At 72.8% G+C, this 114,041-nt stretch carries 95 protein-coding genes and 2 pseudogenes; 40 read left to right on the forward strand and 57 right to left on the reverse strand.

The features are described from left to right. Positions 1-114: 114 nt before the first annotated feature. Positions 115-1,050, reverse strand: coding sequence for a LysR family transcriptional regulator (locus ACFWUZ_RS28060; RefSeq protein WP_384378652.1), 936 nt, complete (start codon positions 1,048-1,050; stop codon positions 115-117). Positions 1,051-1,148: 98 nt separating this feature from the next. On the opposite strand from ACFWUZ_RS28060, the gene ACFWUZ_RS28065 reads away from it, so the two are divergent. Together ACFWUZ_RS28065 and ACFWUZ_RS28070 are read left to right on the forward strand one after the other, a co-directional pair. Next, positions 1,149-2,468, forward strand: a complete 1,320-nt coding sequence (locus ACFWUZ_RS28065) for an MFS transporter (RefSeq protein WP_384378655.1) — start codon at positions 1,149-1,151, stop codon at positions 2,466-2,468. A 95-nt stretch (positions 2,469-2,563) separates the two neighbouring features. Next, a complete protein-coding gene (locus tag ACFWUZ_RS28070) occupies positions 2,564-3,271 on the forward strand; it encodes a L,D-transpeptidase family protein (protein WP_384378658.1) in 708 nt (235 codons plus the stop codon). Between the two features lie 13 nt (positions 3,272-3,284). Here the strand turns inward: ACFWUZ_RS28070 and ACFWUZ_RS28075 are convergent, their stop codons facing one another. Next, complete coding sequence (locus tag ACFWUZ_RS28075; RefSeq protein WP_384378661.1) at positions 3,285-4,661, reverse strand: MFS transporter; 1,377 nt, start codon at positions 4,659-4,661, stop codon at positions 3,285-3,287. A gap of 207 nt (positions 4,662-4,868) precedes the next feature. Here ACFWUZ_RS28075 and ACFWUZ_RS28080 point away from each other — a divergent pair, with 207 nt between their 5' ends. After that, positions 4,869-5,876 carry a sigma-70 family RNA polymerase sigma factor gene (locus ACFWUZ_RS28080; protein WP_384378664.1) on the forward strand — a complete coding sequence of 336 codons (1,008 nt, stop codon included), beginning with the start codon at positions 4,869-4,871 and terminating at the stop codon, positions 5,874-5,876. Here the strand turns inward: ACFWUZ_RS28080 and ACFWUZ_RS28085 are convergent. The 13 genes and pseudogenes from ACFWUZ_RS28085 to ACFWUZ_RS28145 form a co-directional block, all read right to left on the reverse strand. Then, on the reverse strand, positions 5,763-6,101 hold the full coding sequence (locus ACFWUZ_RS28085; protein WP_384378667.1) for an STAS domain-containing protein: 339 nt from the start codon (positions 6,099-6,101) through the stop codon (positions 5,763-5,765). The genes ACFWUZ_RS28080 and ACFWUZ_RS28085 overlap by 114 nt on opposite strands. An 81-nt stretch (positions 6,102-6,182) precedes the next feature. After that, positions 6,183-6,467 (reverse strand): Uma2 family endonuclease, encoded by a 285-nt coding sequence (locus ACFWUZ_RS28090; RefSeq protein ID WP_384378670.1) that lies wholly within the window; start codon positions 6,465-6,467, stop codon positions 6,183-6,185. 191 nt (positions 6,468-6,658) lie between these two features. Further along, positions 6,659-7,936 carry a thymidine phosphorylase gene (locus ACFWUZ_RS28095; RefSeq protein ID WP_384378673.1) on the reverse strand — a complete coding sequence of 426 codons (1,278 nt, stop codon included), beginning with the start codon at positions 7,934-7,936 and terminating at the stop codon, positions 6,659-6,661. Between the two features lie 90 nt (positions 7,937-8,026). After that, complete coding sequence (locus tag ACFWUZ_RS28100) at positions 8,027-8,434, reverse strand: cytidine deaminase (protein WP_384378676.1); 408 nt, start codon at positions 8,432-8,434, stop codon at positions 8,027-8,029. Next, positions 8,431-9,696 carry an ABC transporter permease gene (locus ACFWUZ_RS28105; protein ID WP_384378679.1) on the reverse strand — a complete coding sequence of 422 codons (1,266 nt, stop codon included), beginning with the start codon at positions 9,694-9,696 and terminating at the stop codon, positions 8,431-8,433. Before ACFWUZ_RS28105 ends, ACFWUZ_RS28100 begins: the two co-directional genes overlap by 4 nt. Beyond that, positions 9,693-10,808, reverse strand: coding sequence for an ABC transporter permease (locus ACFWUZ_RS28110; protein ID WP_384378682.1), 1,116 nt, complete (start codon positions 10,806-10,808; stop codon positions 9,693-9,695). The genes ACFWUZ_RS28105 and ACFWUZ_RS28110 overlap by 4 nt, the downstream gene beginning before the upstream one ends. After that, positions 10,805-12,376 (reverse strand): ABC transporter ATP-binding protein, encoded by a 1,572-nt coding sequence (locus tag ACFWUZ_RS28115; protein ID WP_384378912.1) that lies wholly within the window; start codon positions 12,374-12,376, stop codon positions 10,805-10,807. Before ACFWUZ_RS28115 ends, ACFWUZ_RS28110 begins: the two co-directional genes overlap by 4 nt. A gap of 277 nt (positions 12,377-12,653) precedes the next feature. Next, on the reverse strand, positions 12,654-13,700 hold the full coding sequence (locus ACFWUZ_RS28120; protein WP_384378685.1) for a BMP family protein: 1,047 nt from the start codon (positions 13,698-13,700) through the stop codon (positions 12,654-12,656). A gap of 218 nt (positions 13,701-13,918) precedes the next feature. Then, entirely contained in the window at positions 13,919-15,163 is a 1,245-nt protein-coding gene (locus ACFWUZ_RS28125; RefSeq protein WP_384378915.1) for an amidohydrolase, read from the reverse strand. Between the two features lie 137 nt (positions 15,164-15,300). Then, positions 15,301-16,485 carry a hypothetical protein gene (locus tag ACFWUZ_RS28130; RefSeq protein ID WP_384378687.1) on the reverse strand — a complete coding sequence of 395 codons (1,185 nt, stop codon included), beginning with the start codon at positions 16,483-16,485 and terminating at the stop codon, positions 15,301-15,303. 49 nt (positions 16,486-16,534) lie between these two features. Continuing rightward, the gene (locus tag ACFWUZ_RS28135; RefSeq protein ID WP_384378918.1) at positions 16,535-17,449 is read right to left on the reverse strand and encodes an N-acetylneuraminate synthase family protein; all 915 of its coding nucleotides are present in this window, start codon (positions 17,447-17,449) and stop codon (positions 16,535-16,537) included. Positions 17,450-17,845: 396 nt separating this feature from the next. After that, positions 17,846-18,379, reverse strand: a pseudogene (locus tag ACFWUZ_RS28140) (cytidylyltransferase domain-containing protein); the annotation flags it as partial. Further along, positions 18,376-19,746: a DUF6716 putative glycosyltransferase gene (locus ACFWUZ_RS28145; RefSeq protein ID WP_384378690.1), complete on the reverse strand. Its 1,371-nt coding sequence runs from the start codon at positions 19,744-19,746 to the stop codon at positions 18,376-18,378. The gene ACFWUZ_RS28145 and the pseudogene ACFWUZ_RS28140, both read right to left, overlap by 4 nt. 176 nt (positions 19,747-19,922) lie before the next feature. Here ACFWUZ_RS28145 and ACFWUZ_RS28150 point away from each other — a divergent pair, with 176 nt between their 5' ends. Further along, entirely contained in the window at positions 19,923-20,903 is a 981-nt protein-coding gene (locus ACFWUZ_RS28150) for a glycosyltransferase family 2 protein (protein WP_384378693.1), read from the forward strand. Next, positions 20,903-22,279 carry a polysialyltransferase family glycosyltransferase gene (locus tag ACFWUZ_RS28155; protein WP_384378696.1) on the forward strand — a complete coding sequence of 459 codons (1,377 nt, stop codon included), beginning with the start codon at positions 20,903-20,905 and terminating at the stop codon, positions 22,277-22,279. The genes ACFWUZ_RS28150 and ACFWUZ_RS28155 overlap by 1 nt, the downstream gene beginning before the upstream one ends. On the opposite strand, the gene leuE is transcribed toward ACFWUZ_RS28155, so the two are convergent. Next, positions 22,272-22,928, reverse strand: a complete 657-nt coding sequence (gene leuE, locus ACFWUZ_RS28160) for a leucine efflux protein LeuE (RefSeq protein ID WP_384378698.1) — start codon at positions 22,926-22,928, stop codon at positions 22,272-22,274. The genes ACFWUZ_RS28155 and leuE overlap by 8 nt on opposite strands. Positions 22,929-22,971: 43 nt before the next feature. Next, positions 22,972-24,552, reverse strand: coding sequence for a methylmalonyl-CoA mutase (locus tag ACFWUZ_RS28165; protein WP_384378701.1), 1,581 nt, complete (start codon positions 24,550-24,552; stop codon positions 22,972-22,974). A gap of 199 nt (positions 24,553-24,751) precedes the next feature. Here ACFWUZ_RS28165 and ACFWUZ_RS28170 point away from each other — a divergent pair, with 199 nt between their 5' ends. Further along, positions 24,752-25,609, forward strand: a complete 858-nt coding sequence (locus tag ACFWUZ_RS28170) for a peptidoglycan-binding protein (protein ID WP_384378704.1) — start codon at positions 24,752-24,754, stop codon at positions 25,607-25,609. Positions 25,610-25,825: 216 nt separating this feature from the next. Here ACFWUZ_RS28170 and ACFWUZ_RS28175 read toward each other — a convergent pair whose 3' ends face one another. Together ACFWUZ_RS28175 and ACFWUZ_RS28180 are read right to left on the reverse strand one after the other, a co-directional pair. After that, entirely contained in the window at positions 25,826-26,908 is a 1,083-nt protein-coding gene (locus ACFWUZ_RS28175) for a hypothetical protein (protein ID WP_384378707.1), read from the reverse strand. Beyond that, positions 26,908-27,660: an RNA polymerase sigma factor gene (locus tag ACFWUZ_RS28180; protein WP_384378920.1), complete on the reverse strand. Its 753-nt coding sequence runs from the start codon at positions 27,658-27,660 to the stop codon at positions 26,908-26,910. The genes ACFWUZ_RS28175 and ACFWUZ_RS28180 overlap by 1 nt, the downstream gene beginning before the upstream one ends. A gap of 328 nt (positions 27,661-27,988) precedes the next feature. Between ACFWUZ_RS28180 and ACFWUZ_RS28185 the strand changes: the two genes are divergently transcribed. From ACFWUZ_RS28185 to ACFWUZ_RS28235, 11 genes are all read left to right on the forward strand, one after another. Beyond that, positions 27,989-28,594 carry a 2-oxo-4-hydroxy-4-carboxy-5-ureidoimidazoline decarboxylase gene (locus ACFWUZ_RS28185; RefSeq protein ID WP_384378710.1) on the forward strand — a complete coding sequence of 202 codons (606 nt, stop codon included), beginning with the start codon at positions 27,989-27,991 and terminating at the stop codon, positions 28,592-28,594. A gap of 152 nt (positions 28,595-28,746) precedes the next feature. Continuing rightward, entirely contained in the window at positions 28,747-29,127 is a 381-nt protein-coding gene (gene sdhC / locus ACFWUZ_RS28190; RefSeq protein WP_266934686.1) for a succinate dehydrogenase, cytochrome b556 subunit, read from the forward strand. Between the two features lie 5 nt (positions 29,128-29,132). Then, a complete protein-coding gene (locus tag ACFWUZ_RS28195; protein ID WP_384378714.1) occupies positions 29,133-29,615 on the forward strand; it encodes a succinate dehydrogenase hydrophobic membrane anchor subunit in 483 nt (160 codons plus the stop codon). Positions 29,616-29,638: 23 nt separating this feature from the next. Beyond that, the gene (sdhA, locus tag ACFWUZ_RS28200; RefSeq protein ID WP_384378717.1) at positions 29,639-31,393 is read left to right on the forward strand and encodes a succinate dehydrogenase flavoprotein subunit; all 1,755 of its coding nucleotides are present in this window, start codon (positions 29,639-29,641) and stop codon (positions 31,391-31,393) included. Continuing rightward, complete coding sequence (locus ACFWUZ_RS28205) at positions 31,393-32,160, forward strand: succinate dehydrogenase iron-sulfur subunit (RefSeq protein ID WP_384378720.1); 768 nt, start codon at positions 31,393-31,395, stop codon at positions 32,158-32,160. The genes sdhA and ACFWUZ_RS28205 overlap by 1 nt, the downstream gene beginning before the upstream one ends. Positions 32,161-32,278: 118 nt before the next feature. Further along, on the forward strand, positions 32,279-32,485 hold the full coding sequence (locus ACFWUZ_RS28210) for a hypothetical protein (RefSeq protein ID WP_384378723.1): 207 nt from the start codon (positions 32,279-32,281) through the stop codon (positions 32,483-32,485). Between the two features lie 91 nt (positions 32,486-32,576). Next, positions 32,577-33,125: a hypothetical protein gene (locus tag ACFWUZ_RS28215; protein WP_384378726.1), complete on the forward strand. Its 549-nt coding sequence runs from the start codon at positions 32,577-32,579 to the stop codon at positions 33,123-33,125. Positions 33,126-34,280: 1,155 nt separating this feature from the next. Next, positions 34,281-35,036, forward strand: coding sequence for an alpha/beta fold hydrolase (locus ACFWUZ_RS28220; protein ID WP_384378729.1), 756 nt, complete (start codon positions 34,281-34,283; stop codon positions 35,034-35,036). Positions 35,037-35,189: 153 nt separating this feature from the next. After that, the gene (locus tag ACFWUZ_RS28225) at positions 35,190-35,594 is read left to right on the forward strand and encodes a hypothetical protein (RefSeq protein ID WP_384378732.1); all 405 of its coding nucleotides are present in this window, start codon (positions 35,190-35,192) and stop codon (positions 35,592-35,594) included. An 11-nt stretch (positions 35,595-35,605) separates the two neighbouring features. Beyond that, positions 35,606-36,028 (forward strand): thiol-disulfide oxidoreductase DCC family protein, encoded by a 423-nt coding sequence (locus tag ACFWUZ_RS28230; RefSeq protein ID WP_384378735.1) that lies wholly within the window; start codon positions 35,606-35,608, stop codon positions 36,026-36,028. Then, positions 36,021-36,791, forward strand: a complete 771-nt coding sequence (locus tag ACFWUZ_RS28235) for a TetR family transcriptional regulator (RefSeq protein WP_384378738.1) — start codon at positions 36,021-36,023, stop codon at positions 36,789-36,791. The genes ACFWUZ_RS28230 and ACFWUZ_RS28235 overlap by 8 nt, the downstream gene beginning before the upstream one ends. Here ACFWUZ_RS28235 and ACFWUZ_RS28240 read toward each other — a convergent pair. From ACFWUZ_RS28240 to ACFWUZ_RS28250, 3 genes are all read right to left on the reverse strand, one after another. Further along, positions 36,788-38,344: an ABC transporter substrate-binding protein gene (locus ACFWUZ_RS28240; protein WP_384378741.1), complete on the reverse strand. Its 1,557-nt coding sequence runs from the start codon at positions 38,342-38,344 to the stop codon at positions 36,788-36,790. The genes ACFWUZ_RS28235 and ACFWUZ_RS28240 overlap by 4 nt on opposite strands. 122 nt (positions 38,345-38,466) lie before the next feature. Then, positions 38,467-39,837, reverse strand: coding sequence for a metallophosphoesterase (locus tag ACFWUZ_RS28245; protein ID WP_384378744.1), 1,371 nt, complete (start codon positions 39,835-39,837; stop codon positions 38,467-38,469). Then, the gene (locus tag ACFWUZ_RS28250) at positions 39,834-40,130 is read right to left on the reverse strand and encodes an SCO4848 family membrane protein (protein WP_384378747.1); all 297 of its coding nucleotides are present in this window, start codon (positions 40,128-40,130) and stop codon (positions 39,834-39,836) included. Before ACFWUZ_RS28250 ends, ACFWUZ_RS28245 begins: the two co-directional genes overlap by 4 nt. Before the next feature lie 121 nt (positions 40,131-40,251). Between ACFWUZ_RS28250 and ACFWUZ_RS28255 the strand changes: the two genes are divergently transcribed. Continuing rightward, a complete protein-coding gene (locus tag ACFWUZ_RS28255) occupies positions 40,252-41,502 on the forward strand; it encodes a D-alanyl-D-alanine carboxypeptidase family protein (protein WP_384378750.1) in 1,251 nt (416 codons plus the stop codon). 19 nt (positions 41,503-41,521) lie between these two features. Here the strand turns inward: ACFWUZ_RS28255 and ACFWUZ_RS28260 are convergent, their stop codons facing one another. The 4 genes from ACFWUZ_RS28260 to glyA form a co-directional block, all read right to left on the reverse strand. Continuing rightward, a complete protein-coding gene (locus tag ACFWUZ_RS28260; protein WP_384378753.1) occupies positions 41,522-42,520 on the reverse strand; it encodes a YihY/virulence factor BrkB family protein in 999 nt (332 codons plus the stop codon). A gap of 166 nt (positions 42,521-42,686) precedes the next feature. Next, positions 42,687-43,286, reverse strand: a complete 600-nt coding sequence (locus ACFWUZ_RS28265; RefSeq protein ID WP_384378756.1) for a 2'-5' RNA ligase family protein — start codon at positions 43,284-43,286, stop codon at positions 42,687-42,689. Between the two features lie 85 nt (positions 43,287-43,371). Further along, positions 43,372-44,385, reverse strand: a complete 1,014-nt coding sequence (trpS, locus tag ACFWUZ_RS28270) for a tryptophan--tRNA ligase (protein ID WP_384378759.1) — start codon at positions 44,383-44,385, stop codon at positions 43,372-43,374. Between the two features lie 279 nt (positions 44,386-44,664). Continuing rightward, positions 44,665-45,933: a serine hydroxymethyltransferase gene (glyA, locus tag ACFWUZ_RS28275; RefSeq protein ID WP_384378762.1), complete on the reverse strand. Its 1,269-nt coding sequence runs from the start codon at positions 45,931-45,933 to the stop codon at positions 44,665-44,667. A gap of 244 nt (positions 45,934-46,177) precedes the next feature. Between glyA and rocD the strand changes: the two genes are divergently transcribed. Continuing rightward, positions 46,178-47,383, forward strand: a complete 1,206-nt coding sequence (gene rocD, locus ACFWUZ_RS28280; RefSeq protein ID WP_384378765.1) for an ornithine--oxo-acid transaminase — start codon at positions 46,178-46,180, stop codon at positions 47,381-47,383. Between the two features lie 98 nt (positions 47,384-47,481). Here the strand turns inward: rocD and ACFWUZ_RS28285 are convergent, their stop codons facing one another. Together ACFWUZ_RS28285 and ACFWUZ_RS28290 are read right to left on the reverse strand one after the other, a co-directional pair. Next, the gene (locus ACFWUZ_RS28285; protein WP_384378768.1) at positions 47,482-48,684 is read right to left on the reverse strand and encodes a glutathionylspermidine synthase family protein; all 1,203 of its coding nucleotides are present in this window, start codon (positions 48,682-48,684) and stop codon (positions 47,482-47,484) included. A gap of 25 nt (positions 48,685-48,709) precedes the next feature. Next, entirely contained in the window at positions 48,710-49,006 is a 297-nt protein-coding gene (locus ACFWUZ_RS28290) for a hypothetical protein (RefSeq protein WP_384378771.1), read from the reverse strand. Positions 49,007-49,118: 112 nt separating this feature from the next. On the opposite strand from ACFWUZ_RS28290, the gene ACFWUZ_RS28295 reads away from it, so the two are divergent. Together ACFWUZ_RS28295 and ACFWUZ_RS28300 are read left to right on the forward strand one after the other, a co-directional pair. Then, the gene (locus ACFWUZ_RS28295; protein WP_384378923.1) at positions 49,119-49,967 is read left to right on the forward strand and encodes a hypothetical protein; all 849 of its coding nucleotides are present in this window, start codon (positions 49,119-49,121) and stop codon (positions 49,965-49,967) included. 398 nt (positions 49,968-50,365) lie between these two features. After that, positions 50,366-52,177: a hypothetical protein gene (locus ACFWUZ_RS28300; protein WP_384378774.1), complete on the forward strand. Its 1,812-nt coding sequence runs from the start codon at positions 50,366-50,368 to the stop codon at positions 52,175-52,177. 103 nt (positions 52,178-52,280) lie between these two features. Here the strand turns inward: ACFWUZ_RS28300 and ACFWUZ_RS28305 are convergent, their stop codons facing one another. Next, positions 52,281-53,675: a PLP-dependent aminotransferase family protein gene (locus tag ACFWUZ_RS28305; protein WP_384378777.1), complete on the reverse strand. Its 1,395-nt coding sequence runs from the start codon at positions 53,673-53,675 to the stop codon at positions 52,281-52,283. A 46-nt stretch (positions 53,676-53,721) separates the two neighbouring features. Here ACFWUZ_RS28305 and ACFWUZ_RS28310 point away from each other — a divergent pair, with 46 nt between their 5' ends. Further along, complete coding sequence (locus tag ACFWUZ_RS28310; RefSeq protein WP_384378780.1) at positions 53,722-54,225, forward strand: carboxymuconolactone decarboxylase family protein; 504 nt, start codon at positions 53,722-53,724, stop codon at positions 54,223-54,225. 90 nt (positions 54,226-54,315) lie between these two features. On the opposite strand, the gene ACFWUZ_RS28315 is transcribed toward ACFWUZ_RS28310, so the two are convergent. Together ACFWUZ_RS28315 and ACFWUZ_RS28320 are read right to left on the reverse strand one after the other, a co-directional pair. Next, a complete protein-coding gene (locus tag ACFWUZ_RS28315; protein WP_384378783.1) occupies positions 54,316-55,305 on the reverse strand; it encodes a malate dehydrogenase in 990 nt (329 codons plus the stop codon). A 196-nt stretch (positions 55,306-55,501) separates the two neighbouring features. After that, positions 55,502-56,131, reverse strand: coding sequence for a short chain dehydrogenase (locus ACFWUZ_RS28320; protein WP_384378786.1), 630 nt, complete (start codon positions 56,129-56,131; stop codon positions 55,502-55,504). 70 nt (positions 56,132-56,201) lie between these two features. Here ACFWUZ_RS28320 and ACFWUZ_RS28325 point away from each other — a divergent pair, with 70 nt between their 5' ends. Further along, the gene (locus tag ACFWUZ_RS28325) at positions 56,202-57,098 is read left to right on the forward strand and encodes a LysR family transcriptional regulator (protein ID WP_384378789.1); all 897 of its coding nucleotides are present in this window, start codon (positions 56,202-56,204) and stop codon (positions 57,096-57,098) included. Between the two features lie 39 nt (positions 57,099-57,137). On the opposite strand, the gene ACFWUZ_RS28330 is transcribed toward ACFWUZ_RS28325, so the two are convergent. Together ACFWUZ_RS28330 and ACFWUZ_RS28335 are read right to left on the reverse strand one after the other, a co-directional pair. After that, complete coding sequence (locus ACFWUZ_RS28330) at positions 57,138-57,758, reverse strand: DUF3017 domain-containing protein (RefSeq protein WP_384378792.1); 621 nt, start codon at positions 57,756-57,758, stop codon at positions 57,138-57,140. Continuing rightward, positions 57,748-58,608 (reverse strand): bifunctional methylenetetrahydrofolate dehydrogenase/methenyltetrahydrofolate cyclohydrolase, encoded by an 861-nt coding sequence (locus ACFWUZ_RS28335; protein WP_384378795.1) that lies wholly within the window; start codon positions 58,606-58,608, stop codon positions 57,748-57,750. The genes ACFWUZ_RS28330 and ACFWUZ_RS28335 overlap by 11 nt, the downstream gene beginning before the upstream one ends. A gap of 242 nt (positions 58,609-58,850) precedes the next feature. Here ACFWUZ_RS28335 and ACFWUZ_RS28340 point away from each other — a divergent pair, with 242 nt between their 5' ends. Beyond that, on the forward strand, positions 58,851-59,480 hold the full coding sequence (locus ACFWUZ_RS28340; protein WP_384378798.1) for a hypothetical protein: 630 nt from the start codon (positions 58,851-58,853) through the stop codon (positions 59,478-59,480). A gap of 99 nt (positions 59,481-59,579) precedes the next feature. On the opposite strand, the gene purH is transcribed toward ACFWUZ_RS28340, so the two are convergent. Continuing rightward, the gene (gene purH / locus ACFWUZ_RS28345) at positions 59,580-61,163 is read right to left on the reverse strand and encodes a bifunctional phosphoribosylaminoimidazolecarboxamide formyltransferase/IMP cyclohydrolase (protein WP_384378801.1); all 1,584 of its coding nucleotides are present in this window, start codon (positions 61,161-61,163) and stop codon (positions 59,580-59,582) included. Beyond that, entirely contained in the window at positions 61,160-61,783 is a 624-nt protein-coding gene (purN, locus tag ACFWUZ_RS28350) for a phosphoribosylglycinamide formyltransferase (protein WP_384378804.1), read from the reverse strand. The genes purH and purN overlap by 4 nt, the downstream gene beginning before the upstream one ends. Positions 61,784-62,028: 245 nt before the next feature. Here purN and ACFWUZ_RS28355 point away from each other — a divergent pair, with 245 nt between their 5' ends. Next, positions 62,029-62,646 (forward strand): hypothetical protein, encoded by a 618-nt coding sequence (locus ACFWUZ_RS28355; protein WP_384378807.1) that lies wholly within the window; start codon positions 62,029-62,031, stop codon positions 62,644-62,646. 60 nt (positions 62,647-62,706) lie between these two features. Here ACFWUZ_RS28355 and ACFWUZ_RS28360 read toward each other — a convergent pair whose 3' ends face one another. After that, the gene (locus ACFWUZ_RS28360) at positions 62,707-64,449 is read right to left on the reverse strand and encodes a DUF6350 family protein (RefSeq protein WP_384378810.1); all 1,743 of its coding nucleotides are present in this window, start codon (positions 64,447-64,449) and stop codon (positions 62,707-62,709) included. Between the two features lie 119 nt (positions 64,450-64,568). On the opposite strand from ACFWUZ_RS28360, the gene ACFWUZ_RS28365 reads away from it, so the two are divergent. Next, complete coding sequence (locus ACFWUZ_RS28365) at positions 64,569-66,272, forward strand: helix-turn-helix domain-containing protein (RefSeq protein WP_384378812.1); 1,704 nt, start codon at positions 64,569-64,571, stop codon at positions 66,270-66,272. 123 nt (positions 66,273-66,395) lie between these two features. On the opposite strand, the gene sucD is transcribed toward ACFWUZ_RS28365, so the two are convergent. From sucD to ACFWUZ_RS28390, 5 genes are all read right to left on the reverse strand, one after another. Beyond that, positions 66,396-67,286: a succinate--CoA ligase subunit alpha gene (gene sucD / locus ACFWUZ_RS28370; protein WP_329443023.1), complete on the reverse strand. Its 891-nt coding sequence runs from the start codon at positions 67,284-67,286 to the stop codon at positions 66,396-66,398. 21 nt (positions 67,287-67,307) lie between these two features. Beyond that, complete coding sequence (gene sucC / locus ACFWUZ_RS28375; protein ID WP_384378816.1) at positions 67,308-68,501, reverse strand: ADP-forming succinate--CoA ligase subunit beta; 1,194 nt, start codon at positions 68,499-68,501, stop codon at positions 67,308-67,310. A 278-nt stretch (positions 68,502-68,779) separates the two neighbouring features. Further along, positions 68,780-69,937 (reverse strand): VWA domain-containing protein, encoded by a 1,158-nt coding sequence (locus tag ACFWUZ_RS28380; RefSeq protein ID WP_384378819.1) that lies wholly within the window; start codon positions 69,935-69,937, stop codon positions 68,780-68,782. Further along, complete coding sequence (locus ACFWUZ_RS28385) at positions 69,934-72,336, reverse strand: DUF5682 family protein (protein WP_384378822.1); 2,403 nt, start codon at positions 72,334-72,336, stop codon at positions 69,934-69,936. Before ACFWUZ_RS28385 ends, ACFWUZ_RS28380 begins: the two co-directional genes overlap by 4 nt. Next, positions 72,333-73,439 (reverse strand): AAA family ATPase, encoded by a 1,107-nt coding sequence (locus ACFWUZ_RS28390; protein ID WP_384378825.1) that lies wholly within the window; start codon positions 73,437-73,439, stop codon positions 72,333-72,335. Before ACFWUZ_RS28390 ends, ACFWUZ_RS28385 begins: the two co-directional genes overlap by 4 nt. 134 nt (positions 73,440-73,573) lie before the next feature. On the opposite strand from ACFWUZ_RS28390, the gene ACFWUZ_RS28395 reads away from it, so the two are divergent. Further along, the gene (locus ACFWUZ_RS28395; RefSeq protein WP_384378828.1) at positions 73,574-74,911 is read left to right on the forward strand and encodes an SWIM zinc finger family protein; all 1,338 of its coding nucleotides are present in this window, start codon (positions 73,574-73,576) and stop codon (positions 74,909-74,911) included. A 300-nt stretch (positions 74,912-75,211) separates the two neighbouring features. Next, positions 75,212-76,807, forward strand: coding sequence for a DUF5691 domain-containing protein (locus tag ACFWUZ_RS28400; RefSeq protein WP_384378831.1), 1,596 nt, complete (start codon positions 75,212-75,214; stop codon positions 76,805-76,807). Between the two features lie 593 nt (positions 76,808-77,400). On the opposite strand, the gene ACFWUZ_RS28405 is transcribed toward ACFWUZ_RS28400, so the two are convergent. Further along, positions 77,401-77,802, reverse strand: coding sequence for a cobalamin B12-binding domain-containing protein (locus ACFWUZ_RS28405; protein ID WP_384378834.1), 402 nt, complete (start codon positions 77,800-77,802; stop codon positions 77,401-77,403). Positions 77,803-77,976: 174 nt separating this feature from the next. Here ACFWUZ_RS28405 and ACFWUZ_RS28410 point away from each other — a divergent pair, with 174 nt between their 5' ends. Together ACFWUZ_RS28410 and ACFWUZ_RS28415 are read left to right on the forward strand one after the other, a co-directional pair. Then, the gene (locus ACFWUZ_RS28410) at positions 77,977-78,759 is read left to right on the forward strand and encodes an esterase/lipase family protein (protein ID WP_384378837.1); all 783 of its coding nucleotides are present in this window, start codon (positions 77,977-77,979) and stop codon (positions 78,757-78,759) included. A gap of 223 nt (positions 78,760-78,982) precedes the next feature. Then, positions 78,983-80,578 carry a M23 family metallopeptidase gene (locus tag ACFWUZ_RS28415; RefSeq protein WP_384378840.1) on the forward strand — a complete coding sequence of 532 codons (1,596 nt, stop codon included), beginning with the start codon at positions 78,983-78,985 and terminating at the stop codon, positions 80,576-80,578. 117 nt (positions 80,579-80,695) lie between these two features. Here the strand turns inward: ACFWUZ_RS28415 and pcrA are convergent, their stop codons facing one another. Both pcrA and ACFWUZ_RS28425 read right to left on the reverse strand, forming a co-directional pair. Beyond that, positions 80,696-83,221, reverse strand: a complete 2,526-nt coding sequence (gene pcrA, locus ACFWUZ_RS28420) for a DNA helicase PcrA (protein ID WP_384378843.1) — start codon at positions 83,219-83,221, stop codon at positions 80,696-80,698. A gap of 12 nt (positions 83,222-83,233) precedes the next feature. After that, complete coding sequence (locus ACFWUZ_RS28425) at positions 83,234-83,575, reverse strand: ArsR/SmtB family transcription factor (RefSeq protein ID WP_384378846.1); 342 nt, start codon at positions 83,573-83,575, stop codon at positions 83,234-83,236. A 115-nt stretch (positions 83,576-83,690) separates the two neighbouring features. On the opposite strand from ACFWUZ_RS28425, the gene ACFWUZ_RS28430 reads away from it, so the two are divergent. From ACFWUZ_RS28430 to ACFWUZ_RS28440, 3 genes are all read left to right on the forward strand, one after another. Continuing rightward, positions 83,691-84,584 (forward strand): alpha/beta fold hydrolase, encoded by an 894-nt coding sequence (locus ACFWUZ_RS28430; RefSeq protein WP_384378849.1) that lies wholly within the window; start codon positions 83,691-83,693, stop codon positions 84,582-84,584. A 74-nt stretch (positions 84,585-84,658) separates the two neighbouring features. Further along, the gene (locus tag ACFWUZ_RS28435) at positions 84,659-85,012 is read left to right on the forward strand and encodes a hypothetical protein (RefSeq protein WP_384378852.1); all 354 of its coding nucleotides are present in this window, start codon (positions 84,659-84,661) and stop codon (positions 85,010-85,012) included. A gap of 128 nt (positions 85,013-85,140) precedes the next feature. Continuing rightward, on the forward strand, positions 85,141-86,217 hold the full coding sequence (locus tag ACFWUZ_RS28440; RefSeq protein WP_384378855.1) for an NlpC/P60 family protein: 1,077 nt from the start codon (positions 85,141-85,143) through the stop codon (positions 86,215-86,217). A gap of 15 nt (positions 86,218-86,232) precedes the next feature. On the opposite strand, the gene ACFWUZ_RS28445 is transcribed toward ACFWUZ_RS28440, so the two are convergent. From ACFWUZ_RS28445 to ACFWUZ_RS28455, 3 genes are all read right to left on the reverse strand, one after another. Then, the gene (locus ACFWUZ_RS28445) at positions 86,233-87,336 is read right to left on the reverse strand and encodes an alpha/beta hydrolase (protein WP_384378858.1); all 1,104 of its coding nucleotides are present in this window, start codon (positions 87,334-87,336) and stop codon (positions 86,233-86,235) included. A gap of 71 nt (positions 87,337-87,407) precedes the next feature. After that, a complete protein-coding gene (locus tag ACFWUZ_RS28450; RefSeq protein WP_384378861.1) occupies positions 87,408-88,097 on the reverse strand; it encodes a LuxR C-terminal-related transcriptional regulator in 690 nt (229 codons plus the stop codon). After that, entirely contained in the window at positions 88,094-89,398 is a 1,305-nt protein-coding gene (locus ACFWUZ_RS28455) for a PspC domain-containing protein (protein ID WP_384378864.1), read from the reverse strand. The genes ACFWUZ_RS28450 and ACFWUZ_RS28455 overlap by 4 nt, the downstream gene beginning before the upstream one ends. 131 nt (positions 89,399-89,529) lie before the next feature. Here ACFWUZ_RS28455 and ACFWUZ_RS28460 point away from each other — a divergent pair, with 131 nt between their 5' ends. Further along, positions 89,530-90,870, forward strand: a complete 1,341-nt coding sequence (locus ACFWUZ_RS28460; RefSeq protein WP_384378867.1) for a PspC domain-containing protein — start codon at positions 89,530-89,532, stop codon at positions 90,868-90,870. Beyond that, positions 90,857-91,081 (forward strand): hypothetical protein, encoded by a 225-nt coding sequence (locus ACFWUZ_RS28465; RefSeq protein WP_384378870.1) that lies wholly within the window; start codon positions 90,857-90,859, stop codon positions 91,079-91,081. Before ACFWUZ_RS28460 ends, ACFWUZ_RS28465 begins: the two co-directional genes overlap by 14 nt. On the opposite strand, the gene ACFWUZ_RS28470 is transcribed toward ACFWUZ_RS28465, so the two are convergent. The 4 genes from ACFWUZ_RS28470 to guaA all read right to left on the reverse strand — a co-directional run bounded on the left by ACFWUZ_RS28470 (position 91,027) and on the right by guaA (position 95,416). Next, positions 91,027-91,542 carry a TQO small subunit DoxD gene (locus ACFWUZ_RS28470; RefSeq protein ID WP_384378874.1) on the reverse strand — a complete coding sequence of 172 codons (516 nt, stop codon included), beginning with the start codon at positions 91,540-91,542 and terminating at the stop codon, positions 91,027-91,029. The genes ACFWUZ_RS28465 and ACFWUZ_RS28470 overlap by 55 nt on opposite strands. Positions 91,543-91,560: 18 nt before the next feature. Then, entirely contained in the window at positions 91,561-92,802 is a 1,242-nt protein-coding gene (locus ACFWUZ_RS28475) for a hypothetical protein (RefSeq protein WP_384378926.1), read from the reverse strand. A 118-nt stretch (positions 92,803-92,920) separates the two neighbouring features. Beyond that, the gene (locus tag ACFWUZ_RS28480) at positions 92,921-93,712 is read right to left on the reverse strand and encodes a class II aldolase/adducin family protein (protein WP_384378877.1); all 792 of its coding nucleotides are present in this window, start codon (positions 93,710-93,712) and stop codon (positions 92,921-92,923) included. A gap of 117 nt (positions 93,713-93,829) precedes the next feature. Next, the gene (guaA, locus tag ACFWUZ_RS28485) at positions 93,830-95,416 is read right to left on the reverse strand and encodes a glutamine-hydrolyzing GMP synthase (RefSeq protein ID WP_384378880.1); all 1,587 of its coding nucleotides are present in this window, start codon (positions 95,414-95,416) and stop codon (positions 93,830-93,832) included. A 273-nt stretch (positions 95,417-95,689) separates the two neighbouring features. Between guaA and ACFWUZ_RS28490 the strand changes: the two are divergent. Further along, positions 95,690-95,989: pseudogene (locus ACFWUZ_RS28490) on the forward strand (chorismate mutase); the annotation flags it as partial. A 472-nt stretch (positions 95,990-96,461) separates the two neighbouring features. On the opposite strand, the gene ACFWUZ_RS28495 reads toward ACFWUZ_RS28490, so the two are convergent. From ACFWUZ_RS28495 to ACFWUZ_RS28520, 6 genes are all read right to left on the reverse strand, one after another. After that, on the reverse strand, positions 96,462-98,258 hold the full coding sequence (locus tag ACFWUZ_RS28495) for a GMC oxidoreductase (protein ID WP_384378883.1): 1,797 nt from the start codon (positions 98,256-98,258) through the stop codon (positions 96,462-96,464). Positions 98,259-98,268: 10 nt separating this feature from the next. Continuing rightward, complete coding sequence (locus tag ACFWUZ_RS28500) at positions 98,269-99,897, reverse strand: succinic semialdehyde dehydrogenase (RefSeq protein WP_384378886.1); 1,629 nt, start codon at positions 99,895-99,897, stop codon at positions 98,269-98,271. A 93-nt stretch (positions 99,898-99,990) separates the two neighbouring features. Continuing rightward, a complete protein-coding gene (locus ACFWUZ_RS28505) occupies positions 99,991-101,619 on the reverse strand; it encodes a protein kinase (RefSeq protein WP_384378889.1) in 1,629 nt (542 codons plus the stop codon). Positions 101,620-101,744: 125 nt separating this feature from the next. Continuing rightward, positions 101,745-104,477, reverse strand: a complete 2,733-nt coding sequence (locus ACFWUZ_RS28510; protein ID WP_384378891.1) for a protein kinase — start codon at positions 104,475-104,477, stop codon at positions 101,745-101,747. A gap of 91 nt (positions 104,478-104,568) precedes the next feature. After that, positions 104,569-107,043, reverse strand: coding sequence for a protein kinase (locus ACFWUZ_RS28515; RefSeq protein ID WP_384378894.1), 2,475 nt, complete (start codon positions 107,041-107,043; stop codon positions 104,569-104,571). A gap of 195 nt (positions 107,044-107,238) precedes the next feature. Next, the gene (locus tag ACFWUZ_RS28520) at positions 107,239-108,945 is read right to left on the reverse strand and encodes a glycerol-3-phosphate dehydrogenase/oxidase (protein ID WP_384378897.1); all 1,707 of its coding nucleotides are present in this window, start codon (positions 108,943-108,945) and stop codon (positions 107,239-107,241) included. Between the two features lie 257 nt (positions 108,946-109,202). On the opposite strand from ACFWUZ_RS28520, the gene ACFWUZ_RS28525 reads away from it, so the two are divergent. The 4 genes from ACFWUZ_RS28525 (at position 109,203) to ACFWUZ_RS28540 (ending at position 113,910) form a co-directional block, all read left to right on the forward strand. Further along, positions 109,203-110,432: a nucleotide sugar dehydrogenase gene (locus tag ACFWUZ_RS28525; protein ID WP_384378900.1), complete on the forward strand. Its 1,230-nt coding sequence runs from the start codon at positions 109,203-109,205 to the stop codon at positions 110,430-110,432. A 131-nt stretch (positions 110,433-110,563) separates the two neighbouring features. Next, a complete protein-coding gene (locus ACFWUZ_RS28530; protein ID WP_384378903.1) occupies positions 110,564-111,037 on the forward strand; it encodes a hypothetical protein in 474 nt (157 codons plus the stop codon). Positions 111,038-111,137: 100 nt separating this feature from the next. Continuing rightward, the gene (locus ACFWUZ_RS28535; RefSeq protein ID WP_384378906.1) at positions 111,138-112,103 is read left to right on the forward strand and encodes a hypothetical protein; all 966 of its coding nucleotides are present in this window, start codon (positions 111,138-111,140) and stop codon (positions 112,101-112,103) included. A gap of 7 nt (positions 112,104-112,110) precedes the next feature. Then, positions 112,111-113,910 carry a M16 family metallopeptidase gene (locus tag ACFWUZ_RS28540; protein ID WP_384378909.1) on the forward strand — a complete coding sequence of 600 codons (1,800 nt, stop codon included), beginning with the start codon at positions 112,111-112,113 and terminating at the stop codon, positions 113,908-113,910. The last annotated feature ends 131 nt before the right edge of the window (positions 113,911-114,041 follow it).

A 114,041-nucleotide genomic window follows, 5' to 3' on the forward strand; every position in this document is an offset into this window, starting at 1 on the left:
CCCCTCCCGCGGCCCCTCTTTGTGGGTTATCCCCCCCGGGGGGCCCGGCCCCCCCCCCCCCCCCCCCGGCGGGGATGGGGCGGCGCCGCCCCGCCCCCCCCCCCACGACAGGGCCTAGGCAACCTCCAGTTCGGGGATCAGCCGGCCCCGGCGGGAGAGCAGGAAGCGCTTGAACTCCGCCACCGGCGGGGTGTCGGGGTGGCCGTCGAGCCAGGCCACGCCGATCTCGCGGACCGCGCGCGGGGCGGTGACCGTCAGCTCGACAACGCCCGGACGGGCCACGGCGGGGGGCGGGAGCAGGGCCACGCCGAGGCCCGCGGCGACCAGGCCGCGCAGGGTCTCGGCCTCCTCGCCCTCGAAGGCGACGCGCGGGGTGAAGCCCGCCTCCGCGCACAGGTCGTCGGTGATGCGGCGCAGGCCGTAGCCGGGTTCCAGGGTGACGAAGGTTTCCTCGGCGGCCTCGGCGAGGCGGATGCGCTTGCGGCCGGCGAGGCGGTGGTCGTCGGGGACGACCAGGCGCAGCCGTTGTTCGTCGAGACGGCGGGCCACCAGGTCGGGGGCGACCGGCAGGGGCGAGGTGAGGCAGAGGTCGAGTTCCCCGGCGCGCAGCCGCTCCAGCATGGCCTCGCCGTAGTTCTGGACGAGGGAGAAGCGCACCCGGGGGTGGTCGGCGCGGAAGGCCCGGATCAGTCCGGGCACGGTCTCGGAGCCCAGGGTGTGCAGGAAGCCGAAGGCCACCTTGCCGGAGGCGGGGTCGGCGTCGTGCTGGACGGACTCGGCGGCGCGGGCGATCCCGTCCAGGGCCGGTCCGACCGAGGCCAGGAAGGTGCGGCCCGCGGTGGTGAGGGCGACGGTGCGGCCCCTGCGGGCGAACAGCGTGACGCCGAGGTCGTGTTCGAGGCGGACCATGGCCCGGGAGAGGGTGGACTGCGGAACGCCCAGTTCCTGCGCGGCGCGGGTGACGTGCTCGTGCCGGGCGACCGCGGCGAAGTACGCGAGGCGCGGGGCCAGCAGGGATGTCACGGCCATGTCTTCTTCGTAACGGTTCATTGACATACGCCGCCCTGAGCTGTGGTGATGCACTGATGGATCGATTATCGCGATTCCATGCATTGGACGCATCAAAAAGCCGGGCCTACCGTCGACGTATGCCTCCCGCTCATACCGGGGCACCCGTCATCCCGGGTGCCTCCACCCCGTCGTTCCCGCCCACGCCCGCCCAGGACTCCGCAGCCCAGGGCCCCGCGCCCCAGGGCCGGGAGCCCGGCCGCCCCGGCTACCGCCGGATGAGCCTCGCGCTCTTCGCCGCCGGACTCGCGACCTTCGCGCTCCTCTACTCCACCCAGGCACTGCTGCCCGCGATCTCCGCAGGGTTCGGGGTGACGGCGGGTCAGGCCAGCTGGACGGTGTCCGCTGCCACCGGCGCCCTCGCCCTGTTCGTCCTGCCGCTCAGCGCGCTGTCCGAGCGCTTCGGCCGGACCCGGATGATGACCTGGTCGATGGTGGTGGCCGTGGGCGTCGGCCTGCTGGTGCCGTTCGCACCGAACCTGGAGTGGCTGGTCGCGCTGCGCGCGGTGCAGGGCGCGGCGATCGCCGGGATCCCGGCGTCCGCGATGGCGTACCTGGCGGAGGAGGTCGAGCCGAAGGCGCTGGTCGGTGCGATCGGCCTGTTCGTCGCCGGCAACTCCGTCGGCGGCATGAGCGGCCGCCTCGTCACCGGCTGGGGCGCGCAGCTGGGCGGCTGGCGGGTGGGCCTGCTGTCCGTCGGGCTGGTGGCCCTGGTCTGCGCGGCGGCCTTCGTGGTGCTGCTGCCGCGGGCGCGGTTCTTCCGCCCCGCCTCGCTGAAGCCGCGGGCGGTGGGCCGCACCGTCGCCGGGCACCTGCGCGATCCCCTGCTGCTGCGCCTGTACGGGATCGGCGCCCTGTTCATGACCGTCTTCGGCGCCGTGTACACCGTGATCGGGTACCGGCTGGTGGACGAGCCCTTCTCGCTCGGGCAGGGCGTGATCGGGTCGATCTTCCTTGTCTACCTGGTCGGTACGGCCTCCTCGGCCGCCGCCGGACAGCTGGTGGCCCGTACGGGACGGCGCGGCGCGCTGTACCTGGCCGTGACCACCACCGCGCTCGGGCTGCTGCTGTCGCTGTCCGACTCCCTGGTGGCGATCGTCCTCGGCCTGGTGCTCATCACGGCGGGCTTCTTCGCGGGCCACGCGGTGGCCTCCGCAGCGGTGAGCCGCACCGCGAGGACGGGCCGGGCGCAGGCCTCCGCGCTCTACCAGTCGGCGTACTACTTCGGCTCCAGCGCCGGCGGCACGCTCGGCGCGCTCGCCTACCACTCGGCCGGGTGGGCGGCCACGGTGGGCATCGCGCTGATCGCCGTGCTGGGGGTCGTGTCGATCACCCTGTACGGGTCCCGCGTGGCACGCGCGGAGCGGAGTCCGTTGGGCCGGGCGGCTGCGGCACGCTGACGGAATCTACGTCTGCCGTCCAGGTAACTCCCACGCGTTTCGCGGGCATTGAACCCTCAAGGACGCAAGGGCAGGGCGATCAGGGGGAGGACCGGATGGGGACTGCACGCGGGCGCGCCGGACGGCGGGCGGCGGTGGTGTTCGGCGGGGCGCTGGCACTGGCCGTGCCGATGGTGGTGGCCGGGGGCGGCACGGCTCAAGCCGCGTCCTGCAGCGTCAGCACCGGCCCGCACCAGCGGCAGGTGGAGCAGTTCCTGGGGCGGCCGGTGGACGGGAAGCAGTCGGCGGCCGACTGCACCGCGATCCGGGCCTTCCAGGCCACCCACGGCATCACCCCGACGCAGGGCTACGCCGGGCCGCTGACCTGGCAGACCATGAGCACGATGCTGGCCCAGCGGGCGGCCGGCACCACCCCGAACCGGGACGGGAAGTGCCCCGTGAACCGGGGGCGGATCGCCTGCGTCGACCTGACGCGGCAGCTCAGCTGGATCCAGGACGGCGCCGCCCTGAAGTACGGCCCGGTCCCGGTCCGTACGGGCAAGGACACCACGGAGACCCGCACCGGCCTGAAGAAGATCTACCACCGCAGCATCGACCATTGGTCGACGCTCTACGACGTCTCGATGCCGTACGCGCAGTTCTTCGACGGCGGCATCGCCTTCCACTCCACCACCAAGAGCATGTGGAACCCGCCCGGTTCGGGCGGCTGCGTGAACATGCGGCCCGCCGACGCCAAGGCGTACTGGAACCTGCTGGGGAAGGGCGAGGACGTGTACGTGTACGGCCGCAAGCCCGGGACCTGAGGTCCGCACCGGGTCAGGCCGCCCGTCCGGCGGATTCGGCGGCGGGCGGTACGGCGGGGCCGGATGGTGCGCTCAGCCGGTCCAACCGCCCCAGGCTGGCGTGGCGCTGGGCGAGCGAGAGCCCCGCCACCGCAGCGCCGAGGACCAGCCAGCCCGCGGGGCCGGCCGTCATCACCGCGCCGGTGAGGAGCAGCGGACCGGCGGACTTCTGGACGGACTGGGACATGCCGGCCACCCCCAGGTACGAGGCGCGCGCCCGCCCCGGCGCGAGGGAGACGGCCAGTTCCCAGGAGCTGACCGAGCGCAGCAGCTCGGCGGCGGTCGCCAGCACCGCCGCGGCGAGCAGGGCTGCCGAGGCGGCCCAGACCCCTCCTCCGGCGGCGGTGGCCAGCAGGACACAGCACACGAAGGCGGTCAGTCCGTACAGGGCGACCGCGTCGGCCGCCCGGCGGGCATCCCGGACCTTCGCCGACACGCGGAGCTGGAAGACGACGACGAGCACGGTGTTGATGACGAGGAAGGCGGGGATCAGGGCGTGCGGGGCGGCGGTGTGGCCGACCAGCCACAACGGGATGCCGACGCCGAGGATCGAGTCGTCGAGGTTCATGGGGACGTCCAGCAGGACGAACCGGAGGTAGCCGCGGTCCCGCCACGGGCTCGCCCCGGCGGCCCCGTCCCCTGCCCGGCCGGCGGGCGGGTCGGCGGGCGCACCGACGGGCGGGTCTGCGGGCGGCGCGGTCACGAGGCCGCGGCCGCGCGGTTCCCGGGTCCGCCACACCAGGGCCGCGGCAGCGAGGAAGGACAGCCCGTCGGCCAGGATCAGCACGTGGTAGGCGTCCCGGGTCCCGACGGCGAGGCCGATGGCGGCGAGTCCCGCCCCGAGGGCGTAGCCGGCGTTCGCCGAACTCCGCGACAGCGCCTGGTAGGTGGAGCGCCGTTCGCCGGCGACCCGGGTGGCGAAGAGCATCTCCAGCGTCTTGGCCGCCCGGTCCCCCAGGCAGGTGACGGCCACCACGGGCAGCAGCACGTCGAAGTCGGTGACCACCAGCAGCGCGCAGAGGGTCCCGAGACGGAGCAGGTGGCAGCCGATCAGCAGGGAGCGCACCGGGAAGCGGTCGGCGAGGTGGCCCGCCAGCGGTGATCCGGCGATGCCCGCCACTGCGGCCGCGCCCAGCAGCAGGCCCAGCTGCCCGGCGTCGAGTCCGACGACGAAGGTGAAGTAGAGGATGGAGGACGCCGCCCACACGCCCGTGCCCGCGCGGTCCAGCGACTGGGCCAGCAGCATGATCCGCGCATCACGGCCGCCCGGCGGCCGGCGCAGCTGTGCGATCAGGCCGGGCTCCCCCCGCCGTGCCGGCCGCGCCTTCCCGGTCCCCCCGCCGCGCCGCATGCCCGGTCTCCCCCTCCGCCGTCCCGTCTCCCGGTCTCCCGATGTCGGGATACAGAGCGGAAGCCTGCCCCACATCTATCTCGACGTCAAGATACTTGATGTCGACATACATCATCTCGGGGCGCTGTCGTGGCGCTTCCGGCTGCCGTTGTCGGACCCCTCCGGTAGGTTCCGAAGCATCGGGAACGACCAGGGGGATGGACGGACATGAGCGACCTCGCCACCAGCACGGACCTCGATGCCGCGATGGACCGCTACCGCGTCGAACTCACCGGCTACTGCTACCGGATGCTCGGCTCGGCCTTCGACGCCGAGGACGCGGTGCAGGACACGTACATCCGGGCCTGGCGCGCCCACGAGAAGTTCGAGGGCCGCTCCTCGCTGCGCTCGTGGCTGTACCGGATCGCCACCAACGTCTGCCTGGACCTGCTCAGCGCCGGGAACAAGCGGGCCCGCCCGATGGACCTGACCGCACCGCAGCACCAGGCCTCGGCGGTCCTGAGCGAGCGGCCGGAGGTGACCTGGCTGGAGCCCGTACCGGACGGCCGGGTGCTTCCGCAGACCGCCGACCCGGCCGAGATGGCCCTCGCCAAGGAGTCCGTGCGGCTGGCCTTCGTGGCCGCCCTGCAGCACCTGCCGGCGAAGCAGCGGGCCGTGCTCATCCTGCGCGAGGTGCTCGCCTGGAAGGCCGACGAGGTCGCGCAGCTCCTGGAGACCACGGTGGCCTCGGTGAACAGCGCGCTCCAGCGGGCGCGGGCGACGCTCGCGGGGCAGTCCCTGCGGCAGAGCGATCCGGCGGACCCCCTCGACCCGGAGCAGGCCAAGCTGCTGGAGCAGTACCTCTCGGCCTTCGAGGCCTACGACATCTCGCGCCTCACCACGCTGCTGCACGAGGACGCGGTGCTGTCGATGCCGCCGTTCGACCTGTGGCTCCGCGGCCAGGCGGACATCGCGGCCTGGCACCTGAACCAGGGGATCGGCTGCAAGGGCTCCCGCCTGGTGCCGACGACGGCGAACGGGCTGCCGGCCTTCGGCCAGTACCGGGCGCGCGCGGACGGGAAGCCGGGGCACGCCCCGTGGGCCCTCCAGGTCCTGGAGATCTCAGACGGCAAGATCGTCGGGCTCAACGCCTTCCTCGACACCGACCGCTGGTTCCCGCTCTTCGGTCTCCCCGAGCAGCTCGACGAGACCTACGAGGTGCAGCAGGGCGCGTAAGGGCGGGGACGCCCCGCTGACGGTGAAGGCGCCGCGCCCGCGGGCGGTCAGCCGCAGCCGGGCGAGGACCTCCACGGCGGCGAGGTCCGGCGCGGTGAGCGCTCGGGCGTCGCACACCACGGCGCCGGCCCCGTCCTCGTAGAGCCGGGCCAGCCAGGCACACAGCCGCGCGGCGTCCTGCGCGGTCGGGGCGGGTCCGGGCAGCACGAGTCGTTTGATCTCCACGAGAGGGTGACTCCCCCACCGCCCGGAACTCATCGGCAGGCGGCCTCCGCTTCGGGCGGGGACAGCCGAAGGTGTCGAGGGTCAGGTCGAACGGCTCGGGAAGGTGCACGGCCTCGCCGAACGTGCCCGCGTGCAGAACGCGGTACTGGCCGTCGCTGGCTCGCCGTACAGGTGGATGGTGGGGCTGCCCGTCCCGTGCGGGTCGATCAGCAGGTGGAGCGGGATGCCCGCCGCGGCGTATCCCTTGAGCTTGGAGACGCGGTCGTTGACGGCGTTCGACTTCGAGGTGATCTCGACGACCAGCTCGGCGGCTCCTGCGGGAATGAAGTTCTCCCCCGTGGGAACCGCCTCGGTGGGTACCACCACGAGGTCCGGGATGCAGAGCCCGCTACGGCTCGGGACGGCCACGTCGAGGGTTAGTCGTCACCGCTCGCGGGCTGGTGCTCGACTGCGAGTGCGCTCATGGTGTGCTCCTCTCAGTCGTCACCGGTCCCAGCATGCAGAACGGGACCGGTGGGCGTCCACCGGTCCCGTTCGGCCGTACGGGTGAGTGCAGGTCAGGCGATGCGGTCCAGGACGATCGGGGTCGCCGAGAACGCCGTGCCCGCCGGGGCGACGTCGTAGGAGCCCTCCAGCGAGGCCAGGGCGTACTCGAACTTCTCCGGGGTGTCCGTGTGCAGGGTCATCAGCGGCTGGCCCGCGGTCACCGTGTCGCCCGGCTTCGCGTGCAGCTCGATGCCCGCACCCGCCTGGACCGGGTCCTCCTTGCGGGCACGGCCCGCGCCGAGCCGCCAGGCGCTGACACCGACCGCGTACGCATCGAGGCGGGTCAGGACGCCCGAGGCGGAGGCCGTCACCACGTGCTGCTCGCGCGCGACCGGGAGCGCCGCGTCCGGGTCTCCGCCCTGGGCCGCGATCATCCGGCGCCAGTGGTCCATCGCGGAGCCGTCGGCCAGGGCCTTCGCCGGGTCCGCGTCCTTGATGCCCGCCGCGTCCAGCATCTCCTTGGCGAGCGCGATGGTCAGCTCGACCACGTCGGCGGGACCGCCGCCGGCCAGCACCTCCACCGACTCGCGGACCTCCAGCGCGTTGCCGGCCGTGAGGCCGAGCGGCGTGGACATGTCCGTCAGCAGCGCGACGGTCCTGACGCCCGAGTCCGTGCCGAGGCCCACCATGGTCCGGGCCAGCTCGCGGGCGTCCTCGATGTTCTTCATGAAGGCGCCGGAGCCGACCTTGACGTCCAGCACCAGGGAGCCCGTACCCTCGGCGATCTTCTTCGACATGATCGAGGAGGCGATCAGCGGGATGGCCTCGACCGTGCCCGTCACGTCGCGCAGGGCGTACAGCTTCTTGTCCGCCGGGGCCAGGCCGTCGCCCGCGGCGCAGATGACCGCGCCGGTGGTGTCCAGGACGTGCAGCATCTCCTCGTTGGAGAGCAGCGCGCGCCAGCCCGGGATGGACTCCAGCTTGTCGAGGGTGCCTCCGGTGTGGCCCAGGCCCCGGCCCGACAGCTGCGGCACGGCCGCGCCGCAGGCGGCGACGAGCGGGGCCAGCGGGAGGGTGATCTTGTCGCCGACGCCGCCGGTGGAGTGCTTGTCGGCGGTCGGGCGGGAGAGGGAGTCGAAGTTCATGCGCTCGCCGGACGCGATCATCGCGGCGGTCCAGCGGGCGATCTCGGCCCGGTTCATGCCGTTCAGCAGGATGGCCATCGCCAGCGCCGACATCTGTTCGTCGGCGACGACACCGCGCGTGTAGGCGTCGATGACCCAGTCGATCTGCTCCGGGCTCAGCTCGCCGCGGTCCCGCTTGGTCCGGATGACGGAGATGACGTCCATGAAGTGCTTCTTTCTACGCGCATAGAGAGAGGGGTTGGGGAGAAGACGACGGCCCTCCGCCCGGCAGGGGGCGAAGGGCCGTCGGCACGGCTATCTCAGGTGGTCGGGCCCGAAGGCCTGCGGCAGCATGGCCGCCAGCGGAAGGATCCCGTCCGGGGTCTCCACCAGCAGCTCCGGCCCGCCGAACTCGAACAGCAGCTGGCGGCACCGCCCGCAGGGGACGAGGATCTCGCCCTTGCCGTCCACGCACGTGAAGTGCGTGAGGCGGCCGCCGCCCGTGGCCTGGAGCGAGGAGACCAGCCCGCACTCCGCGCACAGGCCCAGCCCGTAGCTCGCGTTCTCGACGTTGCAGCCGGTCACGACCCGCCCGTCGTCGACGAGGGCGGCGACCCCGACCGGGAAGCCCGAGTACGGCGCGTACGCGTGGGACATGGCGTCCCGGGCCGCCGTACGCAGGGCTTCCCAGTCCACGGCCGGAACCGGTACCGGGCCCGTCACTTGCCCTGGCCCTTGCGGTACGGCAGGCCGTCCGCCTTGGGCATCCGCAGGCGCTGCGCCGACAGGGCGAGCACGAGCAGGGTGGTCACGTACGGAGCCGCGTCCACGAACTGGCTGGGCACCGAGTCGGTGAGGGCGTACCAGACGAAGAGCAGTGCCGCGCAGGCCGCCGAGATGCCGGCCTGGAGGTACTTCTTCTTGTACAGCTGCCAGACGCAGACGAGCACCAGCAGGATCGCGATCAGCAGCAGCATCGCGTGGACGTTGGTGGCGCCACCGCGCAGCTTGAGACTGTCGATGAAGCCGAACAGGCCCGCGCCCAGCGCCATGCCGCCCGGCATCCAGTTACCGAAGATCATCGCGGCGAGGCCGATGTACCCGCGGCCGCCGGTCTGGCCCTCCTGGTAGATCGGGCTGGCGACCTCGGACAGGTAGACGCCGCCGAGGCCCGCCAGGGCGCCCGAGACGACCACGGCGATGTACTTGTACTTGTAGACGTTGACGCCGAGGGACTCGGCGGCGACGGGGTTCTCACCGCAGGAGCGCAGCCGCAGGCCGAAGGTGGTGCGCCACAGCACCCACCAGGTGCCCGGGACGAGCAGCAGCGCGACGACGGTCAGCAGCGACAGCTCGGTGACCAGGCCGCCGATGACGCCGGCCAGGTCCGAGACGAAGAACCAGTGCTTGCCCTGGAGATCGGACATCCAGTCGGACAGCCCCGGCACGGTGATCTTGTAGATCGGTTCGACCTGCGGCGACTGCTTGGAGGAGCCGCCCGGCGCCTCGGCGAACGTGAAGTTCGACAGGTACTGGGTGAAGCCCAGCGCCAGGATGTTGATGGCCACACCGGAGACGATGTGGTTGACGTTGAAGGTCACGGTGATGATCGCGTGCAGCAGGCCGCCGAGGGCGCCGCCGGCGATGCCGACGAGCACACCGGTCCACGGACCCCACTGGTAGCCGGCCCAGGCACCGAACCAGGTGCCGAGGATCATCATGCCTTCGAGGCCGATGTTGACGACGCCCGCGCGCTCGGCCCACAGACCGCCGAGGCCGGCGAGGCCGATCGGCACGGCGAGCGAGAGGGCGCCGGAGACCTGGCCGACCGAGGTCAGGTCCTCGGCGCCGCTGATCAGGCGGACCAGCGAGACCAGCGCGAGGCCGCCCGCGATGATCAGCATGATCCAGGGCAGGGTGAGCTTCTTGCGGCCGCCGGACTTCTTCGGGGCGGCGGCCGTCGCGGAAACGGTGCTGGTGCTCACGCCGCGACCTCCTTGTCGGTCTTGATGGCGTGCCCGGCGGCGAGTTCCTCGCCGACCTTCTGCTGCTGGCGCCGGATCCCGTAGCGGCGGACGAGCTCGTACGAGACGACGACGGCGATCACGATCAGGCCCTTCATGATCGTGCCGATCTCCTTCGCGTACCCGGCCTGGTCGAGCGAGGCCGAGGCCTTGTCGATGAAGGCCATCAGGAACGCGGCGAAGAGGATGCCGACCGGGCTGTTGCGGCCGAGCAGCGCGATGGTGATGCCGGTGAAGCCGACACCGACCGGGAAGGCCAGGTTGTAGGTGTGGGTCTCGCCCAGCAGCTGCGGCATGCCGGCCAGACCGGCGACCGCACCGGAGATGAGCATCGCCGTGATGATCATCTTCTTGGAGTCGACGCCCGAGGCCTGGGCGGCGGACTCGCTGGCGCCGGTGGCGCGCAGGTCGAAGCCGAACCGGGTGCGGTTGAGCACGAACCAGTAGACGATGCCGAGGGCGAAGGCCACGAAGGTGAAGCCGTAGATCTCCAGCCCGTCCCCGAGGGTGACGGCCGGGAACCAGCCCGACTCGGCGATGTCGCCGGTCGTCAGGTCGTTGGAGCCCTCCAGCTGCACGCCGAGGTTCTTGTCCAGGATCAGCCAGGCGATCAGGCTGGTCGCGATGGCGTTCAGCATGATCGTGGAGACGACCTCGCTGACGCCGCGCTTGGCCTTGAGCACACCGGCGATGCCGGACCAGAAGGCACCGACGAGCATCGCCACGAGGATGATCAGCAGCAGGTGCAGCGGACCCGGCAGGGTCACGGCCGTACCGACCACGGCGGAGAGCATCGCCGCGAGGCGGTACTGGCCGTCGACGCCGATGTTGAAGAGGTTCATCCGGAAGCCGATGGCCACGGCCAGGGCCGCCAGGTAGTACGTGCCGGCCTGGTTCACGATGAGGACCTGGACATCCTCGTAACCGGCGTTCTCCACCATCAGGCGCAGCGGCTCGATCGGGTCGATGCCCGTCGCGGCCAGCACGACCACGGTCAGCAGGAAGGCGCTGACCAGGGCGAGCACGGGCCCGGCGATGCCGAGGAGCAGCCGGTCCTTGTCGATCTTCTTCATCGGGCCTCGTCCTCCGGTGCATCGGTACCAGCCTCGGTACCGGCGGCGGAGTGGTTGTCGGTTGCTTCCAGGTGCCCGGAGGCGGCGCCCGTCATGGCGGTGCCGAGTTCCTCGGGGGTGACGGTCGCCGGGTCGGCGTCCGCGACGAGGCGGCCGCGGTAGATCACGCGCAGGGTGTCGGACAGGCCGATGAGCTCGTCCAGGTCCGCGGAGATCAGCAGCACGGCCAGGCCCTCGCGGCGGGCCTCGCGGATCGCGTCCCAGATCTGCGACTGCGCGCCGACGTCCACACCGCGGGTGGGGTGGGCGGCGATCAGGAACTTCGGGTTGTGGCTCATCTCGCGGCCGACGATCAGCTTCTGCTGGTTGCCGCCGGAGAGCGAGGCCGCGGTGACCTCGATGCCGGGCGTGCGGACGTCGTACTCGCGCACGATCCGCTCGGTGTCCTTGCGGGCGGCCTTCGGGTCGAGGATGCCGCGCCGGGAGTTGGGGGGCTCGGTGACGTGGCCGAGGATGCGGTTCTCCCACAGGGGGGACTCCAGCAGCAGGCCGTGGCGGTGACGGTCCTCGGGGATGTAGCCGATGCCGCCCTCGCGGCGCTTGCGCGTCGGGGCGGTGGAGATGTCGTCGCCGTCGAGCGTGATGGTGCCGCCGTCCGGGATGCTCATGCCCATCAGGGCCTCGATCAGCTCCGTCTGGCCGTTGCCCTCGACGCCCGCGATACCGAGCACCTCACCCTTGTGGATGGTGAAGTCGATGCCCGCCAGGACCTCGCGGACGATGCCGTCCGGGTCGGTGGCGGCCAGGCGCAGCTCGGAGACCTTGAGCATCGGGGTGGTGGTCACCGTCGACTCGCGGGTCTCCGGGGAGGGCAGTTCGGCGCCGACCATCAGCTCCGCGAGCTGCTTGGTGGTGGCCGTCTTCGGGTCGGCGGTGCCGACCGTGGTGCCGCGCCGGATGACGGTGATGTCGTCGGCGACCTTCAGCACCTCGCCCAGCTTGTGCGAGATGAAGATCACGGTGAGGCCCTCGGCCTTGAGCTCGCGCAGGTTGTCGAAGAGGGCGTCCACCTCCTGCGGGACGAGCACGGCGGTCGGCTCGTCGAGGATGAGGATCTTCGCACCGCGGTAGAGGACCTTGAGGATCTCCACGCGCTGGCGGTCGGCGACACCGAGGTCCTCGACCATGGCGTCGGGGCGCACCCCGAGGCCGTAGGCGTCCGAGATCTCCTTGATCTTCTTACGGGCCTTGGCGCCGATGCCGTAGAGCTTCTCGCCGCCGAGGACCACGTTCTCCAGGACGGTGAGGTTGTCGGCGAGCATGAAGTGCTGGTGCACCATGCCGATGCCGCGGGCGATGGCGTCGCCGGGGCTGGTGAAGGAGACCTGCTCCCCGTCGATGGCGATGGTGCCCTCGTCCGGCTTCTGCATGCCGTAGAGGATCTTCATCAGAGTCGACTTGCCGGCGCCGTTCTCGCCGATCAGAGCATGGACCGTGCCCTTGCGGACGGTGATCGCGATGTCCTTGTTGGCGACGACGCCGGGGAAGCGCTTGGTGATGCCGTGCAGTTCTACGGCGGGGGGCGGGCTGGACGCGTTGATGACGCACTCTCCTTGGCGCGGAAGGAGTTGGAGGCAGGGCAGGGACAGGGCGGGAATCGGCCGGGCGGGTGGGCGGGAGGAGGACGGTATCGCGTCCACCCTGCCTCTACGCGCGTAGCACTGTCGAAAGTGAAAACTTGCGGCCAACTGGCCACAGGCAAGCACCATATGACATGGCTCGGGGCCCGGGAGCGGCAGAGACCGCTTCCCGGACCCCGGAGACCACGACTACATCGGACGGGCCTTACGGCGCGGTCTTGACGGTGATCTTCTTGGCGATGATGTCGGCCTTGGCCTTCTCCACCGCGGCGATGACGTCCGTCATCTCCTTGTACTTCGGGTTGGAGTCGGCCAGGCCGACGCCGTCCTTGTCCAGGCCGTAACGGATCTCACCGGTGGTCGGCTTGCCGTCCTTGACCGACTTGATCAGGTCGAAGACGGAGTCGGAGACGTCCTTGGTGACCGAGGTCAGGATCTGGTCCTTGTACTTCGTCAGACCGGCCTGGTTGTACTGGTCGGAGTCGACGCCGATGGCCCACTTGCCCTTGGCGGAGGCGGCCTCGATGGCGCCCGAGCCGGCCAGACCGGCGGCCGCGTAGACCACGTCGGCACCCGCGTCGAGCTGACCCTGCGCGGCGGCCTTGCCGAGGTCGGGCTTGGCGAAGCCGTCGAAGTTCGGGGGCTGCGTCAGGTACTGGGAGAGCACCTTGGCGTTCGGGTTGGTGTCCTTGACGCCCTGGGTGAAGCCCGCCTCGAACTTCTTGATCAGCGGAACCTCGACGCCGCCGATGAAGCCGACCGTGCCGGTCTTGGACACCTTGGCGGCGGCGACGCCGGCCAGGTAGGAGCCCTGCTCCTCGTTGAAGACCATGTTGGCGACGTTCGGGCCGGTCACCGAGGTGTCGTCGATGATGCCGAACGTGGTGTCCGGGAACTTCGGCGCGACCTTCTTGATGGCCGGCGCGTAGGCGAAACCGACGCCGATGACCGGGTTGTTGCCCTTGCGGGCGAGCTCGGTGAGGCGCTGGACCTTGTCGGCCTCGCCCTCTCCGTCGGTGGGCTCCGCCTCGGAGCCCTTGACCTTCAGCTCGGTCTCGGCCTTCTGGAGACCCGCGTAGGCGGCGTCGTTGAACGACTGGTCGCCGCGGCCGCCGACGTCGTACGCGATGGCGGCGCTGGGCTCCGTGGACGATGCGGTGTCCGAGGACTTCTTACCGCCACAGGCGGTGGCCGAGAGGGCCAGCGCCGCGGACGCGATGCCCACGGTGGCGATCCTGGTGATCCGGCGCAAGGGGAGGCTCCTTCAAAACCTGACCGAAGCGCCACGACCGGCGCTGGTTTCGCGGCGATCGTAACGCGCGTAGATGTCAGTTAAAGGCCCGTTCATGAGTCGTTATCGGATCGTCGCGAACCGGACAGTGACCGATTCGTAACTCCCGGGCGTCCAGCCCTTGTGTACCAAGGGCTGGACACGCCCGGCGCGGGAACGCCCCGATGCTGTACGGGCAACTACCCGACGGGCCTGGCGCGACGCCCGTCCAGCAGCGCGGCGGCCGTGAAGAACTCCACGCCGACGGCGATCGCGTCCTCGTCCACGTCGAAGTCGCCCCGGTGGAGGTCGCGCTTGGCCGGGTCGCCGGGCGTACGGACCCCGAGGCGGGCCATGGCGCCCGGGACGTGCTCCAGGTACCAGGAGAAGTCCTCCCCGCCGAGGCTCTGCTCGGTGTCCTCGACGGACTCGGCCCCGCACCGCGCGGTCATCGCCTCGCGGAGGAGTTCGGTGACCACCGGGTCGTTGACCACGGGCGGCACCCCGCGGACGTGGTTGATCTCGAACTTGGCCCCGTGCATCGTCGACACCTCGTCGATGGCCGCGTGGATCATGTCCGGGGCATCGTGCCAGGCGTTCAGGTCCAGGCACCGGACGGTCCCCGACAGCTCGGCGTGCATCGGGATGACGTTGCAGGCGTGCCCGGCCTCGATCCGCCCCCAGGTGACCGACATCCCCGAACGGGCGTCCATCCGGCGGGCCAGCACGGCCGGTACGTCCAGGGCCACCCGGGCGGCGGCCGTGACGAGGTCGGTGGTCAGGTGCGGCCGGGCCGTGTGCCCGCCGGGGCCCGACAGGCTGACCTCCAGCCGGTCGCAGGCCGAGGTGATGGGGCCGGCCCGCAGCCCGATCCGCCCGGCGTCGACCCGGGGGTCGCAGTGGAGGGCGACGATCTGCCCGACGCCGTCGAGCACCCCCGACTCGATGGCCTCGGTGGCTCCGCCCGGGAGCACCTCCTCGGCGGGCTGGAACAGCAGCCGCACGGGACGGGGCAGCAGGCCCTGCCGGTCGAGTTCGGCCAGCACCAGGCCGGCGCCGAGGACGGTCGCGGTGTGCACGTCGTGGCCGCAGGCGTGGGCGCGGTCCGGGGCGGTCGAGCGGTAGGAGACGTGCGTCTTGGCATCCGGGATGGGCAGGGCGTCGATGTCCGCGCGCAGGGCCAGCATCGGCCGTACGCCGTCCCACGTGCCCACGTCACAGATCAGGCCGGTGCCGGACTTCAGCACCCTCGGGCGCAGTCCTGCTTTCTCCAGCCGGGCCTTGATCGCCGCCGTGGTGCGGAACTCCTGGTGTCCTAGCTCGGGGTGCATGTGCAGGTCCCGGCGGAAGACGATCAGTTCGGCACGCAGGTGGTCCGGAAGCTTGCCGGGCAGCTCGGGCCGGTCGGGCTTGCCGGGCAGGGCGGTCGGGGACTCGCGGGACATCAACTGGTTCACCCGTTGAAGGGTAGGCGCACGGACCGGCCAACTGGCTGGAGATCACAAAAAATTCATGCCGTTAGGGGAAGAAAACCCGGCCGCTGGACGCATGACGGGGTTCGGCCGCGGGTACACTCGCACGCTCATCCGGCCGCCGGCGCCGCCTGGGCCGGGAGTCTGTGCACATCACGGGCGGTGTCGGTGACCCCGGCGAGGAAGCTGCGGGCCCGGGCCGACGCGGAGCCGGTGAGCCAGTCCGGGTCGACATCGCATACGGCGACCGTCACACCGGTACCGGTCAGTGCGTACGGCAGCGTGTGGACGACCGTGGACGGAAAGCTCACGATCGTACGGCCGATGGGTCCGCGCCGGGCGATCAGCTCCAGCGGCAGGTCCGGACGGACGATCTCCAGCCCGGTCGCCTCGCTCAGGGCGCGCAGCTTCTCCGGGGACTCCCGGCGGTGCGCGAAGTAGCGCGTCACGCCGTGCTCCCGGGTCAGGGCGCACACCGCGTCCAGGTACCGCGCCGGGTCCACGACACCGGTCTCCACCAGCGAGGTGCCGACCAGGTCGGTGCCCTTGGTCAGCCGCGGCGGGCCGAAGCGGGCGCGGGTCCAGGCGAACGCGTTGACCCGCAGGCTCATCCCGCCGTGGACGGTGACGGGCATGGAGGTGAACACCTCGACCCGCCGCCCCCCGGCCCCGGCGGCCGTGAAGCGCCGCCGGGCCGTCGCCGACACCGGGGCGTAGGCCAGCTCCCGGATCCGGCCGGGCAGCCCGCCGCCACCGACTCGGTGCCAGCGGACGAGACGTTCGCCGCGGGCGGTCTGGGCGGCGAACTCCATCGTGGCGGTCCCGTCGTCGACCACGACGAGCTCCCCGGCCCGGACGAGGGTGAGCAGCAGCTGCACGTAGCGGGAGAACGGGTCGCCGATGACGACCCGGTGCGCGGCCCGTACGTCCCGGGCCAGCGCGGCGAGCGCCTTGAGCGGGGTGAGGCGGCCGCCGCGCGCCTCCTGCCAGCGCACCTCGTGGCCCTCGTCGCGGGCCAGTCCCGCCATCCGGCGCAGCTGCCCCCGGGACATCGGGTCGGTCGGGGGCAGGACCACGATCCGCAGGGGCGCGGGGCCGGCGGGGGCGCGGGCCGCCGGGCCGGCGCCGGCCCCCTCCCCTGCCGGTGGGGAGCGGCGTTTGCGCTGGCGGGGGACGCCGTCGAGCAGCGGGCCGGGCGGCGGCGGGTCGGTCCGGTCCAGATGGGCCCACTCCAGGACGTTCAGGAGTTGGACCGGGCTCTCGACGAAGGCCAGGGTGCGGGCTGAGGGGGTCACCGGGTACTCCTCGTCTGGGGGCGGGACTCGTACGCGCCGGACCGCGGGGTCAGACGGCCACGGGCTCGCCCTGGAAGCGGCGGAGCTTCTTCATGGGGCCGAGCTCGGAGTCGTACACGCGCTTGACGCCGTCCCCGAGCGCGGTCTCGATGGTGCGGATGTCGCGGACCAGGCGGGCCAGGCCGCCGGGCTCGACGGAGGCGGCCTGGTCGGAGCCCCACATCGCGCGGTCGAGGGTGATGTGGCGCTCGACGAAGGTGGCGCCGAGGGCCACGGCGGCGAGGGTGGTCTGCAGGCCCGTCTCGTGGCCGGAGTAGCCGATCGGGACGTTCGGGTACTCCTCCTGCAGGGTGTTGATCACCCGCAGGTTGAGTTCCTCCGCCTTGGCCGGGTACGTCGAGGTGGCGTGGCAGAGCAGGATGTTCTCGCTGCCGAGGACCTCCACCGCGTGCCGGATCTGCTTCGGGGTGGACATGCCGGTGGAGAGGACGACGGTGCGGCCGGTGGCGCGCAGGGCGCGCAGCAGCTCGTCGTCGGTCAGGGAGGCGGAGGCCACCTTGTGCGCGGGGACGTCGAACTTCTCCAGGAAGGCGACGGCCTCGGTGTCCCAGGGGGAGGCGAACCAGGCGATCCCGCGCTTGGCGCAGTGCTCGTCGACGGCCCGGTACTCGTCCTCGCCGAACTCGACCTTGTGGCGGTAGTCGATGTACGTCATCCGGCCCCAGGGGGTGTCGCGCTCGATGTCCCACTGGTCGCGCGGGGTGCAGATCTCGGGGGTGCGCTTCTGGAACTTCACGGCGTCGCAGCCCGCTTCGGCGGCGGCGTCGATCAGGGCGAAGGCGTTGCCGAGGTCGCCGTTGTGGTTGATGCCGATCTCGCCGACGACGTAGACGGGCCGGCCGGGGCCGGCGGTGCGCGGTCCGAAGGTCCGCAGGCGGGCGTGGGCGGGGGCGGGGGCGGTCATGGCAGGTGACGTCCTTCGGTGCGGGGGGTGCGGGGGCCGCTGGGGGTGCAGGGGGTGCGGATCGGGGTGGGCCTCCTCGAACAGCGGGGCGAGGAGGCGGGCTCGGGCCAGGTCGTGGGGGTCGTCGATCTCCAGGACCCGCGCGGGGTCGGTGGCGACGGGGAGGGTCCGGCCGAAGAAGCGGTGCCGGGCGGTACGGAACCCGGCGGCGTCCATGGCGTAGGCGGCGCCGGTCTCCAGCAGGTCCTGCGGGCGGTCCTGGCGGCGGGGCCGGTACGCGCTCTCGTGGTTGACCCCGGTCCCCGCGCCGGCGGCGTCCTGCCGCCAGAGGAAGCCGTGGAAGGGGGCGACGGCGAGGGCCGTGTCGGCGGCGCCGGACGCCACGGGGGCGGCGACCGACTCCACGTCGGAGGCCGTCAGGAAGGGGCTGGTGCACTGGACCAGGAGGACCACGTCCACGGTGAGGGAGTGCAGTTCCTCGAAGGCGGCCAGCGCGTGCAGCACGGCGGCCTCGCTGCTCGCGGTGTCACCGGAGAGCGCGGTGGGCCGGGCGATCGCGTCGGCTCCGGCGGTGCGGGCCGCGGCGGCGATCGCCTCGGAGTCGGTGGAGACCACGACGTCCGTGACGGTCGGCGCGGCCCGGCAGGCCCGGACGGCGCGGGCGACCAGCGGGGTCCCGGCGACTTCGGCGAGGTTCTTGCCGGGGACGCCCTTGGAGCCGCCGCGAGCGGGGATCACGGCCAGCACCCGGCGACTGCGGGCGGGCCCGGAGGCCGGGACGTCCACGGGTACGGCCGGCAGGGGGAGCCCGGGCGGGGTGGCGGCCGGAGGGGTATCGGCCGGTGGGGCGGCGGGCTGCGGGATGGCGGCCGGTGGGGCGACAGGGTGCGCGGCGGCGGGCTGCGGGGTGGCCCGCGAGCGGGGGCTCACAGCTCCCCCAGGCGGCGGATCACCGGAGCCACCCGCTGGACGCCGTGCCGGTACGCCCCGCGGGCCGCCTCGCGCAGGTGGCCGCGGAGCCTGCGCCGCAGCCGGGACCCGGCCCGCGGCTCCTGCGCCGCACCGGGCAGCGGGCTGCCGTCCGGGGCCAGGTGGTGGCGGGCGAGGATCCCGGGCAGGTAGCGGGGGGCGGTGGTGAGCGTGTAGTACGGCGCCGGGGACGGCAGCCGGCGGGCACCCGCCAGCACGGCGACCCGGGCCCGGGCGGCGGCGTAGGCGTCGTACGGGGGCCCGGCCGCGGGCCGGTCGGCCGACGAGGCCGGGCCCGGCGCCGGCAGCCCCGGCGCGGCCGGACCCGGCAGGACGCCCTGGGCCGCCAGCCAGTGCGGGTCGCCCTGCGGCAGCAGCCCGGCGTCGAGCTGGTCCCAGGAGGCGAGGCAGCCGGAGCCGAGGAAGTGGTGGTTGCCCAGGGCCTCGCGGATGCCGAGGTCCGTCAGGACGGCCGTCGGGATGCCGCGGTGCAGGGACTCCAGCGCGGCGGTGGACGAGACGGTGACCAGCAGGTCCGTGCCGTCCAGCACCTCGCCCATGTTCCCGTAGACCAGCCGGCAGTTGGGCGGCAGCCCGCCGGGGAGCTTCGCCGCGAGCCGCTGGTACGGCTGCTCCTCCAGGTGCGTGGTGTGCTCCCCGGGTCTGCTGCGCAGCTTGACCAGCACGTCCCGCTCCGGGTGCAGCCGGGCGTGTCCGGCCGCCCGCTCCAGCAGGTACGTACGGTCCGCCCGGCCGTCGGGCACGGAGGGCTGGACGGCGAAGACCACCGTGCGGGCGCGGCTCCCGGTCGCCTCGTACGGCGCTCCGCCGAGGAAGGGCAGCGCGGTCTCGGTGACGGCGCCCGCGTCCGCGCCCACCCCCTCGTAGACGGCGCGGAAGCGTTCCGCGTCGTGGCGGGAGTTGGCGAGGACCAGGTCCGCCCCGTGGCGCAGCAGCAGCCCGTCGGCGAGCTTCTCGTAGACGACGCCCACGTAGCCGGTGACGAGCACGGGCCGCTCGGCCGGGGCGGGCCACAGGGCACGGGCCCCGTGCAGGACGGCCTGGACGGCCCCGCCGACGAGGGCGAGCACGACCACGTCGTAGGCCTCGCGCTCGATCTCGGCGAGGAACTGCGCGCAGGTCACCTCGGTCAGCCGGCCGGCGTGGACGCCCACCTCACCGAGCTGGCGCGCGGTGGGAGTGGCGCGGCCGCGCAGCAGGAACCCGGTGAGCTGGTGGTCGGGCACGAGACGGCCTGCGGTGAGTGCACCCCATTTCCATCGCGTATCGGAATCGGCGAGTACGGCTACGCGCTTGCGTTCTGGCACGCGGCAGAAACTATTGGGCAATTTCGGTGATCGGCCCAACGACCGCACAACAGCGGGTTAACAACGCGTCGACGAAATGCGAAAGCGTACGGGTTAACGCGCCCGCCCTGCGCCGTTCACATGGAATCCGCATCCGAGCCATGATGAAAGCCGGACGACGCCATAACGTCTCGCGGGTGCCCAAGCTCTCTGTTGTCGTGCCGTTCTACAACGTGCAGACATACGCACCGGATGCCCTGAAAAGTCTCGAACTCAACGCCCGGGACGATTTCGAGTTCCTGCTCGTCGACGACTGCTCGGCGGACGGGACCCCGGAACTGCTGGAGCGGGCGGCCCGCGAGCTGCCCGGGGCGGTGCACCTCAGACACGACCGCAACGGCGGCCTCGCCACCGCACGGAACACCGGCCTGGACGCCGCCCGCGGCGAGTACCTCGCCTTCCTGGACGGGGACGACTGGCTGGCCCCGGGCCACCTGGCCCGCACTCTGGCCGCCATAGAGGCCCTGAACTGCGATTTCGTCCGCACCGACCATGTCCGGTGCACCGGACGGGCGCGGAGCGTGCAGCGGGTCCCGTACGGCGTGCACGGGGTGGCCGCCGACCCGCGGACGGGCATCCTGCCCGCCGACCGGGCCACCTCGGTGGACTATCCGTACGCCTGGGCCGGCATGTACCACCGGCGGCTGCTGGACCGCGGGGTGCTGCGGTTCACCGACGGGCTGCGGACGGCGGAGGACCGGCCGTGGATCTGGCGGCTGCACCGGGAGGCGGAGTCCTTCGCCGCGATCGGAATGCCCGGGATCTTCTACCGGCGCGGTGTGGCGACGTCCTTGACCCAGATCGGGGACGAGCGGCAGCTCGATTTCATTCGCGCATTCGATCAGGTCCTGTCGGACACGGCCGCGGACCGGGAATCCGATCTTCTGCTCCCGAAAGCCGTCCGAACGTATTGTGCAATTATCGCGCACCATGTCGGGTCCATCGAAAGATTCGAACCGGCTGTGGCGAAAAAACTCCGCTCCATGAGCAGGGCCGCGCTCGGACGCATGCCGCAGGACGTATTGGACCGCGCCCTGGACTCGATGGACGCCGACCGTTCCACCCTGCTGCGCCGCCTGCGCGGCAGCCGCCGCACGCTGTCGGGAGCGACCGCCTGATGCCCGTCCAGATCTTCCTGGCCTCCACCCTCTACGGGGCCGCGACCCTCGCGGCGGGCATCGACGCGGGCAGCTTCCCGCCGGCCGGCCGGCGGATCCTGCTGACCAGCAACCACGCCGTCGCCGCCGAGGTCGCCCCCGGGCTCGCGGACGTGCCGGGCTTCGCGGCCCTGCGCACCCGCTTCGACGAGGTGCTCGACTGGAACCACGTCATCGAGCCGCTGCACCCGAGCACCTGGGCCCCGCGCACAGAGGACGTCCCGCTGTGGGAGCGCCGGCTGCGCTCCCTGTGGGGGCTCGGCGACGAGCGCGTCGAGCTGGTCGTGGAGTCCCTCCAGGTCCCGCCGGCCCAGACCCTGTGCCGGCTCTTCCCGGGTGCGGCGGTCGACGTCTACGCGGACGGCCTGATGAGTTACGGGCCCACGCGCTTCCGCCTCGACCCGCAACTGGGGATGCGGGTGCGGCGGGTCCTGCACCTGGACCTGGTGCCGGGGCTGGAACCGCTGCTGCTGACGGAGTTCGGGGTGCGGGCGGAGCTGGTGCCCGCGGAGTCGTTCGCGAAGGTCCTCGCCGAACTGGCCGACCTCGCCGCACCCGCCGGCCTCGCCGCACCGTCAGCCCCGTGCGCACCGGCCGCACCGGCCGGACCGGCCTCCGCCCCGGCCCTGCTGCTCGGCCAGTACCTCTCCGCGCTGGACCTGATGACCCCGGCGGAGGAGGAGGAGCTCCACGTGGAGATGGTCCGCGGCGCCCGCGCGCTGGGCCACCGGGAGCTGCTCTTCAAACCGCACCCCAGCGCCCCGGCCGCGTACTCCCGCCGCGCAGAGGCGGAGGCCGCCCGCCTCGGCGTCCGGCTGACCGTCGTGGACAGCCCGGTGCTGGCCGAGGTGCTGTACCTGCGGCTGCGCCCCGCGCTGGTCGTCGGCTGCTTCTCCACCGGCCTGCTGACCGCCGCGACCCTGTACGGGCTCCCGGTGGCCCGCACCGGCACGGACGCCGTGCTGGCCCGCCTGGCCCCGTACCCGAACAGCAACCGCGTCCCGCTGGCCGTGGTGGACGCCCTGCTGCCCGACCTGGCGGACGCCGGGGCGGTCCGCGCCTGGAGCCCCCCGGACCGCGCCCGGGTCCAGGAGGAGCTGACCGGTCTGCTGACCGCGGTCGGCTTCACGATGCAGCCCCAGATCCTGGCCTCGCGACGGCCCGCCGCGGAGGCCTACCTGGCCCGGCACCTGACCCCCCGCACCTGGCGGTACTTCACCCGCCGCCGCCTGACCTCGCTGGGACTGCCGGGCGGCATCCCGGCCCAGCTGTCCTTCCTGTCCAGGAGCCCGGCCGTGCGCCGCGCGGTCCGGCGGCTGCGCCGGGCCCTCAGCTGACGGCGAGCTTGGCCGCGAAGCCGAGGAACAGCACCCCCGCCGCCGAGGTGGCCCCGGCCGACAGCCGCCTGCGGCGGCGGAACGCGGCGGACAGCCGGGTACCGCCGAAGATCAGCACGGTCAGGTAGAGGAAGCTGCCGATCTGCAGCAGGCCGCCCAGGACCAGGAAGGACAGCGCCGGGTAGGCGTAGCCGGGGTCCACGAACTGCACGAAGAAGGACATCAGGAAGAGGATGGCCTTCGGGTTGAACAGGCTGATCAGCAGGGCCCGCCGGTACGGCCGCTCGCCGTCGCCCGCGTCCGCGTCGGCCTCGACGGCGGCGGCCACCTCGGCCCGCGCCCGGTTCGAGCGCCACAGCGCCCAGGCACCGCGCAGCATCCCGACGGCCAGCCAGGTCAGGTAACCGGCGCCGAGCAGCTTGACGATGCCGAACAGCAGCGGGCTGGCCTGCAGGAGCGAGGCCGCGCCGGCCGCGGCGAGCGCCATCAGCACGGCGTCGCCGGTCCACACCCCGGCGGCGGCCCGGTACCCGGTCCGGACGCCGCGGCGGGCGGCGACGGACAGCACGTACAGCGAGTTCGGGCCCGGCAGCAGAATGATCAGCACCAGACCGGCGAGATACGTCGGAAGATCGGTCACACCCAGCATGTGCAGGAGTGTCCCAAGGGTTGCACCTGTCACGCCAGGGGTTTCACCATGTGGAACCGGAGGGCTCGTACGTCCCCCACACCTCCCTCAGCGCACCGCACACCTCCCCCACCGTGGCCCGGGCCCGCAGCGCCTCCTTCATCGGAGGCAGCACGTTCTCCGTCCCCGCGGCCGCCTCCCGCAGCGCGGCCAGCGCCGACCCCACCGCCGCCGCGTCGCGCTCCTCCCGCAGCCGGGCGAGCGCCGCGCACTGGCGGGCCTCGATGGCCGGGTCCACGCGCAGCGGCTGGTACGGCTCCTCCCGCTCCAGCGCGAAACGGTTGACGCCGACGACCACCCGCTCCCCGCTGTCGGTCTCCCGCGCGATGCGGTAGGCGTTGCGCTCGATCTCCGCCTTCTGGAAGCCGGCCTCGATCGCGGCCACCGCCCCGCCCAGGTCCTCGACCCGGCGCATCAGGTCCAGGACGGCCGCCTCCAGCTCGTCCGTCATCCGCTCCACCGCGTACGACCCGGCGAAGGGGTCCACCGTGTGCGGCACGTCCGTCTCGTGGGCGAGGACCTGCTGGGTGCGCAGCGCCAGGCGGGCGGCCTTCTCCGTCGGCAGCGCGATGGCCTCGTCGAAGGAGTTGGTGTGCAGCGACTGCGTGCCGCCCAGCACCGCGGCGAGGGCCTGCACGGCCACCCGTACGAGGTTCAGTTCCGGCTGCTGCGCGGTCAGCTGGACCCCGGCCGTCTGCGTGTGGAAGCGCAGCATCATCGACTTCGGGTCCCGCGCCCCGAACTCCTCGCGCATGACGCGGGCCCAGATCCGCCGGGCGGCGCGGAACTTCGCGACCTCCTCCAGGAGGGTGGTGCGGGCGACGAAGAAGAAGGAGAGCCGGGGCGCGAACTCGTCGACCGCCATCCCGGCCGCCAGGGCCGTACGGACGTAGGCGACCGCGTCGGCGAGGGTGAAGGCGACCTCCTGCGCGGGCGAGGCCCCCGCTTCGGCCATGTGGTAGCCGGAGATGGAGATGGTGTTCCACTTCGGGATCTCGGCCCGGCAGTACCGGAAGGTGTCGGCCGTCAGCCGCAGGGAGGGCCCGGGCGGGAAGATGTACGTCCCGCGGGCGATGTACTCCTTCAGGACGTCGTTCTGGATCGTGCCCGTCAGCTGCGCGCCCGTGATGCCCTGTTCCTCCGCGACCAGCTGGTAGAGCAGCAGGAGCAGGGCGGCGGGCGCGTTGATGGTCATCGAGGTGGAGACCCGGTCGAGCGGGATGCCCCCGAACAGCGTCCGCATGTCGTCGACCGAGTCGATCGCGACCCCGACCTTGCCCACCTCGCCGTGTGCGAGCGGGGCGTCGGAGTCGTGGCCCATCTGGGTGGGCAGGTCGAAGGCGACGGAGAGCCCGGTGCCGCCGCCCTCGATGAGCTGGCGGTACCGGGCGTTGGACTCGGTGGCCGTGCCGAAGCCGGCGTACTGCCGCATCGTCCAGGGCCGTCCGGTGTACATGGTGGGATAAATCCCCCGCGTGTAGGGGAATTCGCCGGGTTCCCCGAGGGCGGTGCCGGGGTCCCACCCCGTCAGGTCGCCCGGTCCGCAGACGGGTTCGATCGGGATTCCGCTCTCGCTGCGTGCCATCGAACAGTCCTCCAGAGGGCGACCCGGGTGGATGCTGCCGTCTGCACGCAAGGCTGCGGACGGCTCCTGGTCACAATGGCGCAACATCCCGGCACAGCGTGCAACTGTCCACGCGCGTCAGGCATCACCTAGTTACACGAGCCGTAGAGACCGGGGGACTGCAATGCACCGCCAGAGAGTCATAATCCGCACGCTCGGAGTGGCCACCGCCGTCGCACTCGCCGCGACCGCCTGCGGGCCCCAGAAGGCGGAGTCCACGGGCTCCGTCTCCTCGGCCCCGTCCTCGCCCACGGCGGGCGCCTCACCCGAGACCTCCACCGACAACAAGCCGTCCGCGGACGCCTCGGCGTCGGCCTCTGCCTCCGCGTCCGCTCCGGCGTCGGCGTCCCCGTCGGCCAAGCCCTCGTCCTCGCCGTCCCCGGCCGTGAAGCCGATCATGGCGAACGGCGACGAGACCGAGCAGGTGCGCGAGCTACAGGCACGGCTGCGGCAGCTCAAGCTGATGAACGTCGCCCCGACCGGCTTCTACGGGTCCAAGACGACGGCCGCGGTCAAGTCCTTCCAGTCGAAGAACGGCCTGGGGGCCACCGGGTCGGTGGACGAGGCCACCTGGAAGAAGATCGAGGCGGCCACGAAGAAGCCCACCGCGGAGGAGCTGAACCCGCCGACCACCCTCGAGCCGGACGCTCCGGACCCGAGCTGCATGGAGGGCCGGGTCCTGTGCATCAGCAAGGAGAGCCGCACCCTCGCCTGGATGATCGACGGAAAGATCATCTCGACGATGGACGTGCGCTTCGGCTCGGAGAACACCCCGACCCGCGAGGGGGTGTTCAAGGTGGACCGCAAGGAGAAGGTCTGGAAGTCCACGATCTACCACACGTCCATGCCGTACTCGATGTTCTTCAGCGGCGGCCAGGCGGTGCACTACTCGGCGGACTTCGCGGCCCGCGGCTACAACGGCGCCTCGCACGGCTGCGTCAACGTCCGCGACATGGGGAAGCTGGCGGCGGTCTTCGGCCAGGTGGAGACGGGCGACAAGGTCGTCGTCTACTGGTGAGCCCGGCCGGCCGGGGAACCGGTCCGACGTAAGGGGCGCGGGCAGGGCCGGGGGAACGTGCCCCGCCCGCGCCAGGTGCGCAGAGCCCAGGGGTACGGGGGGAACCCCGGCTCATGCGCGGCCGATGACCAGTCGGCTCGATAGGTACTGCGCCACGAGTTCGAAAAGTGTTACAGGCCGTCGGTGCCGGGCCCGGCAGGCGCCCCGGCAGGCGGATCAGAGGCCGCCGAGCAGGCCCGCCCGGCCGCCCGGCTGGGCGGGGCTCAGCAGCGGGGCCCGCAGGACGGCGCCCTTCGGGCCGGAACCGCCGGAGCCGTCGGAACCACTGGAGCCGGTTCCGCCCGGGGCGTCCTCGCGGGTGCCGTCCCGCGGTCCGTCCAGGAGCGACTCGCAGAAGCGCGGGATGCGCGCCGTGCCGCCGGCCAGGCGCGCCAGCCGGTCGCGGCGGTCGTCGGTGATGCGGCCCGCCCGGTAGTCCTTGCAGAAGTCCAGCCGCAGACGGCCCTCCCGCTCGCCGTCGCGGTCCTTGTCCGTGGTGAAGCCTTCGCGCTCCGGCTCCCCGGTGCCCGTGGCCGTCCGGTCGTCCTTGACGTCGCCGTCCTTGCCTTCGCCGCCGCCCAGCCCGCCCTGGGCGTCCTTGCCGGCGCCCTCGGTGACGGGCCGGCCGGGCGAGGCCCCGGCGGCGGTTCCCGTACCCGGCGGCGTCGCGCCGTCCACGCCCGGGGTCCGCGGCCCGCCGGTGAGGTTCGGGACGGCCTCGTCCCGCAGCGGCGTGGGCCGCAGGTTCGGGCCGAGGGTCGGGTCCTGGCTGTCGGCGGGCGCAGGGTCCCCGTCGATGCTGACGGACATCGCCGGCCCCGGTCCCGCACTGTCGTGCCGGGGCCCGTCCAGCAGACCCGCCCCCACGGCCGCGGCCAGGCCGCCGACCGCCACGCTCGCCAGGGCGGCCGCCAGGCCGAACCGGACGGGCCGCGAGGACCGGCGCCCGCGGGACGCGGGCAGGGGGAGGTGGCCGAGGTCCACCAGGGGCTCGGCGTGGCCCGTTCCCGTACCCGGCGCATCCGCCGGGAGGACGGCCGTGCCGCGCGCGGCCCGGAAGGCGGCCACCGCGGCGGCCTCACCGGGAAATTCCGCCGCGGCGGGCGGCGGCTCGGCCAGGGAGTCGAGGGCGGCGCGCAGCCGGGCGGCCCGGGCCTGCGCCTGGGGATCGGCGGCCGGCCCCACAGGTTCCACCGGCTCGCCGCGCAGCAGTCGCTCCGCCGCGGCTTCGTCCAGCCACCTGTTGCGCTCGTCGGCCATCACATGTCCTTCTGCGTCCGCCAACGTGAATGCGTCACACCGGTTTGTTCTACGAGGCCCCCGCCACGGCCGCGCTGCGCGGGTACGGCGTCGAGATCCCTCCCGCCCCCGCCGTCCCGTGCCGGGCCACCGGCATTATGGCTGACCGGAGCATCCGCCTCCGAGTCCGGGCCGCAGTCCGGCTCGAACTCGCCCCTCGGATCCTGTGCTCCCAGCAGCTCCGCCAGCTTCTTCAGACCCCGGTGCGCGGCGGTCCGCACCGCCCCGGGGCGCTTGCCCAGCGTCTCGGCCGCGGTCTTGGCGTCGAGCCCGACCACGACCCGCAGGACGACGGCCTCCGCCTGGTCCTGCGGGAGCTGCGCGATCAGCGCCATGGTCCGGCCGGTGGAGAGCGCCTCCATGGCCTCGCCCGCGGTGTCGCAGTCGGCGGCCCGGCCGGTCAGCTCGGTCTCGTCGCCTCCGACGGCCGGACGGCGGCCGCGCATGCGGATGTGGTCGAGGGCCCGGTTGCGGGCGATGCGGGCGGCCCAGCCCCGGAAGCGGTCGGCGTCGCCGGTGAAGGAGTCCAGGTCGCGGGCGATCTGCAGCCAGGCCTCGGAGGCCACGTCCTCCGCGTCGCCGTCGCCGACGAGCGTGCGGACGTATCCGAGCAGGCGTGGGTGCACGGCGCGGTACACAGTCCGGAACGCGTCCTCGTCGCCGTCCTGTGCCGCGAGCACCGCGGCAGTCAGCTCCGCGTCGTCCCCCAGCAAAGTCCCCAACCCGTTCACTGTCCTGTACGTGTGGCGCAAATCAGCACGTTACGGCTTTCAAGTACCTCTCGTCCACGAGTTGTACAACGAGCAACCAGTCCTGCGCGGAGCGAGGTGTGACAGAAAACGCACTCGGGGCGCTGACAGGGGTACGGGCTTGTCGCACGAGTCCGTGACGGATGGCGGCCGGGGCCTCTCCTGTGGGGGGTGGCGGCCTCGGTCGCCATCCCCTTCTCCCTGCCGGCAGAGGTGCTCACTTCATCCTTTCGGCTCACTTCCGGGTGAAATCCTCAAATGGGTACGACACTCCCCGCCCCACCTCGCTAGCGTGGCGGCACACCCGAGCCCCGCCCCGAGGAGCCCCCTGCTGTCCAGCCACCTTCCGGCACAGGCCCGCGGCAGCGCCGACCCCTCGCCCGGCTCCGGACTGGCGCGGTTCAACGCGCTGTCCCCCGAAGCCGCCGAGGCCGTCCTGCTGCACTGCTGCGGAAGCCACCGCTGGGCGCACCGGATGGCCACCCACCGCCCCTACCCCGACGCCGGCTCCCTGCTGGCCGCCGCGGACGAGGCCTCGTACGACCTCTCCCAGGCGGACCTGTCGGAGGCACTGGCCTCGGAATGCCCCGAGGAACTGGGGCACGGAGCACCGTACGCCGCTCTGCTCGCCCTCGACGCCGCCCATGCGGAGTACGAGCGCAAATTCGGCCACGCCTTCGTGATCTGCCTCGACGGGCACCCGCCGGAGGAGCAGGCGGACCAGCTGCTGGCCGCGATCCGGCGCCGGATGGGGCACGAGGTCGACGAGGAACGGTCGATCTCCGCGGACGAGCTCCGCCGGGTCGCCCAGGCCCGGCTGCTGGACCTGACACGCTGGCTGACCTCCGCCGATGGGCTGTCTGCTACGGAAATCGGGCTATTCGCCCCTGTGGGATAGTCCGTACGTGCCTGTTTGATCACACCGATGACCCCCGCGCGAAGGAACCGACAAAGCGTCGCTACGATGTCCGGGGCCGGAGGACCGTACCCGGCCGGGCCCGACCGACAACGAAGCCGGCTGGCCCCCGCCCCGCTTCCGGAGGGTTTTCCGTGCCGGCTGGAACGTTGTACCGCGGCCGGGAAGGAATGTGGTCCTGGGTGGCTCATCGAGTCACCGGCGTCCTCATCTTCTTCTTCCTGTTCGTACACGTCCTCGACACCGCTCTCGTCCGCGTCTCTCCCGAGGCGTACGACGATGTCGTGGCTACCTACAAGACTCCGATCGTCGCGCTGCTGGAATACGGCCTCGTCGCCGCAATCCTGTTCCACGCGCTCAACGGTCTCCGTGTCATCGCCGTGGACTTCTGGTCCAAGGGCCCCCGCTACCAGAAGCAGATGCTCTGGTCGGTCGTGGGCGTCTGGATCGTGCTGATGGTCGGGGCCCTTTACCCCGTCCTGGGCCACGCCTACCTCGAACTCTTCGGGAAGTGACACGCATGTCTTCTGACACTTCTTTCGAAAAGGGCATCGGTGACGTCGAGGGCGTGTCCCTCTACGACGCCGACAACCCGGCCCCGTACATCGAGGCGCCGCGCAAGCGCACGGGCAAGACCCCGCGCTCGACCCGCGGCAACTTCGAGATGGCCGCATGGCTCTTCATGCGCCTCTCGGGCATCGTGCTCGTCGTCCTCGTCATCGGCCACCTGCTGATCCAGCTGGTGCTCGACGGCGGCGTGTCCAAGATCGGCTTCGCCTTCGTGGCCGGCCGCTGGGCCTCCCCGTTCTGGCAGGTCTGGGACCTGCTGATGCTGTGGCTGGCGATGCTGCACGGCGCCAACGGTCTGCGTACCGTCATCAACGACTACGCGGAGCGCGCCAACACGCGGCTGTGGCTGAAGGGCCTGCTCTACACCGCCACGGTGTTCACCATCCTTCTGGGCACGCTGGTGATCTTCACCTTCGACCCGAACATCCGCTAGGCAACGGGGCTGAGGCGAAACCAATGAAGATCCACAAGTACGACACCGTCATCGTCGGCGCGGGCGGCGCAGGCATGCGCGCCGCCATCGAGGCGACGAAGCGCAGCCGCACCGCCGTGCTGACGAAGCTCTACCCCACCCGCTCCCACACGGGCGCCGCGCAGGGCGGCATGGCCGCCGCGCTGGCCAACGTGGAAGAGGACAACTGGGAGTGGCACACCTTCGACACGGTCAAGGGCGGTGACTACCTGGTCGACCAGGACGCCGCCGAGATCCTGGCGAAGGAGGCCATCGACGCCGTCCTCGACCTGGAGAAGATGGGCCTGCCGTTCAACCGCACCCCGGACGGCACCATCGACCAGCGCCGCTTCGGCGGGCACTCCCGCAACCACGGCGAGGCGCCGGTCCGCCGGTCCTGCTACGCCGCGGACCGCACCGGTCACATGATCCTCCAGACGCTGTACCAGAACTGCGTCAAGGAGGGCGTGGAGTTCTTCAACGAGTTCTACGTCCTGGACCAGCTCATCGTCGAGGTCGACGGCGTCAAGAAGTCGGCCGGCGTGGTCGCGTACGAGCTCGCCACCGGCGAGATCCACGTGTTCCAGGCCAAGGCCGTCATCTACGCCTCCGGCGGCACCGGCAAGTTCTTCAAGGTGACCTCCAACGCGCACACCCTCACGGGTGACGGCCAGGCGGCCTGCTACCGACGCGGCCTGCCACTGGAGGACATGGAGTTCTTCCAGTTCCACCCGACGGGCATCTGGCGCATGGGCATCCTGCTGACGGAGGGCGCCCGCGGTGAGGGCGGCATCCTCCGCAACAAGGACGGCGAGCGCTTCATGGAGAAGTACGCGCCGGTCATGAAGGACCTCGCGTCCCGTGACGTCGTCTCGCGCTCCATCTACACCGAGATCCGCGAGGGCCGCGGCTGCGGTCCGGCCGGTGACCACGTGTACCTGGACCTGACGCACCTCCCGCCGGAGCAGCTCGACGCGAAGCTCCCGGACATCACCGAGTTCGCGCGCACCTACCTGGGCATCGAACCGTACACGGACCCGATCCCGATCCAGCCCACCGCGCACTACGCCATGGGCGGCATCCCGACCAACGTCGAGGGTGAGGTCCTGCGCGACAACACCACCGTCGTCCCCGGCCTGTACGCGGCCGGCGAGGTCGCGTGCGTATCGGTGCACGGCGCGAACCGCCTCGGCACCAACTCGCTGCTGGACATCAACGTCTTCGGCAAGCGCTCGGGCATCGCGGCGGCGCGGTACTCGCAGGAGAACGACTACGTCGAGCTCCCCGAGAACCCGGCCTCCCTGGTCGAGGAGCAGGTCGAGCGGCTGCGCAACTCTACGGGCAACGAGCGGGTCGCCGACCTGCGTCTGGAGCTCCAGGAGACGATGGACGCGAACGTGATGGTCTTCCGCACGGAGCAGACCATCAAGACCGCGGTCGAGAAGATCGCGGAGCTGCGCGAGCGCTACAAGAACGTGTCCGTCCAGGACAAGGGCAAGCGCTTCAACACGGACCTGCTGGAAGCCATCGAGCTGGGCAACCTGCTCGATCTGGCCGAGGTCATGGCCGTGTCCGCGCTGGCGCGCAAGGAGTCCCGCGGCGGTCACTACCGCGAGGACTACCCGAACCGCGACGACGTCAACTTCATGCGCCACACCATGGCGTACCGCGAGGTCGGAGCCGACGGCTCGGACTCGATCCGGCTCGACTACAAGCCGGTCGTCACGACCCGCTACCAGCCGATGGAGCGTAAGTACTGATGGGCACCCCGACCCTGAGCAAGACGGACACGATGGAGGCGGCGGCCGCGGCCTCCCCCTACATCACGGTCACCTTCCGGATCCGCCGCTTCAACCCCGAGATCTCGGACGAGGCGCAGTGGCAGGACTTCCAGATCGAGATCGACCCGAAGGAGCGCGTGCTCGACGGTCTCCACAAGATCAAGTGGGACCTCGACGGCACGCTGACCTTCCGCCGCTCCTGCGCGCACGGCATCTGCGGCTCCGACGCGATGCGGATCAACGGCAAGAACAGGCTCGCCTGCAAGACGCTGATCAAGGACATCAACCCGGAGAAGCCCATCACCGTCGAGGCCATCAAGGGCCTCACGGTGATGAAGGACCTCATCGTCGACATGGAGCCCTTCTTCCAGGCGTACCGGGACGTCATGCCGTTCCTGGTCACCAAGGGCAACGAGCCGACGCGCGAGCGCCTGCAGTCCGCCGAGGACCGCGAGCGCTTCGACGACACCACCAAGTGCATCCTCTGCGCCGCCTGCACGTCCTCGTGCCCGGTGTTCTGGAACGACGGCCAGTACTTCGGCCCGGCGGCGATCGTCAACGCGCACCGCTTCATCTTCGACTCGCGTGACGAGGCCGGCGAGCAGCGGCTGGAGATCCTGAACGACAAGGACGGCGTGTGGCGCTGCCGCACGACCTTCAACTGCACCGACGCGTGCCCCCGTGGCATCGAGGTCACGAAGGCGATCCAGGAAGTCAAGCGCGCCCTCATCACGCGCCGCTTCTGATCCCCTCCACCTGAAGGCCCCGCCCCCCCCGGTACCCACTCCGGGGGGCGGGGCCTTCGGCGTCCCCGGGGGTGGATACCGGGCGTGTCCGGGGTCCCCGGGGTCCCCGGGGTCCCCCGTGGGAGTGGAAGCCGGGATCCCGGTCTGCGTCGTCATCGACGACTTCGACGACTTCGATGACTTCGACGACGAGGGCACGGTCACCGTGTTCAGCGGGCCGGATCCCGAGAAGGGGACCTACGTCTCGAAGTCCCCCGTCTTGTACGGCACTTCCACCGCCACCTCCGTGGGCTCCGCCAAGGGGCTTACGATCGAGGGCTCCTGACACGTCCTCAGGGGTGCGGCCGGCGGTCCGCCAACTCCCGGACCCCGCTACGGGGTATGGGGTACGGGGGTCCTGTGGAAGGATCGTCCGTATGAGTGACCAGCAGCCGAATCCGTACGCGAGCGACCCTTCCCAGGGCGGTCAGCCCGGCCAGCCGGGCCAGGGTGACTACAGGTGGGGCCCGGGCGAGGCCAGTTACGGGTACCCGCAGCCCTACCCGTCGACCCCCGCCTACCAGCCGACGATCGGCGGCGAAGGCCTCCTCGCCGCCCCCGGCGCCTATGCCCAGGGTCCTGGCGGAGTCGGCCTGAACCTCGGCGACATCACCATCGCCGGGGACCAGATCATCACGCCGTCGGGAACGATGCCGCTCAGGGGCGCGATGTGGAACGCGACCGACTTCTCGCGCACCGAGGAGAAGATCCCGACCCACGCCATCGTGCTCGCGATCGTCTTCGCGCTGTTCTGCCTGATCGGCCTGCTGTTCCTCCTGATGAAGGAGAAGGTGACCACGGGATACATCCAGATCACCGTCAACAGCGGCGGCCGCCACCACTCGACGATGATCCCGGCAGCCGACGCCCACACCTACGCCTGGGTCATGACCCAGATCAACTACGCCCGCTCCCTGAGCCTCTGAGGGGCGGGGGGTCGGGGGGTCGGGGTTGGGCTTCGGGGGGCTGTTACCCCTTCTCGGGATCAGGGAGGGTTTGGGGGTTTCCCGCCAGTCCTATCGTCTCTCCGTGGCGGGACGGCCCCTCAAGGGCGCTCACTGCGTTCGCGTCGCTTCGCGATGGCCTTCGGCCACCCTTGACCGCCCGCCCCGCCACGGAAAGACAGGACCGACGGGAACCCCCCAAAAAGACGCTCACCGGGGACCGGACAGAGGAGCGGGGCGGCCAGCGTTCCAGGGCCTGACCTCCAGTGGCCCTGCCGGAGCCAGACCTCGACCAGACCGTCAGCAGGATCGGGCAGCGCATCAACGCCGCACACACCCTTCTCGCCTCAGCGTCTGCGACCCGCCTGGAGCTGAACATAAGCCGCCACCGGTCCGGTGGGCACCGCACGTTGCTTGGCGTCAGCGACCCGTCCGGGGTAGAGATGTGACGTCTTGCCGGAGTGAGGGACCGAAAGATCCGGCATCAGACTCCGTCAGCCCCCTTCCCGCGCCCTGACGGTCGCAGGGGCCCCCGGCCCACACACCTGCATACGCACATACGCGCATACGCGCGCACAGCCGTGTCGCTGACGCCTGGCGACGTGCCCCGCCCACCGGAGCGTTGGCGGCTTATGTCCAGCCGCAGACGGACTGCTGACGCCGGGCGACGTGCGGTGCCTACCGGAGTGGTGGCGGCTTATGTCCAACCCGCAGACGGCTCGCAGACGCTGAGCAATGAAGTGGTGGGTGGGGAGTGGATGCGCTCCCCGATCCTGCCGACGAGTCGGTCGAGGTCTGGCTCCGACAGGGCCACTGGAGGCCAGGCCCTGCAACGCTGACCACCCCGAACATGCACCCGTCCCCGGTGAGCGTCTTTTTGGGGGGTTCCCGTCGGTCCTGTCTTTCCGTGGCGGGGCGGGCGGTCAAGGGGGGCCGAAGGCCATCGCGAAGCGACGCGACGAAGGAGCGCCCTTGAGGGGCCGTCCCGCCACGGAGAGACGATAGGACTGGCGGGAAACCCCCAAACCCTCCCTGATCCCGAGAAGGGGTAACAGGCCCCCGAAGCCCAACCCCCACCCCGAAACAAGCCCCTTAAAACCCCTGGTGGAGTCCGCGTGCCCCGGGGAGGATCAGGTAATGATCGTTTCTCATGATGTGGACGGGCCCGTCGACGGCCCCGCCGTGGTCCTGCTGCACTCCTCCGTCTGCGACCGGCGCATGTGGGAGCCGCAGTGGCGGCCCCTGGTCGAGGCCGGGTACCGGGTGGTCCGGCCGGATTTCCGGACCTGTGGGGACTCCCCCGCCGCTCAGGCCCCGTACAGCGACGCAGGCGACGTACGGGCGCTGCTGGACCACCTCGGGGTGGAGCGGGCCGCGCTGGTCGGGAGCTCGTACGGTGGGCGCGTGGCCCTGACCGTGGCCGCGCTGCACCCGGAGCGGGTGGGTTCGCTGTTCCTGCTCTGCCCCGGCCGGCCGGGACACGTGCCGAGTCCGGAGCTGCGGAAGTTCGGGGCCGCCGAGGACGCGCTGCTCGACGCGGGCGACCTCGCCGGTGCGGTCGAGCTCAACGTGGAGACCTGGCTCGGCCCGGACGCCGACGCTGCGGCGAAGGACCTCGTACGGGCCATGCAGCTGCGGAACTTCGAGGTCGCCCTGGCCGTCACCGAGAGCCACGAGCTCCCCGAACCCGCGATCGACCTGGCCGCCGTCACCGCACCCCTGCTGGTCTTCGGCGGCGCCCACGACGAGCCGGACTTCCGCCGCATCGCCGCCGAGCTGCCCGGCCTCGTGCCCGGCGCCCGCCACCAGGAGCTGCCCTGGGCGGGCCATCTCCCCTCCCTGGAGCGCCCCGACGAGGTCACCGGGCTGCTGCTGGACTTCCTCGCCCGCTAGCCGCACCGAAGAACCGACGCGCTCGAACGCCCCTCCGGCCACCGGCCGGAGGGGCGTTCGTGCGCGCGGCGGCCATTTGCTTGAACTTGTTCAAAACGAGGGCTACAGTCAGTCCTGCCAACGAGTTGAACACGTTCAAGGGGGCTGAGGGCAATGGACCTCACTGTGGTCGCGTACATCATCTACCTGCTCATCAGCATCGGGCTCACCGTCTGGGTCGCCCGCACGCTCAGCCGTAACGGCCGGGTCTTCATAGGCGACGTGCTCCAGGGCAACGAGAAGCTCGCCGACGCCGTCAACCAGCTCCTGGTGGTCGGCTTCTACCTCGTGAACATCGGCTTCGTGACCCTCTACCTGCGCTCGGGCGAGGACATCGTGCAGGCCCGCGACCTCTTCGAGGCGCTGTCGGTCAAGCTCGGCGTCGTCCTGCTGGTCCTCGGCGTCATGCACCTCGGCAACGTGTGGGTGCTCAACAAGATGCGCCGTCGCGGGATCATGGAGCGCAACCAGACTCCCCCGGTCGCCCCCCAGGGGTGGACCGCACCGGCCGGGGCCTGACCGTGCCGGCCATGGCAGCGGTGCGCGAGCTGACGGTCCTGTACGACGCCAACTGCCCGCTCTGCGTCCACATCCGGCACTGGCTGCACACCCAGCACAAGCTGGTCCCGATCGCCCTGGTCCCCGCGGCGTCCTTCGAGGCGCAGCGCCGGTTCCCCGACCTGGACCACGCGTCGACGCTGCGGGAGGTCACCGTGGTCGGGGACCGGGGGCACGTGTGGACCGGTACGGACGCCTTCATCATGTGCCTGTGGGCGCTGAGCGAGCACCGGCCGAGGGCGAACTGGCTCTCCACACCGGCCGGTCGGCCCTTCGCCAAGGCGGCCATGTTCGCGGCGTCCCGGTGGCGGCAGGCCGTCCGGTCCGACGGACCGGAGGAGCAGGCCTGTGACGACCGGTGCTCCGTCCCGGATAGGCTCATCCACCGTGACTGATCAGAAGGCTCCCAAGAGCGAGCAGACCCGCACGCTCATCCTCGAAACCGCGCTCCGTCTCTTCCAGGAGCGTGGTTTCGACAAGACGACGATGCGGGGTATCGCGAAGGAGGCCGGTGTCTCGGTCGGCAACGCCTACTACTACTTCGAATCGAAGGAACACCTGGTCCAGGGGTTCTACGACCGGATCGGCGCCGCTCACCAGGCGGCGGTCCGGCCCATCCTGGACAGCGAGACCGATCTGCAGAAGCGGCTCGCGGGCGTACTGACGAGCTGGATGGACATCGCCGCCCCCTACCACGAGTTCGCGTCCCAGTTCTTCAAGAACGCGGCGGACCCGGAGAGCCCGCTCAGCCCGTTCTCGCCGGAATCGGAACCCGCGCGTCAGGCGGCGATCGCCATCCACCGCGAGGTGCTGGCGGAGGCGAAGACCAAGGTTCCGGCCGAGCTGGCCGACGTCCTGCCGGAGCTGATGTGGCTCTCGCAGATGGGTCTGGTCCTGTACTGGGTCTTCGACCGTTCGCCGAACAGCGAGAAGACGCGGCGGCTCGCCGAGCGCGGCGCGCAGCTGACGACCCGTGGCATCGTCCTGGCCCGGTTCCGGGTGCTGCGCCCGCTGGTGCGGGAAGTGCACGAGCTGTTCTCGGACTTCCTGCCGGGCATGGCCCAGACGGCGGCCTCGCGAGCGGTCTCGGGCCAGAAGGCCTCCGCACCGGACCCGGACCCGAGCCCGGACGCAGCCCCGGCCACGGGCAAGGCCTAGAGCCAGTCGAGTTCCCACAGGCGCCAGACGCCGGTGCCGTCGGAGAGGTGCTGGGCTCCGGTGACGGCCTCGCGGGACATCACGTAGTCCTTCTTCTGCCAGATCGGGAGCATCGGGACCTGCTGGGAGACCAGCTTCTGGAGCTCGCGGAAGTCGGCGGCGGCGGCGCTCCGGTCCGAGAAGGACTGGGTGCGGGAGATGAGGGCGTCGACGTTCTTGTCGGAGAAGCCGTTGTTCATGGAGGAGTCGGCGCCGACGAGCGGGGCGAGGAAGTTGTCCGCGTCGGGGAAGTCGGCGATCCAGCCGATGGTGTAGGCGTCGAACTCGCCCGCCGCGTAGGCCTTCTGGAAGTCTCCCCACTCCTCGACCGGCTTGATCGTCAGCTGGAAGAGGCCGGTGGACTCCAGCTGCCGCTTGATCTCCTCGGCCTCGGGCTGGTTCGCTCCGCGCATGTTGACACCGAGGGTGACGGCGACGGGGGTCGCGATCCCCGCGTCCTTGAGGAGCTTCTTGGCAGCGGCTCCGTTGGGCGTCGGGTGGGTGTCGAAGAAGGGCGTGCCGTGCGCGGCGATGCCGGCCGGTACGAGGGAGTAGAGCGGGGTGACCGTGCCCTTGTAGACCTCGGACGCCAGCTGGGAGCGGTCGAGGACGGCGGCGGCGGCCTGCCGGACGGCGGGCGCGGCGGTGGAGGAGCCGGGGCGGACGTTGAAGACCACGGACCGGATCTCGGTACCGCCGGAGGCCTGGTAGCGGGTGTCCTTGAGGCCCGGGTTGAGGCCGGCGAGCACCTCGGGGGGCATTTCCCGGTGGGCGACCTCGACGTCGCGGTCCTTCCAGGCCTGGTTGAGCTGGGCCGAGTCCTTGTAGTACTTGACGGTGACGGGTCCGTTGGCGGGCTTGGCCTGGCCCTTGTACGAGGTGTTGGGCTTGAGCTCGATGCTGCTGCCCGCCTTGTACCCGGCGAGCGCGTACGGTCCCGAGCCGTCGACCTTGCCGTCCTCGCGCAGGGCCTTGGCCGGGTACTTCTCCTGGTCGACGATCGAGGCGGCGCCCGTCGCGATCTTGAAGGGGAAGGTGGCGTCGGGTGCGGAGAGGTTGAAGGTGACCGTGCGGCCCTCGGCCTTGACCGAGTCCAGGGTGTTGAACAGCGGGGCCGGACCCTGCTCGGAGTTGATCGCCTTGATCCGGTCGAAGGAGTGCTTGACGTCCTGGGCAGTGATCGACCGGCCGTTGGAGAACTTCAGCTCGGGGCGGAGCTCGCACTGGTAGGTGGTGAGCTTCTGGCCGACGAAGTTGCAGGAGGACGCGGCGTCGGGTGCGGGGGTGTCGGAGCCGGGCTTGATCGTCAGCAGGGCCTGGTAGACGGTGCTGAACAGGGCCCAGGAGCCGGCGTCGTACGCCCCGGCGGGGTCGAGGGACGAAACGACGTCGCTCGTGCCGACCCGGATCGCGCCGCTGCCGTTGCCGTCCCCGGGCAGCAGCTGCCAGGCGCCCACGCCGGCGAGGCCGAGGACCAGCCCGGCCGCGATGATCTTAGAGCGGACAGACCGCATCCCGTGAACCCCACCCTTGTACCGCAGACAGCGGTGCGCTGTCCGATTACCGGTCATCCCATCACGGAATTTCGGCCACCGGAAGGGTCGTCCTCCGGTGGCCGCTGGGTGGTTGTACCGGGTCAGGCCTGATATGAGGCGAGTTCTACGACTGTGATGTCGGACGGCGCCCCCACCCGGACCGGAGGCCCCCAGGCACCGGCGCCCCGGGAGACGTACAGCTGCGTGTCCCCGTACCGCTCCAGGCCGGCGAGCGTCGGGTTGGCCAGCTCGGCGAGGTAGTTGCCCGGCCACAGCTGCCCGCCGTGGGTGTGCCCGGAGAGCTGGAGGTCGACCCCGTGCCGGACGGCGTCGTGGATGACGACCGGCTGGTGGGCGAGGAGTACGGCGGTGCGCGCCCGGTCCCGGTCGCCGAGGGCCGCCCCGAAGTCGGGGCCCTGGCCCTCGGTCTCCCCCGCGATGTCGTTCACGCCCGCGAGGTCGAAGTGCGGCAGGGCGCGGCGGGCGTTCTCCAGGGGCGTCAGGCCCAGCTCGCGGACGTGGTCGACCCACTGCTGCGCGCCGGAGAAGTACTCGTGGTTGCCGGTGACGAAGTACGAGCCGTGGCGGGCGGTGAGCCCGCGCAGCGGTTCGGCCGCCCGCCCGAGGTCCTGGACGGAGCCGTCCACCAGGTCGCCGACGATCGCGATGAGGTCGGGCTGGGTGCCGTTGACGGCGTCGACGATGCGCTGGGTGTGGGCGCGGCCGAGGACCGGGCCCAGGTGGACGTCGCTGACGACGGCGATGCGGAAGCCGTGCGCCGCGCGGGGCAGCTTGGCGAGGGGCACCTGGACCCGCTTGACGCTCGGGCCGCGCAGGACCCCGTACGCGCCGTGCCCGACGGTGGCCACGGCCACGGCTGCGGCGGCGCCGCCGACCGTCCGCGCGACGAACGTGCGGCGGCTCAGCGTCGGCCTGCCGGGTGCGCCGGGCTCGGAGCCGGAGCCCTGCGGCGCGTCGGCGGGAGCCGGGTCCCGGACGCCGTCAGGGGCCTCGGCCGGAGCAGGGGCGTCGCCTTCGGCCGGGGCCGGGCCGGCTCCGGCGGGGGCGCTCCCGGCGCCGGGCTGCGCGGCGCCGGTGACCGCGGCCACCACGGCCGGCGCCGGCGCCGGGGAGCCCGCGAAGGTGTCCCGGTGGGCCAGACGGCGGAGCAACAGCGCGCGGATCGGCTCCGCCACCAGCATCGTCAGGGTCAGGTAGAGGAGCACCGCCAGCCAGAGGAACCCCGGCCAGGCCACCGTCTGCTGGAGCCGGAACGGGGCTCCGGCGCGGCCCGTGGTCAGGGCGGCCACAGAGAGGAGGGGCAGGGCGATGGCCAAGGCCGTACCGATGCGCCGGGGCAGGCGGCCGGGGGCCGTGGTGTCCCGGACCAGGCGGATCCAGAGCCAGCGGTGCACGAGCACCAGCAGGGCGAGGACCGCCAGCGCGACCAGGGCGAAGACCGCGGTCTTCATGCGCCCGCCCCCGTCCCCGGGCCGGTGTCCGTACCCGTGTCCGCGCCCGTGCGTGATCCGCTCCGCAGCGCCCGCACCCCGCGCAATCCGATCACTCCGACGGCCGTCCCCAGGAGAAAGGAGGTCACCGCGAGGAGCAGGTGCACCCAGAAGTACGACGTGGGGTCACCCGCCGCATCGAACGCGAGGCCACTGCCGTTCTTCCACAGGTTCCGGACGAAAGACACCCAGATGAACCAGCTCCACACTCCGAAGGCGAGCAGGAACCAGGAGGCGGCACGGCTCAGTCTCATGCCCCCAGTATCGGTTTCCTCCCCGGGACGGACGCGCCGGGGTGGGCTGTCCCGGCGGTGGTTGCGCGGTTTTGGCCGGTCCACGAGGGCGGACAGCCGATCGGGATGTACTTTCACCTGCGTGTATGCCAAAAAGACCGCGCTGGCGGTCCTTTCCGCCGCGCTGCTGCTCCCCGCGATGCTCGTGGCGCCCGCACACGGCGCGCCGACGACACCCCCGCCGCCGGCCGACGGGAAGGGCGGGCCGCACAAGGCCCCCGCGGCGGCTGCGCCCCCGGCGTCCATGTCCACGGTCGGCGGCTCCCTGCTAGGCCAGCCGGGCACCCAGGTGAACCTGCTGCCGGGTGCGCCCGCGCTGCCGACCAGCCTCACCGGGCGGTCGTGGATCGTGGCGGACGCGGAATCGGGCGAGGTCCTGGCGGCGCACAACGCGCACTGGCGGCTCCCGCCGGCCTCCACCATGAAGATGCTCTTCGCGGACACCGTGCTGCCCAGCCTCCCCAAGGAGCAGGTCCACAAGGTGACCGACCAGGACATGGAGGGCGTCGGCCCGGGGAGCAGCCTGGTCGGGGTCAAGGAGGACCACGAGTACAGCGTCCACGACCTGTGGCTGGGGGTGTTCCTGCGGTCGGGGAACGACGCCGTGCACGTGCTTTCGGCCATGAACGGCGGTATCGACAAGACCGTCAAGGACATGCAGGCGCACGCCGAGGAGCTGCAGGCCCTGGACACGCACGTGGTCTCCCCGGACGGGTACGACTCGCCGGAGCAGGTCTCCAGCGCGTACGACCTGACCCTCATCGCCCGCTCGGGGCTGCAGAAGCAGGACTTCCGCGAGTACTGCGGCACGGTCGAGGCGAAGTTCCCGGGCCTGCAGGTGGAGGGGAAGCCGCGGGACTTCTTCGAGATCCAGAACACCAACCGGCTGATGACGGGCGCGGGCGGCCTCTCCCCTTACAAGGGCATCGCCGGGGTGAAGAACGGCAACACCACGATGGCCGGCTCCACCTTCACCGGGGCGGCCCAGCAGGGGTCCAGGAAGCTGCTGGTCACGGTGATGAACCCGGGCGCGGGCGGGGCCAACTCGGTGTACGAGGAGACCGCCGCGCTCTTCGACTGGGGCTTCGCGGCGGCGGGGAAGGTGAAGCCGGTGGGTGAGCTGGTGCCGCCGAAGGGCGCGGACACCACGCCCCACGGTTCCCCGGCCCAGTCGCACGAGAACAACCCGTCGGCCGGCGGGCCCGGCGGGGGCGGGGCCGGGACCGCGCTCGCCGTCGCGGGCGGGGTGCTGGCCGTCCTGGCGGGCGGCGCCTTCGTGGTCAACCGCCGCTGGCCGCGCGGCCGCCGGGGCCGGGGCGAGGAGTTCGTGTAGCGGGTGCCCGTCAGCCCGTCTAGGAGGTGCCGGGCGCCGGGGTCCGGCCGGGGCGCGGGGCCGGGTCCCCGTCCCGGCCGGGGGCCGCGGGGTCGGTGGGGGCGGTGGGGGCCGCGGTGTCGGTGGGGTGCTCCGGGTTCTCGGGGTCCTCGGCGCCGTCCCCGTCGCTGTCGTCGCGGGTCGCCGTCCAGGAGGCGACGAACAGCAGCAGCTTGGCCGTGAAGTTGATCCACAGCAGCAAGGCGATCGGCACGCCGAAGGCCCCGTACATGCTCTTCGCCGCGACCTCCCGCATGTAGCCGCTGAGCAGCAGCTTGAGCAGTTCGAAGCCCGCCGCGCCGATGAGGGCCGCCTGGATCAGGCGGCCGCGCGGCGGTTCGACGCCGGGCAGCAGGGTCAGTACGTAGAGCAGCAGCAGGAAGGCGGCCAGGACCCCGACGAGGAAGGCCCCGGTGCGCAGCAGTGCGCCGCCCGCGCCGTCGCGCGGGATGCCCAGCCATTCGGCGGATTTCCCGACCGCGCTGGCCCCGAAGATCGAGGCCGCGGCGGAGGCGAGGCTCACGCCGCCGAGGCCGAGGAGGACGAGGCCGTCCTTGCCCTTGCGGAGGATGGGGTTCCCGTCCTCCTCGTCGTCCTTCTCCCACACCGCGCGCAGGCAGTCCCGCATCGAACCGATCCAGCCGACGCCGGTGAAGAGCAGGATCACGGCGGCGACGAGTCCGACGGTGCCCGCGTTCGCGACGAGCGCGTCGAGGTCGAGCTGTTCGGAGATGCCGGGGACCTGCTCGGAGAGGTTCTTCTGGAGCGTGTCGAGCTGCTCCTGGCTGAGCAGGGCCGCTCCGACGGCGGCGGCCACGGTGATCAGCGGGAAGAGGGCGAGGAAGCTGATGAAGGTGATCGCGGCGGCCAGACGCGTCCAGTGCACGCGGTCGAGGCGCTCGTAGGAACGCCACGCGTGGGTTCTCATGAACCGGGCCGCCAGGGGCCCGATCACCGGAATCTTCGTCAGCCAGTCCATGGCGTCACCGTAATTGAGCTGCCGGAAATATCCGGGATTGTCTGATCCGGGGACTACGGTCGTCGTTTGTGACTTTTCGCGAAGTGCCCCGGACGGGCCGCCCGTTCCACGCCCTGGTCCTGCGCGGGCTCAGGTTCCGTGCCCGTCAGGCCCTGCGGCCGCTCCGTCAGGAGGGCCGTACGGGCGCCTCCGCCGCAGCGGCGTCGGCGGGCGAGCCCAGCTGCGGCGGCACGGTGGCCGGCCCGGTCCCGAAGGGGTACTCGCGCAGCTTGCGCCACACCCCGTCCGAACCTTGCTCGTAGAGGGCGAAGCCCTCGCAGACCCATGCGGCGGCGTAGTCGGCGAGGGTCGTGAACGCCTGGTCCATCGCCTCCTCGGAGATCCCGTGGGCGACCGTGACGTGGGGGTGGTACGGGAAGGCCAGCTCGCGGTCGAGCGGTCCCTCGGGGTCCCGGACCCGGCCCTGGAGCAGGGTGCAGTCCGGGGCGCCCTCGACGACCTGGACGAAGACGACCGGCGAGAGCGGGCGGAAGGTTCCCGTCCCGGCCAGCCGCATCCCGAAGGTGCGGAAGGACGCCGCGACCTCGGACAGGTGGGCCCGGATCTGCGGGAGCCGCTCGGCCTCCACCTCGGTGGGCGGCACAAGGGTGACATGCGTGGGGATGCCGTGCGCGGCGGCGTCCCCGAAGCCGGCGCGCAGCTCCTGGAGCTGGCTGCCGTACGGCTCCGGGACCGCGATCGAAACGCCGAGCGTTACGGTCCCCACGAATCTCTCCTCCGCTTGTCTGCTTGGGTGCTGCCGACCCAGTGTGGCGCCAGCACCCCCGGTCCCGCCAGGGCCCTCTTTTCCGTCAGTGCTTGGCGGGCAGGAAACCGAGTCGATCGTACGTCTGTGCGAGCGTTTCGGCGGCGACCGCGCGGGCCTTCTCCGCGCCCTTGGCCAGGATGGAGTCCAGCGTCTCGGGGTCGTCCAGGTATTCCTGGGTGCGCTGCTTGAACGGTGTGACGAAGTCGACCATCACGCCGGCCAGGTCGGTCTTCAGCGCGCCGTAGCCCTTGCCCTCGTACTTCGCCTCCAGGGCGGGGACCGTCTCGCCCGTGAGGGTGGAGTAGATCGTGAGCAGGTTGCTGACGCCGGGCTTGGCCGCCACGTCGAAGCGGACCTCGGCCTCGGTGTCGGTGACCGCGCTCTTGATCTTCTTCTCGGTGACCTTGGGCTCGTCGAGGAGGTTGATCAGGCCCTTGGGGGAGGAAGCCGACTTCGACATCTTGATCGCCGGGTCCTGGAGGTCGTAGATCTTCGCGACCTCCTTGACGATGTGCGCGGCGGGCAGGGTGAAGGTCTGGCCGAAGCGCTGGTTGAAGCGCTCGGCCAGGTCGCGGGTCAGCTCGATGTGCTGGCGCTGGTCCTCGCCGACCGGGACGGCGTTCGCCTGGTAGAGCAGGATGTCGGCGACCTGGAGGATCGGGTACGTGAACAGGCCGACGGTGGCGTTGTTGACACCGCCCTTGGCGGACTTGTCCTTGAACTGCGTCATCCGGCTGGCCTCGCCGAAACCGGTGATGCAGTTCATGACCCAGCCGAGCTGCGCGTGCTCGGGCACGTGGCTCTGGATGAAGAGCGTGCAGCGCTCGGGGTCCAGGCCGGCGGCGAGGAGCTGCGCGGCGGAGAGGCGGGTGTTCGCGCGGAGGTGCTCGGGGTCCTGCGGCATGGTGATCGCGTGCAGGTCGACGACCATGTAGAACGCGTCGTGCGTCTCTTGCAGGGCGACGTACTGACGGATGGCTCCGAGGTAGTTCCCGAGGTGGAACGAGCCGGAGGTGGGCTGGATGCCGGAGAGCGCGCGAGGACGATCAGAAGCCATGGCCCCATTCTCTCAGGTGCGGGGGCGGGCTCCGGCCCGCCGCTGGCCGGATCCGTCCGGGCCGCCCCGCCCCCGCCCGTGCCGCGCCGCGGTACCGGGCGGTAGCGGGGCGGCCGGATCCAGCCTCGGCCGAGCGACCGCTTTCCGCCGGGCCGCTGCGCGGTGCCCGGGCCCGGCTGTCCGGCCGCGGCTCCGGCCCGCACCCGGCGCCTCCGGCACGGGCACACCCTCAAGCGCGGGGGTGCGGGGGGCCAGCGCCCCCGGCAACGGCGCCGCGGGTCAGGACAGGGGCAGGCCCGGGGCCGGGAAGGCGGCCATGAGGTCCGCGACCTCGGCCCGGATCGCCCCGAGTGCGGCCTCGTCCCCCTTGGCGGCTGCGTCCACCGCCCGCGAGATCCACTCGGCGACCACCGGCATGTGCGCGGCCCCGAGCCCGCGCGACGTCAGCGACGGGGTGCCGATCCGGATGCCCGAGGGGTCGAACGGCTTGCGGGGGTCGAACGGGACCGTGTTGTAGTTGACGACGATGCCGGCCCGGTCGAGGGCCTTGGCCGCGGTCTTGCCGGGGAGGCCCTTGCCGGTCAGGTCGATCAGGACCAGGTGGTTGTCCGTACCGCCCGAGACCAGGTCGAAGCCCCGCTCCAGCAGGGCCGCCGCCAGCGCCTTCGCGTTGGCGACCACCCCGTGCGCGTAGGCGGTGAAGGACGGCTGCGCCGCCTCGTGCAGGGCCACGGCGATGCCCGCGGTGGTCTGGTTGTGCGGGCCGCCCTGGAGGCCGGGGAAGACCGCCTTGTCGATGGCCTTCGCGTGCTCCTCGCGGCACATCAGCATCGCGCCGCGCGGGCCGCGCAGGGTCTTGTGGGTCGTGGTCGAGATGACGTCCACGTGCCCGGCCGGAGACGGGTGGGCGCCGCCCGCGATCAGACCGGCGATGTGCGCCACGTCGGCGACCAGGACCGAGCCCGCCTCCTCGGCGATGGAGGCGAAGGCCGCGAAGTCGATCGTGCGGGGAAGGGCGGTGCCGCCACAGAAGATGATCTTCGGGCGTTCGGCGAGCGCCAGCTCGCGCACCGCGTCGTGGTCGATGAGCCCGGTGTCCTGCCGGACGCCGTACTGCACGCCGCGGAACCAGGATCCGGTGGCCGAGACGCCCCAGCCGTGGGTCAGGTGGCCGCCCATCGGCAGGGCCATGCCCATCACGGTGTCGCCGGGCTTCGCGAAGGCCAGGTAGACGGCCAGGTTGGCCGGCGAGCCGGAGTACGGCTGGACGTTGGCGTGGTCCACGCCGAACAGGCCCTTCGCCCGCTCGACCGCCAGGGCCTCGACGCGGTCGATGTTCTGCTGGCCCTCGTAGTAGCGGCGGCCGGGGTAGCCCTCGCTGTACTTGTTCTGCAGGACCGTGCCCGAGGCTTCGAGGACGGCCGCGGACACGTAGTTCTCGCTGGGGATCAGGCGCAGGGTCTGCGCCTGGAGGACTTCCTCCGCCGCGACGAAGGACGCGAGTTCGGGGTCGGTCGCGGACAGGGCGGGATGGCGGCTCGCGGACATGGCGGGCTCCTCCGGGGTCGATGTGATCGGTACCCCGCGAGGCCCAGGCGAGCGGCCCTGTGTGCGGTCGAGCGCGCACGACTCCCCCGGAGTTGGTTCCCCGTACGCCAGTCGCCGTGCGTACCGCCCACCTTAGCGGGCGCGTCACAGGAGAGGTTTCTGCGTCCGGCATACGAGCGACGATAAGAAGGTGACGCCACTCTCGTCACCGGCTCACCCGGCAAGACCGACGATCGGAGACCCCGTGTCGACAACTGCTGATGCCATCCGCTCCGCCGAGGCGCACAGCGCGCACACCTACCATCCGCTGCCCGTGGTGGTCGCTTCCGCGGACGGCGCGTGGATGACCGACGTGGAGGGCCGCAGGTACCTCGACATGCTGGCCGGGTACTCGGCGCTCAACTTCGGCCACGGGAACCGCCGTCTGATCGATGCCGCCCGCACCCAGCTGGAGCGGGTCACGCTCACTTCGCGCGCCTTCCACCACGACCGCTTCGCGGACTTCTGCACCGAGCTGGCCGCGCTGTGCGGCAAGGAGATGGTGCTGCCCATGAACACGGGCGCGGAGGCGGTGGAGACGGCCGTGAAGACGGCCCGCAAGTGGGGTTACGAGGTCAAGGGGGTGCCGGACGGGCACGCCAAGATCGTGGTCGCGGCCGACAACTTCCACGGCCGTACGACGACGATCGTGAGCTTCTCCACCGACCACGAGGCCCGCGACCACTACGGGCCGTACACCCCGGGCTTCGAGATCGTCCCGTACGGGGACCTCACCGCGCTCGCCGCGGCCGTCACGGAGAACACCGTGGCCGTGCTGCTGGAGCCGATCCAGGGCGAGGCGGGGGTGCTGGTGCCGCCCGCCGGGTACCTGAGAGGCGTACGGGAACTGACGCGCGAGCGGAACGTCCTGTTCATCGCGGACGAGATCCAGTCGGGCCTGGGGCGGACCGGCCGGATCTTCGCGTGCGAGCACGAGGGGGTCGTGCCGGACGTGTACCTCCTCGGCAAGGCCCTCGGCGGCGGCGTGGTGCCGGTGTCGGCCGTCGTCGCCGACCGGGACGTCCTCGGGGTGTTCCGGCCCGGCCAGCACGGGTCCACCTTCGGCGGGAACCCGCTCGCCTGCGCCGTGGCCCTGGAAGTCGTCGCGATGCTGCGGACCGGCGAGTACCAGCAGCGCGCCACGGAGCTGGGCGAGCACCTGCTGCGGGAGCTGAACCTGCTGGTCGGGGCGGGGGCGGTGACCGCCGTCCGGGGGCGCGGGCTGTGGGCGGGCGTCGACATCGACCCCTCGCGCGGCACGGGGCGGGAGATCTCCGAGAAGCTGATGGAGCTCGGGGTGCTGGTGAAGGACACCCACGGGGCGACGATCCGGATCGCCCCGCCGCTGGTGATCAGCAAGGAGGACCTGGACTGGGGGCTGGACCAGCTCCGGTCGGTCCTCGGCGTGTAGGGCCCCGGCCGGCGGACCGGCCGGTCGGGCCGGACACCGGTCCGCCCGGCAGGTCCGGGTCCGCCCATCGGTCCCGTCGGTCCCGTCGGTCCGTGCGGCTACAGGATGACGTGGGGCAGGAAGCGGGCGTACTCGTCCGTGACCGGCCCTGCCGACTCGCGGATGCCGAGGCCCGCCGCCTCGTCCTCGACGACCCACGCGCCGAGGACCACCCTGTTGCCGTCGAAGTCCGGCAGCGGGGCCAGCGCCTGGAAGCAGTACCGCTCGCCCTCCTGCGGGACGAACGGCTCGCCGCCCTCGCCCGCCTCGTGGAGGGTGACCCCGGCGCCCTCACGGCCGAGGAGGGGCTTGGCGACGTACCCGGAGGAGCCGGGCTCGGCCAGCTCGCGGGGGCCGTCGAGGTAGGCGGGCAGCAGGTTCGGGTGCTCCGGGAACATCTCCCAGAGGATCGCGAGGAGCGCCTTGTTGGACAGCAGCATCTTCCACAGCGGCTCGATCCAGCAGGTGGTGCCGGAGCCGCCGCCGTGGTCGTAGGTGCCGAGGACCTGCGGGCCGAACTCGTCGGTGGCGAGCCACTCCCACGGGTAGAGCTTGAAGCAGGTCCGGATGAAGCGGAGCTTCTCGTCCACGAACCGGCCGGAGAGGCTGTCCCAGCCGATCTGCTCGACGGACAGGGCCTGGGTCTCCAGGCCGGCCTGCTCGGCGGTCTCCTGGAGGTAGGCCACCGTCATCAGGTCCTCGCCGAGCTCGTCGGACTCGGAGTGCGCGAAGTGGACGGGCCCGGCCGCGAGCAGTTCGGACTGCCGGCGCCAGGCGTCGACGAGGCGCTCGTGGAGCGAGTTCCACTGGTCGGCGCCGGGGAAGCGCTCCTCCATCCAGAACCACTGCGGACTGGCCGCCTCCACCAGCGAGGTGGGGGTGTCCGCGTTGTACTCCAGCATCTTGGCGGGGCTGCCGCTGCCGTCGTAGCGCAGGTCGAAGCGGGCGTAGAGGGAGGGCTGCTCCGCGCGCCGCCGCCAGGACTCGGCGATCAGGGCGGCCAGTTTCGGATCGGTGATGCCGAGGTCCGCGAAGCGGTCGTGCTCCACGATGTGCGCGGCCGCGGCCAGGCACATCGCGTGCAGCTCCTCGACGACGTTCTCCAGTGCCTCGACCTCGGGGAGGGTGAAGGAGTAGTAGGCGCTCTCGTCCCAGTAGGGGCGCAGGGAGTCGTCGGGGTAGCGGGTGAGGGGGTAGATCAGCCCCTGCTCCTCGACGGTCTTCTGCCAGTCGGGACGGGGTTCGATGGTGTGCCGCTTCATGGTGCGCCGTTCCCTCGGGTTGCGGTCAGCCGCCGCTGGAGCCGGAGTGGCTCTTGCCGATGCCGTTGCGGGTGACGGCGGACTTGTCGAAGCTCCCGCCGGAGACCTTGCCGCTCGCGACGGTGCCGCCGTAGTAGTACGCACCGGTCCCGCCCGTCCTGCACTCCTTGTCGTCGAGCTTCTTCAGGGTGGTGCGTGACGCGCAGCGCCGGTCCGGTTCGTCGCTGCTGCCACAGGCCACGAGCGTGGCCGCGAGCAGGCCCATGCCGCCGAGGACGACGGCTCCGGAACGCATACGGCGGTGGCTGGTGCTGCTGTCCATGTCTGCTGCTCCCCCTAGTGGCGTGCTCCCGACAGACTAGATCCAGGCACCCCGCCGATGGAATCCGGTCGGCGTGAGAACGGTGACCTACAGTCAGTTCGTGCTGATTGGGATGGTTTGCGCGCTGGGTGCCGCGGTCTGCTTCGGTACGGCGTCCGTCCTGCAGGCCATGGCGGCGCGCGCCGCGGAGCCGGGGACGGGCTCCGGCGTGGACCCGGCGCTGCTGCTGCGGGCCGCCCGGCAGTGGCGGTACCTGGCGGGGCTGGGCCTGGACGCGGCCGGCTTCGTCCTCCAGATCGCCGCCCTGCGCCACCTCCCGATCTACGCCGTGGGCGCCGCGCTGGCCGCCAGCCTGGCCGTGACGGCCGTGGTCGCGGCGCGGCTGCTGCGGGTGCGGCTCTCACGGGCGGAATGGACCGCGGTGGCCGTGGTGTGCGCCGGGCTGCTGATGCTGGGGCTGGCCTCGGGGGAAGAGGGCTCGGGGTCGGGCCCGGCGGCCCTCGGGCCGGCGCTGCTGGCGGTGACGGGGCTGGTGCTGCTGGTGGGTGCGGCGGCCGGCCGGCTGCCGGATCGCTGGCGCGCGCTGGTCCTGGGCCTCGCGGCGGGCACGGGCTTCGGGGTGGTGGAGGTGGCGGTCCGCCTCATCGACGACTTCTCCCTCGCCGAGCTGCGCAATCCGGCGCTGTACGCCCTGCTCGTCGGCGGCGGCGCGGCCTTCCTGCTGCTGACCTCGGCGCTCCAGCGGGGCTCCGTGACGGCGGCGACGGCCGGGATGGTCCTCGGGGAGACGATCGGGCCCGCGGCGGTCGGGGTGGCGTGGCTCGGGGACCGCACTCGCGAGGGGCTGGCATGGCTGGCGGTGACCGGCTTCGTGGTGGCCGTCGTGGGCGCGCTCTTCCTGGCCCGCTTCGGCGAACCCCCGCCTCCCGCCGCACCGGCGGAACCGGCCCCGGCCCCGTGAGGGGTGCGGCCCCCTGACGGGCACGGCGCCGGGTGCCGCGCGCGGGGCCGGCCGGTGCTCGGGCGCCGGAGCTGGACGTCACGGCCCGTGAGACGGAACACTACGACGCCAAGATCCCGCCCTGGTTTCCTGTCCGGCCGGGGCGCGCCCGGGCTGCCAACGCGGCCCGGTCCCCGCCGTGTCGGCCGCCTCGCGATCACCGGGCCGGGCCCGCGTCCGGGCACCAGGTCGGCGGGCGGAGGCCCGGTGCCGGTTTGCTAGCGTGGCGTGGACGTCCCGTGGACATTCCCGGGACGTTCCGTGGCGGCCGGGTCCCCAGCCGACGCCCGCTGACCTCGCTCGCCCCGTCGAGCCGGCCCGACCTGCGGCAGAGCGCCGCTTCACGGAAGCGAATAGACATGACGGATTTGGCACCGAACATAGTCGGCGCCCCCTCCAGCACGTCGGACGGCGCCACGCGCGCCTCGTCCGCCGGGACGTCGAAGGCCCGGCCGGGAGGCCGCTTCGACCGCTGGACCGAGAAGCGCTGGTTCCTCCCGCTGGGGGAGGTCGTGGTCAGTGTCGTCGTCGCTCTCGGGTTCATGCTGCTGTGCACCCGGATCGAGGTCAACCCCGTCACCCGGATCGGCCAGGTCAGCGGCCTCGCCAAGCTCCAGGAGTACGTGGCTCTGATCGGCATCCCCGTCCTCGCGGTGCTGCTGTTCCTCGCCTACCGGGGCACCCTGCGCTACTACCAGGTCGCGCAGCGGCTGGTGTGCGCGGCCCTCGCGGGCCTGGGCACCGGCATCGTCGCCGGCGGCATCGCCGTCGCCCTGAACGGCACGCCGTGGGGCCTGGGCGGCCAGGAGGGCGACCCCGGCAACCTCATGGGCATGGCCAACGACATGATGCGCGGCAAGGGCCTGCCGGGGGTCTACCCCCCGCTGTTCCCCGCGCTGCTCGCGCTCTGGGCCAAGGCCTTCCACAACGGCATCGCCGAGGTGGGCCACGCGCTCAAGGACCTGCAGCTCATCCTCAGTGCGCTGGTCGGGCCGATGGCCTACCTCGCGTGGCGGATGCTGCTGCGCCCGTTCTGGGCGATGGCCATCGCCGTGCCGGCCTCGATCGTCTTCCTCGACCCGATCCGCCCGTACAGCCACGGCTCCATGCTCGTGCTGGTGCCGCTGCTGGCGGCCTGCTTCCGCGAGATCCGCCGGGCCGACGAGCTCTCGACGCGTGCGGCGGTGCTGCGCGGCCTCGGCTTCGGCGCCGTGTTCGGCGTGATGTTCCTCTGGTACTCGGGCTGGTACCTGTGGGCCGCGCCGGGCTCGTTCCTCCTCGCCCTGCTGCTGTTCCCGTGGCGCCGGGGCCGGGTCGCGATCCGGCGCGCGGTGCTCTTCCTCGGCACCATCCTGGTCACCGCCCTCGTGATCGGCGCGCCGCTGGTGTACCAGCTGGTCCGTCTGGGCGCCACGACGAAGGACCGCTACGCGTACATCAACACCTACATCGACCCGGCCTACGTGCTGGGCTGGGCGTCCGACCGCGCCGGTGACCTGACCTACCACAACTTCCCGGTGTCGGGCGAGCTGGCCGGCCAGACCGGCTTCGGCGTCATGCTGCTCCTGGGCGTGGGCATCGGCGTGGGTCTCGGCCTGCGCAACATCGTGGTCCGCACCGCGGGCTTCGTCCTCGCCGGCGCCTGGCTGCTGCGCTTCTGGTTCGCCTCCCAGATGGAGCACAACCAGGCCGTCCAGCTGTACCCGCGCACCACCTGGATCATCTTCTACTGCCTGATCATCCTGGCCGTCCTCGGCCTGATGCTCACGTACGAGCGCGTCTTCGGCTGGATCCGCGGCACGCTGAAGGAGGTCGCCCCGGCCCGGGCCGCCCGGATCTCGCCGCGCGCGCTGTCCCAGCTCGCCGCCGGTCTGATCTGTGCGATCGCGCTGTTCGCCACCATGGGCGGCTCGTGGTCGGCCAACCGCTTCATGCCGTCCACCAGGACGGGCGTCGAGGACCTGGGGCTGGACGCGCTGCGCGCCCACCTGCAGCAGCTGGACAACGGCAAGTGCCCCAAGTACTCGCCGAACAAGGGCAAGCAGGACTGCAAGCCGGTCAACATGAAGCTGTCCGAGTACACCTTCGTGCCGGACCAGCCCATGCTCTGGTGCGCCAACGCGGGCGGCAAGGACCACGACCTCGTCTGCGGCCGCCCGACGAAGAAGTAACCGCTCGGGTCTGTCTGCCGCGAGGGGGAACGGCGTGTCCGTTCCCCCTCGCGGCATGTCCGGACGGGCTCGGTGACCTGGCCTGCCCCCGCCGGGACGCCCGCTACGGCAGGACCGCCGACAGCGCCGCCAGCGTCGGGGTCCACGCGCTGTCCGGCGGTGCCCCGTAGCCGATCACCAGCGCGTCCCGGGGCGGCAGGTCCGCTTCGGGGTGCCGGAAGGACGACAACCCCTGGAGGGCGAGGCTCTGCCAGGCCGCAGCCTGGAGCGCCGCGCGTTCCGTGCCGGCGGGGAGGTCCAGCACGGCGTGCAGCCCCGCGGCGATGCCGGAGACGGCGACCCGGCCCGACAGGGCGGCCACCACCTCGTTCCGGCGGCGCCGGTAGCGCAGCCGCATGCCGCGCACGTGGCGGTCGTAGGCCCCCGAGGTGATGAACTGCGCGAGGGTGAGCTGCTCCAGGGCGCTGGAGGTCCAGTCGAATCCGCCCTTGGCGGCCAGGACCTCGTCGAGCAGCCCCGGCGGCACGACCATCCAGCCCATGCGCAGCCCCGGCGCCAGCGACTTGCTCGCCGTGCCGAGGTACACCACCCGGTCGGGGTCGAGCCCTTGCAGCGCCCCCACCGGGATGCGGTCGTAGCGGAACTCCCCGTCGTAGTCGTCCTCCAGGATCAGCCCGCCCGTGGTACGGGCCCAGTCGACGGCCGCCGACCGGCGGGCCGGGGTCAGGGCGGCGCCGGTCGGGAACTGGTGCGCCGGGGTGAGCAGGACGGCGCCCGGCCCCGCCCCCAGCTCCCCCGTACGGGCCCCCTCGCCGTCCACACCGATCGGCCGGGTCCGCAGCCCCGCCGCGTCCAGCAGGCCGCGGTGGATGTCGAGGCTGTACGCCTCCACCGCCACCTCCCGGACCCGCCGCGCCCGCAGCACCCCGGCGAGCAGCTTCAGCCCGTGCGCGAAGCCGGCGCACAGCACGATCCGGTCGGGGTCCGCGTAGACGCCGCGGGCCCGCGCCAGGTATCCGGCCAGGGCCTCCCGCAGCTCGATCCGGCCGCGGGCGTCGACCGCGTACCCGAAGGCCTCGTTCGGCGCCTCGGTCAGGGCCCGCCGGGCCGCCGACAGCCAGGCCGCGCGCGGGAAGCCGCCCAGGTCCGGGGAGCCGGGGAGCAGGCTGTACGAGGGCCCGCGGCGGGCGGGCCTGCGGACCGGTCCGGCTCCGGCGGGGCGACGCGGCCGGGCCCGTTCGGCGACCCGGGTGCCGGAGCCCTGCCGGGCCGTCAGCCAGCCCTCGGCGACCAGCTCGGCGTAGGCCTCCGCGACCGTGTTGCGGGCGATCCGCAGGTCGGCGGCGAGCGAACGCGAGGACGGCAGCCGGGTGCCCGGGGCCAGCCGCCCGCTGCGCGCGGCCTCACGGAGGGCCTCGGCGAGCCCTGCTCTCAGTCCGCGCCCGGCGGACAGCTCCAGGTGCAGGTCGGTGCCGAAAGCGGCCCACGATTCCGTCATGGATATGGACCATATCGGCGGTCCGCCCGGCTCCTACGGTGGAGCCATGACGACGACGAGCGAAACCCCGGTCCACGCCCCCGAACAGCCCTCCCGCATGCAGTGGCACCAGCTCGCCCCCGAGGTCTACAAGGCCATGGTGGGCCTGGACATCGTGGCCCGTCAGGGCCTCGACCCGGCGCTGGTGGAGCTGGTGAAGATCCGCTCCTCGCAGCTCAACCACTGCGCGTTCTGCCTGGACATGCACGCCAAGGACGCCCTGGCGGCGGGCGAGAGCGTGGAGCGGATCGTGCAGCTGGCCGCCTGGGAGGAATCGCGGCACTTCTACACCGGGAAGGAGCTCGCGGCCCTCGAACTGACGGAGGCGGTCACCGTCCTGACGGACGGTTTCGTCCCCGACGAGGTGTACGCGAGGGCCGCCGGGCAGTTCGAGGAGGCCGAGCTGGCCCGGCTGATCGCCCTGATCGCGACGATCAACGCCTGGAACCGGCTCGCCGTCACCACCCGCATGGCTCCGGGCCACTACGCCCCGGGCGCGGCCAAGCGCTGAGACGCGCCGCCGGGTTCACCGTCCGGCCGCGTACGCCAGGAGGCCCCGGCGCGGTGCGCCGGGGCCTCCTGTGACGACGATCGGGTCCGGTCAGATCAGACCGAGCTCGCGGACCGCGTCGCGCTCCTCGGAGAGCTCCTGCACGGACGCGTCGATGCGGGTGCGGGAGAACGCGTTGATGTCCAGGCCCTGGACGATCTCGTACTTGCCGTCCTTGCAGGTGACGGGGAAGGAGGAGATCAGGCCCTGCGGGACGCCGTACGAGCCGTCCGACGGGATGCCCATGGAGGTCCAGTCGCCCTCGGCGGTGCCGTTGACCCAGGTGTGCACGTGGTCGATGGCGGCGTTGGCGGCCGAGGCGGCCGAGGACGCGCCACGGGCCTCGATGATCGCGGCGCCGCGCTTGGCGACGGTCGGGATGAAGGTGTCGGCGAGCCACACCTCGTCGTTGACGACCTCGGCGGCGTTCTTGCCGGCGATCTCCGCGTGGAAGACGTCCGGGTACTGGGTGGCCGAGTGGTTGCCCCAGATGGTCAGGCGCTTGATGTCGGTGACGTCGGCACCGGTCTTCTTGGCGAGCTGCGAGATCGCGCGGTTGTGGTCCAGGCGGGTCATCGCGGTGAAGCGCTCGGCCGGTACGTCCGGGGCGGCGGCCTGCGCGATGAGCGCGTTGGTGTTGGCCGGGTTGCCCACGACCAGGACCTTGATGTCGTCCGCGGCGTGCGCGTTGATCGCCGCACCCTGCGGCTTGAAGATGCCGCCGTTGGCCTGGAGCAGGTCACCGCGCTCCATGCCCTTGGTGCGGGGGCGGGCGCCGACGAGCAGGGCGACGTTCGCACCCTCGAAGCCCTGGTTCGGGTCGTCGAAGATGTCGATGCCCTTGAGCAGCGGGAACGCGCAGTCGTCGAGCTCCATCGCGGTACCCTCGGCGGCCTTCATGCCCTGAGGGATCTCCAGAAGACGGAGCTTGACCGGCACGTCCGCGCCGAGCAGGTGACCGGAAGCGATGCGGAAGAGCAGCGCGTAGCCGATCTGGCCGGCGGCGCCGGTCACGGTGACATTCACGGGAGTGCGGGTCATGGCCTTCTCCGTTAGACAGCTGGCGGTCGGGGCGTCCCCGCCCCCTGTGCTGGAGGACGCCGCTCCCCTGTGAATCTTGACGTGAAGAGACATCCGCGGTCAGGCTATCCGACCCGCGGGCGGCCGAACCCCCGGGTACCTGTGGTGCACGGCACACGGCCCAAGGGGTTCGAAGGCGGAATCGAAGGTGCGGCCCTCATTCGATGCGGAAGATCTGCCCCGTGCGGTGCCCTTCGACCGACTTGACGTACGCGTGGGCCGCCCGGGCCACCGGCACGGCGTCGAATCCCGCGAAGGTGTCCCCGTACACGTCGAGGGACTCCACGAACACGGTCGGGCTGACCGCGTTGATCCGCTGGCGGCCGGGGAGTTCGATGGCCGCGGCCCGTACGAAGGCCTCGACCGCGCCGTTGACCAGGGAGGCGACCGAGCCGGTGAGCAGGGGCTCGCGGGCCAGGACGCCGGTGACCAGGGTGTACGAGGCGTGCGCGGGCAGCCGGTGGATCCCCTGGCGGACGAGTTCGATCTGGCTGACGGCCTTGCCCTCCAGGCCCTCCCGGACCTCCTCGGTGGTCAGCCGGTCCAGCGGACGCCACGGGGTGCTGCCCGCCGCGACGGCCAGCGCGTCGACCGCTGTCGCCGGGTCGGCGGCGGCCCGGGCCCCGATCTCGTCGTACATCGCCCGGACGGACCCGGGATCGGTGATGTCGACCTGGATGTCGGCGTCCTTGCGGGAGGCGGTGACGACCCGGTGGCCGCGCTCGCGCAGGGCGGTGTGCACCGCTCGGCCGAGGGTTCCGTTCGCTCCGATGAGTAGCACGTTCATGGAGAGAGCCTCTCGCCCCCTGAGGATGAAGTCCAGCTACCTCTTCTTCATCGACACTTAAGATGAACTCATGCTTGATGTGAAGCGGCTGGTCATCCTGCGGGACCTGGCAGAACACGGACGGGTGACCTCGGTCGCCGGTCTGCACGGCGTCACCCCCTCCGCCGTGTCGCAGCAGCTGCGGGCTCTGGAGTCGGAGGCCGGTGCGGCACTGGTCGAGCGCGAGGGGCGCGGACTGCGGCTCACGGCGGCCGGCTCGGCGCTGGCAGCGGCCTGCGAGCCCGTACTGGCCGCGCTGGAACGGGCGGCGGGTGCCGTACGGGCCCTGGACGACGACCTGAGCGGGGAGCTGGTCATCGGCTGCGCCCCGAGCGCGCTGGCCACGGTCGCGGCACCACTGGTGGCCGAGCTGGCGGCCCGGCATCCGGGGCTGCGGCCGCGCATCGTGCAGGCCGATCCGGAGGAGGCCGTACCGCGGCTGCGGGCGCGCCGCCTGGACCTCGCGGTGACGTACGACTACCCCCTGCTCGGGGCCCCGCCCGCGCCCGGGACCCACGCGGTGCGGCTGTTCGAGGACCCGCTCTGCCTGGCGCTGCCACAGGACCTGCTGCCCGCCTGGGAACGGGAGGGGCTCGCGGCCCTGCGGGAGGCCGACTGGGTCTCGGCCCCGGCTCCGAGCAGTTGCCGCGAGATGATGCTGCACGCCTGCCGGAACTCCGGATTCACCCCGCGTGTCGCGCACGAGTGCGGGGACCTGCGGGCCGGGCTGTGGCTCGTCGCCACCGGGCACGCCGTATCGATCCTGCCGCGGCTGCTGTGCGACGCCCCACCGCCCGGCACCGCCGTACGGGAGCTCCCCGGCCCCGGACGGACCCTGGACGCCCTGGTCCGGTCGGGGACCGAGACGGCACCCGCCGTCGCGGCCGCCCTCGCGGCGCTGGGCGCGCTGCCGCGGGGCGCCGCCTGACGGCCCGTGCGCGCCGGGGGCCGGACCGGGAACGGCCGCTCAGCGCACGGTGAAGCGGACCGCGCTCTCCAGGAAGGGGACGTTCAGCAGCGGCTTGGGCTCCATGACCAGCGCGAGCAGGGTGATCGCCACGCCGAGCAGCCCGTACGTGACCATGTCCGTGAAGCGGGAGCGCACGGCGAGCATCCCCACCGAGGGCAGCAGGCGCCGCAGGACCGAGGCCACGATCAGGGCCACGCCGATGACGAGGCAGCCGATGCGCGGCTGTCCCACGGCCGTGGTCAGCAGTCCGGCCGCGGTGGCGGTGAGGACGGCGAGCATCGGCCACTGGCGGACGGGGGTGGACACCGCCCCGGGGACGGCGCGGCCGCTGCCCTCGGGCCGGGCGGTGTCCCGGGTGACGGACGGGAACCGGCGGGACCTGGCCGACCCGGTGGCGAGCGCCCGCCCGGACGCGGCGGCAGCCCTGGAGGCGGACGGGGCGGCGGACGGGGCGGCGGGCCCGGCCGCACCGGACGACCCGGCGGATCCGGCGGATCCGTTCGACGCGGCGGGACTTGGTGCGGCGGATCCGTTCGACGCGGCGGATCCCGACGCCGGGCCCCGGACGGGCTCGGGCGTCGCGCCCGCAGCGGGCTCCGCGCCCGGTTCAGCCCGCACTGCTGGTCCGTTCCGCCGCCTCGACCACGTTGACCAGCAGCTGGGCGCGGGTCATCGGGCCGACGCCACCCGGGTTCGGGGAGATCCAGCCCGCCACCTCGGCCACACCGGGGTGCACATCGCCGACGATCTTGCCCTGCTCGTCCCGGCTGACGCCCACGTCGAGCACGGCCGCGCCCGGCTTCACGTCCTCCGGCTTGACCAGGTGCGGGACACCGGCCGCCGCGACGACGATGTCGGCGCGGCGCAGCAGCCCGGAGAGGTCCCGCGTACCGGTGTGGCAGAGCGTCACGGTGGCGTTCTCGGACTTGCGGGTCAACAGCAGGCCGATGGAGCGCCCGACGGTGATGCCGCGGCCGAGGACGACGACGTGCGCGCCGTTGATCTCGACTCCGTGGTGGCGCAGCAGTTCGACGATCCCGAACGGGGTGCAGGGCAGCGGACCCGGCTCGTTCAGTACGAGGCGGCCCAGCGACATCGGGTGCAGGCCGTCGGCGTCCTTCGCCGGATCCATCAGCTCCAGGACCCGGTTGGTGTCGATGCCCTTGGGCAGCGGGAGTTGCACGATGTAGCCCGTGCACTGCGGGTCGGCGTTGAGTTCGCGTACGACCGCCTCGATGTCCTCCTGGGAGGCCGTCGCGGGCAGTTCGCGCTGGATGGAGGCGATGCCGACCTCGGCACAGTCCTTGTGCTTGCCGTTGACGTACCAGCGGCTGCCCGGGTCGTCACCGACCAGCAGGGTGCCGAGGCCGGGGGTGACACCCCGCGCCTTCAGGGCCGCCACGCGGGCGGACAGTTCGGACTTGATCGCGGCCGCGGTGGCCTTGCCATCGAGAATCTGGGCGGTCATGACCCCATCCTCCCGGATGGAGCGGTCCCGGTTCCAGTCAAGGGTCTCACCGGAGCGTGCGGTTCATTGCACTTGCACAACAAGTGACCGGCCTCACGACAACCAACTGGACAAGGCCGGTCCGGGGCGACGACGATGCAGCGAAAGAGTGCCGCGGGCAGTGCCGGGGGGGCGGACCGCAAGTTGCAGAGTTCCTCCGCGCGTGCCGTGCGTCCCCGCACTTCCACGGAGGAACACCTCATATGAGTTTCGGCGACCCCAACAACCCGTACGGGCAGCAGCCCCAGAACCCGCAGGGCGGCCAGCCCGGCTACGGCTACCCGCAGCAGGCCCCGCAGGGCGTCCCGCCCCAGGGCGGCTACGCCTACCCGCAGCAGGGTGCTCCCGCCGGCTACCCGGCCGGCCCCGGCGGCTTCCCGGGTGCGCCGGTGGAGATGCCGGGCGGCGTCAAGGGCGCCCGCATCATGCTCTTCATCCTCGGCGGCCTGCAGGCCCTGGGCGCCGTGGTCACCATGGTCGCCTCCGCCTGGATCGCCGAGATGATCTCGGGCGCCGACACCACCGGCTCGGGCCTCAGCGACACCGACACCGAGAACGCCGCCGCCATCGGCGGGGCCGTCATGATCGGCATGGGCGTCATCATCCTGCTGTTCGCGCTGTGGGGCATCCTCACCGCCGTCAAGCTGCCCAAGGGCCGCAGCGGCATCCGCATCTCGGGCATCATCTACGCCTCGGTCATCACCCTGTTCAGCCTCATCAGCCTGCTGACCGCGAACGTCTTCGCGCTCATCAGCCTGGTGCTCGGCATCCTGATCATCGTCTTCCTCGCCAAGAGCGACGCGAGCCAGTACTTCAGCCGCCCGCAGTACTAGGCACACCGGCAGGAACCGGCCCCTCGGGGCCGTTGACCGGCGAAGGCCGCGTCCCGCAGTGCGGGGCGCGGCCTTCGCCGTTGCCAGGGACCGGGACGGTCAGTGGAAGAAGTGCCGGGTCCCGGTGAAGTACATCGTCACGCCGGCCTTCTTCGCGGCCTCGACGACCTGCTCGTCCCGGACGGAACCACCCGGCTGGACCACGGCCTTGATGCCCGCGGCCGTCAGGATCTCCAGCCCGTCGGGGAAGGGGAAGAAGGCGTCGGACGCGGCGTACGAGCCCTGCGCGCGCTCGGCTCCCGCCCGCTCGACGGCGAGCTTCGCCGAGTCGACGCGGTTGACCTGGCCCATGCCGACACCGACCGAGGCGCCGTCCTTGGCCAGCAGGATCGCGTTGGACTTGACGGCCCGGCAGGCCTTCCACGCGAAGGCCAGCTCGGCCAGTTCCGCGGCGGACAGGGCGTCACCGGTGGCGAGGGTCCAGTTCGCCGGGTCGTCGCCATCGGCCTGGAAGAGGTCACTCTGCTGGAGCAGCGCGCCGCCGCTGATGGGCTTGAGGTCACCCGGCTGGTGCGGGGTCCCGTCCACCTTCAGGACGCGGATGTTCTTCTTCTTGGCGAGGATCTCGACCGCGCCCTCCTCGTAGCCCGGGGCGGCGATGACCTCGGTGAAGATCTCCGCGACCTGCTCGGCGAGCTCGACGGTCACCGGACGGTTGACGGCGATGACGCCGCCGAAGGCCGACAGCGGGTCGCAGGCGTGCGCCTTGCGGTGGGCGGCGGCGACGTCGGAGCCGACCGCGATGCCGCACGGGTTCGCGTGCTTGATGATCGCGACGCAGGGCTCTTCGTGGTCGTAGGCGGCCCGGCGGGCGGCCTCGGTGTCCACGTAGTTGTTGAAGGACATCTCCTTGCCGTGCAGCTGCTCGGCGTTGGCGAGCCCGCCCGGCTGACCGTCCGTGTAGAGGGCGGCGGCCTGGTGCGGGTTCTCGCCGTAGCGCAGGGTCGACTTGCGCTCCCAGGCGCCGGCGAGGAACTCGGGCAGCACGGCCTCGGGCTCCGGGGCGTACGCATTCGTGAACCAGGAGGCCACGGCGACGTCGTAGGCCGCGGTGTGCTGGAAGGCCTCGGCCGCCAGCCGCTTGCGCGCGGTGAGGTCGAAACCGCCGCCCTGCGCCGCCGCGAGGACGTCCACGTAGCGCTCGGGGCTGGTGACGACCGCGACCGAAGGGTGGTTCTTGGCGGCGGCGCGGACCATCGACGGGCCGCCGATGTCGATCTGCTCCACGCACTCGTCAGGGGTGGCACCCGACTGGACGGTGGCCAGGAAGGGGTAGAGGTTGACGACCACCAGGTCGAAGGGCTCGACGCCCAGCTCGGCCAGCTGCCGCTGGTGGTCCTCCAGGCGCAGGTCGGCGAGGATGCCGGCGTGCACGCGCGGGTGCAGGGTCTTGACCCGGCCGTCCAGGCACTCGGGGAAGCCGGTGAGCTCCTCGACCTTGGTGACGGGCACCCCGGCCGCGGCGATCTTCGAAGCGGTGGACCCGGTGGAGACCAGGGCGACGCCCGCCTCGTGGAGGCCGCGGGCCAGCTCTTCCAGTCCCGTCTTGTCGTAGACGCTGATGAGCGCACGCCGGATCGGCCGCTGGGTCGTGGTCGGGTCGTTGCTCTCTACGGCGGTCACTGGATTGTTACCTTTCGTCCCTCAATGCGGTAGCCGTGCCGGGCCAGGCGCCCCACGACGTCGACGAGCAGCTTGCGCTCGACTTCCTTGATGCGCTCATGGAGAGCGGCTTCGTCGTCCTCGTCCCGGACCTCGACGACACCCTGGGCGATGATCGGACCGGTGTCCACGCCGGAGTCCACGAAGTGGACGGTGCAGCCGGTGACCTTCGCGCCGTAGGCGAGGGCGTCCCGTACGCCGTGCGCGCCCGGGAAGGCCGGGAGGAGGGCGGGGTGGGTGTTGACGAACCGGCCGCCGAAGCGGTCGATGAAGGCCTTGCCCACGATCTTCATGAACCCGGCGGAGACGACGAGGTCCGGTGCGTGGGCGTCGGTCGCCTCGGTGAGGGCGGTGTCCCACTCCTCGCGGCTCCCGTACGCCTTGACCGGGCACACGAAGGTGGGGATGCCCGCCTTCTCGGCCCGCTCCAGCCCGGCGATGTTCTCTCGGTCGGCCCCCACGGCGACGACTTCGGCGCCGAAGCCCTCGGCTCCGCCGGGGTGGGCGTCGATGGCGTCGAGCAGGGCCTGGAGGTTGGTGCCGGAACCGGAGACCAGCACGACCAGGCGGGAGGCGGCCATGAGTGGCCCTTTCTGGCGGGAAGAACGACGTTCGTCTTGTGTGGTCATACAAAACTTCGGGGTACCGATATACGGGGGACCATACGAAGCCGCCGACCGCCTGCAACGATACCGGCACACCGGACGGCCCCCGAGGGACGGGGGGACGGCCGAGGGGTAGCGTCTGGCGTACACGCCGCAAACAGGCCTCGCCTCGCCACGACGTCACCACCGACGTCCATGACCCAGGGGAAGAAACGCACCCGATGCCGGACCGCCGCCAGCCCGATTCCTCCACCGACGACAACCCCTTCGCGGCGCCCCCGGAAGGCCGGCCCGACCAGCCGTGGCAGCCGCGCAGCGGTGGTGACGGCAGGAGCGGGGACAGCCCGAAGGAATCCGGCGGACAGGGCTCCGGCCCGGCCCGCTGGGACCCGACGGACCCGGTCCAGCGGCGCGCCCGCTACGCGCTGCTCGCCGGCATGTGGGGGTTCTTCTTCGGGATCTTCGGGATCCCGTCCGTCGGCCTGCTCCTCGGCGCGCTCGCCCTGTACTGGGGGATCAGCGCACTGCGGGGCAAGCCGGCGACGGCGGCCGCCCCTTCGGCCGCCTCCGCCGCGGGTACGGGTACGGCTCCCGCCCCGGCACAGGGCGGTCTGGCGGCCCTCGGCGCCGCGGCCCGCCCCCAGCGGACGGCCGCGGTGAGCGGTCTGGTCACGGCGTCGCTGGCGATCCTGCTGGCCATGACCTCGTACGGGCTGCAGCTCGCCTACAAGGACTTCTACGTGTGCCGCGACGACGCCCTGACCAAGACGGCGGAGCTGCAGTGCAACACCCTGCTCCCGGACAACGCGCTGGGCGACGTGCTGAAGGTCCAGCGCTGACGCCACGCCCGGACGCCGGCGCCCACCCGCACCCCCCGGCCTGACGGGGGGTGCGGTCGTTCAGGCCTGCGGCTTGCGGCGGGCCAGGACCCGGGCGCCGGCGACGGGCGGGGCGAGCGGCGGACCGGGGGACGGGGCGGGCGGCAGGGCGGTCGGCAGGACCGCCGGCTCCGGCGGCGCGGCCTTCAGCGGGATGGGGATCGGGGTCAGGTCCAGGCAGAGGCCCGGCACCACCCGTACGGCGCGGGGCGCCCGGGTCCGGACCTGCGCCGCGCCCGCGGGCCGGACGGCCGGGACCGGGGGCGCGGCCGGGGGCAGCGCGGGGCCCGGCTCCGGCGCGGCCGGGCGTTCCGGCGGGCCCGGCACCGTGAAGTCGGGGACGAGGGTGCCCGCCGCCCGGCGCAGCGCCGCCCAGCGGACCTCCCGTACGCCGCTGGCGTGCCACTCGTCCCCCTCCGGGCCGTCGAGGCCGCAGGAGCCGTCCGAGCCGCAGGAGCCGTCCGAGCCGTCCGGTTCCCGGTCGTCCAGGTCGGCGAAGACCCCGGCCGGCCGGGTGCGCCAGGCGTGCACCGCCACCGCCAGCGGAACCGCCGTCACCAGGGTCCAGCCGAAGGCCGCCGCGCCCGCGGCCCACCACGTCGGCCCGAACTCGGCCAGCTCGTGCGAGCCCAGCGGCCCCGCCGAGGCCGCCGCCAGCCCGGCCGTCACCAGGCCGCACACCAGGGCGCCCAGGGCCGCGGTGAGCGCCGTCTCCCCGTACGGGACCTCACGCGCCCGGCGTACGGCGAACCAGCCGACCGCCAGCCCGGCCAGCAGCGGGACCCCGGCGGCCGCCCAGGTCAGCGACGTCCCCGGCCCCTCGGGCGGGAGCGCCGCCAGCAGCGGGAAGCGGGGCAGCGCGGGCGAGCCGGTGAAGCCGAAGGGCGTGGCGGTCGCCGCGGTGCCGAGCGCGAAGCCGGGGCCGAGGGCGTAGGCCGCGCCCCACACCATGGCGTTCGGGATCAGCGCCACCGCGAGGAGCAGCACGGCAAACCGGCCCGACCACACCCCCGTCAGGGTCAGGAAGGAGCCCTGGACCTCCGCGCCGTGCCAGGCGAGGGAGGCTCCGACCAGCAGCGCCCCGCCCCCCATGAGGACGAGGGCTCCGCCCGCGCCGGACCGGAGCGCCAGCGCGTACCGGGGGCGCGCAATGGCCCTCCGCACGCCCGAGGGCGCCCACGAAGGCAGGGTCCCGAGCGGCCGCCCCCGGGCCCCCCACACGCCTGCGGCGGCGGCCGGCACGGCGACGAGCGGGATGTGCCAGGCCGCGCTCAGCGGGTCGGCGGGCATGGGGCCGCCCGCCGCGTACACCGTGGCGAGGGCGCCCACCGACAGGTAGCCGCAGAGCACCGCGGAGAAGACGGCGCCGGCGGGCAGCGCCTCCTCCCCCTCGGCCTCGTCCTCCCCCTCGGTGCCGCCCAGCCGGGCGGCACGCCGCAGGAGCAGGACGGGCAGCGCGACGAGCAGCAGCGGTGTCAGGCCGACGGGCGCGGGCACGCCGGAGAGCGTCTCGTAGCGCACCAGCTCCGTCCCGTGGGCGAGCAGCCACAGCCCGGCGGCGAGGTGCAGGGCCCCGCCGGGGCCGCTGTCGGGGTAGGGGGAGCTGATCCACAGGACGATGACGAGCACGGCGAGGAAGCCGAGCCCGAGTCCGGCCGCCACGGCGCCGCCCACCATGCAGGCGGCGGCCGCCGGGGAACGGCGCCGTTTGCCCGCCCGGGGGGCCGCGGGCAACGGGGTGCCGCGTTCGGTCACTTGGGTCACCCCGCCATGGTGCCAACGACACGCGCTATGGGCGGGTAACAGGCGAATGTCCGTGGTGTCGCTCAATATACGCTTATGTACTTTTTCGCCCAGGACTGTCGGGTCGCGGGGAGTGTGGCATGACACGAAGCGTCAAGGAGCTGGGCCTCCCCTCTCCGGAGGAGCGGCGCAGACTGCGCGAGGCGGCGGATCTGACGCACGAGCAGGTCGCGGCGGCGGTGGGCGTCGCACCGGCCACCGTGCGCTCCTGGGAATCGGGCCGTACGGACCCCCGTGGGCGAAAACGCGCGCTGTACGCGCGGCTCCTGCTGGACCTCGGGGCGCCCCCGCCGCACGACGCGGAGGGCGCGCGGACCGGGGGCGGGCACGCGGCCGCGGGCGAGGCCGGGGCCGAGGGCGAGGCCGCCGGCGCCAGGAAGGCCGCGCACCCGGAGGAGCCGCAGGAACGGGAGGAGGCGCAGGAGCCGCAGGAGGCACCGGAGCCGCGGGAGCCGCAGGAGGCGCAGGCGGCTCCGGAAGGGCAGGAGCGGGAGCGCGCCGGTGCCGCGGTGGGCCGGGAGGACGGAGCCGGCCGCGGACCCTCGCTGCGGGCGTTCGGGTCCGCGCGGGCCTCCGCCGGCGGCGCGCAGGGGCGTCCGGCGGGCCCCGGCACCCGGCCCAGGACCGCGGCCAAGCGGGCGGCGAAACCGGCCGTCGCACTGCCCCGGCACGAGGCCAGGACCCCCGTGGCGGCCGCGGCCGGCGCGGGACCGCGCCCCGCCTCCGGCGGCCAGGGCCCCGGCGGCTCCGCCGAAGCCACCGCCGCCCCCGCCGCGGCCGCCACGGCCGGGGAGCCGGAACACACCGCGGCCGACACCCCGGCCGACACCCCCGCCGACCGGGCCGGTGCCCGCGCCGTCCTGGCGGAGCCCTCGGAGCAGTCCGCGGAGCAGCCCGCCGGGCCTGGACCGGAGCCCGATCCCCAGCCCGAGCCCGCGCCCGTACTCTCGCCGGCGGGGGCGGCGGACGCCACGGCCGCCTTCGACGCCCTCTACGGCCGCGCAGCCGCCGACCTCGCCCGCCAGGCCTACCTGCTCACCGGTCACCGGGCCCTCGCCCACGAGGCCGTGGAGCGGGCCTTCCAGCAGGCCTGGGCGCAGTGGCCCGACGTGGCAACCGACCCCGACCCGGTGGGCTGGGTGCGCGCGGCGGTGTACGAGTACGCGCTCTCGCCCTGGCACCGGTTCCGCCGCACGCACCGGAGCGGCGGCCCGTCCGGCAAGCCCCCCGCCGAACCCGGCGACCGGATCCTGCTGGACGCCGTGCTCGCCCTGGCCCCGGCCCACCGCCGCACCGTGCTGCTGTACGACGGCGTCGGCCTCGACCTCCCGGACACCGCCGCCGAGACGGAGGCCAGCACCCCCACCGCCGCCCACCGGCTCCTGCACGCGCACGAGGAGCTGGCCGGCCTGCTCCCCGAGCTGGTCGACGTACCACCCGGGCAGCAGTCGGCGCTGCTGCACGAACGGTTCGCCACGCTGGAACCGGCCGTACGGCTCGTCCCGCGCCCCGCGGCCGAGGTGCGCCTCGCGGGAGAGCACCGCGCCAAGCGGTGGACGCGCGCCGTCCTCGGCCTGACCGCGGTGATCGCCGTCGCGACCGCGTACACGGTCTCGACCGCGCCCAGGGAGTACGAGCCCCCGCGCTCCCCGGGCGCCAGCGTCTCCGGGGTGCCCCCGCACAGCGGCCCCCAGCGGCTCACCGAGCAGAGCAGGCAGCTCCACGACAAGCTGCGCGCAGACCCGGCCGCCGGGCCCGCCCGGCTCGTGCCCCGGACCGAATGAGGACGCGGGGACACACGAGGACGCGAGGACACGAGAACGGGCGTGGCCCGCACCCACGAAGGGTGCGGGCCACGCCCGTGCCACGGTGCCGCGCACGCCCCGCGTACGGGCGCCCGCGAGCGACTACTGCGCGGCGTTCAGGATCTCGCGCGCCAGCTTGGCCGTCTCGGTCGGCGTCTTGCCGACCTTGACGCCGGCGGCCTCGAGGGCCTCCTTCTTGGCCTGCGCGGTGCCGGAGGAGCCGGAGACGATGGCGCCGGCGTGGCCCATGGTCTTGCCCTCGGGGGCGGTGAAGCCCGCGACGTAGCCGACGACCGGCTTGGTGACGTTCTTCGCGATGAAGTCCGCCGCACGCTCCTCGGCGTCGCCGCCGATCTCGCCGATCATGACGATCAGGTCGGTGTCGGGGTCGGCCTCGAACGCCGCGAGGGCGTCGATGTGCGTGGTGCCGATGACCGGGTCGCCACCGATGCCGACGGCCGAGGAGAAGCCGATGTCACGGAGCTCGTACATCATCTGGTAGGTCAGCGTGCCGGACTTGGACACGAGACCGATGCGGCCGGGCTTGGTGATGTCGCCCGGGATGATGCCGGCGTTGGACTGGCCGGGGGTGATCAGACCCGGGCAGTTCGGGCCGATGATCCGCGTCGTGTTGCCCTTGGCGGTCGCGTACGCCCAGAAGGCGGCGGAGTCGTGCACCGCGATGCCCTCGGTGATGACGACGGCCAGCGGGATCTCGGCGTCGATGGCCTCGACGACGGCGGCCTTGGCGAAGGCCGGCGGGACGAAGAGGACGGAGACGTTGGCGCCCGTCTTCTCCATCGCCTCGGCGACGGAGCCGAAGACCGGGACCTCGGTGCCGTCGAAGTCGACGGTGGTGCCGGCCTTGCGCGGGTTCACGCCGCCGACGATGTTGGTGCCGTCAGCCAGCATGAGCTTGGTGTGCTTCATGCCCGTGGCACCGGTCATGCCCTGGACGATGACCTTGCTGTCCTTGTTGAGGAAGATAGCCATGTGAGTCTGTGACCTCTGCCCTTACTTCGCAGCCGCGAGCTCGGCGGCCTTGTCGGCCGCGCCGTCCATGGTGTCCACGCGCTGCACCAGCGGGTGGTTGGCGTCCGAGAGGATCTTGCGACCCAGCTCGGCGTTGTTGCCGTCGAGACGGACGACGAGCGGCTTGGTGACCGCCTCGCCCTTGTCCTCGAGCAGCTGCAGCGCCTGGACGATGCCGTTGGCGACCTCGTCGCACGCGGTGATGCCGCCGAAGACGTTGACGAAGACGGACTTGACGTCCGGGTCGCCGAGGATGATCTCGAGACCGTTGGCCATGACGGCGGCGGAGGCGCCACCGCCGATGTCCAGGAAGTTGGCGGGCTTGACGCCGCCGCCATTCACCGACTTGTACGCCTCGCCGGCGTACGCGACGACGTCGAGGGTGCTCATGACGAGACCCGCGCCGTTGCCGATGATGCCGACCTCGCCGTCGAGCTTCACGTAGTTGAGGTTCTTCGCCTTGGCGGCGGCCTCGAGCGGGTTCGCGGCCGCGTGGTCCACGAACTCCTCGTGGCCCGGCTGGCGGAACTCGGCGTTCTCGTCGAGCGAGACCTTGCCGTCGAGCGCGATGACGTCGCCGGAGGCGACCTTCGCGAGCGGGTTGACCTCGACGAGGAGCGCGTCCTCGGCGATGAAGGTGGCCCACAGGGTCACGAGGACCTCGGCGACCTGCTCGGCGACCTCGGCCGGGAACTGCGCCAGGGCGACGATCTCGCGGGCCTTCTCGATGGTCACGCCCTCGTTGGCGTTCACCGGGACCTTGGCGAGCTTCTCGGGGGTCTCCTCGGCGACCTGCTCGATGTCCATGCCGCCCGCGACCGAGGCCATGGCCAGGAAGGTGCGGTTGGTGCGGTCGAGGAGGTACGAGACGTAGTACTCCTCGAGGATCTCGGGAGCCGTCTCGGCGATCATCACCTTGTGGACCGTGTGGCCCTTGATGTCCATGCCGAGGATGTCCGTCGCCCGGGCGACGGCCTCGTCCGGGGTGGAGGCCAGCTTCACGCCGCCGGCCTTGCCGCGGCCACCGACCTTCACCTGCGCCTTGACGACCGACTTGCCGCCCAGCCGCTCGGTGGCCTCGCGAGCCGCCTCAGGCGTGTCGATGACTTCACCGGCCAGCACCGGTACACCGTGCTTGGCGAAGAGGTCCCTCGCCTGGTACTCGAACAGGTCCACGCGCGTCCGTCCCTTGTCTTCAAAGATTCGCAGTGATTCGCGGTTTTCTGCTATCTGCGTGGGCGTGCCGCGGAGGGCAACGTGACGGCGCTGTCACAAGGAAGGCGCACACGGTGACCGTGGACGCGGCATGTCCGTCCCGCAGGTTATCCCCGGGGGGCGTAGGTCCCTAAATCGCAGATCACACCTGAGCGGTGATACCTGTCACAGAACGCCTCACGCGTGAACTGGAACTTCGTGCGATCAGCCGATTCACAGTGGATCCCGTCACGCCCGCGTCAGGTGCCGTCGGGCACCGGCAGGGGCCGCTTCTCCAGCGCCGCGGCCATCACCTCCGGAAACAGGTCGGGGGTGCAGGCGAAGGCCGGTGCGCCGAGCGCGGCGAGGGCAGCCGCGTGTTCCCGGTCGTAGGCGGGAGCGCCCTCGTCGGACAGGGCCAGAAGGGTCACGAACTCCACTCCCGCCCCCTTCATCGCGGCGACCCGCTTGAGCATCTCGTTGCGTATGCCGCCCTCGTAAAGATCACTGATCAGGACGACGACGGTGTCGGCGGGGCGGGTGATCTTCGACTGGCAGTAGGCGAGGGCCCGGTTGATGTCGGTGCCTCCGCCCAGCTGGGTGCCGAAGAGGACGTCCACCGGATCGTCGAGCTGGTCCGTCAGGTCGACGACGGCGGTGTCGAAGACGACGAGGCGGGTGGCGATCGAGCGCATCGAGGCGAGGACCGCTCCGAACACGGAGGCGTAGACGACGGAGGCCGCCATCGAACCCGACTGGTCGATGCAGAGGATCACCTCCTTCTTCACCGACTGGGCCGCCCGGCCGTACCCGATCAGCCGCTCGGGGACGACGGTGCGGTACTCGGGCAGGTAGTTCTTGAGATTGGCCCGGATCGTGCGGTTCCAGTCGATGTCGTGGTGACGGGGGCGGCTGATCCGGGCGGAGCGGTCGAGGGCGCCGGTGAGCGTGGCCCGGGTGCGGGTCGCGAGCCGCTTCTCCAGCTGTTCGACCACCTTGCGGACCACGGCCCGGGCGGTCTCCTTCGTCGTCTCCGGCATCGCCTTGTTCAGCGAGAGCAGCGTGCCGACCAGGTGGACGTCGGGCTCGACGGCCTCCAGCATCTCCGGTTCCAGCAACAGCGCGGACAGGCCGAGCCGCTCGATGGCGTCCCGCTGCATGACCTGGACCACCGGGCCGGGGAAGTACGTCCGGATGTCCCCGAGCCAGCGGGCCACGTGGGGCGCCGAGCCGCCGAGCCCCGCCGACCGCTCCCCCGCGGCCTTACGGGAACCGCCCGTGCCGGCCCCGCCGTAGAGCGCGCCGAGCGCCTCGTCCATCGCCGCGTCCCGCCCGGTCAGCGCGCGCCCGGTTCCGTCGGCCCCGCCGCCGCCGAGCACCATCCGCCACCGCCGCAGCCGTTCGTCCGCCGCGCTCATCTGCCCACCCCCACCAGATCGTTGTCGTCGCCCACAGCCCCTGCCCGTGGCCCGGCTCCTGCCCCTGCCTCCGCACCGGCCCCCTCACCGGCACCGGCCCCGGCACCGGCCCCGGCCCCGGCGAGCAGCATTCGGACCAGGTCCACCACCGCGTCCGCCCGCTCCGGGTCCAGCTCCGGGGCGAAGCCTTCGGGGGCCGCCCCGGGACCGGCCGCCGCGGCCGGTCCGCCGGGGCCCCGGCGGACCAGCTCGCCCAGCGTCCGCTTCACCCCCGGCTCGTACGCCCCGAACGTCCTGCGCAGCAGGGGCAGCACGTCGGTGAAGGCCCGCTCCGGTACGCCCACGAGCCAGGCGTCGATCAGGCCCAGCAGCCGCTCGTCGTGGACCAGCAGCGTGCCGCCGCCCGAGCTGCCGCCCGCGAAGCCCTCGATCCAGCCCGCCGCATCGGCCGGGGAGGCCGCCGGGGACAGGGCGAGTCCCATCAGCCGGGCCGTCTCCTCGGGCGCAAGCCGCCCCTCGTCGAGCAGCAGCCGGGCCGCCCGGCCACGGATCAGGCCGGGCACCGCATCCCGCACGGCCAGCGTCCGCAGTACCGCGGACCAGCGCTCCCGCAGCCCCTCCTGGGCGTCCGCCAGCAGGACGACCGCCCCGTGCACCCCGTCCACGTGGCCGCGCAGCTCCGCCGCCGCGTCGGCGTCCAGGCCGACGGAGCAGGCGGGCGGCAACGCCACGCAGATCCGCTCGGCGAGCCCGGCCGCCACGGTGCCCAGGGCGGCCGCGTCGGTGCCGCGTACGTCCCCGTACCGCAGCGAGCGGGCCAGCGCCGGCAGGGCCGCGGCCAGCCGCGCCACGTCGGTGTCCAGGGCGGCCCGGTCCGCCAGTGCCCGCAGCACCTCGGGCAGTGCCTGCGACAGCCCGGCCAGCAGGCACCGCTCGGCCAGGGCCGTCACCTCGCCCAGCTCCTCGGCGCCCGCGGCATCGGCCTCGGCCCTGGCGGTCGCCGCCGCGAGGACGGTGGTGCCCCAGACCCCGGCCTCGGCGACCCGCACGGACAGTTCCGGCTCCCAGCGCAGCCGCCACGTCTCGCGGAAGGTGCCGGTGCTGCCCCGCGAGGCGGTGGGGGTGCCCCACGCGATGCCGAGGATCCGCAGCCGGTGCAGCAGCAGCGACTTCGCGGTGTCGGTGTCCTTGCGCAGGTCGAGCTCCAGCTCGCGGTCCTGCGCCTCCGCCTTGAGCCGCAGCGAGCGCTGTTGCTTCGTCAGGTCGCGCTGGAGGGGGACGACGGGAGCCGCGTCCGGCACCTCACCGAGCACGTCGCCGACGACCAGGCGGTCCTCGATCAGCGCGAGCGGCACGTCGGAGCCGTCGCACATCACCGCCCGGACGGCCTCCAGGGTCTCCGTCAGCCCGGGCAGCGGTCTCCCGCGCATCGCGGCCAGGGTGTCGGCCAGCCGGACCGCTTCGATGACGTGCGCCGAGGAGACCTGCCGGTCCTCCTCCCGCAGCAGGCCGGCGACCTTGGTCAGCCAGCGCTCCACGGGCCGGTCCCGGGCGGCGAAGAGGTGCGCGTACCACCCGGGTGCGGTGATGCCCGCACCGTAGCCGCCGGCCCGGGCGAGCCTGCGGTGGGTCCAGGGCACCCAGGTGGTCTCCACCTTGACCTTGGGCAGCCCGGTGAGCAGGGCCTTGTCGGCGGCCGCCGTCGTCCTGGCCCGGAGCGCCGGGACGTGCCAGGCGCCGCACACCACGGCGTAGTCGTCGCCGAACTCCCTGCGGGCGGCCCGCATGCGCCCGCGCATGTACGCCTCACGCACCAGGTCCCGGGAGTGGCCGCCGTCCCCGTACGCCTCGCGCAGGGCTGCCATCGCGTCGCCGAGCGCCTCGAACGCGCCGAGCGCGGCCTCCTGCACGTCCCCGGTCCCTCGGTGTTCGACCACGTCCTCCCACCAGCGCTCGGGGTCGTCGTACCCGGCGGTTTCGGCCAGCACCGCCAGCGGGTCCACCCGTACGGCACCGGCCGCTGCCGCGTCCGGGCCGCCGGGCCCCGTCCCGGCGTCGCTCCCCGCCCCGGCCAGGGAGTGGGCCGCCGGAAGGTCGATGAACCTCACCGGTACGCCGGCCTCCTGCGCCCAGCGGATCGCGACCCACTCCGGGGAGAAGTCGGCCAGCGGCCAGAAAGCGGCGCGGCCCGGGTCGTCGGCGGCGTGCGCGAGCAGTGCGACGGGCGGCCGCATCCCGGGATCGGCGGCCAGGGCGACCAGCGCGTCGCCCTCGGGCGGCCCTTCGACGAGGACGGCCGCGGGCCCGGCCGCGTCCAGGGCGGCGCGCACCGCGCGGGCCGAGCCGGGTCCGTGGTGGCGCACGCCCAGCAGGAGGGGCCCCTGTGCGCGCGGACTCATGCCGTCACCTCCCGGCAGGCGCGGTAGAAGTCCTTCCAGCCCTCCCGCTCGCGGACCACGGCCTCCAGGTACTCCTGCCAGACGACCTTGTCGGCGGCCGGGTCGCGGACGACGGCGCCCAGGATGCCCGCGGCCACGTCGGAGGGACGCAGCACGCCGTCGCCGAAGTGGGCGGCGAGGGCGAGGCCGCCGGTGACGACCGAGATGGCCTCGGCGGTGGAGAGGGTGCCGCTCGGGGACTTCACCTTCGTGCGGCCGTCGTCGGTGACGCCGTCGCGCAGCTCGCGGAAGACGGTGACCACGCGGCGGATCTCCTCCAGGCCCTCGGGCGCGGCCGGCAGGTCGAGCGCGCGGCCCATCTGGTCGACGCGGCGGGCGACGATGTCGACCTCGGCGTCCGCGGTGGCGGGGAGCGGCAGGACCACCGTGTTGAAGCGGCGGCGCAGTGCGCTGGACAGCTCGTTGACCCCGCGGTCGCGGTCGTTGGCGGTGGCGATGAGGTTGAAGCCGCGCACGGCCTGCACCTCTTCGCCGAGTTCGGGTATCGGGAGGGTCTTTTCGGACAGGACGGTGATGAGGGTGTCCTGGACGTCGGCGGGGATGCGGGTGAGTTCCTCGACGCGGGCGGTCATGCCCTCGGCCATGGCGCGCATGACGGGGCTGGGGACGAGGGCCTCCCGGCTGGGGCCGTGGGCGAGCAGCCGGGCGTAGTTCCAGCCGTACCGGATGGCTTCCTCGGGGGTGCCGGCGGTGCCCTGCACGAGGAGGGTGGAGTCGCCGCTGACGGCCGCGGCGAGGTGTTCGGACACCCAGGTCTTGGCGGTGCCGGGGACGCCGAGGAGGAGCAGGGCTCGGTCGGTGGCGAGGGTGGTGACGGCGACTTCGACGAGGCGGCGCGGCCCCACGTACTTGGGGGTGATGACGGTTCCGTCGGGGAGTTCGCCGCCGAGCAGGTAGGTGGCGACGGCCCAGGGGGAGAGCTTCCAGCGGGTCGGGCGGGGCCGGTCGTCGGCGGCTTCCAGGGCTTTCAGTTCGTGTGCGAAGGCGGCTTCGGCGTGCGGTCGGAGCGCCTCTGCGCCGGTGCTGTTCTCGGGCGTGGTCATGGTCCCCCTCCAATGCTCGGCAGTCGCTCCCGACTGCTGGTTCCACGGTGCACCACGCCACTGACAACGCCCCTTACCCGGAGCGTCGTTGCAGGTCACGGCGATTGTCAGTGGGGGTCTCTACGGTGGAACACATGACTGAGCAGGGGGTCCGCTGGACGGCGGAACAAGTACTGGCTCTGGCTCCTGACGATGCCTCACGCAAGGCCGGAGGCAGACTCGGCGGGCCGGGGCCCTGGTCGCAGATCGGAGGTTCCGCTTCCGGTTCGCTGTGGGGGTTGTGCAAGGGCAGCGGCAGTACGCCGTACCGGACGGTCGTGGACCTGGCCGGGCCGGCGTACAAGTGCTCGTGCCCGAGCAGGAAGTTCCCGTGCAAGCACGCCCTGGGGCTGCTGCTGCTCTGGTCCGCCGAGGGCTTCGGCGAGCCGGCCCAGGCGCCGGAGTGGGCCGCGCAGTGGCTGGCGGAGCGGGCGGCGAAGGCCGCGCGGCCGGCCGCAGGGACGGGCCGCCCGGTGGACGAGGAGGCGGCCAGGCGGCGCGCCGAGCAGCGGGCCGCGCGGATCGGGGCGGGCGTGACCGAGCTGGAGCAGCGGCTGGCCGATCTGGTGCGGGGTGGACTGGCGGGCCAGGAGCAGGCGGGGTACGCGGCGTGGGAGGAGACCGCCGCCCGCATGGTCGACGCCCAGGCCCCCGGACTGGCCGGGCGGGTACGCGAGTTGGGGACGATACCCAGTTGCGGCGCCGGCTGGCCCGCCCGGATGCTGGAGGAGGCGGCGCTGCTGCACCTGCTGGACCGGGCCTGGCTCGGTGTGGCCGGGCTGCCCGGTCCACTGGCGGCGACCGTCCGCAGCCGGGTGGGACTGCCGGCCTCCGGGGAGGGGGAGGCCGTACGGGACCGCTGGCTGGTGCTCGCCCAGTACGACTCGGTGTCACCGGACGGCCGGCTCACCACCCGCCGGATATGGCTGCGCGGGCTGGCGGGCGGGCGTCCTGCCCTGGTGCTGGACTTCGGACCGCCGGGGCGGCCACCGGGGCTGGCGCTGCCGGTGGGGCTGGTACTGGAGGCGGAAGCCCGCTTCCGGCCCGGGTCGGCGGGGCTGCGGGCGGACCTCGGGGAGAGGTTCTCGGCGGCCGGACCGTGCCTGGAGGTACCGGCCGCGGTGAGCACCGGGGCCGCCCTGGAGGCCTACGGGGCGGCGCTGCGCGAGGACCCGTGGCTGGAGTCCTGGCCGGTGGTGCTCGGACCGGTGATCCCGGTACCGGGTGAGCCGGGCTGGCAACTGGCCGATGCGGAGGGCGGTTGCGCCCTGCCGGTCGCCCTCGCGGGAGGCCGCTCGCGCTCGGGGCTGTGGCAGCTGGCCGCGTTGTCGGGCGGGGGCCCGGTGACGGTGTTCGGCGAGTGCGGCCACCGCGGCTTCACGCCGCTGACGGCCTGGCAGCCGGACTCGCCCGAGCCGGTCGCCCTGGTCTGAGCCGGGGCGGAAGACAAGGAAACGCTGGGGGCCTGGGGGCCCGTATGCCGTCCGGCCGTGGACGGCGGGGAGGGGACGGGGAGGGACGCGGCGGCGCGGGGGCGCCGGTGCGTGTGACGACGAGAAGCCGGGGGGCTTTTGTGAACGACAACCACGCCAGTTGAGCACACCGGGGTCCTGCCCGTCCTGAAGGGCCGGGCAGGACCCCGGAGGCACCGACTGCTCCGGTCCCGCACAGGGGGCGGGACCGGAGCACCGATTCGACCGTGGACGAGTGACGAGTGACGAGGGAGGGGCCGGATGGGCACGGGTGACGAGGGATACGACGAGGGGTACGGGGACTGGGAGGAGCTGGTCGGCGCCGCGCTGCTGGGCACCGGCCGGCGCCAGGGCGGTGGGCCGGCCGGCTCGCCGGAGTCCCTGCTGGACGCGGCCGCCGTCCATGCCGTACGGCGCCGGGCCGGGCTCAGACCGGCGCAGGGGTGCCCTCTGCCGGAGCCCGCGGCGCCTGATGCGCGTCCGGAGCCCCCGCAGGCGGCCCGGCGCCGGCTCGCCCAGCTGCTGGCCGGCCGCACGGCTGTGGGCAGCGGCGGCGGGCGGCGCGGGGCCGCCCCGGATCTGACCGAGCTGCTGCCGCAGTGGCTGGCCGCGGCCGGACGGCACGGCTACCGGGCGCCGGCCGCACAGGTCCCCGCCCTGCTGGACGCGGCCCGTGCCCGTACGGACCTGCGCCCGCAGGCCCTGGCGCTGGCCGGACCCCGCGGCCTGTGGCTGGCCAGGATGAACCCCGACTGGCGGTTCGCCCTGCGCGGCGGGGCCGGCGGTGCCGGGGAGCTGCCGGAGGTGACGGACGGGGCGGGGGTGGAACTGCTGTGGCAGGAGGGCCTGTTCGCGGAGCGGGTGGCACTGCTGGGCGCGATACGGGCCCAGCAGGCGGCGGCAGCGCCGCGGCTGCTGGCGACGACCTGGGCGACCGAACGGGCCGAGGACCGGCTGATGTTCCTCGACTCGCTGCGCGTGGGGCTGTCCGACGGGGACGAGCCGTTCCTGGAGGCGGCCCTGGGCGACCGCAGCCGTAACGTCCGGGCGACGGCGGCCGAGCTGCTGTCGGCACTGCCGCGGTCGGCGCTGGCGGGGCGGATGGCCCGGCGCGCGCTGGCGTGCGTAGGCCCCGAAGGGGTGACTCCGCCTGCCGAGTGCGATGCGGGGATGCAGCGGGACGGGGTGGTGGAACGGCCGCCCGCCGGACGCGGGGAACGGGCCTGGTGGCTCGGGCAGCTGGTGGAAGCCGCACCGCTGGACTGCTGGCGGGAGCGGTTCGGCGGGCTCGACCCGGCGGAGATCGTCGCCCTGCCGGTCGCCGCGAGCGAGGGCTGGGCGGAGGAGCTCCACGCCGCGTGGTGCCGGGCCGCGGTGCGCCAGCGCGACGCGCAGTGGTCGCGGGCCCTGCTGGGGCCGCCGTCCGCGCCGCCCGCCGCAGGACCGGCGACGGCCTCGCTGGCGGAGCGGGCGAAGCTCCTGGAGACCCTGCCCGAGGGGGAACGGGCCCGGTGGGTCGCCGAGTTCATCCGGGCGCACGGGCTGTCGGAGGCGTTCCAGCTGCTCGGGGTCTGCGTGGTCCCGTGGGCCGGGGCGCTGGGCCGGGCGGTGGTCGACGCGCTGGAGAGCGCCCGGGAGGCGGGCAGCTACCCCTGGAGTTTCAGCGGCGTGATGGGGCTGGCGGAGCGCTGCCTCGATCCTGCGGAGGCCGGCCGTCTGGAGGCCCTGACCGCTACGGCCGAGGACCCGCCGGAGGCGTCCCCGGGGGCCGCCGCGTACTGGGCGGAGGCCTTCCAACGGCTCGTGGCCACCCTCGACCTCCGCTCAGCCATGCTGTCCGAACTGACCCCGGCCTGACCCCTCGCCGAGCCCGACGAGCCCCCCGGGGCGGCCGCAAGGCCGGAGGCGGTGACACGGCCGCGCGGCCGAAAGGAGTGCGCCCCCCCGGGACGGAACCGACCCGTGCCCCGAGCCGGAACCCCCCGGCCGCGGGCCGGGCCCGGCCCGGGGCCCGGCGTCGAGCCCGGCCACACGGCCGGAGGCAGCGCGCCGCGGGGCCGTACGGGACCAGAGATGCCGGCGCCTCGAGCAGAATCCCCCCGGCCGCAAGGCCGGGGGCAGCGCGCCGCGGGGCCGTAGGGGTCGGGCCGTACGGGCCCGGAGGCGCCGGCGCCCCGAGCGGAATCGCCCCGCCGCAAGGCCGGAGGCAGCGGGTCACAGGCCCCGCCCGCGCGGCCCGGGCGCCGGAAACCGCCCCGCCGCAAGGCGGGAGGCGGCCCGGGGAGCGGGAGCGACGGCGCGCCTGGCTCCGGAGTCCGGGAGGGGGGCGCTGGTGCCGCGGGAGGAGGCCGGCCGGCCGCGGGGCCGGGGGGATCGGCCCGAGACGTGGTGGAGCCCCGGCCCCGGGTGCCGGGACCGGGGGCCGTTGGGTGGCTGCGGGCCGCCGGGGGCTACTGGCGGACGTTCGCGCGGACCCAGTCCACGATCGACGTCGTCGTCGCGCCCGGGGTGAAGATCTCCGCCACGCCCTTCTCCTTCAGCGGAGCGATGTCGTCCTCCGGGATGATGCCGCCGCCGAAGACCTGGATGTCCTGCGCGTCGCGCTCCTTGAGGAGCTCCAGCACGCGGACGAAGAGCGTGTTGTGGGCGCCGGAGAGGATCGAGAGGCCGATCGCGTCGGCGTCCTCCTGGATGGCGGTGTCCACGATCTGCTCGGGGGTCTGGTGCAGGCCCGTGTAGATGACCTCCATGCCCGCGTCCCGCAGCGCCCGCGCGATCACCTTCGCACCGCGGTCGTGGCCGTCGAGACCCGGCTTGGCCACCACCACACGGATCGGACCGGTCACACCCATCGCACTGCCTCCCGAGTGAACGAACGTTAAGTACAGCATTGCGCACGCCGCCGTTTCGCGGTCCCCCACGAGGGGGAAATCACACGTGGGACGGCATTGCGCCACCGTGCCGACAGCCGCACGGCACGGTGGCGCGACGGCCGCGGTCCCAAGAGGCCGAGGGAGGCCGCGCCGATGGGGCTGTCCGTACCGATGTCCGTGCCCTTGTCCGGCGCCGCGCTGCGGGCCGGCGCCCTGGAGGTCGTGGTCCTCGGCGGGCACCTTCTCCTCTATCCCACCGGAGTGTGCCAGGAAAGGGTCGCCCCCGGGCCGCCCGCGACACGGCCGCCCGCCCTGCTCCTCCACGGGTTCACCGACAACCGGTCCGTCTTCGTCCTGCTGCGCCGCGCCCTGGGGGCCGACGGCCTACGGCACGTGGAGACGTACAACTACTCACTCTTCACCCGCGACCTGCGGGTCACCGCCCGCCACCTCGCCCGGCGCGTCGAGGAACTGTGCGAGCGCACCGGGCAGGAGCGGGTGGACCTGGTCGGGCACAGTCTGGGCGGATTAGTGGGCCGGTACTACGTGCAGCGCCTCGGCGGCGACGCCCGCGTCCGTACGCTCGTCACGCTCGGTACACCCCACTCCGGAACGCTGGTGGCCCCCTTCATGGACGCCCACCCACTGGTCCGGCAGATGCGCCCGGACTCGCCCGTGATCTCCGAGCTGGCCGGGCCCGCGCCCGGGTGCGCGACCCGGTGCGTGGCGTTCTGGAGCGAGTTCGACACGCTGATGGCTCCCGTCGAGGCGGCACGCATCGAGCACCCGGACCTCCAGGCGGAGAACGTGCAGGTCACGGGCATCGGGCACCTCGCCCTGCCCGCCCACCCCGCCGTCATCGCGGCCGTTCGGCGCGTCCTCGACGGTCCCGGGCCGGCGGCCGTCGGGGGTCAGGACGCCGCCTCCGTCGCCTAGACAGCATCCGACCGAAAGTCGAACGAATTTCGAACTCAAGGCCAAGGGTGTGCATTTCGGCGACCGAAAGACGGCTGAATGCCCGGTTCCGCTGGTACCGAAAGTCCGGGAAGATTGTCGTTGCGTGTAACCGCCGGGTACAGTCACGCCACTGCTCTCCTCCGGGGAACCTCAGATTCCCCGGCCACCCAGGCCCCCCACTGCCGAGGCGAAAGAGAAGTTGGTGAACGACCGCCCCTCGTCGGGCCAGTACCCGGATCCTGGGTATGACGGCCTTAACACCACCACTTTCGCTGGTGACTCGGCCTACGTTTCCTACGAAACGCAGGGCCAAGGGGTCAACTATGCGGCGTACGGCTCTTACGAGACCGGCGCGTACGACGCCACCGCCTGGGCCTCGCAGGACAGTTACGTGCCCACGATCCCCAGCCAGGGCGTCCCCGCGGACACCACGGGGCAGTGGGACGCGAGCGCCTGGAGCACGCAGGACGCCGAGTACCCGGGCTACACCGACCACCAGCCCGCCTCCTTCGGCTACGACGCCTCGGCCGAGCAGACCGGGCACTGGGCACTGCCGGGCTACGGCACCACCGGCACCGAGACCGGCGCCTTCGACGCCACCGCCTGGAACACCGTCGCGGAGAGCCCGGCCCCCGCCGAGGCCGCCTACCCGCAGACGTACGAGTACCAGCCCGCGCAGCAGTACCCGGACCCGTACGAGCAGCACCAGCAGCCGCACCAGCAGCAGGAGTCGTACGCCGACGCGGCCTGCTCCTACGAGAGCCCTGCCGCAACCGGCGCCGAGCCCGAGTCGCCCGCGGCGCCCGAGGCCTACAGCGAGACCGCCGTCTTCGAGGCGGTCCCCGGCGAGGAGCCCGCGCTCCCGGACCCGGCCGAGGTCCACGACCTCCCCACCCAGGCCATGCCCGTCACCCCCGCGCCGACGGCCACCGAACCGCGCTCCGCGCGCCGGACCGCGGCCAAGGCGAACGCCAAGGCGACGGCCAAGGCGGGGGGCAAGGCGGGGGGCAAGACCGGCGCCAAGGCCGACGCGACGGCGGGCGGAAGCCGGGCGAACAGCCGGCGCCGCACCCCGGCGAAGCGTTCCGCCCTGCTGACCGTGGCCGTGCCCTCGGCCTGCGTGATGGGTGTGGCCGGTGTCGCGGCCGCCTCGGTCGGCGGCCTCACCGGTACGGAGAAGCCCGCCGAGGACACCACCACGATGGCCGCGCCCGACCCGGCCTCGGTGAGGCCGGTCGCGGCGAACACCAAGCTCGACACCCAGCTGGCCGCACTCAGCGCGGACGCGGGCGACTTCGCGGACCGTGCGAGCCGCACGCAGGAGCGCATCGACCTGCACCAGCGCCAGCAGGACGAGAAGAAGAAGAAGGCGGAGGAGGCGGCGGCCAAGGAGGCCGCCCGCCCCAAGTTCGCGATCCCCGTCGCGCAGCACGGCCTCAGTGCCAGCTTCGGGCAGGCCGGCGGCATGTGGATGTCGGTGCACACCGGCATCGACTTCCCGGTGGGCTACGGAACCCCCGTCATGGCCGCCACCGACGGCACCGTCCGCACCCAGTTCAACAGCGCGTACGGGAACATGGCCATAGTGACCGCGCCCGACGGTACCGAGACCTGGTACTGCCATCTGAGCAGCACCAAGATCCGCAGCGGCAAGGTCAAGGCCGGCGAGGTCATCGCGTACGCGGGCGACTCCGGCAACTCGACCGGACCGCACCTGCACTTCGAGGTCCGGCCCGGCGGCGGGGCCGCGATCGACCCCCTCCCGTGGTTCCGTTCCCACGGTCTGAACCCTTCGTAGCCGACGCCGCACTGCGCCGGCCGCACCGCCGTCCGGCAGCTGCCACCGTCCCGCAGCTGCCCACGGCACCGGCGGCCCACCACCTCGTGGCGCGGGCCCGCCCGGCGGCCCGGACCGCTACAGCTTCTGCACCGGCGCGTAGCGCAGCAGCAGCCGCTTCGGCTTGTCGTCCCCGAAGTCGATGGTCGCCTGGGCGTCCGCGCCCGCTCCCTTGACCTCCATGACCGTGCCGAGCCCGAACTGGTCGTGCGTGACGCGGTCCCCGACGACCAGTGCGATGACCGGCTTGTCGGAGGCCCGGCGCGTGGCGAAGCCGGACGGGCCCGACTTCGTGCGCGACGAGGACAGGAACGCCTCCGGCGAGGTCCCGAAGGCCGCCTTCCCGCCGCCCCCGCCCGAGCCCGAACCGTATCCCCGCAGGGGGCCGGCGGGCTTCTGCGCGGCACCCGTGCGCTTCCACTGGAGGTACTCCGCCGGGATCTCCTCGAGGAACCGCGACGGCGGGTTGTAGGAGGGCGTCCCCCAGGCGCTGCGCATCGAGGAGCGGGTCAGGTACAGCCGTTCGCGCGCCCGCGTGATGCCTACGTAGGCGAGGCGGCGCTCCTCCTCCAGCTCCTTGGTCTGGCCCAGCGCCCGCATGTGCGGGAAGACCCCGTCCTCCATGCCGGTCAGGAAGACCACCGGGAACTCCAGGCCCTTGGCGGTGTGCAGGGTCATCAGCGTGATGACTCCGGAGCCGTCCTCCTCCTCGTCGGGGATCTGGTCGGAGTCGGCGACGAGCGCGACCTGCTCCAGGAACTCGGCGAGGGTGCCGGGGCCGGGCGCCGCGGCTCCCTCCGTGCCCTCCGGGGCCTCGGCTGCCGCGGCTTCCCGCGCCTGCTCGAATTCGAGTGCTACGGCCGCCAGTTCCTGCAGGTTCTCGATCCGCGTCTCGTCCTGCGGGTCGGTGGACGCCTGGAGTTCGGCCAGGTAGCCCGTACGCTCCAGCACCGCTTCCAGCACCACCGCCGGGCCGGCGCCCGAGTCGACGATCGTGCGCAGTTCCTCCATCAGCACGTTGAACCGCTTCACCGCGTTCGTCGAGCGCGCGGCCATGCCGAAGGCCTCGTCCACGCGGCGCAGCGCCTGCGGGAAGGTGATCTTCTCCCGCATCGCGAGGGCGTCGATCATCGCCTCCGCGCGCTCGCCGATGCCGCGCTTGGGCACGTTCAGGATGCGGCGCAGCGGGACGTTGTCCTCGGGGTTCGCCAGGACGCGCAGGTACGCGAGGACGTCCCGGACCTCCTTGCGCTCGTAGAAGCGGACGCCGCCGACGACCTTGTAGGGCAGGCCGACGCGGATGAAGATCTCCTCGAACACGCGGGACTGCGCGTTGGTCCGGTAGAAGATCGCGACGTCGCCGGCCTTGGCGTCCCCGGCGTCGGTGAGCCGGTCGATCTCGTCGGCGACGAACTGCGCCTCGTCGTGCTCGGTGTCCGCGACGTAGCCGGTGATGACGGCGCCGGTGCCGGCCTGGGTCCACAGGTTCTTGGCGCGGCGGTTCTCGTTGCGCTCGATGACGGCGTTGGCGGCGGAGAGGATCGTCTGCGTGGAGCGGTAGTTCTGTTCCAGCAGGATCGTCGTCGCGTTCTTGTAGTCCTCTTCGAACTGGAGGATGTTGCGGATGGTGGCGCCGCGGAAGGCGTAGATCGACTGGTCGGCGTCACCCACGACGCACAGCTCGGCGGGGGGCAGGTCCGGGTAGCCGGTGCCGACGAGTTCGCGTACGAGGGTGTACTGGGCGTGGTTGGTGTCCTGGTACTCGTCGACCAGGACGTGCCGGAAGCGGCGCCGGTAGTGCTCGGCGACGTCCGGGAACGCCTGGAGCAGGTGCACCGTGGTCATGATGATGTCGTCGAAGTCGAGCGCGTTGGCCTCGCGCAGCCGCCCCTGGTACATCGCGTACGCCTGGGCGAGGGTCTTCTCGAACCCGTCGACGGCCTGATCGGCGAAGGCTTCCTCGTCGATCAGCTCGTTCTTCAGGTTGGAGACCTTGGCGTTGAAGGCCTTGGGCGGGAACTTCTTCGGGTCCAGGTCCAGGTCGCGGCAGACGAGCGCCATCAGGCGCTTCGAGTCGGCCGCGTCGTAGATCGAGAACGAGGAGGTGAAACCGAGCCGCTTGGACTCGCGGCGCAGGATGCGTACGCACGCGCTGTGGAAGGTGGACACCCACATCGCGTTGGCGCGCGGGCCGACGAGGCCTTCGACGCGCTCCTTCATCTCTCCGGCGGCCTTGTTGGTGAAGGTGATCGCGAGGATCTGGCCGGGGTGGACGTGCCGCGCGGACAGCAGGTGCCCGATGCGGTGGGTGAGCACGCGGGTCTTGCCGGAGCCGGCGCCGGCCACGATGAGCAGGGGCGAGCCCGCGTGCACCACGGCGGCGGCCTGCTGCTCGTTCAGCCCGTCCAGGAGCGTCGCCGGGTCGATGACGGGCCTGGGGGCGCCGTCCCGGTAGTACGCGTCACCGCTCATGGGCACGTCGAACCGGCCCCCGAAGAGGTCGTCCGCGCCCGGCTCCGGGGCGGCGTGCTCCTCGGGCGGCGGGGGGACCTCGTCCGAGGGGGTGAAGTCCGCCAGGAAACTGTCGTCAAAGAGGCTGCTCATCGCGTTCCGAGTCTAGGGGGCGGGACCGACAGCCGGTTCCGGGCCGGAAAAATCGCCGACGGCCAGGGCCAGGAGTCCGGGGAACCGGCCCTCCAGGTCCTCGCGGCGCAGGGTCAGGAAGAGTTTGCGGCCCTCGGGCCGCTGGCAGATCACCCCGGCTTCGCGCAGCGTGCGCAGGTGGTGGGTGACGGTGGAGCGGGGCAGGCCTTCGGCGACCGCCCCGCAGAAGACCTCCGCCCCGGATCCGGCGAGGGTGCGGACGATCTCCAGACGGACGGGGTGGCCGAGGGCGGCCAGGACCTCGACGAGTTCGATCCGGGCGGCGTCGGGGTGGTGGAGTTCTTCGGCGGCCATGCGCCCACTGTACGCAAAACCCGAACTGACCTTGTGAACGGTTCGAGATTCTCGTACGGTCCTGACCGTACGAATTTTTCGTACGATCATTCCGACGTGAGGACCGAGAACCCCCATGCCCGCAGACACCGCGCCCCCCGTGGACGACGCCGCTCTCGCCGCCTCCCTCGACGGCGGCTTCACCAGCCGCCACGCCGAGGTCAACGGCACCCGCCTGCACTACGTGGAGGGCGGCGCCGGCGAGCCCCTGATCCTCCTCGGCGGCTGGCCGCAGACCTGGTGGCAGTGGCACAAGGTGCTGCCCGCCCTGGCCCGGCGCTTCCGGGTGATCGCCGTGGACCTGCGCGGGATGGGCGGCTCGGCCAAGCCGCAGGGCGGGTACGACAAGAAGACGATGGCCGCCGACGTCCGCGCCCTCCTGGAGCACCTCCGCCTCGGCCCGGCCCACATCGCCGGCCACGACATCGGCGCGATGGTCGCCTACGCCTTCGCCGCCAACCACCCCGAGGCCACCCGCCGCGTCGCCCTGCTCGACGTCTCGCACCCCCTCGAGTCCTGGACCCGGATGCCCCTGCTCCCGCAGGGCGGCAAGCACCTGTGGTGGTTCGCCTTCAACCAGGTGCAGGGCCTGCCCGAGCAGCTGCTCGCCGGCCGCTACCACCTGCTCCTGGACTGGCTGTTCGAGAACGCGGCCACCGACCCGGCGGACATCGACGCCCGCTCCCGGGCGGTGTACGCACGGGCCTACGACTCCCCGGACGCGATCCGGGCCGGGAACGACTGGTACCGCACCTTCGGCCAGGACATCCGCGACCTCGCGCAGTACTCCCCCGTCAGCGCCCCGCTCCTCGCCCTCGGCGGTGAGCACAGCAACTACGAACTGATGGTCGACGACGTCCCCGCGCTGGGCTCCGACACCCGGGTCGTCCGCGTCGACGGCAGCGGCCACTACCTCCCGGAGGAAGCACCCGGGGCGGTCGTCGAAGAGCTGCTGGCCTTCCTCGGCTGACCGCGCCCGCGGGGGCGGCGGCCCGCCGCCGCCCGCCCGGGAACCGCCGGAGGGCGCCCCGTACGCTCGGGGCCATGGACGTACTCATCAATGTCTTCGTCGGCCTGCACATCATCGGCATCGCCTCGCTGCTCGGCGGCTTCCTGACCCAGATGAAGGCGATGGGCGCGGGCACCGCCCGCTTCGTGCCCGCGATGCTGCACGGCGCCCTGACCATGCTCGTGACCGGCGTCCTGCTCGTCGGCTTCCGCGAGATGGACGGCACCGCCGTCAACACCGTCAAGATCGGTGTGAAGCTCGCCGTCCTCTTCGTGATCCTCGCCCTCGTCTACGTCAAGCGGGACGAGGAGCGGGTGGAGAAGGCGCTGTTCGGCGCGGTCGGCGGTCTCACCGTGATCAATATCTTCATCGCCGTCCTCTGGCGCTGATCCGGACCGGTCCCGAGCGGCCATCCCCAGTCGTATCGGGTCACTTACGATCATTCCGTCATCTGCCCGTGACCTGCAGGTCTAGCGTCCTCCTCCAAGCACCGACAGAGGAAGGACGTGAGGCCCTCGTGGCCCGTCATCGAAAGCCCAGGCAGCGCCCGTTCTCCGGCGGCACCGTCCGTACCGCCGCCACCCTCGCCCTCGCGGGCGCTGCCACCGCCACCGCCTTCGAAGGCACCTCCCAGGCCGACCCCCGGCCGACCCCCGCCCAGGTCGAGGCCGAGGTGGACCGGCTCCACGAGGAGGCCGAGGCCGCCACCGAGCGGTACAACGGGGCGAAGGAGAAGGCCGACGAGGCCCAGCGCGCGCTGACCGGCCTGCGCGACGAGGCAGCCCGCAAGGCCGACCGCCTCAACGCCGCCCGCGGCGCCCTCGGGTCCATGGCCGCCGGCCAGTACCGCGCCGGCGGGAGCCTGGGCCCCGCCGTCCGCCTCGCGACGGCCGACGACCCGCAGCAGTACCTGGACCGGGCCTCCTTCCTCGCCCGCACCGGGAACCGCAGCGCCGCCGAGATCTCCTCCGTACGCCGCCGGCTCGACGAGGTCGGACAGCTGCGCGACCAGGCCGCCGGACGGTTCGCGGAACTCCGCTCGCGGCAGGCCGAGATCGCCGGGCACAAGGCCGACGCCGAGAAGAAGCTCGCCGCCGCCCGGTCCCTGCTGGCCAGGCTCACCGCCGAACAGCGCGCCGCGTACGAGGCCCGGTCGGCCGCCGGATCCACCCCCGCATCCGCCCCCGGATCCCCCGCCGCCACCCCCGCCGGCCCGCGGAGCACACCGCCGCCGCCCGCCGACGGCTCCCGCGCCGCGCGCGCCGTCGCCTTCGCCCACGGAGCCATCGGGAAACCGTACGTGTGGGGCGCCACCGGCCCGGGGTCCTTCGACTGCTCGGGGCTGACCCAGGCGGCCTGGCGTTCCGCCGGGGTCTCCCTGCCGCGCACCACCTACACCCAGATCAACAGCGGCCGGCGCGTCGCCCGCGACCAGCTGGCCCCCGGCGACCTGGTGTTCTTCTACTCGGGGGTCACGCACGTGGGCCTGTACATCGGCAACGGGCAGATGGTCCACGCCCCGCGTCCCGGGTCGACGGTGCGGGTGGCCCCCATCGACTCGATGCCCTGGGCCGGCGCCTCCCGCCCGGCATGAGCGGCAGGACGCCCCCTACGGCGCCTTGACCTTCTGGCTCAGCCAGCCGAAGGTCTGCGGCAGCTGCTTCGACCACGAGTCGAGGTTGTGGCCGCCGGTCACCTTCTCCGCGTGCACCACCGTCGGGGTCTGGGCGATCGCCTTCAGGTCCATGCCGGACAGGTAGCCGTCCTGCTCGGCCCCCGACATCCACAGCGACACCGCCGGCGGCGTCGGCGCGGCCTTCAGCAGTGCCTTCAGGTTGTGCGTGCGGCGCAGCTCGGGGTCCTGGCCGACCAGCGACGAGGGCTCCTGGCCCGGGTCGTTGTAGCCGGACAGGGAGACGGCCGCGCTGTAGCGGTCGGGGTGGGCGATGGCCAGTTTTGCGGAACAGTACGCCCCGGCCGAGTACCCGGCCACGCCCCAGGTGCGGGCGTCCTCCGAGGCCCGGAAGTTGTCCGTGACCATCTTGCGGACGTCGACGCTGAACCAGCTGTCCGCGTTGACCTTGCCCGGGAGGTTGGCGCAGCCGGTGTCGGCGTTGCCGAGCAGCATGGCGCGCGGCGAGACCAGGATGAAGGGGGACACCTTGCCCTCCTTCATCAGCGGCTCCAGCACCTCGTGCACCTTGAGCCCCTGGAACCAGGACTTCCCCGTCCCCGGGATGCCCGGGATCAGCTCGACCACCGGGAACTTCTTGTCCTTGTAGGCCGGGTCGTCGTACTGGGGCGGCAGCCACACCAGGACGTCGCCCTTGACCCCGGAGACCTTGCCTTCCAGCTCGGTCTTCTGGACCCGGCCGCCGACGCCGTCCACCGGCTCGAACTTCTGGCGCACCTTGGGCGCCTCCTCGGCCTTCTTCCCGCCGAGCCCGTCGGGGCCGAGGTCGGGGGCGGCCGTGACGTACGAGCCGGTACCGAGGAGGTCACCCCAGGAGGTGTAGAAGTTCATCTGCTGGTTGAGGCCGAGGAAGACCAGCGCGATCGCGGTGACCTGTGCGAAGACCACCATCAGGGCGCGGGTGGCGACGCGTACGACGACCGGGCCGCGCACCCTGCTCCACACGGCGAGGGGCAGGACGACGGCGAGCACGGTCAGTACGACCACCGTCGCGAAAAGGGGGGTCCCGGTCAGACTCATCACGGAACCCAAGAGTGCCACGCCCTGCCGCCCGGTTGCCCCGGCCCTCCTGCGGTATGGATCACACCTGCTCAGACCAGGCGGCGCGCCGTCGCCCAGCGGGTCAGCTCGTGCCGGTTGGAGAGCTGCAGCTTGCGCAGCACCGCCGAGACGTGCGACTCCACCGTCTTCACGGAGATGAAGAGCTGCTTGGCGATCTCCTTGTACGCGTAGCCGCGCGCGATCAGCCTCAGCACCTCGCGCTCGCGCTGGGTGAGCCGGTCCAGGTCCTCGTCGACCGGCGGCGCGTCCGTCGAGGCGAACGCGTCGAGCACGAAGCCGGCCAGCCGGGGCGAGAACACGGCGTCGCCGTCCTGCACCCGGAAGACCGAGTCCACCAGGTCGGTGCCGGTGATGGTCTTGGTGACGTACCCGCGGGCTCCGCCCCGGATGACGCCGATGACGTCCTCGGCCGCATCCGACACCGACAGGGCCAGGAACCGCACCGGGTTCTCGGCCGCCGCCATCAGAGGGGCGCAGCGCCGCAGCACCTCGACCCCGCCGCCGCCGGGCAGGTGCACGTCCAGGAGGACCACCTCGGGCCGGGTGGCGGTGATGACGGTGACGGCCTGGTCGACGTCGGCCGCCTCGCCGACGACCTCGACCCCGGTCCGCCCGGTCTCCCCGATCTCCGCCTGTACGCCGGCGCGGAACATCCGGTGGTCGTCGACGAGGACCACCCGGACCCGCCTGGTCTCCGTCACGGAGCTGTCCTCGGTCATGCTGCGTTCGCCGCCCTCTCCATCTCCAGTTCGACTTCCGTGCCGCCGTCGGGCGCGGACCGCAGCCGTGCGGTCCCGCCGTTGCGCTGCATCCGGCCGATGATCGATTCTCGTACGCCCATGCGGTCGTCCGGTACCGCGCCGAGGTCGAAGCCGGGTCCCCGGTCCCGTACGGACACGAACACCGTCTGCCCCTCCACCTCGGCGTACACCTGCACCGGCCCGCCCTCGCCACCGTACTTGGCGGCGTTGACCATCGCCTCGCGCGCGGCCTGGACCTGCGCCGCGAGCCTCTCGTCGAGCGGGCAGTCGCCGACGACGACGACCTCGATGGGCACGCCGTGGTGGTCCTCCACCTCGGCGGCGGTCTTCTTCACCGCCTCGGCCAGGGTGGCGGGCTCCTCCGCCTCGTCCTTGCCGGTGCCCTCGGGCTTGTACAGCCAGTTCCGCAGCTCCCGCTCCTGCGCCCGCGCGAGGCGGCGCACCTCCCCGGCGTCCTCGGCGTTGCGCTGGATCAGGGTGAGGGTGTGCAGCACGGAGTCGTGGACGTGGGCGGCGACCTCGGCGCGTTCCTGGGCGCGGATGCGCATCAGCCGCTCCTCGGACAGGTCCTGGGTCATACGGATCAGCCAGGGCCCGGCCAGCAGGGCGACGCCGACGAGGACGGCGAGGGTGGCGGTGAGGACGTTGCCGAGCTGGGCGGCGGAGCCCCGTACGACGATGAAGACGGTGAGGCCGACGCCGACCAGGACCACCCCCGCGAGGGCGCGGGCGACCTGGAACAGGCTCCCGCGCCGTCCCGCGGCCTCGGTCCAGTGTGCGCGGCGGGCGTTGTCGGCCTGCCGCCAGACGAGCACCACACCGGCCCCGACCAGCAGGGTCGGCCACACGTACCGTCCGGAGGCGCCGCCGACCTGGACCTTGCTGATGAAGATGCCGGCGCCGATGCACAGCGCGATCAGCGCGGTGATCTGCCCCTTCTCGGGCTTGCGCAGGCGGCGGGTGCCGTCGGGCAGGGTCTCGAACCAGGAGCGGTGCCCGCTGCGCCCGCCGACGCCCAGCGGTACGAACACCCAGAACGCGGCGTACAGCAGGACCCCGAGCCCGTCGCCCCACAGGAACAGCCCGAGGAAGGCGAGCCGGACCCACACCACCGGCATCCCGAGGTGCCCGGCGAGACCGCGGGCGACGCCGCCGAGGAACCGTCCGTCGGCGCTGCGGTAGAGCTTGCGCTGGGGCGTCTCGGAGCCCGGTGGCGGTTCGGCTGCGTGCGGGGTACGGGGGGCGGCGGCTGCGGGCATGTCACCGATGGTCACACGCGCGGGGGCGGTGCGGCATCAGGGCAGCCCCCCAGTTCTGCCCTGGGGATATCAGGGTTGCGCCAGGGTCGGGCCGGATTCCGCGGGGCTGCACCGCCCGTCACCATGGACCCATGACCGAAGTACACGACGCCCCGCCCGCGGGTCCCCCCGGACACGGTCCGGGAGCGGATCCCGGGGCCCGGCACCCGGCCGGACCGCGGCCGCCCCTGCGCCGCAGCAAGCGGGACAAGGTCCTGGCCGGGGTGTGCGGCGGCCTGGGCCGGTACTTCGACCTGGACCCGGTGGTCTTCCGGATCGTCCTCGGCGTCCTCGCCGTCACGGGCGGTGTGGGTCTGATCTTCTACGGCTTCGCCTGGCTGCTGCTCCCGCAGGAGGGCGAGGAGGACAGCGAGGCCAAGAAGCTGCTGACCGGCCGGGTCGAGGGCGCCACCCTGGCCGCGGTGTTCGCCGCGCTGGTGGGTTGCGCGCTGTTCCTGTCGATGCTCGACAACGGCGGACTGGCGGTCTTCTCGGTCCTGGTGATCCTCGCGCTGGGCGGGGCCTCGTACTGGTCGCAGCGGCGCCGGCACACCGCGCCGCCCGAGGCGGCGGAGCCCGCCGCGCACTCGCCTGCCCCGCCGGAGACGAAGGCGCCGCCCGCCCCGGGCGGCCCGTCCTGGTGGCGGGACCCGCTGGTGAAGGACGGCACGACCGGCCCGGTCGGCGCCACGGGCTACCTGTGGGGCCCCGACGACGCCGAGCCGGTGGCGGCCGCCGGTGGCGGCGCCGGGGCCGGTGTGCACGCGGCGGCCCGGCCGTCCGCTCCCCCGGCGGGTCCGCGCGGCGGCATCGGGGGCCGGGTCTTCCTGCTGGCGCTGCTCGGCGGAACCGTCGCGACCGCCGGGAACTGGGAGGGCCGTGCGCTGGGCGAGGCCCTGCAGACGGGTCTGGCCACCGCGCTGGTCGTCTTCGGCCTCGGCCTCGCGGTCAGCTCCCTGCTCGGCCGCACCGGCTTCGGCACGATCCTGTGGGCCGTGATCACCTCGGGCCTGCTGGCGGTCGCCGCCGTGCTGCCCCGCGAGATCGGCACCGACTGGCAGCGGACCGAGTGGCGGCCGGCCGCGGTGGCCGACGTACGGCCGCTGTACGAGGCGGACACCGGGCTCGCCACCTTGGACCTGAGCCGCCTGGACGTGGCCAAGGGCACCACCCTGGCCGTGGGGGCCTCCCTCGACGCGGGCCGGCTGAAGGTGATCCTGCCGCGGGAGGTGACGGCCGAGACCGAGGTCAGCGTCCGGCTGGGTGACATCCACATGCCCGGCGAGACCAGCCGCGACTTCCGGGTCCGCGGCAGTGGCGAGACCCAGCGGGCGACGCTGGCGCCCGCTGCCGGCACCGAGGCCGGCGGGACGATCGAGCTGCACCTCAGCGCGGGTGTGGGACAGGTGGAGGTGGCCCGTGCGGCGTCATGAGTTCCAGCCCGGACGGCTGATCGCCGGCGTGGCCCTCACGGTGGCGGGGGTCCTCTACCTCCTCGACCACTCGGGGGAGGCGGACCTGCCCTGGTTCGCGGTGGTCCCGATCGCGGTGGGCGGTCTGTGCCTGGCCGCCCTGGTCGGGATGGTGACCTACGCCGTGCGGCGTGACCGCCGCGACCGGATCAGGGAGTCCAGCGACAGGTAGGGCGCCCCGGCGAGGACGAGCGGGGTCCAGGCCATCATGTAGATCAGGTCGTTGCCGTAGTAGTACGGGGTCACCGCCCACGACACGGTGAGCCACAGGCTCAGCGCGATCAGTGCGCCGCCGAGGGCCGCGACACGGGTCAGCAGGCCGGCCAGGGCCCCGAGGCCGACCAGGACCTCCGCGACGGCCAGGGCGACGGCGAAGCCGACGGGGGATTCGAGCGCCAGGTCCACGAGGCCGGGGACCGCCGAGGTGTCGCGCACCCCGCGCATCTGGTCGCCGATGGAGCCGTCGCCGGTGGCGGAGAGGAACGCGGAGTCGGTCAGCTTGTCCAGCCCCGCGTACACGAAGGTCAGTCCGAGGAAGACCCGCAAGGGCAGCAGCGCGTGCCGGGCGGCCAGCTCACGCGGCCCTGCCGCGGTGCGGGGGGCAACGGCGTCAGGAACATCGGTTCGGGTCACGGGTCATGTGTACCCCGATCACTCCGACACGTCGACCGTACAGCGGTTGGATTCGACGCCCGCGGCCGTGACGACCTGGATTTCGACGAGCCCCGGTTCCACTTCCGCCGGCACCGGAACCGTGAGGACCACGTCCGAAGGATTCGTGAAGCCTCCCGGCACGGGGACCAGGGGGACGTGCACGTGCACCGTTCCGATCCGTACCACCAAACGGGCGAGCATCTCCGGGGTCTGCGCCCCGGGCGGTACGAAGCCCACGCCCCGGATCTCGATGTCGTCCCCGGGACGGACGGCCGCATCCAGGTCCCCGGGCTCCCGTCTGCGCACCACCGACAGCACGAGCGGTCGGCTTCCCTCCGCGTACTTGCCCGCCAGGTAGACCGCCGCCGACAGCGCCACCAGCAGGGCCAGGGCCCAGGGCAGCTGCGGGAGCCGGTCGGGGAAGCGGGCCAGCGACACCACCGCGTAGGCCAGCACCACGGTGGAGACGAGCACGTACTGGGCGTCCGGGAAGCTGCCGCGCCCCGCGTCGTCCGTCAGCAGGTCGACGCCGCGCGGCCGGTCCGCGGGCAGTTTCTGCAGCCGCTGGCCCATGATCCGTACGGCGACCACCCGGCGCACCAGCACCGCCACCGCCGAGGTCAGCGCGGCGACGGCCAGCAGGGGCAGCGCCCCGTCCAGCGCGAGACCGGCGTACAGCGCCTCGCGTTCGGGGCCGGGCGCCGAGGCCGCCAGCCGCAGCGCGGGCAGCAGCGTGGCGAACGCGGTGAGCACCACCCAGGCGCTCGGCACCGCCTTGGAGGTGGACAGCCGGTTGTCCTCGCCGACCAGCGGGGCCAGCAGGCCGCCGCGGACCGACTGGGCCCGGGCGGCGACCGTCAGCAGGCCGGCCAGGGCGAGCGCGGTGAGCAGTCCTGCGGTGCGGGCCGTGGACCAGCCGGTGCCGAGCGCGGTGCCGACCTGGACCAGCAGCAGGACCCCGGCGGCGATCCATACGGCGAGCACGGCCCGCCGCGAGAACAGGTAGAGCCAGGAGTTCCCCGCCTCCCGTCCCCGGTCGGCGACGGTACGGGCCGACAGGGTCAGTTCGTCGGACACCCACTGCCGGGACGCGCCCAGGGAGTGGGCGACGGCCGCCGGCAGCCCCTGCCCGGCGGCGAACTCGTCGCGCTTCGCCAGGAAGGCGGCCACGGCGCGGCGGTGTCCCTCCCGTGCGCAGTCGTCGCAGGCGCAGGCGACGGTATGAGTACCCCGGGACATCTCTTGGACAGCCACGTGCGTGCCCGCCTCTCTGAACTACGGTGCGATGCCAGCGAATTGTGCACCACTGCGGCAGTGCTCCGGATTGCGCACGATGTCAGAGCAGGTGATTAACGGTTCATGATGTTGACGCCACCGGCGTGTCACCGCTTCGGAGCAGGGGCTGGCAGTTCACCCAGGCGGCGAGATCGGACCCGAACCGCTCGCGGGTGGCGACCGCGCGGTGGTGGTCGATGAGCACGGGCTTCCCGGCCGCCCGCGCGATCAGCTGCACCTGCGCGGCCCGTTCCGCCGCGATGAACCACCAGGCCGCCGCCTCCACCGAGTCCCCGACCGTCAGCACCCCCCGGTTGCGCAGGATCAGCGCCTTGTAGGGGCCCAGCGCGCGCCCGATCCGGTCGGCGTCGGCGGGTCCGTCCCCGGCGAACTCGTCCAGCAGCGCGTGGTCCTCGTAGAAGGCGCAGGCCTCCGCGGTGACGGGGGCCAGCAGTTCGCCGAGGGCGGCCAGCGCCAGGCCGTAGGGGGCCTGCGCGCGGACCACGGCCACGACGCCGGGGCGCCGGCGGTGGACGGCCGCGTGCACGGCGAAGGCCAGCTCGTTGACCCGGCGCTCCCCCTGGAGTACGCGGCCCTCCCCGTCGACGAGCAGCAGGTCCGCGGCGGTGAGGGAGGCGAAGGCGGCGCCGAAGGGGTTCACCCAGTAGCAGTCCTCGAAGCCGGGGTCCCGTGCGGTGACCTGCCCGGCCACCCCGTCCTCGTACCCGAGCCGCCCCAGCAGCCGCAGCGTCCCCGCGAGCCGCTCCTTGCGGTGGGCGCGGGCCGCCTCGGCGGTCGCGTGCACGGGGGGCATCTCGAAGCCGAGCCGCTCCACGGGCACGGGGGCGGGTACGGCTACGCGCTGGTCCGGCATGTGGCCCTCCTTCAGGTCGCGGCGCAAGGTACCGGCGCGGCCGTGAACTGGCCAGACAAACGGCGAAGCCGCCGCCCGGCGGGCCGGGCGGCGGCTTCGGTCACGTGCGGGCGGGGACTACTCCCACTCGATGGTGCCCGGGGGCTTGCTCGTGCAGTCGAGGACCACGCGGTTCACGTCGGGGACCTCGTTGGTGATGCGGGTGGAGATCCGCGCGAGGACCTCGTACGGCATGCGCGTCCAGTCCGCGGTCATCGCGTCCTCGGAGGAGACGGGGCGCAGGACGATCGGGTGGCCGTAGGTACGGCCGTCGCCCTGGACCCCCACGCTGCGGACGTCGGCGAGCAGGACGACCGGGCACTGCCAGATCTCGCGGTCCAGGCCGGCCGCGGTGAGCTCGTGGCGGGCGATGGCGTCGGCCTCGCGCAGCAGGTCCAGGCGCTCCTTGGTGACCTCGCCCACGATGCGGATGCCGAGGCCGGGGCCGGGGAAGGGCTGGCGCTGGACGATCTCGTCGGGCAGGCCGAGCTCCTGGCCGACCATCCGGACCTCGTCCTTGAACAGCTGGCGCAGCGGTTCGATGAGCTCGAACTCGATGTCGTCGGGGAGCCCGCCCACGTTGTGGTGGGACTTGATGTTCGCGGTGCCGGTGCCGCCGCCGGACTCGACGACGTCCGGGTACAGGGTGCCCTGCACGAGGAAGGCGACCGCGGGGCCCTCCTCCTGGAGGATCTCCAGCTGAGCCTGCTCGAAGACGCGGATGAACTCGCGGCCGATGATCTTCCGCTTGGTCTCCGGGTCGGAGACCCCGGCCAGCGCGTTCAGGAAGCGCTCCTGCGCGTCGACGACCTTCAGCTGCACGCCGGTGGCGGCGACGAAGTCCTTCTCGACCTGCTCGGTCTCGCCCTTGCGCATCAGACCGTGGTCGACGTACACGCAGGTCAGCTGGGAGCCGATGGCCTTCTGCACGAGGGCCGCGGCGACCGCCGAGTCGACGCCGCCGGAGAGGCCGCAGATCGCGCGCTTGTCGCCGACCTGCTCGCGGATGGCCGCGATCTGCTCCTCGACGATGTTGCCGGTGGTCCAGGTCGGGGACAGACCCGCACCGCGGTAGAGGAAGTGCTCCAGCACCTGCTGGCCGTGCGTGGAGTGCATCACCTCGGGGTGGTACTGCACGCCGTAGAGCTTCTTCTCGTCGTTCTCGAAGGCCGCGACCGGGACCACGTCGGTCGACGCGGTGACGGCGAAGCCCTCGGGGGCGGCGGAGCAGGCGTCGCCGTGCGACATCCACACCGACTGGTTCCCGGGGGTGCCCTCGAAGAGCGTGGAGCCGGTCTTGGAGACGGCCAGCGGGGTGCGGCCGTACTCGCGGGCGCCGGTGTTGTCGACCTGGCCGCCGAGGGTGACCGCCATCAGCTGGAAGCCGTAGCACATGCCGAAGACGGGGACGCCGGCCTCGAACAGGGAGCGGTCGAGCTGCGGGGCACCCTCCTCGTACACGGAGGACGGGCCGCCGGAGAGGATGATCGCCTTGGGGTTCTTGGCCAGCATCTCGGCGACGGGCATCGAGCTCGGCACGATCTCGCTGTAGACCCGGGCCTCGCGGACGCGGCGGGCGATGAGCTGGGCGTACTGGGCGCCGAAGTCGACGACGAGAACCGTGTCCGGGGCGCTGTCGTGGGCGGCGGAGGGTGCTTCTGGCACGGGGCGGCCTTCCGGCGGAAGAGGTGGCTGTTTTGTCGATTCTAACGGGGGACGTACGGGCCTTTTCGTCTCACCATCCGAACCCGCTTGGCCCCGAGGGAGACGGAAGGCCATAATCCGTTCCATGCGCGAGCAGCTGAGCTTCCTCTTTACCTATGGCACCGGTCGGTCCGGTCGCCATGGGTCCTCGTGATGCTCGCTTGAGCCACTGATTTCCCGGAGCGCCCCGGTCCGACAGGACCGGGGCGCTTCCGCGTTCCGTCTCCTGCCGGCACCGCCCACACCACAGGAGACGAGACCATGACCACCGCCACCGCCACCCCCACCACCCCCGAGCAGCTGATCGCCGACTCCCGGATGCGCATCGACGCCCTCGACGACCGCATCATCGGCCTGATCCAGGAACGCATGGCCGTCTCGACGGTCATCCAGGAGGCCCGGATCTCGTCCGGCGGCCGGCGGGTGCACCTCTCCCGCGAGATGGAGGTGCTCTCGCACTGGAGCGGCGCCCTCGGCAAGCCCGGGACCACGCTCGCCATGACCCTGCTGGAGCTCTGCCGGGGCCGCGTCTGAGGCCGCGGCGCGGGCCGGCCCTCCCGCAGGGGCAGCCGTTCGTCACCCGATCGGACCGTGACCGCCCCCAGGACCCTTCGTTGGTGTGGTTGTCCGCGCCAGCCAGTCGCGGACCGCAGCACCACGCGTGGCTCCGCCGGAGCGATGAGACGCGCGCCCCGTGGGGAGCGCGTCGTGGGACCTCGCTCCTCGCGTGACCGGACGGCAGGGGACAGCAGCCCGGTCACCCCGTAGAAGGACGGCCGGCCCGGGGGACGCCCGGGGCCGGCCGTTCCTCGTCCCGTGCCCTCGGCCGCCGGCCCGGCGCCCGCCCCCGCCCGACCCGCTGTGTGACGGACGCCACAGTCCGGTCGGCCGGGTTCCGGTACAACCATCCGGCCCGACCACGCGTCACCACTTGCACGCGGGGACTGCGCTCGGAGGGGGAGCGCAGTCCCCGCGTCGTTCCGTCGCCCGTTCGTGCCTCACCGGCTCACTGCGTCACCGCGCCGTCGCGTCCTTGCTGCGGCGGGACCTCCGGAATGCCCAGGAACGGCAGCCTCAGCTCGCCGAAGGCATCCTTCGGGACCGCCGGACGGACGGGTTCCACCGCCGTGAGGCGGACATAGGCCGCGCCCTGCTCGGGACGCGGGTCCCGCTCGCCGTTGTTCGGCCAGTACGACATCGCCCGCTCGGCCTGCGCGGTGATCGTCAGCGACGGGTTGACCCCGAGGTTCGCGGAGACCGCGGCGCCGTCCACCACCGAGATGCCCGGGTATCCGTAGAGCCGGTGGTACGGGTCCACCACGCCCTCCGCCACCGAGGCGCCGATGGGGCAGCCGCCGAGGAAGTGCGCGGTCAGCGGGGTGCCCATGAGCTCGCCGACGTTGCTGCCCGCGAAGCCGTTGATCTCCTCGGCCAGCAGGGTCGCGGCCTGCGTGGCCTCGGCGATCTGCACGGGGTTCGGGGCGCCGTGCCCCTGGCGGGCGGTGAGCAGCCCCTTCCCGATGCCGCCGGGCTTGCGGTAGGTCGTCAGGGAGTTGTCCAGCGACTGCATGACCAGGCCGATGATGGTCCGCTCCGACCAGCGCCGGTTGGACAGGGAGCGCGCGAACTGCAGGGGGTGCTTCGCGGTCCTGGCCAGCCAGGCCCGCACCCGGTGCCGGGCGTACGGGACCTGGAGGACGGTCATGAACCCCATGGCGTTGGAGCCCTTGCCGTAGCGGACGGGCTCGATGTGCGTGTCGGCGTTGGGGTGCACGGACGAGGTGATCGCCACCCCCCGGGTGAAGTCGGCCCGCCGGCCGCCGTGCCGCTTGCGGTAGCGGCGGTCGTCGGTCTGCGCGCCGACCAGGCCCTCCGAGTTGGTCCGGGTCAGCTCGCCGAGCCGGTCCGAGAGGTGCGGCAGCTCGCCCCGGTCCTTCATCGTGTGCAGCAGGGTCTGCGTGCCGTACGTACCGGCCGCGACGACCACGTACCGGGCGCGCAGCACCTTCGCCGGGCCCCGGCGCCGGCCGTCGGTGGGGACCGTGCGGACCCGGTAGCCGCCGTCCGGATGCGGGGAGAGCGCGGTGACGGTGGTCATCGGGTGGATGACGGCTCCGGCCCGCTCGGCGAGGTGCAGGTAGTTCTCGTTCAGGGTGTTCTTCGCGCCGTGGCGGCAGCCGGTCATGCACTCGCCGCACTCGGTGCAGGCCTTGCGGGACGGGCCGGCGCCGCCGAAGTAGGGGTCGGCCACCTCTTCGCCGGGCCGGACCTTCGCCCGGCCCTCGCCTTCCTCGCCGTCCTTCCCGTCTCCGAAGAAGACGCCGACCGGGGCCATGTGGAAGGAGTCGCCGACGCCCATCCGCGCGGCGGCGGCCTTGAGGTGGACGTCGGAGGGCGTCAGGGTCGGGTTGAGCCGTACGCCGAGCATCCGCCTGGCCTGGTCGTAGTACGGGGCGAGTTCCCCGCGCCAGTCGGTGATGGACGCCCACTGCCGGTCCTCGAAGAAGGCGGCGGGCGGCACGTAGAGGGTGTTGGCGTAGTTGAGCGAACCGCCGCCCACCCCGGCACCCGCGAGCACCATCACGTTGCCCAGCAGGTGGATCCGCTGGATCCCGTACAGCCCGAGGGCCGGGGCCCACAGGTAGTTGCGCAGGTCCCAGCTGTTCTTCGGCAGGCTCTCGCGGGTGAATCGGCGGCCTGCCTCCAGGACGCCGACCCGGTAGCCCTTCTCGGTGAGGCGCAGGGCGGAGACCGATCCTCCGAAGCCCGATCCGATGACGATGACGTCGTAGTCGTACGACACGGGCGTGCCCCTAACGCAGTCGGAGGGCCTTCATGACCTGGAGGCTGCGGGTCATGAACGCCGCGTACTTCTCGTCGTCCATGCCCAGCGAGGGCGCCATCGGGAGCAGCCGCTGGTGGGCGACGGTCTGCGCTTCGGTGTACTTCAGGATGCCCTCGGAGCCGTGGCGGCGGCCGAGGCCGGAGTCCTTCATGCCGCCCATGGGTGCCTGGGCGCTGCCGTAGGCGGGGGCGTACCCCTCGTTGATGTTGACGGTGCCGGTGCGCAGGCGGGCGGCGACGGCGTGGCCGCGGCGGGAGTCCTTGGTCCACACGCTGGAGTTCAGGCCGTAGGCGGTGGCGTTGGCCTCCGCGACCGCCTGGTCCTCGTCGGTGAAGCGGTAAATCGAGACGACCGGGCCGAAGGTCTCCTCGCCGCACACCGCCATCGGGGTCTCGACCCCGTCGAGGATGGTGGGCTCGTAGAAGAGCGGCCCGATGTCGGGGCGGGCGGTGCCGCCCGCGACGAGGGTGGCGCCCTTGGCGACGGCCTCGTCCACGTGCCGCTGTACGGTCTCCAGCTGGCGCTCGCCGACCAGTGAGCCCATGTCGGCGCCGTAGGCGAGGGCGGTGCCCAGGCGCATGGCCCTGGTACGGGCGGCGAACCGCTCCACGAAGGCGTCGGCGATCGAGGCGTGGACGTAGAGCCGCTCGATGGAGATGCACAGCTGGCCGGCGGAGGAGAAGCAGGCGCGGACGGCGCCCGCGGCGGCCTTCTCGACGTCGGCGTCGTGCAGGACGAGCATGGCGTTCTTGCCGCCGAGTTCGAGGGAGACGCCGACGAGGCGGGCCGCGGCGCCCTGGGCGACCTCGCGGCCGGTGCGCGTGGAGCCGGTGAAGGACACGTAGTCGGCGTGCCGGACCACCTCGGGGCCGACGACGGGGCCCTCCCCGAGGACGACCTGGAAGACCTCGGCGGGCAGCCCGGCCTCGATCAGCAGGTCACGGGCCCACAGGGCGGTCAGCGCGGTCTCGGTGTCGGGCTTCATGACGACGGCGTTGCCCGAGACGAAGGCGGGCAGGGCGTCGCCGACCGACAGCTCCAGCGGATAGTTCCAGGGCGCGATCTGCCCGACGACCCCGCGCGGCTGGCGCAGCTCGGTGACCTTGGTGAGGGTGGGTATGGCACCCGTGTGGCCCTTGGGGCGCAGGTACGAGGGGGCCTTGCGGCCGTAGTGACGGGCGGCGACCGCGACGGCCTGGACCTCTTCGTGGGCGTGCAGACGGGCCTTGCCGGTCTCCAGCTGGATGAGGTCGAGGACCTCGGCCTGCCGGGCCAGGACCAGGTCGTGGAAGCGCAGCAGGACGGCCGCCCGCTTGCGTACGGGGACGGCCGCCCAGGCGGGCTGGGCGGCGCGGGCCAGGGCGAAGGCCTCGGCCACGTCCTCGGGGGTGGCCTCGGGCAGTTCCGCCAGCCGGTCACCGGTGAAGGGCGTGTGGTTGGCGGTACGGCCGGACCCGATGACTCCGCGGGTCAGCCGGGTGACCAGGTCGGGGGTCACCACGTCGGCGGCGGTGCGGGCGCCTGCCGGGGCCGGGGCGACCGGGTTGGTGGGCTGCGGTGCGGTGCGGAGGGGGGCGGGGGCCTGCGAGTCCGTCATGGCGGTGAGCGTATTGCGCCCGGAGGCCTTTGGGTACCCGTGGGTAACCGGATTTTGCCATGTACGCCAGTGATTGCTGGCAGGGTGACGGGCTCAGGACTTCGGGGCGGGCGGCTCCCAGCCGCTGAGCACCACGTCGAACTGCTGCCGGGTCGTGCTCCAGACGGACACGGGGCTCGTCATGTAGATCGCGTACTCGGTGCCGTCCGGAGCGATGTACATCTGCTCGATGGCCCGGCGCGGTCCGGCGTGGACGCCCTTCTCGGTCCAGGTGAACTCCCAGAGCGCGGACCGGAGGCTGTCCCGGAAGGTGTTGGGCTCCAGCTTCTCCTGCTTGTAGTCCGTCCGCTTCTGCACCTGCTTTTCCAGGTCGAGCAGGTGACTGAACGGGTTGTCGTAGTCCGGTGTGGCGTCGGCGGCGATCCGGATGTAGCGCTTCCCGTTGTCCGGGGTGTAGTCGATCTGGCTGCCGTTCACCATGCGCGTCCAGCCGTCCGGGACGAAGAGGGTGAACCCGGTGGGGTCGGTGACCTTGCTGTACCCGGCCGGCGGCGCCACCTCCGGCTGCTTCCCGTTCCCGCCCGACTGCCCACCCGTGGAACTCGCGGTCCTGTCCGTCCCCGAGTCCCCGGTGTACTTGAGGATCCCGAACACAGCGCCGCCACCGATCAGCGCCGCCACCAGCGCCACCACCGCGGCGCGTCTGAGCCGGCCACCGCCCTGGCCTGCGGGCAGGGCCGCGGAGGCCGTCCCGGGCACGGCGGGCTCCGGCAGCGGGGCCGTCTGCACCGTGCCCGCCCGCGGGGCCGGTTCCTCGGGTCCGTCCTGCGCCGGGGCGAGCTCGTCGGAGGTGACCGAGCGCGTCGGCACGTACGCCTGGGCCGCCTTGGGCTCCCGGCCCTCCATCGCCTCCAGCAGCATCCGTTCGGCCTCCGCGGCCGAGGGCCGCAGCGCCGGGTCCTTGCGCAGCAGGGCGGTGATGACCGGGCCCAGGGCGCCCGACTGGCGCAGGGCGGGCGGCTCGTCGTTGACCACGGCCTGGAGGCTGGAGATGGGCGACGTACGGCGGAACGGCGAGCGGGCCTCCACGGCCGTGAACAGGGTCGCGCCGAGCGACCACAGGTCGGAGGCCGGGTCGGGGGCTCCGCCGGTGACCCGCTCGGGCGCCAGGTAGTCGATGGAGCCGACCAGTTCACCAGTACGCGTGATGGACGAGTCGCCCTCGATCGCGGCGATGCCGAAGTCCGTGAGCAGCACCCGGCCGTCCTTGGCGAGCAGCACGTTGCCCGGCTTCACGTCCCGGTGCAGGACGCCGACCGCGTGCGCGGCGCGCAGGGCGCCCAGCACGTGGAGCCCGATCCGGGCGGCCTCGCGCGGCTCGATCCGGCCCGCCGCCTTGGCCGCCTCCGCCAGTGAGGGGCCGTCGATGTACTCCATGACGATCCACGGCCGGTCGTCGTGTTCGAGGACGTCGTGGACGGTGACGACCGCCGGGTGCTGGATGCGGGCCGCGGCCCGCGCCTCCTTCTGCGTACGGGCGTGCAGGACGTCCCGGTCGGCCTGGGCCACGTACAGACCCGCCGTCAGTTCCTTGACGGCGACCGTCCGGTGGAGCAGCTCGTCATGCGCGCGCCACACCTTGCCCATGCCGCCGCTCCCGATGGGCTCCACGAGCCGGTACCGGCCCGCGAGCACGGCGCCCGCACCTGTCTGCTGTTCCACAAAATCCCGCCGCTCTGTGCACTTCGGGCCAGATTACGGAGCCATGGGGCGCTGCCGACACCACGCGGGGGCGGTGAGACAGCACTGTGACGCAATTGCCGTACTGATGCTCCGTCACCAGGCGTTCAGCCGCCCGCCCGGTAACTCGCCGTGGCTTTCTCGAAGACTTCGGTCACCTTCGTCTCGTCGTCCTGGGGACCTGTCACGATGACGATGTGGTAGCTGCCGCCGAGCGCGACGACGTAGTTGCGGGCCACGACACTGCGGCCGTTGCTGTCGATCCACGTGTACTTGCCGGTGGCCCGGAGCTGCTGCCCGACCTTGGTGCTCCTGACCTCACTGACGGTGGACCAGGTCGAGGTCCGGTACGGGGTCAGCTCCTGTTCCTTGTCCTTCTGGTAGGCCGCCGGGTCCGGATTGCCCTCCACCTTGTCCCGGCCGGGCACCACCGTCAGGACGAACTGCCCGTCCGTGTACCGCACCTGGCCCGCCTCGTTGATGCCGCGGCGCTCCCAGCCCTCCGGCACGACGATCGCGAAGTGCTCCGGGTCCTGCTGACTGGTGTAACCGGCCGGGGCGGGGGTCGCCGGGGAGGCCGGGGGCGTGGTCGTCTGCGGCGCGGGTTTCGACTCGGGCGTGCCGGTGGGCGTGGCGGCCGAGGCCTCGGGGCTCGCCGCCGGGGTCCGGCCCGCCGGCTTCCCCGCCTCGCCGCCCGGGCCCTCTGAGGGGGCCCGGGGCATGAACAGGACCGCGTACGCCACGGCCCCGGCGAGGAGGACGAGGATCCCGACGAGCAGCGTCCGCCCGAGGGCGCGGGGCTTGCGGGGGGCCGCCGGGTTGCGGTGCCGTCCGTGCATCTCGCCGCGCCTGCGGACGACGGGCAGCCGGGCCGGATCCGGCTCCGGCACCGGCAGCACGGCGAACCCGGTGTCCGGCTCGGGGGCGGACCGCACGAGGGAACGCAGCCAGCCGCGGAGCTCCTCGAAGTCGGGGCGCTCGGTGGGGTCCTGGCGCAGCAGCGATTCCACGACCGGGCGGAGCGCGCCGCACTCCTCGGCGAAGGCGGGGGGCTCGGAGCAGACCATCTCGACGAGCTCGCCGACACTGTCCTCCGGGTACGGGGCGTGCCCCTGCACGGCCCGGTAGAGCAGCGCGCCGAGCGCCCACAGGTCGGTGGCGGGCCCGACGGGGGCGGCCAGCTGCCAGGGGCCGGTCACGGAGCGGGCCTGCTCGGGCGCCCAGCGCTCGGTGACGGCCCCCACGACGGCCATGCGGGTCTGCCGGGCGCGCTCGGCGTCGAGCCCGGTGCGGGGGCCGCCGCCCCAGCCGTCGTCGGACTGCCGGACGGGCCGGACGCCGGAACGGGCCCCGGGATCCCCGGCCGGGTCCTCCCCGGCCTCGGCCTGGCGGTAGCCCTGGGGCAGGGCGAGCTGCGCCGGCAGGACGGGCCGGGCGGCCGGGCCGCCCGGCGGCTGGGGCTGCTGCTGGGGCCAGGACGCGGCTGCCGGCGCGGGCCGGGGCACCGGGTCCGGGTCCGGGAGGCCGGCCGGCAGCTGCTCCGGCCGCGGCATCGGCTCCAGCTCCGGCTGCGGCTCCGGGGAGGGGGCCGGGGGGAGGGACGGCGGGACCGACGGCGGGAGGGACGGGCGGCGCGGGCCCGCTCCGTGCCAGGGCGTGGCCGAGCCGTTCTGCGGACCGCCGTACGGGTAGGAGTAGCCCTGCGGGAGCGTCGACCCCGCGGGCCGCGGCTCCGGTGCGGCCTCGGGTCCGCCCCCGGCCCGGCGCTCCTCGGTGACCCGGGCTGCGGCGGCCCGCGCCCCCGCGCGGTAGGCGGCGACGGCCCCGGCCCGCGCGGCGGCCTTGAGGTCGGGCCGCTCCTCGGGCTGGTCGGGGCTGATGTGGTCGCGGTAGCGGGGGCCCGTGTCGTAGCCGGGGGCCACCAGCGGCGCGTCGGCGGGGTCCGGCGGCGTTCCCGGCCCGGGGCGGTGCTCCGTACCCGCCGCGGCGGCCTCCGGTACCGGCCCGAGCGCATGACCCTGGGCCTTCCGCGGCCCGTAGCCGAAGGCCGGTCCGCCGGAGGCCGGTCCGCCGGAGGCCGCCCGGCCCCCGGGCTGCTCTGCGCCGGGCTCCGGACCTCCGAAGCCCGGCCCGCCGGAGTTCTGCCCCGCCGGGTACGGGTCACCGCCGGACTCCCGTACCGCGAGGTCCCGGCCGACGCCGGCATCGCGCCCGCCGGTGACCTCCGGGGCGTCCCAGGCCGTACCGCCGTCCGTGGCGGAGTCCGGGCCGGGCACGGGGTCGTACCCGCACAGGGCGTCCTCGGCAGCGCCCGCCGCCAGGCCCGTGAGCACGACCCGCCCGTCGTCGCAGACAAGGACCGTCCGGACGGTGATGTTCCGGTGCGTCCAGCCGTGCGCGTGCAGCACCCGCAGCGCGGTCAGCACGTCCGAGGCCACCTCGGCCGCCCGGTAGGGGGTCAGCGGTTCATCGGCGATCAGCGCGGCGAGCGGCCGGGCCGGGACGAGTTCGCTCACTATCCACAGCGACCCGCCCTCGGCGAACACGTCGAAGACCTGGTCCAGCCGGGGATGGTCGGGCACGGCGGCCGCCGCCTGGGCCGCCTCGATCGCCCGCCGTACGGCCGGCAGGTCGGCCGGTGAGCGGCGCCCGGCGGCCGGGGCCCGGTGTCCGTCCAGCAGCTCGGCGTCCACCACCTCCGGCAACGGCACCTGCCGGACCAGGACTTCCTGCCCGCTGCGCGTGTCGAAGGCACGGGTCTCTACGAGCTCGTACTCGTCCGTCGGCGGCAGCGGCAGACGGTAGCGGTCGGCGAGGATCCGGCCCGCGTACTCCTCCACATCGCCTCCCCCGAGTGCGTCGGGCCCCCCATGGCCCCGCTGACACGATACGTCGCCGGGGCCGCCCGCGTCCCGGGCCTGACAAGGCTCGTCAGCTGAGCACTTGGAAGGTTTCGAACGCGGTGTTGCGCATCTGGGTGCACTCGGGGCCGTCCCACTGGTCGGCGGCGCAGCTGATCATGATGGCGTAGCCGTTCTTCGCGTCCACCTTGAAGCCGCGGTTGAGCACGCGGACCTTGGTGCCCTGCTGCTCGCGCTCGAACTGCCAGTCGGCGACGGTCGGGTAGCCCCGGTACTCCACCCCGTCGATGCCGAGCGTGCGGTAGCCCTTGCTGGTGCCCGCGACGGCCGGGGCCAGGGCGGCCCAGGCGGCCCTGGCATCGTCACCGGGGCTGTTGGTGTGGTCGACCTGGATGCGCGGGAAGCCGCCGTCGCGGCTGTATATGGCACCGGACTTGTCGCCCGCCGTGGCCGTCTGCTTGAAACCCTCGGGCATCGCCATCGAGAAGTGGAAGGCGAGGTCCGTCACCACGGCGTACCCCGCCGGGAGTCCGCCGCCCGGGGAGCCGGGCGTGGCGCCCTGTCCCTGGCCGCTGCCCGGCGTCTGCTGGCCCTGGCCGGGCTGGTCGCCGTTCCCCCCGCTGGCCGCGCCGTTCTCGGTGCCGCTGCTGCTGCCGTTGCTGCTGCCGTTGGCGTTCGGGTCGCCGGGCTGGGGGGACGCGCCGGAGCCGCCCGGGGTGCCCGCGGATGCGGCGCCCGAGGCGGCCGGCGTGGGCTGGCCGCCCTTGCCCTCGTTGCGGCCGCCCTTGTCGTCGCCGCTGACCGCGTAGGCGATGAGCGAACCGATCACCGCCAGCGCCACGATCACGCCCGCTATCGCGAGCGCGATGGTACGGCGCGGCATGACGTCGGTCAGCGGGGCCGCGACCGGAGCGGTCCTGGACGGCGCCGGGGGCTCGGCGGCGGAGACGGCCGGTGCGGCCGCCGCCTTGCGGGCGGACTTCAGTGCGGCCCGGGCCCGTTCGCGCTGCTCGCGCTCGCGCCGCTCGCGCTCCTTCTTCTCCGCCTTCTCGGCGGCCTTCTCCGCGGCCGCCTTGTCGGCCGCTTCCCTGGCGTCCGCGAGCGAGATCTGCCGCGTCTCGTCGGCGGGAACCGGCAGGGGCTTCGGCGCCGGCTCGGGTGCGTTGAGGACGGCCGTGAGCATGGCCCGCGCCCGGTGGTCGTCGAGGCGCTGGGCCGGGTCCTTGGCCAGCAGGCCGTAGATGACGTCGGTCAGCGGACCGGCGTTCTTGGGCGGATCGACCGGCTCGGTCATCACCGCGGTGAGGGTGGCGAGGGCGGATCCCTTGTCGTACGGGGGCGTTCCCTCGACGGAGGCGTACAGCAGCCCGCCGAGCGACCACATGTCCGCGGGCGGGCCGGGCTTGTGGCCGCGGGCGCGCTCGGGGGAGATGTAGGAGGGGGCGCCGACGAGCATGCCGGTGGAGGTGACGGAGGGGTCGCCCTCGACCTGCGCGATGCCGAAGTCGGTCAGGACGACACGGCCGTTGCCGGCGATCAGCACGTTGGACGGCTTCACGTCCCGGTGCAGGATGCCCTGTCCGTGCGCGGCGCGCAGTACGTCGAGGACCGCGAGGCCGACCTCGGCGGCGCGGTGCGGGGTGAGCGGGCCGTTCTCCCGGATGAACTCGGCGAGGGAGGAGCCCTCGATGAGCTCCATGACGATCCAGGGGCGGGCGTCCTCGTCGACGACGTCGTAGACCGTCACCGCGCCGCCGCTGCGGATGCGGGCGATCGCCTTGGCCTCGCGGAGGGTACGGGTGATGAGGCGGCGCTTCTCGTCCTCGTCGACGCCGGTGCTGAAGCGGAGTTCCTTGACGGCGACGGTCCGGCCCAGGATCTCGTCCTCGGCGCGCCAGACGGTGCCCATGCCGCCCTTGCCGAGGACGGAGCCGAGCCGGTAGCGGCCGGCGAGCAGCCGTCCCTTGTCCTGCCCGGCCGCCGCCTTGGCGGCCTCGGCCCTGGCCTTGACCTCGGCGGCGACGGCATCCGCCTTCTCCACGGGGGTCGTGGCGGCCGGCTTCGCCGGGTCCGCCTTCGCCGCCGCGGGTTTCACCGGATCCGCCCCGGCCGCCGCGGGCACGGCGTCCTCGGGCCCGGCGTCATCCCCGGCGGCCTCCGGCTCCGCAGCCGCGGCGGGCTTCGGCGTACCGGTCTGAGCCGTGGCGGGCTTCGAGGGCGCGGGCTCCGCAGCCGGCTTCACCTGCTCGGTCTTCGCCGCAGCCGGCTTCTTCGCGACGGACACCTTCGCCGCAGCTGACTTCGGCTCAACCGGCTCCGCCGCAGCGGGCACGGCGTCCTCGGGCTCCGCAGCGGGCACGGCCGCCTCCGGTTCCGCAGTTGCGGCGGGTTTCTCCGCCGCGGCCCCGGCCGGCTTCGGCTTCGCCGCGGGCTTCTTCAGGCCCGTCCCGGGCGCCGTGGGCTCCGTGTCGGCCGCAGCCCCGGAAGGCTCAGCCGGACCGGCCTTGTCCGCCTTCGGCTGTTCGGTGTGCTCCGGCTTCGACATGCGTCCCCTCTGCGATCGTGCCGCCTGCTCCGGCTGCCCCGGCCCGTTCCGGCCGTCCCGGCAGCCGCCGGGGTTCCCGGTGCCCCGCTCCGGCCGAATCCGTCCGGTAACCCACCCCGGCAGAAACCTCATTGTTCCTCACTACGCAACGGACGGGCGCCCCGGGTCCACGGTTCCCCCTTCCGCATCCCGGAGTTACAACGGAACGATGTCGGGCGCCCCCAGCCGCGCCGCGTCCGCCGTCTGGTCGTCCGGCTGGCGCTGCGATTCCCTTTCCGCCTGCACCCTCTTCTCGTAGTGCTCCACTTCCTTCTCGATCTGCCCCTTGTCCCAGCCCAGAACCGGAGCCATCAATTCCGCACATTCCCGGGCCGACCGCGTCCCCCGGTCGAAGGTCTCGATCGAGATCCGGGTCCGCCGGGTCAGTACGTCGTCCAGGTGCCGGGCGCCCTCGTGCGAAGCCGCGTACGTGATCTCCGCCCGGAGGTAGTCGTCCGCCCCGGACACCGGCCGGCCGAGCCCCGGATCGGCGGCGATCAGGTCCAGCAGTTCCTCGGTCAGCGACCCGTACCGGTTCAACAGGTGCTCCACCCGCACCACGTGAAGACCCGTCCGGGCGGCGATCCTCGCCCGCGCGTTCCACAGCGCCCGGTAGCCCTCCGCCCCCACCAGCGGCACGTCCTCCGTCACGCACTCCGCGACCCGCTGGTCCAGCCCGTGCACCGCCTCGTCGACCGCGTCCTTCGCCATCACCCGGTACGTCGTGTACTTGCCGCCCGCGACCACCACGAGCCCCGGCACGGGGTGCGCCACCGTGTGCTCGCGGGAGAGCTTGCTCGTGGCGTCCGACTCGCCGGCCAGCAGCGGCCGCAGTCCCGCGTACACGCCCTGCACGTCGTCGCGGGTCAGCGGCACGGCCAGGACCGAGTTCACGTGCTCCAGCAGGTAGTCGATGTCCGCGCTGGAGGCCGCCGGGTGCGCCTTGTCCAGATCCCAGTCGGTGTCCGTGGTGCCCACGATCCAGTGCCGTCCCCACGGGATGACGAACAGCACCGACTTCTCGGTCCGCAGGATCAGGCCGGTGCTGGAATGGATGCGGTCCTTCGGCACGACCAGGTGGATGCCCTTGGATGCGCGCACGTGGAACTGGCCGCGCTCCCCGATCAGCGCCTGGGTGTCGTCCGTCCACACCCCCGTCGCGTTCACGATCTGCTTCGCGCGGATCTCGTACTCGCCGCCGCCCTCCACGTCCTGCACCCGGGCGCCGACCACCCGTTCGCCCTCGCGCAGGAAGCCGATCACCCTCGCCCGATTGGCGCACTTCGCCCCGTAGGCGGCGGCCGTCCGCACCAGCGTGGCCACGTACCGCGCGTCGTCCATCTGGGCGTCGTAGTACTGCAGGGCGCCCACCAGCGCGTCCTTGCGCAGCGCCGGAGCCACCCGCAGCGCCCGCTTGCGGGACAGGTGCCGGTGCACCGGCAGACCCCGGCCGTGCCCGCTGGACACCGACATCGCGTCGTACAGCGCGACGCCCGATCCGGCGTAGAGCCGCTCCCAGCCCTTGTGCTGCAAGGGGTACAGGAACGGCACCGGCTTCACCAGGTGCGGGGCGAGGCGCTCCAGCAGCAGGCCGCGCTCCTTGAGGGCCTCACGCACGAGGGCGAAGTCGAGCATCTCCAGGTACCTGAGGCCGCCGTGGATCAGCTTGCTGGAGCGGCTGGAGGTGCCCGAGGCCCAGTCCCGCGCCTCCACCAACCCGGTCGCGAGGCCTCTGGTGGCCGCGTCGAGCGCCGTGCCGGCGCCCACCACTCCCGCGCCCACGACCAGTACGTCCAGTTCCCGCTCGGCCATCCGGGCGAGGTGCTCGGCGCGCTGCGCCGGTCCGAGTGTCGCTGTCCTCACGGCTGCCTCCCGTTGGTGCGGGTGTTCCCCGCGTCGTGCGGGTGATCCCGCTCACGTCCCCCGTTGCCCGATTCTGACCGCCCGCACCCACATCAGCCACCGCCTGTGGACAACACAACGGTGATCACCACCCCAGAATGCGACATATCTGTCATATATACGCCTAGTCTGACATTGCGCCAGCTCCTTCGGGGCTTCCCCTGTCCACAGGACTTGCGCGCGCATCCCCCTCGTGTCAGGGAAGGGACGGCACCCCCATGCCCGCAGACCTCGCCGTCATCGGACTCGGCCACCTCGGCCTCCCCCTCGCCCAGGCGGCCGTCGCCGCCGGGATCGAGACGGTCGGCTACGACAGCGGTCCGGTCACGGACTCCACCCTCACAGCCGCCGAGATCCGCCGCATGTCGGCGGCCGGCTTCCGGGTCACCACCAACCCCGCCGAGCTGGGCAGGGTCCGCACCGCCGTCATCTGCGCCCCCACCCAGCTCGGCGCCGACCGCGCCCTCGACCTGTCCGCCGTCGGGGAGGCCGGCCACGCGCTCGCCGCCCGGCTGCGCCCGCACACCACCGTGATCCTCGAATCGGCCGTCCACCCGGGCGTCACCGAGGACTACCTGCGCCCGATCCTCGAAGCGGGCTCCGGGCTCCGGGCCGGCCGGGACTTCCACCTGGCCTACTCCCCCAGCCGCCTCGACCCGGGCAACCGGACCCACGGCATCTCCAACACGCCCAAGGTGATCGGCGGCCTCACCCCCGCCTGCACCGAGTCGGCGCACGCCTTCTACGCCCGCCTCGCCGAGAAGGTCGTGCGGGCCCGCGGCCTGCGCGAGGCGGAGACCGTACAGCTCCTGGAGACCAACTACCGGCACGTAAACATCGCCCTCATGAACGAGATGGCGGTGCTCTGCCACGACCTCGGCGTCGACCTGTGGGACGTGATCCGCTGCGCGGAGACCAAGCCGTACGGCTTCCAGGCCTTCCGCCCCGGCCCCGGGGTCGGCGGCCACGGGGTCCCCCTGGACCCCACCTACCTCCCCCACACCACGCGCACCCCCGGCCACCCCCTGCGGATGGTCGGCCTCGCGCAGGAGATCAACAACCGGATGCCGCAGTACGTCATCCAGCGCTCCGCCACCCTGCTGAACGAACACGGGAAGTCCGCCCGCGGGGCCCGGGTGCTGCTGCTCGGCGTCACGTACAAGCCCGACCTCGCCGATCAGGAGGGCTCCCCGGCCGGCGAGATCGCCAGCCGGCTGATCGACCTGGGGGCGCTGATCAGCTACCACGACCCGTACATCGCGGGCTGGCGGGTCCGGGACCAGCCGGTCCCCCGCGCCGAATCTCTGTACGAGGCCGCCGCGAACGCCGACCTGACGATCCTGCTCCAGCACCACCGCACCTACGACATGCAAGGCCTCGCGGTGAAGGCCCAGTTGCTCCTGGACACCCGCGGCGCCAGCCCGGCCGGCGCCGCCCACCGCCTCTGAGAGCTGCTGCGCCGCAGCAGAAATCCCCCCGCCGCATGCCGGAATCGACTGCTAGCCTGCGGCGTCACTTATCTCGCACTTATGCCCGACGGACGTACGTGCGCACTGATCCCTTGGGGGGGATTTCCCACATGAGCCAGAACTTCCAGCCGCCCGCGCCCGCCTCCTACACCGAGACGCCCGCCCCGGCCCCCGTACGCCGTGGCAACATCGGCTTCGGCATCGTCGCCGCCGTCGTCGCCGCCCTGGTGTCGGCCGGCGTGTACGGCTGGATCATGAAGGCCGCCGACCGCGAGATCGGCTACATCGCCGCCGGTGTCGGCCTCCTCGTCGGCCTCGCCGCCGGAAAGATCGGCGGCCGCAACGCGGTCCTGCCGGTGGTCGCCGCCGTCCTCTCCCTCGGCGCCGTCTACCTCGGCCAGATGTTCTTCATCGTGCTCGCGCTGGCCGAGTACGGCAGCGTCGGCGTCGGCGAGGTGCTCGACAGCGTCGGCGTCAGCGGCCTGAACGAGATCTGGAAGGAAGGCACGGACGCCATGTCCTTCCTCTTCTTCGCCCTCGGCGCGTTCACCGCCTTCGGCGCGGCCAAGAAGGTCAGCGACTGACCTCCGGACCTCCGGTGAGGCGCTGAGCAGGCACGATCGTGATCTGACGGCGGCCTGAAACCCCTGTTGACGAGGGGGCGGCCGATCATATGATCCGCGCGTGTCTGCTCTTCCTCCTCCCGGTCGGCCCGTGTTCGAACCCGCCGACCGCATCCCCTCCCTCGCCGCACTGCGCGAAGCCGTGCGCCGTGGGGACTGGGACGCCGTCCACGACGGTCTCGGCACGCTTGCCTCCGAGGACGACCGCGCCCTCGCGAGCAGGGTCGTCGCCGAGACCGACGGAGCGGAGACGTTCCTGCGGTCCCAGGTCGACCGCAGGCCGCGCGATCCGCTGGCGCGGGCCCTGCTCGCCGACCGGTTCGTCCAGATCGGCTGGGCCATCCGCTCCGGCCACCGCGCCGAGCACGTGTCGGAGCATCAGTTCCGCGACTTCCACGCCTACCTGCGGCGCGCCGAGGTCCTGCTCATCGACGTCTGCGCCGAGTACCCCGCGTACGCCCTGGCCTGGTACCTGCGCGTGATCACCGCCCGCGGCCTCGAACTGGGCGCGAGCGAGGCGCGGCGGCGCTACGACCGGCTCGCCGAGCACCACCCGCACCACTACAGCGGCCAGCAGCAGCTGCTCCAGCAGCTCTGCCCCAAGTGGGGCGGCAGCTGGGAGGCAGCCCACGGCTTCGCCCACCGGTGCGCGGCCGAGGCTCCGCAGGGCAGTCCCAGCGGGGCCCTGGTCGCCATCGCCCAGATGGAGCAGTACCTGGAGCTGTCGGAGAAAGAGGGCAAGGGCAGTGCGGAAACGTATCTGCGCGCACCGGAGAACCACGCGCGGCTGATCGACGCCGCCGCCCGGTCCGTCCTGCACCCCGACTTCCGCGCCGACGCCCACCACGCCGTCGCCGCCCACAGCGCCTTCGCCGCGGCGCACTGCGCGGCCGGCCGGCACGCCGACGCGGCCCCGCACTTCCGCGCCCTCGGCGACCACGCCAGCGAGTTCCCGTGGAGCTACCTGAGCAACGACCACGAAGCCGTCTTCGTGCGCCACCGCAAGACCGCACTGGCGAAGGGCTGAGGACCACATGGACATCGAGACCACCGGCCCGGACACCACCGGAGCACCCGCGGCCACCGCACCGGCCACCACCGCCGCTCCGGTAGCCGCCCCCGAGACCACCACCGACGCCGACGGCATCACGCACACCACCGTCGGCGGCATCCGCACCCTCCTCGCCCCGCGCTCCGGCCCCGTCACCGCCGGACTGCTCTTCCGCGTCGGCCGCGCCGACGAGACCCTCGCCACCAGCGGGATCACCCACCTGGTCGAACACCTCGCCCTGCACCGGCACGGCCTGAGCGACCTGCACTACAACGGCGCCACCGCTGCCACGTACACCCACTTCCACGTCACCGGCACCCCGGCCGACGTCGTCGAATACCTCAACGGCGTCTGCGCGGCCCTGCGCGACCTCCCCATGGACCGGCTGGAGACGGAGAAGGAGATCCTGCGCACCGAGGCCGCCGGCCGCAGCCGCGGCCCGGGCCACGGCATGGCCCTGTGGCGCTACGGCTCCCGCTCCTACGGGCTCACCGACTACGCCGAGGCCGGCCTGCACCGGATCACCGCGCACAACGTCCGCGACTGGGCCGCGACCCGGTTCACCGCCGAGAACGCGGTGCTGTGGATCACCAGCGACACCCTCCCCGAGGGCCTTGACCTCACCCTGCCCACCGGCGCGTGGCACCCGGCCCCCGAGGCCAGCTCCGCCCTGCCCGCCACCCCCGCGTACTTCCGGGGCGACGAGGGCGGGCTCGTCCTGACCTCGGTCCTGCCCCGCTCCACCAAGGCCGGCCTGCTGACCGAGATCCTCGGCAAGGAGCTGTTCCGCGCCCTGCGCCAGAAGGGCGGCTACTCGTACACCGCGGCCGCCGAGTACGTCCCGCGCGACACCGACTCCGCGACCGTCGTCGCCTACGCCGACGCGCTCCCCGAGAAGCAGGACGCCATGGTCGGCGCCTTCGTCGACGTCCTCGCGAAGCTCCGGGCCGGCCGGATCGAACACACCGACCTGGAAGCCGTACGGACGGCCGCGCTGGCCCAGTTCGACGTCCCGGAGCTCGCCGCGGCCAAGCTCCCGACGCAGGCCATGAACCTGCTGATGCGCCACCGCGACCTGACCGTCGCCGAGGCGCGGGCCGAGATCGAGGCGGTCACCGTCGCCGACCTCCACGAGGTCGCCCGCGAGCTGTGGGCGGGCGCCCTGATGCAGGTGCCCGGCCGGGACGTGGAATGGGCCGGGCTCACCGCCGCCCCCACCACCTCCCCCGACACGGTCACCGGACGGCGCTACACCTCGCTGGAGGACCGCAGCGTCGCCCTGCTCGTGGCGGGCGACGGCGTCAGCCTGGTCGCCCCCGACAACCAGGTGACCGTCCGGTACGCCGAGTGCTCCCTGATGTACGTCTTCCCCGACGGTGCCCGCCACCTCGTCGGCCACGACGGCTTCACCCTGACCGTCGAGCCGACGCTGCACGGCATCACCGCCGCGGAGCTGGCTCCCCTGGACGCCGGCGTCCCGCCCGCGGCGGTCGTCCGCATGCCGCCCCGCGACCCGGCCCGCATCCCGCAGCCCCGCACGCCGGAGCCGGCCGGGCCGAAGGCCACCCGGAACACCGGGACCACCGTCGCGCTGTGGCTGCTGGGGCTGATCTCCGGGTTCCTCACGGTCCTCTTCGGCCTGCTCGTCCTCGCCGAGACCGACGCCGAGATCTCCCCGGACGGCCCCGACTGGATCTTCGTGACCGGCTTCGGCATCGTCTGCCTGATGTTCGTCGTCCCCTGGCTGCTCGTGCTGCGCCACCGGCTCAAGGGCAAGGGCTGACACAGGCGGAAGGGGGGGGCCCCCCCCCCGGGGGGGGGGCCCGGCAGGGGGGGGGGGGGGGGGCGCCCCCGGGGGGGGGGGGGGGCCCCGCCCGGGCCCCCCCGCGCGGGGACACCCTGAGGAGGGGGGTT

The sequence above is a fragment of the Streptomyces sp. NPDC058646 genome (assembly GCF_042716875.1).
Lineage (GTDB): Bacteria > Actinomycetota > Actinomycetes > Streptomycetales > Streptomycetaceae > Streptomyces.

Bases quoted from the DNA above. Each gene is read 5' to 3' on its own strand.
- ACFWUZ_RS28060 (WP_384378652.1), bottom strand. From the start codon at position 1,050: ATGAACCGTTACGAAGAAGACATGGCCGTGACATCCCTGCTGGCCCCG.
- ACFWUZ_RS28065 (WP_384378655.1), top strand. From the start codon at position 1,149: ATGCCTCCCGCTCATACCGGGGCACCCGTCATCCCGGGTGCCTCCACC.
- ACFWUZ_RS28070 (WP_384378658.1), top strand. From the start codon at position 2,564: ATGGGGACTGCACGCGGGCGCGCCGGACGGCGGGCGGCGGTGGTGTTC.
- ACFWUZ_RS28075 (WP_384378661.1), bottom strand. From the start codon at position 4,661: ATGCGGCGCGGCGGGGGGACCGGGAAGGCGCGGCCGGCACGGCGGGGG.
- ACFWUZ_RS28080 (WP_384378664.1), top strand. From the start codon at position 4,869: ATGAGCGACCTCGCCACCAGCACGGACCTCGATGCCGCGATGGACCGC.
- ACFWUZ_RS28095 (WP_384378673.1), bottom strand. From the start codon at position 7,936: ATGGACGTCATCTCCGTCATCCGGACCAAGCGGGACCGCGGCGAGCTG.
- ACFWUZ_RS28110 (WP_384378682.1), bottom strand. From the start codon at position 10,808: ATGAAGAAGATCGACAAGGACCGGCTGCTCCTCGGCATCGCCGGGCCC.
- ACFWUZ_RS28125 (WP_384378915.1), bottom strand. From the start codon at position 15,163: ATGTCCCGCGAGTCCCCGACCGCCCTGCCCGGCAAGCCCGACCGGCCC.
- ACFWUZ_RS28135 (WP_384378918.1), bottom strand. From the start codon at position 17,449: ATGACCGCCCCCGCCCCCGCCCACGCCCGCCTGCGGACCTTCGGACCG.
- ACFWUZ_RS28155 (WP_384378696.1), top strand. From the start codon at position 20,903: ATGCCCGTCCAGATCTTCCTGGCCTCCACCCTCTACGGGGCCGCGACC.
- leuE (WP_384378698.1), bottom strand. From the start codon at position 22,928: ATGCTGGGTGTGACCGATCTTCCGACGTATCTCGCCGGTCTGGTGCTG.
- ACFWUZ_RS28165 (WP_384378701.1), bottom strand. From the start codon at position 24,552: ATGGCACGCAGCGAGAGCGGAATCCCGATCGAACCCGTCTGCGGACCG.
- ACFWUZ_RS28175 (WP_384378707.1), bottom strand. From the start codon at position 26,908: ATGGCCGACGAGCGCAACAGGTGGCTGGACGAAGCCGCGGCGGAGCGA.
- ACFWUZ_RS28195 (WP_384378714.1), top strand. From the start codon at position 29,133: ATGTCTTCTGACACTTCTTTCGAAAAGGGCATCGGTGACGTCGAGGGC.
- sdhA (WP_384378717.1), top strand. From the start codon at position 29,639: ATGAAGATCCACAAGTACGACACCGTCATCGTCGGCGCGGGCGGCGCA.
- ACFWUZ_RS28205 (WP_384378720.1), top strand. From the start codon at position 31,393: ATGGGCACCCCGACCCTGAGCAAGACGGACACGATGGAGGCGGCGGCC.
- ACFWUZ_RS28215 (WP_384378726.1), top strand. From the start codon at position 32,577: ATGAGTGACCAGCAGCCGAATCCGTACGCGAGCGACCCTTCCCAGGGC.
- ACFWUZ_RS28220 (WP_384378729.1), top strand. From the start codon at position 34,281: ATGATCGTTTCTCATGATGTGGACGGGCCCGTCGACGGCCCCGCCGTG.
- ACFWUZ_RS28225 (WP_384378732.1), top strand. From the start codon at position 35,190: ATGGACCTCACTGTGGTCGCGTACATCATCTACCTGCTCATCAGCATC.
- ACFWUZ_RS28230 (WP_384378735.1), top strand. From the start codon at position 35,606: ATGGCAGCGGTGCGCGAGCTGACGGTCCTGTACGACGCCAACTGCCCG.
- ACFWUZ_RS28240 (WP_384378741.1), bottom strand. From the start codon at position 38,344: ATGCGGTCTGTCCGCTCTAAGATCATCGCGGCCGGGCTGGTCCTCGGC.
- ACFWUZ_RS28245 (WP_384378744.1), bottom strand. From the start codon at position 39,837: ATGAAGACCGCGGTCTTCGCCCTGGTCGCGCTGGCGGTCCTCGCCCTG.
- ACFWUZ_RS28250 (WP_384378747.1), bottom strand. From the start codon at position 40,130: ATGAGACTGAGCCGTGCCGCCTCCTGGTTCCTGCTCGCCTTCGGAGTG.
- ACFWUZ_RS28260 (WP_384378753.1), bottom strand. From the start codon at position 42,520: ATGGACTGGCTGACGAAGATTCCGGTGATCGGGCCCCTGGCGGCCCGG.
- trpS (WP_384378759.1), bottom strand. From the start codon at position 44,385: ATGGCTTCTGATCGTCCTCGCGCGCTCTCCGGCATCCAGCCCACCTCC.
- glyA (WP_384378762.1), bottom strand. From the start codon at position 45,933: ATGTCCGCGAGCCGCCATCCCGCCCTGTCCGCGACCGACCCCGAACTC.
- ACFWUZ_RS28285 (WP_384378768.1), bottom strand. From the start codon at position 48,684: ATGAAGCGGCACACCATCGAACCCCGTCCCGACTGGCAGAAGACCGTC.
- ACFWUZ_RS28290 (WP_384378771.1), bottom strand. From the start codon at position 49,006: ATGGACAGCAGCACCAGCCACCGCCGTATGCGTTCCGGAGCCGTCGTC.
- ACFWUZ_RS28295 (WP_384378923.1), top strand. From the start codon at position 49,119: ATGGTTTGCGCGCTGGGTGCCGCGGTCTGCTTCGGTACGGCGTCCGTC.
- ACFWUZ_RS28300 (WP_384378774.1), top strand. From the start codon at position 50,366: ATGACGGATTTGGCACCGAACATAGTCGGCGCCCCCTCCAGCACGTCG.
- ACFWUZ_RS28305 (WP_384378777.1), bottom strand. From the start codon at position 53,675: ATGACGGAATCGTGGGCCGCTTTCGGCACCGACCTGCACCTGGAGCTG.
- ACFWUZ_RS28310 (WP_384378780.1), top strand. From the start codon at position 53,722: ATGACGACGACGAGCGAAACCCCGGTCCACGCCCCCGAACAGCCCTCC.
- ACFWUZ_RS28315 (WP_384378783.1), bottom strand. From the start codon at position 55,305: ATGACCCGCACTCCCGTGAATGTCACCGTGACCGGCGCCGCCGGCCAG.
- ACFWUZ_RS28320 (WP_384378786.1), bottom strand. From the start codon at position 56,131: ATGAACGTGCTACTCATCGGAGCGAACGGAACCCTCGGCCGAGCGGTG.
- ACFWUZ_RS28325 (WP_384378789.1), top strand. From the start codon at position 56,202: ATGCTTGATGTGAAGCGGCTGGTCATCCTGCGGGACCTGGCAGAACAC.
- ACFWUZ_RS28335 (WP_384378795.1), bottom strand. From the start codon at position 58,608: ATGACCGCCCAGATTCTCGATGGCAAGGCCACCGCGGCCGCGATCAAG.
- ACFWUZ_RS28340 (WP_384378798.1), top strand. From the start codon at position 58,851: ATGAGTTTCGGCGACCCCAACAACCCGTACGGGCAGCAGCCCCAGAAC.
- purN (WP_384378804.1), bottom strand. From the start codon at position 61,783: ATGGCCGCCTCCCGCCTGGTCGTGCTGGTCTCCGGTTCCGGCACCAAC.
- ACFWUZ_RS28355 (WP_384378807.1), top strand. From the start codon at position 62,029: ATGCCGGACCGCCGCCAGCCCGATTCCTCCACCGACGACAACCCCTTC.
- ACFWUZ_RS28365 (WP_384378812.1), top strand. From the start codon at position 64,569: ATGACACGAAGCGTCAAGGAGCTGGGCCTCCCCTCTCCGGAGGAGCGG.
- sucD (WP_329443023.1), bottom strand. From the start codon at position 67,286: ATGGCTATCTTCCTCAACAAGGACAGCAAGGTCATCGTCCAGGGCATG.
- ACFWUZ_RS28380 (WP_384378819.1), bottom strand. From the start codon at position 69,937: ATGAGCGCGGCGGACGAACGGCTGCGGCGGTGGCGGATGGTGCTCGGC.
- ACFWUZ_RS28385 (WP_384378822.1), bottom strand. From the start codon at position 72,336: ATGAGTCCGCGCGCACAGGGGCCCCTCCTGCTGGGCGTGCGCCACCAC.
- ACFWUZ_RS28390 (WP_384378825.1), bottom strand. From the start codon at position 73,439: ATGACCACGCCCGAGAACAGCACCGGCGCAGAGGCGCTCCGACCGCAC.
- ACFWUZ_RS28395 (WP_384378828.1), top strand. From the start codon at position 73,574: ATGACTGAGCAGGGGGTCCGCTGGACGGCGGAACAAGTACTGGCTCTG.
- ACFWUZ_RS28400 (WP_384378831.1), top strand. From the start codon at position 75,212: ATGGGCACGGGTGACGAGGGATACGACGAGGGGTACGGGGACTGGGAG.
- ACFWUZ_RS28405 (WP_384378834.1), bottom strand. From the start codon at position 77,802: ATGGGTGTGACCGGTCCGATCCGTGTGGTGGTGGCCAAGCCGGGTCTC.
- ACFWUZ_RS28410 (WP_384378837.1), top strand. From the start codon at position 77,977: ATGGGGCTGTCCGTACCGATGTCCGTGCCCTTGTCCGGCGCCGCGCTG.
- pcrA (WP_384378843.1), bottom strand. From the start codon at position 83,221: ATGAGCAGCCTCTTTGACGACAGTTTCCTGGCGGACTTCACCCCCTCG.
- ACFWUZ_RS28425 (WP_384378846.1), bottom strand. From the start codon at position 83,575: ATGGCCGCCGAAGAACTCCACCACCCCGACGCCGCCCGGATCGAACTC.
- ACFWUZ_RS28430 (WP_384378849.1), top strand. From the start codon at position 83,691: ATGCCCGCAGACACCGCGCCCCCCGTGGACGACGCCGCTCTCGCCGCC.
- ACFWUZ_RS28435 (WP_384378852.1), top strand. From the start codon at position 84,659: ATGGACGTACTCATCAATGTCTTCGTCGGCCTGCACATCATCGGCATC.
- ACFWUZ_RS28445 (WP_384378858.1), bottom strand. From the start codon at position 87,336: ATGAGTCTGACCGGGACCCCCCTTTTCGCGACGGTGGTCGTACTGACC.
- ACFWUZ_RS28450 (WP_384378861.1), bottom strand. From the start codon at position 88,097: ATGACCGAGGACAGCTCCGTGACGGAGACCAGGCGGGTCCGGGTGGTC.
- ACFWUZ_RS28455 (WP_384378864.1), bottom strand. From the start codon at position 89,398: ATGCCCGCAGCCGCCGCCCCCCGTACCCCGCACGCAGCCGAACCGCCA.
- ACFWUZ_RS28460 (WP_384378867.1), top strand. From the start codon at position 89,530: ATGACCGAAGTACACGACGCCCCGCCCGCGGGTCCCCCCGGACACGGT.
- ACFWUZ_RS28475 (WP_384378926.1), bottom strand. From the start codon at position 92,802: ATGTCCCGGGGTACTCATACCGTCGCCTGCGCCTGCGACGACTGCGCA.
- ACFWUZ_RS28480 (WP_384378877.1), bottom strand. From the start codon at position 93,712: ATGCCGGACCAGCGCGTAGCCGTACCCGCCCCCGTGCCCGTGGAGCGG.
- ACFWUZ_RS28500 (WP_384378886.1), bottom strand. From the start codon at position 99,897: ATGACGGACTCGCAGGCCCCCGCCCCCCTCCGCACCGCACCGCAGCCC.
- ACFWUZ_RS28515 (WP_384378894.1), bottom strand. From the start codon at position 107,043: ATGTCGAAGCCGGAGCACACCGAACAGCCGAAGGCGGACAAGGCCGGT.
- ACFWUZ_RS28525 (WP_384378900.1), top strand. From the start codon at position 109,203: ATGCCCGCAGACCTCGCCGTCATCGGACTCGGCCACCTCGGCCTCCCC.
- ACFWUZ_RS28530 (WP_384378903.1), top strand. From the start codon at position 110,564: ATGAGCCAGAACTTCCAGCCGCCCGCGCCCGCCTCCTACACCGAGACG.
- ACFWUZ_RS28540 (WP_384378909.1), top strand. From the start codon at position 112,111: ATGGACATCGAGACCACCGGCCCGGACACCACCGGAGCACCCGCGGCC.